Below are 115,343 nucleotides of genomic sequence, written 5' to 3'. Positions count from 1 at the left end.
GGGCGAATTAGGAGTGGTAGCACCCCCTTCAGTCCGTCGCCATACCCTCTTGGGCCGTCGGCGCCGGGTCTTCGAACAGGCGGCGGTCGGGCAGCAGGGAGTCGCCGTTGGTGCGCCGGAAGGCGGCGAGGGGCGAGAGATGCGGATCGGCCTCCGCATCGGGCTCGGCGGTGCGGCGTACCTCCGACGGCGAGATGCCGAACAGCTCGCGGAACTGGCGGGAGAAATGGGCGCAGTCGGCGAAGCCGGCCTCGTTCGCGATGGCGGTGACCGAACGCTTGGTGTTGCGCAACAGCCAGTGACCGTAGCGCAGGCGCAGTGTCCGGTAGTAGGTGGCCGGGCTGGTGCCGACGGCCAGCCGGAACAGCCGTTCGAACTGGCGGGTGCTGACGTTCAGCCGGCGGACCATCTCCTCCACCGACAGCGGGTCGCTGATGTGCTGCTCCATCAGCAGAAGGGCACGGCGGACGCGGTCGTTGGTGATCTCCACGACCGTCGGCGGCTGCGGTTGCGACTGGCTGGCGGGACGCGCCTTGTCGATCAGCAGGATGTGCATGGTTTTCTGGGCGGTGGCGCGGCCCAGATGGCGCTCGATCAGGAAGGCGGCAAGGTCCGCCACCCCGGCGCCGCCCGAACAGGTGATGCGGTCGCGGTCCACCACGTAGAGTTGGTCGGCCACCGGCACCAGATCGGGAAATTCCTCGATGAAATCGCGGTGATGATACCAGCTGACGCAGCAGCGCCGGTTCTTCATCAGGCCGATGCGGCTCAGCACGAAGCTGCCGGTGCAAACGCCGATCAGGGTGACGCCATAGGATGCCGCGGCGCGCAGATAGGCCAGCGTCTCGTCGTCCAACTGCGGGCCGCCGTGCAGCAACCCGCCCACCACGACCACATAGTCGAAGCGGCGGGGATCGGTCAGCGGTTCCCAGCGGGCGACGCCGATGCCGCAACTGGACATCACCGGCTCGGCCCGCGAACCCATGATGGTCCAGCGGCAACGGATCTGGCGCGACCGGTCGCCCTCGTCGGCCGCCAGCCGGAGCGCGTCGATGAAGGGGGCGAGCGCCGTCAACGTGAAATTGTTGGTCAGGATGAACCCGACTGACAACAGCGCACGTTCCTCCTGCCGGGGTGCGGGACCGCTACCGCCGAAACGGCGATATTCCACTGTCTTCCCCACCAGGATACCCTCCCAGTCCCACGGCCCCAGGTTGACGGCCGTGACCCGTCCTTCGGGATGGTAGCGTCAACGGCCCGCTCCCCGGAAGACAATTCGTTGGCGATGATTCTAACGCTCTATCACCAGATCACTGGTCGGGCGGCTGCAACAGAGCAGGATCAACCCCTGGTCGATTTCGCGTTTGCGGATGCCGCCGGTGTGGCTCATTTCCACCGTGCCGGAGATCAACTTCGTCTTGCAGGTCCCGCACATCCCGCGCGAGCAGGAGGTCGGAACCCGGACGTCCGCGGCCGATGCCGCATCGGCCACGGCCATGTCCGGTGGACAGGGAAACACCTTGCCGGTCTTCGCGAATTCGACGCGGAAGCCGTCGGTGGGCGCGGCCACCTGGGCCGGAGCGGATGGCGCCGCCGGCTCTCCCGCGGCAAGCTCGGCCGTCAGTTCCTCGAAATTGAAGCTTTCCTGATGGTAGCGGCTCATGTCGAAGCCACCCTCCTCAAGGAAGGCGCGCACCGCCTTCATGAAGGGGCTTGGGCCGCAGACATAGACCTCCCGCTCCTTGAAGTCCGGAGCGATCATTCCAAGCATCGGCAGAGACAGCCGGCCGGTGAAGCCGGCCCAATGGGATTCGGTGCCGATGCCCTCGCACACATGGGCGACGCGCAGGCGCCGGCCGGGACCGGTCAGCGCGTCCAGTTCGCGCCGGAAGACGATGTCGGCAGGCGTGCGGGCGGCATGGACGAAGACGATGTCGTGATCCTCGCCCAGATCGTCGAAGGTCCGGGTCATCGACATCAGGGGCGTGACGCCGCTGCCGCCGGACAGGAACAGGAACTTGCGCGGTGTCCCGGTTTCCCCCGGCGTGAATTCGCCGAGCGGGCCGACCGCGCGGATGGTGTCGCCGGGCTTCAGCGTGTCGTGCAGCCAGTTCGATACCGGACCGCCGGGCACACGCTTGACGGTGATCGAGAGCCGGTGCGGCCGCGCGGCGGAGGAGGAGACGGTGTAGCTGCGGTGAATAATTCCGCCGCCGATCGGCAGTTCCAGCGTGATGAACTGACCTGGCTTGAACCGGAACAGGCAGGGGTTCCGCGGTGCGAAGACGAAGGTCTTCACGTCATGCGTCTCGTTCCGCACCGCCCGGCACACCAGCGTGTCGTCGATTTCCGGATCCCAATTCCGGACCGGAGGCGGAGCCGCATCCTGCTGCATCGTCATCTCTCTATCTTGAGCCCTGGACCCTGAGCCTTGAACCGAAGGCGATCCCGGCGGCCTGCCGGCCGGGATCGCCTCTCTGTGTCACGTCATTCGGCCGCGACGCTCACCGGCGCCTGCTTGCCCAGCAGATGCTCGGACATGCGGCCGACATACCATTCCGTGAACTTCTCCACGAGGGGCTCGGTGTAGGGCGAATAGGGGCCCGGCTCGTAAGCGGGGCTGATGGCGCCGTTGTGCGAGATTTCGACCAGATCGGCATCCTGCTGGTTGGTCGCTTCCCACACCTCCGTCAGGCGGTTCAGGTCGTAGTCGACGCCCTCGACCGCGTCCTTGTGGACCAGCCAGCGGGTGCGCAGCAGATTGCGGTCGGGACCGATCGGGAACACCGAGAAGGTGACGATGTGGTCGCTCATGAAGTGGTTCCACGAGTTCGGCTGGGTCCAGAAGGACAGGGCGCCCAGCTTGCGCTCGGTGATCGAGCCCAGCAGCTTCTTGGAAGCGCTGCGGGTATCCTTGGTGTGCGCCTCGCCGGCGCCGTCCAGCGGCAGGCGCTCGGCTCGGAAGCCGGTGGTGTCGGTCAGGTGTTCGACCTCGCGGCTGGGGAAACCGGCCGCTTCCCAGCCGGTGTGGCAGGTCTGCACCAGCGCGTCGTACTTGGCGGCATGTTCCATCCGCTTAGGGTTGGTGCCGTCGGGTGCAAAGCCGAAGCCGTATTCGAACAACGGGATGGTCAGTTCCGGATGGTTGCCGACGCAGTGGTAGCATTCACGATTGTTCTCCATCGTGAGCTTCCAGTTGCCCTTCTCGATCAGGTCCACCGTCTTGGCGATCTTGCAGTTCTTCAGATCATGCGGAAGGATGTAGGGCTCGATGACCGCCGCCATGCGGTCGATGTCGTCCGGCGCTTCCTCCGCCAGGCAGATGAAGATCAGGCCGCCGACCGACCGGATGTGCACCTTCTTCAGGTTCCGGCATTTGCGGTCGAAGTCGTTGCCCATATGCTCGGCGAACAGAAGCTCGCCGTCCTGGCCGTAGGTCCACTGGTGATAGCTGCAGACCAGATTGCCGACCGAGGTCTTCTCCTGGAGGATGATGCGCGCGCCGCGATGGCGGCAGACATTGTGATAGGCCCGCAGTTCCATGTCGTCGTCGCGCATGACGATGACGGAGGTCTTGCCGATATCCACAACCATCACGTCGCCCGGCTCCGCCACGTCCGGCTCCACACCCACATGCAGCCAGTGGCGGCCGAAGATGATCTCCATGTCCAGCTTGAAGATCTCCTCGCTGGTATAGAACGGGGCCTCCAGGCTGTGGCCCTTCTTGCGGCGCGTCAGCAGGGCTTCTATGGAAATCTCGGACGACATGGCGGTTGACCTTCTGCGGGAGTGGGGCCGGGTGTTCGCGGAACCGCTTCAGCCTTGACCGGGCTGTTGCTATTTTCGATTCCACGACACACAGCCTGCCGCCCGCCGCGGCGTGCCGCGTTCTGGAATGCGACATCAACTTTAAAAAGGCCGACAGGCGCACCTGTCTTTTTGCGCAAGCTGGACTTCGACAATAGTCGTTTTGCGACATGTCGTGATTATTCAAGAACAATGGCCATTCCGGTCTTGCGGGAGCGCGGCCTGCCGCCGGCCGGAGGGTGCCGATCCGGATCCATGACGCCTCGTGTCCATGGAGCAGTCGTAGCGTTTCCCTATTTCAATGAAAGACTTTGAAACATCTGCCTGAAAACCGGGCAACATTCTCCGGCGGCGCGAGGTTCGAAAAAAGCTGTCGCAAATCCGATACGAATTGCCGCTCTGATGAAGGTTTTTTGCTTTCGGGGCCGGCATTCTTCCTCAATCAGCACTGATGCCATCAAAGAACCCGTTGGTCGGAAACGACTTTCCGCGTCGATGCCGGAAGGTGGCCGTCGGCCCAGGCATGCGTCCGATCCAAACTTCGGCGCGGCAAAGCCTGGACGTTCCACCAAACGGGTTCAAACAAACAAACGATAAGAGGAGGCTTCTTGATGAAAATCTTCGGTAAAGCCTTGGGCGTGCTGCTTTCGGCGGCCATGACGGTCAGCGTGGGTGTCGGCATGGTCGCCGCCCCGGCGCAGGCCGCCGAGAAGTCCATCAACATCGGCTGGACGGCCTGGGCCGACGCCGAGGCGGTGACCAAACTGGCCAAACGTGTGATCGAGGAGCGGTACGGCTACAAGGTCGAGTTGACCATGGCCGACATCGGCATCCAGTATCAGGGCATCGCCAGCGGCAAGCTGGACGCCATGCTGATGTCGTGGCAGCCGCTGACCCACAAGCCGTATCTCGACAAGGTCGGCAAGGACGTGGTCGATCTCGGCCCGCTCTACACCCGCGCCCGCCTGGGCTGGGTGGTGCCGGACTATATCCCCGTCGATCAGGTCAAATCCATCGAGGATCTCAAGAAGCCGGACGTGCAGCAGAAGCTGGGCGGCAAGATCCAGGGCATCGATCCGGGATCGGGGCTGATGCAGGCGTCGGAGAAGGCGCTGAAGACCTATGACCTGAAGGGAATGCAGCTGGTGTCGGCCAGTGACGCCGGGATGCTCGCCGCTCTGGAGCGCGCCATGAAGCGCAACGAGTGGATCGTGGTGACGAGCTGGAGCCCGCACTGGATGTTCGCCAACTGGAAGCTGCGCTACCTGGAGGACCCGAAGGGTGCGCTGGGCGGGCTGGAAAGCGTGAATGCGCTCGTCCGCAAGGGCTTCTATCAGGATCATCCGGAAATCTTCGAATTCCTGAACCGGATGGTGCTGCCGATCGGCGATCTGGAAGCGATGATGCAGGAAGCCCGTCAGACCAGCTACGAGCAGGCGGTCGACAATTACATCAAGAACAACAAGGCCCGGATCGATTACTGGGTCACCGGCAAGCTTTGATCGGCACCCGTCGCCACCGCCCTTAACAGCATTGGTAACGGCGGTGGCCGCGCCCCCTTTCCCGCACAGGTCCTGGAGACGGTCCGTTCATGGCGCAGCCGCGCGGCGGACGGCCGTCTCCGGCCATTCCGGTTTTCAGTCCTTCAACGACGGAGGTCGCCCATGAACCCGTCTGCTCGCATGCAGGGCACCGTGTCGGCAAGCGCCGCGATGGTGTCGGCTGAAGGACTCTGCAAGCTTTATGGAGGCAACGCCGCCCAGGCATTGACCATGCTGCGCGCCGGCGTCGACCCAGCCGACATTCTGCGGGAAACCGGCGCCACGGTGGCCGTCGCCGACGTGGCGTTCGGGCTGTCGGCCGGCGAAATCGTCACGGTGCTGGGCCGGTCCAACGCAGGCAAGTCCACCCTGCTCCGTCTGGTGAACCGGCTGGTCGAACCGACGGCCGGGACCGTGGTCCTGAACGGGCGCGACATGGCGACGATGAAGCCGGCCGAACTGGTGGCTGCCCGCCGCGCCGCCATGGCGATGACCTTCGGCGCCGTGGCGCTGATGCCGAACCGCAGCGTTCTGGACAATGTCGCTTTCGGGCTGGAGATCGCGGGCTTGCGCCGGCGCGACCGGCGCGACCGGGCCCTGGCCCTGCTGACGCAGATGGGGCTGGCGCAATTCGCCGCCCGGCGACCGCTGGAGGTTCCGGCCGAGACCCGGCTGCGGATCGGTCTGGCACGCTCCCTGATCGCCGATCCGCCGCTGTTGCTGATGGATGCGCCCTTCGCCGGGGTCGATCCCGTCCTGAGGCTGGAACTGGAGACCGAGTTCCTCGACTGGCAGCGGGCGCACCGGGCCGCCGTGCTGCTCACCACCCAGGAACCGGACGAGGCGATGCGGCTTGGCGATCGGATCGCCTTCATGGAGACCGGGCGCATCACCCAGATCGGCACCCCGGACGAGATTCTGGAGACACCCGCGAACGACCATGTCCGCTCCGCCTTCCAGGATATTGCGGAGCGCCGCCGCCAGCGCCTGCGCTCCGCCCATCTGGAGGAGCTGATTTCCCATTTCGAGCGGACGGCGATGGAGGGGCTGGACATGGTCGGGTCGTCGGCGGGCGCGCTGGACGGCACCGCGCGTCAGCTGACCGGCATCATCGACCGCACCAACGAGCAGGCGGGCGCCACCGTCGTAGCGGCGGAGCAAATCGCCGGCAATGTCCAGTCGGTCGCCGCATTGGCCGACGACACCTTCCGGTCGTTGGAGGAGATCCGCTCGCGCATCGACGATTCGGCCCGCATCGCCCAGTCGGCGGTGGAGCAGGCCCGCAAGGCCGACGAGTCCGTGCACAGCCTGCGGCAGTCGGCCGAGGATATCGGCAATGTCGTGCGCATCATCGACCAGATCACCGGACAGACCAACCTCCTGGCTCTGAACGCCACCATCGAGGCTGCCCGCGCCGGCGAGGCCGGCAAGGGCTTTGCGGTGGTGGCGCAGGAGGTGCGCCAGCTGGCCAGCCAGACCGGCAAGGCGACGCAGGATGTCTCGCTTCGGATCCAGGCGATGCAGGATGCGACCGGCAACGCCGCCCAGGCCCTGCAAAGCATCACCGCGGTGATCGCGGAGATCAGCACCGTATCGCTGGCCATCGCCCGGTCGATGCAGGCGCAGGCCGCTGCCTCGGCCACCATTCACGCCAGCATCGACCAGGCGGCCTCGGGGGCGGGCGTGGTCGCCCGCAACGCCCGGCATGTCACCGGCGGTGCCCGCGACACCGAAAGTGCCACCCGGCACGTCCTGACCGCCGCTGCGGACCTCTCCGGCCAGACCGAACGGCTGCGCGGCAGCATCGAGCAGCTGCTGAACGGCATCCGCACCGGATGACCGGCAACGTCACCCTTATCGAGAGAAAATCGATCCCATGACCAATCCGCTGTTCCGTGTCGGCGAAGCCACCGTCTTCGCCAAGGAAGGCCAGTTCACCGACGCCATGCCGGAGATCGTGATCGGCACGGTCGATGGCCCGGCCGGCCACGCGTTCGCCACCATGATGGGGCAGACTGCCGGTCACACCCGCATGTTCGCGGTGCGGGATTGCAACCAGATGGTCCGTCCGGCCACCATGATGGTGTCCAAGGTGACGATGAAGTCCAGCGCCTATGTCGACCTGTTCGGCGGCGTCGTCCAAGCGGCCACCGCAGACGCCGTTCTGGACTGCGTCATCGAAGGCGTACTGCCGCGCGACGGGATCAACGACCTGTGCATCCTGGTGATGGTCTGGATCGATCCCCGCTGCCCCACCGATCCGAACCTCGATCGCGCCGATCTCTACCGCACCAATTACGAGGCGACCAAGATCGCCATCGGCCGGGCGATGCGCAATGAACCGACCATCGACGAACTGATCGAAAACCGGCACAAGGTTCGGCATTTCATGCTGGATCCGGCGGAGTAACCTGCCGGTTCGCTGCAGCAAGCCAGGAAAAAGCCCGCCTCCGACCAGGAGCGCGGGCTTTTTGCCGTAGGGCCGCTTGATCCCTTCACCGTCGCCGGCGGCTATCGCCGCTCCACATTCGGCAGGAAGACGGTCAACAGCCCCAGGAGCGGAAGGAACGAGCAGGCGGTATAGACGAAGCCGATGCCGCGCCAGTCCGCGACGACGCCGAGCCCCGCCGCACCGATGCCGGCGACGCCGAAGGCCAACCCGAAGAACAGCCCCGACACCAGACCGACCCGGCCGGGCAGCAGTTCCTGCGCATAGACCACGATGGCGGGGAAGGCCGATGCCAGGGCCAGCCCGATCACGGCGCTGAGAACAATCGTCGCCGTCAGGCCGACATAGGGCAGGGCGAGGGTGAAGGGCAGGATGCCGAGGATGGAGACCCAGATCACCGTCTTGCGGCCGATGCGGTCGCCGACCGGACCGCCGATCACAGTTCCCGCCGCGACTGCCGCCAGGAAGACGAACAGGCACAGCTGGGCGTCGCCGGTGGACAGCCCGAAGCGGTCGATCAGATAGAATATGTAGTAGCTGGTGATGCTGGCCAGATAGACGTATTTCGAAATGATCAGCGCGATCAGGATGCCGACCGCCCTGGCGACCTGTCCGGCCGGCAGTTCGGACCGATGCGCGGGCTGTCTGCCGCTCGTGCGGGGTTTGGCGTTCAGCCGCTGCCAGCTACCCAGGCGCACCATGACCACCATGCCCGCAAGGGCGGCGATGGCGAACCAGCTGAGGCTGCCCTGACCATGGGGCAGGATGACGAAGGCCGCCAGCAGCGGGCCGAGCGAGGAGCCGAGATTGCCGCCGACTTGGAACAGAGATTGAGCCAGCCCATGGGCACCGCCGGAGGCCTGCCGCGCGATGCGCGACGCTTCCGGATGGAAGACGGACGAGCCGAAGCCCAGCAGCATCCCGCCGGCGAGCAGTGCCGGAAAGCCGGGCGCCCAGGCCAGGGTGAGAAGCCCGAGCAGGGTGGAACCCATGCCGAAGACCAGCGAATAGGGCATCGGCTTGCGGTCGGTGAACAGGCCGACCAACGGCTGCAGAAGCGACGCCGTGACCTGATAGACGAAGGTCAGCAGGCCGAGCTGGGCGAAGCTGAGGCCGAACTCGTCCTTCAGGATCGGATAGACCGCCGGCAGCAGCGACTGGATCATGTCGTTGAGCAGATGGCAGGCGCTGATCGCGGCCAGAATGGAAAAGGCCGTCGAGCCGGCGCCGGGCCGGCTCATGGTGGTGTCGGTCACGGGGGCATGCCCTCTTCTCTCCGCCTTGGGCGTTGGGTCCGGACCATCCCCCGAAGGTGGGGTGGGACGGGATCGCCCGGCATGTTGCGTTGAATGCACCGTAAGCCTACGGTCGGCGGAGAAGGCCCGCCACCGCGGTCAGGCCAGTTTCCTACGAGATCGGGCCATGGTCAGAAATGTCCGCGTCGACGAGATCGATGCCGTCCAGCGGCCGTTGCTTGCCACCACCCATGATTATCCGGATGGCGGCACGCTGCCGCTCCATCGGCACCGGCGCGGACAGCTGATCTCCGGCATCACCGGGGTGCTGATCATGTCGACGCCGCAAGGGCGGTGGGTGGTGCCGCCGGACTTCGGCCTGTGGATCCCGCCCGGCGTCATGCACGAGGTCCGCATGATCGGGGCGGTGACCACCCAAAGCCTCTACCTCGATCCGGACCTGACCGGCGGCATGCCCGACCGCTGTCAGGTGGTCGGACTTTCTCCCTTCATCCGCAGCCTGATTTCCCGCGCGGTGGATGTTCCGGCGGATTACGATCCGGACAGTCACGACGGCGCGGTGATGGCGCTGATCCGATACGAGATGCAGCATCTGCCGGCCCAGCCGCTGACCGTTCCTTTCCCGACGAATCCGGCCCTTGCCGAGCGCTGCCGGCGCTTTCTTCGGCAGCCGGCGGTGCATGAGACGATTGAGCAATGGTGCGACGAACTGGCGGTCAGCCGGCGTGCCTTCACCCGACTGTTCCGGCGGGAAACCGGGTTGAGTTTCCTGGAATGGCGCCAACAGGCCTGCCTTGCCGCCGCCCTGCCGCGGCTTGTGGCGGGGGAGACCGTCACCACGGTCGCACTCGACCTCGGCTATGACAACCCCGCCGCCTTCACGGCGATGTTCAAGCGGGTGCTGGGATCGTCGCCGCGCGCCTATCTCAAGGGTGCCGGCTGAGCCGTCCGCTCAGGCGTAGCGCATCGCCTCCAGGTCGGCGAGAAGGCCGGAGGCCTGTCCCGGATCATTCATCAGCGTTTTGGAACGGGTGCCCGAAGGCGTGTTGACGGGTGGAATCAACGGCACGGGTGGGGCCGGATCCTTACCGGCAGTCGATACTCTGGCATAGCCGATGTTTGCCACCGCCCGCTCCGAGGCGGACTGCCCTTCCTCACCCGATGGTGTAACCGCCATCGACGACCATTTCCTGACCGTAGATGTTCTTCGCCTCGTCCGAAGCAAGAAACAGCGCCGCGTCGGCGATGCTCTGCGGAGCGCCGAAGGCGCCCGGGAACAGGCGGGCGGTAACGTTGGCCGCAACCTGACCGAGCACGTCCTCGGGCAGGCCGACCTTGCTCCAGATCGCGGTGGCGATCGGGCCAGGGGCCACGGCGTTCACCCGGATGCCCTGCGGTGCGAGTTCGGCGGCCAGCGTCTTCGTTGCCGAACTGATGGCTGCCTTGCTGGCGCTGTAGACGGCGAGGCCCGGAAAGCCGACCTGGACCAGGAAGGTGGTGATGAAGACGATGGACCCGTTCCGGCGGAACGACGGCAGGAACAGCCGCACTGTCTGGAGCGCGCCGACGACATTGATCGAGAACTGATCCTGGATGGCATCCTCGTCGCTATCGGCGAACGGCACCACCTTGGCGACGCCGGCATTCGGAACGACAATGTCCACACCGCCGAAACGTCCAGTCGTTTCCCGCACCAGACGCTCCAAGTCGGCGCGTACAGTCACGTCGCCGACGACGGCCAGCACCCGGTCGGGAGCCTTGGCAACGATCTCCTGCAGGGCTTCCGCGTTGCGGGCAAACACGGCGACCTTGGCGCCTTCATCAAGGAAGCGCTCGGCGATGGACTGGCCGATGCCGGAACTGGCGCCGGTGACGACGGCGACGCGGTTGTCCAGACGGTGTGTCATCTCTTTTCCTCTCTTGGCTTTCAGGCGGTGAAGGTGTTTTGGCAAATTGGGATGGGCTGGACTGTCGGCCTTCCGAGGCAGGGGAGGGGCCAAGGTTCCGGTCACGCGGCTTTGCGCGGCTCCTCACCGTGTCCTGCATCGGCGGAAGGCTGGCCCGCCAGCGTATCGGCGAAGCCATGGTTCACGTCGCGGTGGTTCGCTTCGTCGTTGCGGACGGCGAGCACAACGTCACGCAGGGTCGCGGTTTCCGGAAGCTGCCAGTAATCAATGGCAAGACGCGGGGCCGGCGGGTTGGCATGCCGACCGGCGTCGATTTCGGTGAGATAGCCGGTGTAGCTGATGACGGCTTCCTCTTCGAAATAGCCGACCACGCGGTGGGCCGTCTTCGGCGAGATCAGGTACAGCAGGAAGAAGGCGTTGTAGAAGGCGCCCTGTGTTAGCAGGATCAGGACCCGTTCCAGCCAGTTCGGCTTCGCCACCTCGATGAAGGTCATCAGGTGCATGCGTTCGTTCTCGGCCTCGTCGAGCAGGGTGTGAATCCAACCCTGGTCATGCTGCATGCGGCGCAGGCAGCGCAGGTGCTGCAATGTGGCTCCGACCATGCCCGGAACCGCCGCCACTGTTTCCAGCACGATGGCACGGTGCCCGTAGCGCTTGGCGAAGAAGGTGTCGGCCAGCAGGCGCAGCGCCTTGGTGAAGCCCAGCGCGATGCGGTCGCTGATGTCGCGTGGCGTGTGATGTGTGGTGAGGATGAGAGTCTTCATGATGTGAGCTCCTTGGCTCTGGTGCGCTGGCGTGCCCGGTCGACGATGGCCGACGGCGTCTTCAGCGTGAGTGGGTGTCAAGTGGATCGGGCGTGTCGCCGGCGGCGCCAATCGCGCGATGTCATGGCTATAATATGCTGAGGAAATGCATCTTTAAGAGCGGACAGATTGTCGCACCCTGTTCGAAAAGAACTCTGGGTGCCTGTCGTCCTATTGAGTGGATATCAGGCGCAGAAACGGAGGTCAGGCGGAGCGTGCCGCTACGCGAGGGTCGATAGCAGGTAAAAAATTCATTGAAGATGCATGTTTATGAGGGTCGAGCTGTTCGCTGTTCCGGCTTCAGGCTCGATGCCCGATGCGCGGCCCTCCGTTTCCGGATCGAGGGGCGTTTCAGCTGGATCGCGATGGGCGTGTCGTGGTCCGGGCGCTGAGCCGGTCCTGGATCCAATGGGCTATTTCGTCGGAGAATTCCGCCGGGGCCTTCCGGCCGAATGTGTTTGCAACGTTGGCAAGCGTCTCTTGGGCCAGTACTGCCCGCATCGCCTTTTCCGCACGCATCATCACCGCATGGACCGCACAGACGCCGGATGTCGCCCAGGAGGGCGGTCGCTGGCCGAACACCGCGCAGCGACCGCGGATTTCCTGGCAATCGAAAAGCGGTTTGTCGCCTTCAATCGCATCGACGATGTCCAGAAAGGTGATGTCCTCCGGTGCTTTGGCGAGCCGATAGCCGCCGCGCACGCCTTCGCTGGCCATCACGAGTCCGGCCTTTTCGAGCTTCGGGAAAATCTTGGCCAGAAAGGACGGCGAGATGCCCTGCAACTCGGCCAGATCACGGCTGCTCAGTGGCTGGTTGCCCGATGAGACCAGCCAGAGAAGGCAGTGAATGCCATACTCGACGCTGACGGTGAGATGTGCCATGGCCGGTTCCGATAGAAAATGAGGAACAGGGACATTAATAATCCGCGTTTCAAAGCGCAAGCCGTCCCTGTTCCGCAACTTCCCCGTCACCTCTTGTCCGGTGTGGTCAGCTCCGTATCGGCGGTGTCCACCACGAAGACCGCAAGGAGCTTCGCCGGCTTGGTGTCGCTGGCGTTGGCACTGACCCCGTGATGGTCGCCCGGCAGTTCGGTGAAGTTCTCACCCGCCCCATAGGTTTTGGCCGGGCCGTCATTGACCTTGCTGCGGATCGCCCCCTCCAGCACGGTGGCGTAGATGAGCGCCGACTTGGCATGGGTATGGGCAGGCGAATATCCGCCCGGACCATATTCGACCAGCACCCCCTTGACGCTCTTGCCGGGCACGTCGGGCAGCGCGTGTTCGTAGACCAAGGTCACCTTGGCATTTTTCGACTGGGGGGCATCGGCAAGGGCCGTGGCGAACGGCAGCGTTGCGAACAAGAGGGGGGCGATAAAGCGCTTCATGGGTCTGCTCCTTCGGCAATCGACGGTTTTGATTGGTCGCCGGGTGGCGACGCCCTGTGGCGGAAAGTCGTTCAGGCGCCGGCCTTGGACCGTTCGAGCCAGCCGGTCAGACCGATCCGGCCGAGGCGGGCCGGGCCGGTGGGCACCAGGGAAAATTCGGTGACGCTGCCGCCGAAATAGCGGGCTGCCGGATCGCCGACGGCGCTGCGGCGGTCGCCCACTGCCTTGAGATAACGGCCGATGATGTCGGCGAAGAGACCGCGGTCCGGACCGGCGATGTCGATGCGTCCGTTGAGCGGCTGCGCCAGGGCGGTCTCGGCCAGGATGGCGGCCACATCGTCCGCGGCAATCGGCTGGAACTGCACCGGCGCCAGCCGCACCGTGTCGCCATCGGCATGGCCGTCGGCGATGCCGGCGAGGAATTCCAGAAATTGGGTGGCGCGGACGATGGTGTAGGGAATGCCGGACTGCGCGATCAGCCGTTCCTGTTCCACCTTGGCACGGAAATAGCCGAGGTCGGCGACGCTGTCGGTGCCGACAATCGACAGGGCGACATGGTGGCGGACGCCGGCCTTCGCCTCAGCCGCGGCCAGATTACGGCCGGAGGTCCGGAAGAAATCGGTTACGACGGTTTCGTCGAAGGACGGGGCATTGGACACGTCCACGACCACCTCGGCTCCGGCCAGCGCCCCGGCCAATCCCTCGCCGGAGATGGTGTTCACGCCCTTGCTGGGCGAGGCGGCCACGACCTCATGGCCGCTGGCGCTCAGGATGGCGACAAGCTTGGAACCGATCAGCCCCGTTCCACCGATGACGACGATTTTCATGAGTTCCTCTCCTGTCCGGCGGGCATCCGGTGCCCGATTGAAAAGCCGGAAATGGCGGCGGCGGGCGTTCGAACCTTGCGGATCACCACGATCCGGCTGCCCGTCCAATAACGCAGACAATATCAGTCTGCGTTTCACCGCGCAAGCGGAAAACGCAGACTGATATTGTCTGCGTTATTGCGACCGCGTGAAGAAGCCGCCGGTCGGACCGTTAAACCTGGTGCGGGGGCAATCCGTCGGGTCCGGCTCCCGACCGCGCGGAGGAGGGGTCGAAGGGATTCAGCCATTCGCGATGGCGGGCGAAATGCACGGCCAGCAGGTCGATGAAGGTTCTCACCTTGGTGGACAGGTGATCCCGGTGCGGATAGATGGCGTTGATGGCGAACTCCACCGGCCGGAGGTCCGGCAGCAGCCGACACAGGGCTCCGCTGCGCAAATCGTCCAGCACGATAAAGCTGGGCAGCAGCAGCAAACCCTCGCCGCTCAATGCGACCAGCAGCAAGGTTTCCGCGCTGTTGGTCACCAGATTGCCCGACACCCGTACCGACAGGTCAGACTGGTCCGGGCCGGTGAAGCGCCACTCATTGCCGAATGGGTAATGGCTGTAGCGCAGGCAATTATGGTTCGCCAGATCCACCAGGGTTTGGGGAATGCCGTGCCTTTCCAGATAGGCCGGCGCCGCGCACAGCACGTGCCGCCAGGGCGTCAGCCGCCGACAGATCAGGCTGGTGTTCTGCGGCTGCAACGGGTGCACCGCCAGGTCGAGTCCTTCATCCACGATGTCCACCGAAGCCTCGCCTATGGTCAACTCCACCGAAATCGCCGGGTAGCGCGCGACGAAGTCGCCGATCACCGGTGCGATGAAGCGGGCGAGGTGTGTGCCGATGTGCAGGCGCAGGGTGCCCCGCGGTGTCGCGTTCAGCGCCACCGCCAACTCGTCGGCGGCTTCCAGGTCGGTGAGGATGTTGACGCAGCGGTCGTAATAGGCACGCCCGGCATCCGTCAGGCTGACCCGCCGCGTGGTCCGGTTCAGCAGGCGGACCGCCAGCCGGTCCTCCAGCGCCTGGACATGGTTGCTCACCATGGTGACGGACATGTTCAAGCGCCGCGCCGCCGCGGAAAAGCCGCCGCATTCCACCACCCGCACAAAGGCCGTCAGGCTGGTCAACCGGTCCACGCACACCCCCGCCACCTTGGTTCGCCACGATTATCCACTCACGCTGGATAAGCTTTCCAGCCTTTCCCGAATTCTCAACCGGCGACCCCGATCCCATCCTGACAACGCGGTCCGGGACGGCCGCAGCTCCCGGTAATCCCTCGGAAAAGGATCGGCTTCATGGTTGAGCTCACTCACAGCAAAGAGGCCGAGGCGAGGCCTGCCGCACTCGGCACGGGCAAGGCGTTGAAACGCGCGGCGCTGGTGCTGGCCCTCCTCGGCGGCGTCGCCGCGGCCGGCAACGCCGGCTATCGCTACTGGACGGTCGGGCGGTATCTGGAAAGCACCGACGACGCCTATGTCAAAGCCGATCACACCGTGATCGCGCCCAAGGTGTCCGGCTATATCGCCGAGGTGCTGGTGCAGGACAACCAGCGTGTTGCCGCCGGCCAGCCGCTCGCGCGGATCGACGACCGCGATTTTCGCGTGGCGCTGAATCAGGCACGGGCGGACCTGGAGACGACGGAAGCGGCGATCCGCAACCTGGACGCCCAGATCGTGCTGCAGCGGTCGCTGATCGAGCAGGAGAGGGCCGACGTGGCGGCGAGCGAGGTCGCCCTTGCTTTCGCGCAGAAGGAAAACGCGCGCTACAGCAACCTGATGCGGACCGGATACGGCACCACCCAGCGGGCGCAGCAGGCGGAGTCGACCTTGGGTCAGGCACAGGCCAAGTTGCGTGGCGACCGCGCCGCTCTGGCCGCCGCCGAAAACAAGATCGCGGTGCTGGTCACCGAGCGCGGCAAGGCCGTGGCACAGCGCGACCGAAGCCGCAGCGCGCTGGAGCAGGCGCGGCTGAACCTGTCCTACACGGTCATCGCCGCCCCGATCTCCGGCACGGTGGGCGCCCGCTCGCTGCGGGTCGGGCAGTATGTGCAGACCGGCACGCAGCTAATGGCCGTGGTGCCGCTGCAGGCGGTCTATGTCGTCGCGAACTTCAAGGAAACCCAGCTGACCCACGTCCATGCCGGTCAGCCGGTGGAGATCGCGGTGGACGGCTTCCCCGGCGTCGAGCTGAAGGGCCATGTCGACAGCCTGTCCCCGGCCAGCGGACTGGAGTTCGCCCTGCTGCCGCCGGACAACGCAACCGGGAACTTCACCAAGATCGTGCAGCGCATCCCCGTGAGGATCGTCCTGGATCCCGGCCCCCTGTCGGGTCTGCTGCGCCCCGGCATGTCGGTCGAGCCGACCGTCGACACCCGCGAAACGGCGACACCCTCACGCTGAACCAACCTCTGGGCAAAGGACGAAGACCATGTCCATTCCTGCCGCAGCCGGCCCGGCCGGCACCGCCTCCACCCGCAACTGGCTTGCCGTGACCGGCTCGACGCTGGGCGCGTTCATGGCGGTACTCAACATCCAGATCGTCAACGCCTCGCTCGCCGACATCCAGGGCGCCATCGGCGCCGGCATCGACGATGGTGGCTGGATCTCCACCGCCTATCTGGTGGCCGAGATCATCGTGATCCCGTTGAGCGGCTGGCTGGCCCAGGTGTTCTCCATCCGCCGTTATCTGCTGACCAACGCGGTGCTGTTTCTCGTCTTCTCCGTCCTCTGCGCCTTTGCCGCCAACCTGGAGCAGATGATCCTCCTGCGCGCGATACAGGGCTTCAGCGGTGGCGTGCTGATCCCGATGGCCTTCACCATCATCATCACGCTTCTGCCCAAGGCGCAGCAGTCCACCGGGCTTGCCCTGTTCGCCCTGTCGGCGACCTTCGCCCCGGCAATCGGGCCGACCATCGGCGGCTACCTGACGGAAAACTGGGGCTGGCAGTACATCTTCTACGTCAATCTGATCCCCGGCGCCGTGATGGTCGGCCTACTGGCTTTTTCGCTGGACCCCGCGCCCATGAAACTCGGCCTGCTGAAGACCGGCGACTGGCCGGGGGTCGTCACGATGGCGGTGGGGCTCGGTACGTTGCAGACCGTGCTGGAGGAGGGCAACAAGGAGGACTGGTTCGGTTCCCCCTTCATCCTGCGGCTGAGCATCGTGGCGGCGGTCTCGCTGGGGCTCTTCCTGTGGATCGAGCTGCTCAGCGCCCGGCCGCTGCTGAACCTGCGGCTGCTGGTGCGGCGCAACTTCGGCTTCGGCATTGTCGCGAACTTCATGCTGGGCGTGGCGCTCTACGGGTCCGTCTTCGTGCTGCCCGTCTACCTGTCGCGCATTCAGGGCTACAACGCCGAACAGATCGGCGGCGTGCTGGCGTGGACCGGGCTGCCGCAGCTTCTGCTGATCCCGCTGGTTCCGCGCCTGATGAAGCGGTTCGATGCGCGCCTCCTGATCGCCGTAGGCTTCGCGCTCTTCGCCGGCAGCGCCTTCATGAACATCGCCATGACCGCCTCCTATGCCGCCGACCAGTTGCTGGTCCCCAACATCGTGCGCGCCGTCGGGCAGGCGTTGGTCTTCGCGCCGCTGTCGGCGGTGGCGACCGCCGGGATCGAGAAGGAGAATGCAGGTTCGGCTTCCGGTCTGTTCAACATGATGCGGAACCTGGGAGGTGCCTTCGGCATCGCCCTGCTGCAGACCTTCCTGACGAAACGCGAGCAGTTCCACTCCAACATCCTGTCGCACGCAGTGTCGCTGTTCGAGCCGGCGACCGCTGCCCGCCTCGAACAGCTGACGCGGTATTTCCAGTCGCACGGCATCACCGACCCGCTCGACGCCGGGCGCCGCGCCTATGTCGCCATAGGCGCGGTGGTGCGCAAACAGGCCTTCGTCATGGCGTTCAGCGATGCCTTTTTCCTGCTGGGCGCCGCCCTGCTGGTCGCCTTGTTCGCGACCCTGCTCCTGAAGAAGCCCGACCATTTGGGCGGGGGCGGTGCCCATTGAACAGGGGCTCTCGCCCGACAATCCGGAGGGGTGTCATGAGGCGCGTATCCAGCCGACCGGCGACCACCCATCCCTGGCCGGCCGGCGCCGGTATCCAAGGCGTGGGCAGCCTTACCGATCATCCGCTGCCGATGTCCCGGCGATTCGCCGAAATACTGCCGCCTGATCGCACCGCACTTGCCGGAGCCTACAGCCTGAAAGGATTCGCCAAACCGGTCGACCTCTATGAACGGCTCGGCCCGCAATCGGATTTGCCGCCATTGTAATGCCGACGTGGAAAGCAACGGCCGGATCGTTCGATTGCGCGTTTTCAACGGCACGGGTATAATGATGTAGAATTTATGCAGATTTGGTCGGCGATGCGCTTATCGAGCTATACGGATTACGCGCTGCGCCTGCTCATGTACCTCGCTGTTCGGCAGGAGGGATTGCCGACCATCAGCGAGATCGCGCAGGTGTACGGCATCTCAAAGAACCACCTGATGAAGGTGGCGCATGACCTGGGACGCGGCGGCTACATTGAGACGGTGAGGGGACGGAACGGCGGGCTGCGCCTCGGCCGCCCGGCCGAGCAGATCCGGATCGGCGAGGTCGTCCGCTACACCGAGCAGGACATGGCCATCGTAGACTGCATGGGGGCGCTGCAGGATGCGCCCCTCTGCCGGCTGAGTCCTGCCTGCAACCTCCGCAGCGCCCTGCACGAGGCGTTGCAAGCGTTCCTGGCTGTCCTTGACGACTATACGCTGGCCGACATCGTCCGCCATCGCCGCAGCATGGCGTCGATGCTCGGCCTTCCGCAGCCTCCCGTTTTCCATACCGCAGGGCGGGCGGAGGCGGAGCCGGGCTCTTGACCGGGACCGATCGCGGGCTGAGGGGAAAATTCAACCTCCTCGAACTGTTCAGAGCCTGTTTGGAAACGTTGCGAGATCGGCGAAGACGTGATTCAAACGACTTCAGGGGCGTATGACGCCCGCTTCGTCACAATGCCCCATCCCCTCGGGAAATGGAGCCTTACGGAAACTTGGCGTTGTTCAGTCGGACGGAAGGGTTGGTGGCAAATGGACCATATGCGGCGAACCGTCGCATTTTGAAGAGGTGGGGAGGTGATTCCCATCGCCTGCGCCATCGTCTCCGACCGGCTCCCCTGGAGTCCATCTTTCCTGGATTGGATGGCGGCGAAGGGCGGTCACGCCAAAGCTAGGGCGGTATCCTTGTTATAGGCCCAATATGTATGGTGAAAGGAATGGAAGGTAATCAGACAAAGACATAAAGTGAATATCGGGGTCAAGACGGAGATAAAGGCGAAAATCATGCAAATGTATGTGTGTGCAGAAAACAAGTTTTATTCGATACGCTTCTATCTTTAATCCTCTTTTAAAATTTCCAGCGCGTATCTGGTATAGGCAAACAGACCAGAGAACGAGCTAAAATGCTTGATAACGCCATGCGGCCTCGCATGACGGTGGAAGATTTCGTCCAGAAATGGGGACGGTCTTCGCTGGGCGAGAGCCAGGGTTCGCACGAGCATTTCATCGACCTTTGCCGTGTTCTGGGGGAAATGCCTCCAGCCGAGGCTGATCCGTCGGCCACCCATTACTGTTTCGAGAAAGCAGTCGCGCAGACGGACCGGCGCCCCGGACGGGCCGACGTCTGGAAGCGTGGCTGTTTCGCGTGGGAATACAAGGGGCCCGGACGCAACCTGGATGCGGCGTACGCCCAGCTGCAGCGCTACGCGCCGGCCCTGGCCAACCCGCCGCTGCTGATCGTCAGCGACATGGCGCGGATCCGGGTTTACACGAACTGGACCAACGCGGTCACGGTAACGCACGAGATCGGTCTTCGAGATTTGCTCGACCCCGGCCGGCGCGACATCCTGAAATGGGCCTTTTCCGATCCGGAGCGGCTGCGGCCCGGCCAGACGCGGGCCATGCTGACGGATGAGGTTGCGGGCCGTTTCGCGACGCTGGCCGCACGGATGGTGGCGCGTGGGCACGACCGCTGGACGGTCGCCCATTTCCTGATGCGGCTGGTCTTCTGCATGTTCGCCGAGGATGTCGGCCTGCTCGGCAAGGGCCTGTTCACCCGGCTTCTGGACGAGGCTGTGCGCGACCCGGCCGAGTTCGCGCCGCTGGCGGAGCAGCTGTTCCGCTCCATGAAGGATGGTGGGCGCCTGGGGTTCGAGAAGGTCGACTGGTTCAACGGCGGGCTGTTCGAAGACGCCGGCGCCCTGCCGCTGGACAGCGACGACCTCGCCATCGTGCGTGAGGCGGCGCGGCTGGACTGGTCGGAGATCGACCCGATGATCATGGGCACGCTGTTCGAGCGCGGTCTGAGCCCCGAGCGCCGCCGGACGCTGGCGCGCGAGGTGGTGCGGCGCGACCGTGACGGCCGTTCCAAAGGGGCGGTGGGCGTCTATTACACGCCCGAATCGACCATCATGAAGCTGGTCGAGCCGGTCGTCACCCGGCCCCTGCGCCGGGAATGGGCGGCGGCGCGGGAGCGGATCGCCGCACTGCTCGCCGAGGCCAGGACTGCGGCACCCAGGCGACGCGAAAAGGCGCGCGGCGACGCGCGGGGGATCTATGATCGCTTCCTCGAGCGGCTGCATCGATTCCGCGTGCTGGATCCGGCCTGCGGTTCCGGTAACTTCCTGTATCTGGCCCTGCGCGAGCTGAAGGACCTGGAGCACGAGGTGGTGATCGACGGGGAGACCTTCGGCTTTCCGCGCCAGCTCGAATTCGATTTGAAGGGCAACGAGCGCCCGAAGACCATCGGGCCCGAGGCTGTGCTGGGCATCGACGTGAACCCGCTGGGCGTCGAGCTCGCCCGCATCTCCGTCTGGATCGGTACGATCCAGTGGATGCGCCGCCATGGCTACGAGGTGCCGCGCAACCCGATCCTGCAATCGCTGAAGACCATCGAGCAGAAGGACGCGCTCGTCGATCTGATCGGCGGCGAGACCCGCTGGCCCGATCCGCAAACCTTCGCCGCGGCCGGGAAGGACGGTGGCGGCGATGGTCGTGATGGGGAGCCGTACCGGATGGTCATCGTCGGCAATCCGCCCTTCCTTGGTGACAAGACGATGCTGGGCGAGTTGGGGGAGGAGTATGTGACGCGCCTGCGCCGGCTGTTCGCCGGACGGGTGCCGGGTGCGGCGGATCTCGTCTGCTACTGGTTCGAGAAGGCCCGCGCCCTGCTGGAGGCGGGCAGGGTGGAGCGCGTCGGGCTGGTCACCACCAATTCCATCCGTGGCGGCGCCAACCGCACCGTGCTCGACCGCATCCGCGCCGACGGCACCATCCTGGAGGCATGGTCCGACGAGCCCTGGACGGTGGACGGCGCCGCCGTCCGCGTGTCGCTGGTGTGTTTCGGCCCCAAGGGCCTGAACGAGACGCCCCGGCTCGATGGCCGTGAGGTGTCGGAGATCTTCGCCGACCTGACCGCGGGCGGGGTGGATTTGACGACGGCCAAACCGCTGGCGGAGAACGAGGGGATAGCATTTAGCGGAACTTCCAAAAAAGGAAGTTTCGACATCGACGGAAAGGTGGCGCGATCCTGGCTGAAAATGCCGCTAAACCCGAATGGGAGGCCGAACTCGGATATCCTGCGTCCTTGGATGAACGGTTTGGACATAATGCGGCGTTCGCAGGAAAAATGGATCATTCATTTCGGAGAGCTCAGCCAAGCCGACGCCTGCCTGTACGAAGCACCATATGGTTGGGTCGATCAGCATGTTGCTCCGGAAAGACGGCGCAGCACGTCTCCGGCGGAGCAGCGCGAATGGTGGCTGTTGGCCCGCCGAGCACCGGCTATGCAAGCGGCAATAGATCGGTTGCAACGGTACTTGGCAACACCGGAAGTCTCAAAACACAGAGTTTTCGTTTGGGCGGATCTTCGTGTCTTGCCGGACAAGAATGTCGTCGTGATTGCAAGGGATGATGCCGTGTCCTTTGGGATTCTGAGCAGTCGTTTCCACGAGTTATGGGCATGTCGGATGGGCACCAGTTTGGAGGACCGTCCCAGGTATACATCATCCACAACGTTTCGAACCTTCCCCTTCCCGGATGGCCTGACGCCCGATCTTCCAGCCGATTCCCACGCCGACGATCCGCGCGCGCGGGCGATTGCGGAGGCGGCACGGCGGTTGAACGAGTTGCGGGAAAACTGGCTGAACCCGCCGGACCTCGTGAAGAGGGAGGCGGAAGTGGTGGAGGGCTTTCCCGAACGCCTGCTGCCGCGCGACGAGGCCGCCGCCGCGATCCTGAAGACCCGCACCCTGACCAACCTCTATAACCAGCGCCCGGCCTTCCTGGTGAACGCCCATGCGGCTCTCGACGCCGCCGTGGCCGCCGCCTACGGCTGGCCCGCCGACATTTCCGACGAGGAGGTGCTGCGCCGCCTCCTGGCTTTGAATCAGGCGAGGCCGGCGGCGGATGCCGTGAAGCGTCGGAAAAAGGCGACGAAGCCGGTCGACCCCAGTCAGCGAAACTTCCTTTATTCCTTTCAGGGCGACAAAGCGGCGCAGTCCACGTCTGCCGCAACCTTCGAAACAGGGAAGGAGTCCACTGCGGAGTCTGCGCGCGCAACTCCGCGCCGGAGAAAGGCCGGGTGACCGGGGTGGAGCTTTGCGCAAACAAGAAGGGGCGAGCCGTAGCTCGCCCCGCATCTTGTGTCCGCCGAGGCGGACTTGTTAACGGCTGGACCACGGTTTCCCATCGGCTAAACGAGTAACGTTTCCAGCTTTGAAGAGAGTATCTGAACTCCTCACGAGGTCAAGAGTTGTGATACGCTCGATCGCAAAGAGTTTTCGGAGAATTTGGACGCTCGAACTCACGCGTATTCAATTTGTAAGCGGACGAATCCATGCAGCCCTATCGCCTCTCCCTTGACCTCGGCACCAATTCCCTCGGCTGGTGCGTGCTGGACTTGGACCGCAGCGATCCTCCGCGGCCGAAGGGCATCCGGCGCATGGGCGTGCGCATCTTCACCGATGGGCGCAACCCGCAGGACAAGACTTCTCTTGCGGTGGCGAGGCGGATCGCGCGGCAGATGCGGCGGCGGCGCGACCGGACGCTGGTGCGCCGCGCGCGGCTGATGGCGGCGCTGATCCGCTTCGGCCTGATGCCGGGCGACCGGGCGGCGCGCAAGGCGCTGGAGCGGCTCGACCCGTTCCAGCTTCGCGCCCGCGGGCTGACCGAGCGGCTGGAGCCGCAGGAGATCGGCCGCGCGCTGTTCCACATCAACCAGCGCCGCGGCTTCAAGGCCATGCGCGGCACCGGCGATGAGGAGGAAGCCGGCAAGATCCGCTCCGGCATCGACCGGTTGGACGTACAGATGGCGGAGGCCGGAACGCCGACGCTGGGCGCCTTCTTCGCGTGGCTGCGCGCGAACGGGCGCAGTGTGCGCGCCCGGCTGGTCGGGCGGGGCGCCAAGGCCGAATATCCCTTCTACCCCGCCCGCCCGATGCTGGAGGCCGAATTCGACGCACTGTGGGCGGCGCAGGCACGCCATCACCCGGATCTGCTGACGGAGGAGGCGCGAACCACCCTGCGCCACCGCATCTTCCACCAGCGTCCGCTGAAGCCGCCGCAGGTCGGCAAATGTTCCCTGATTCCGGAGGACGAGCGGGCCCCGCGCGCGCTGCCCTCGGCGCAGCGGTTCCGCCTCTACACCGAACTCGCCAACCTCCGGATCATCATGCCGGATCGCAGCGAGCGGCCCCTGACCATGGAGGAACGCGACCTGATCCTGCGCGCGGCGCGCGCGAAGCCGGCCCGGAAGGCGATCACCTTCAAGGACATCCGCAAGGTGTTGAAGCTCGGCTCCGACGTCGGGTTCTCCCACGAATCCACCCGTCGGCCGGAACTGGCGGCCGACGAGACCTCGGCGGTGCTGGCCGACAAGAAGCGCTTCGGCCCGCGCTGGGCGCGGCTGACCCTGGCGGAGCAGGACGAGGTGGTCGAGCGGCTGCTGTCGGAAACCGACGACGGGGCGCTGATCGACTGGCTGGCCGCGCGCTGGGATCTGGAGCCGGAGGCCGCAGCCAACGTCGCCGACGCGCGGTTGCCCGACTTCCATCTGCGCATCGGCCGGAAGGCCCTGGCCGCTCTGCTGCCGGTGCTTGAATCGGAGTCCCGCGACGGACGCCCGATCCGCTATGATGAGGCTGTGCCCTTCGCCTTCCCCGGCGCCCATCATTCCGACCGCCGGCCGGGCGAGCGGCTCGACCGGTTGCCCTACTATGCGAAGGCACTGGAACGCCATGTCGCCTTCGGCACCGGCGAACCGAACGACCCGGAGGAAAAGCGGCTCGGGCGGCTGGCCAACCCGACGGTGCATATCGGGCTCAATCAGGTCCGGACGGTGGTCAACGCGCTGATCGAGCGCTATGGCCCGCCGCACGAGATCGTGGTGGAACTGGCGCGCAAGGTGAAGCAGACGCAGAAAAAGCGTAGCCAGGACGAGAAGGAACAGGCGGAGAACCAGCGCAGGAACGAGGAGCGCAAGGCCCTGCTGCGCAGCGTCAACGCGCCGGTCAACGGCCGCAACCTGATGAAGCTCCGGCTGTGGGAAGAGCAGGGGGCCGGGGTCAACCGCCGCTGCCCCTACACCGGCGAGACCATCGGGCTGGAGATGCTGCTGTCGGAAAAGGTGGACATCGACCATATCCTGCCCTTCTCCCGCACGCTGGACGACAGCGCCGCCAACAAGGTCGTCTGTCTGACCGCGGCCAACCGCGACAAGCGCAACCTGACACCCTACGAGCGCTGGCATGGCGACGAGGCACGCTGGTCGCGCATTCTCGGCTGCGTCGAGGATCTGCCGCCCAACAAGCGCTGGCGATTTGCCGAAGGGGCCATGAACCGCTGGGGTGAGGAAAGGGATTTCCTCGCCCGGCAGATCACCGACACGCAATATCTGGCCCGGCTGGCGCGGGAATATCTGCGCCACGTCTGCCATCCCGACCGCGTGCGCGTCTCGCCGGGGCGGCTGACCGCCATGCTGCGCCGGCGCTGGGGTGTCGATTCCATCCTGCGCGACCACAACCGCGAGGGCGGCGACGTGCCGGTGGACGCGACCTTCGCCAAGAATCGCGACAACCATCTGCATCACGCGCTGGACGCGGCGGTGATCGGCTGCATCGACCAGGGCATGGTGCAGAAGCTGGCCCAGGCCGCATCCCGTGCCGAGGATCTGGGGCTCGACCGGTTGATGGACGACATCGACGACCCCTGGGACGGCTTCCGCGACGAGCTGGCCGCGCGGGTGCGCGGCGTGACCGTGTCGCACAAGCCGGAGCACGGCACCGGCGGCCGCCTGCATGAGGACACCGCCTATGGCCCGACCACGGAGACGGAGCGGGCCGGCGGCTTCAACCTCGTCTACCGCAAGCCGCTCGACGGCCTGACGGAAAAGGAGGTCGCACGCATCCGCGCCCCCGACCTGCGCAAAGCCATGCAGGAGCGCGTCGCCTTCCACCGGAACGGTCCCGATCGGCTGGACGCCAAGCAGGCGGTGGCGAAGGCGGCGGAGGAACTGGCGGCGACCGAGCCCTGGGTGGGCATCCGCCGCGTCCGCCTGCTGGCCAAGGAGGCCGATCCGATCTGGCTGACCGGGCCGGACGGCGAGCCCTACAAGGGGCTGATCGCCGGCGACGTGCACCACATCGACATCATGGCCCTTCCGGACGGCCGCTGGGCCGGGCGCGCCGCCACCCTGTTCGAGGCGCGCCGCACCGCCCTGGACGATGGCCGTGCCGCACCCTGTGTGCCGGCCGACGGCGAACGCTTCGTCATGCGCCTGCACAAGGGCGACCTCGTCAAGCTGGAGCATGACGGGCGCCTGCGCATCATGCGCGTGGCCCGGCTGGAGCCGGCCAACAACCGCCTGCGCATGGTCGAGCATGTGGATGCCGGGGAACTGGACAAACGCCATGCCGATCCGGACGACCCGTTCCGCTGGCTGATCGTCGCCTTCGACAAGCTGCGCACGCGCAAGGCACGGCGGGTGACCGTCGATCCGCTGGGCACGGTGCGCGATCCCGGATTCCCGAAATGGGCGGCGCTGCCCGCATCCGGCGAAGCGGATCCCATCTCATGACCGGCCGCATCGTCGAGATCGCCGAGGACGGCCGCCACCTGTCGCTGTCGCGCGGCTTCCTGGTGGTGGAAGGGCAGGGGCGGGAGATCGGGCGCGTCCCGCTCGATGACATCGGTGCGGTGGTGGCCAACGCCCACGGGTTGACCTACACCAACAACCTGCTGCTCGCCCTGGCGGAACGCGGCGCCGTGGTGGTGCTGTGCGGGCCGAATCATGTGCCGGTGGCCTTCCTGTGGCCGGTGGACGGCCATCATGTGCAGGCCCAGCGCATGCGCGCCCAGCTGAACGTTTCGATTCCGCAGACCAAGCGCCTGTGGCAGTTGCTGGTGCGCGCAAAGGTCCGCCAGCAGGGTGCCGTGCTGGAGGCGCGCGGCGCGCCGGCCGGCGCATTCGAGGCGCTCGCCCGCAAGGTGCGCTCCGGCGACCCCGACAACATCGAGGCGCAGGCCGCGCGCCGGTACTGGCCGCTGCTGTTCGGCGGTGAGTTCCGGCGCGATTCGGAGGCCGGCGGCGTGAACGGCCTGCTGAATTACGGCTACGCCATCCTGCGCTCCACCGTGGCGCGGGCGGTGATGGGGGCGGGGCTGCATCCCACGCTGGGCCTGTTCCACCGCAACCGGGCCAACCCGCTGTGCCTGGTGGACGACCTGATGGAGCCGTTCCGCCCCTTCGTCGACATCGCCGTGGCCCGGCTGGCCGATGCTGGGCATGACGAGGTGACACCCGATACCAAGCGCTTCCTGGCGTTGGTGCCGTCGCTCGACCTGCCGACCGCGGAGGGAACGACGCCGCTGTCCACTGTGGTGATGCGGGCCGCGACATCGCTGGCCCAGGCCTATGAGAAGGGGGAGGCGGCTCTCGACCTTCCCGCCGGGGAAGGCAACAGGGCGTGGGCGCCGATGCCACTGGAATGGCCCGCTCCCCCGCTGGCGCCCCCGAAAGTGCCGCAACCGGCCTGACGGGAGGCGGCGATGTTGAGCGGATACCGGATCATGTGGATGATGGTGCTGTTCGATCTGCCGGTCCTGACCAAGCGCGAACGCAAGGTCGCGACGACCTTCCGCAAGTTCCTGCTGGACCAGGGCTTCGAGATGTCGCAGTTCTCCGTCTACCTTCGCCATTGCGTTGGCAAGGAGCAGTCGGAAACGCTGACCCGCCGAATCGAGAAGGCGATTCCATCCACCGGCAAGGTGCACATCGTCTTCATCACGGACAAGCAATATGAAACAATCATGTGCTTCGACGGCCGAGTCCGCCAGCCCTCCCGGAAAAATCCGGAGCAGTATGTCCTGTTCTGACCACCGAAATTGCGGAATCCAGCCAGAGAAACAGCGGGATAAGGCCTTGATATCAAGGCCTTATCCCGCCACGTAGTGTAGCCGATGGGAAACCGTGGTCCAGCCGCAACGAGGCGGAGATTCATTCCAAGGCGCTGGCCAGTGTAGCCGATGGGAAACCGTGGTCCAGCCGCAACGACGCCGACAGGGCCTCGTCTGGCGGTGAAAGTGTAGCCGATGGGAAACCGTGGTCCAGCCGCAACAATGCCCGAGAGCCACAGCGACGCGCCGTTAGTGTAGCCGATGGGAAACCGTGGTCCAGCCGCAACGGTCATGGGGCGTCCTCAATTCTCGCGCCTAGTGTAGCCGATGGGAAACCGTGGTCCAGCCGCAACCCCCTCCTGCGCTGCCCAGGACGCGGCCAAGTGTAGCCGATGGGAAACCGTGGTCCAGCCGCAACTTCCAGCACGACGCGAGCGCTTCGCTAGAGTGTAGCCGATGGGAAACCGTGGTCCAGCCGCAACGGCTGGGCGAGCGCATCGCCGTGGTAGCCGAGTGTAGCCGATGGGAAACCGTGGTCCAGCCGCAACCGCGGCGACCGCATCGGCGCAGGCGGGCGTAGTGTAGCCGATGGGAAACCGTGGTCCAGCCGCAACAGTTCTGCCAGGAAGCCACGAACGGCCATCCAGTGTAGCCGATGGGAAACCGTGGTCCAGCCGCAACAAGGCCGTCGTGGCGCAGGGAAACACGCCGAGTGTAGTCGATGGGCAACTGGCGAACCAGCCGCGAACCTGGAGTTGATTCGGCTGATCGACGGGTAGTCCCTGGAAACGCCCTGGTACAGCAGCCGGCAGATGGCGCGCCATCTCCGCCGGCAGGCCTACGAGGCCAACCGCCCGCGCTCGGCGCCCGGCGGCAGAACCCCGGATGAGGCCTGCCAGCGAACACCCAACCGGATCGCATTGGCGGCGTGACACGAACCTGAACCAAGCTTATTTCAACCGTCAAACCGTCCGGGAAACTGGGACCACCTCACTCCCGGCCGGAACCAAGGTCAGACCAGGCGGCCAATTGCCGGGCGATGAATTCCGCTGCCTGGCGGTGCGCCTCGGCCCCACCGATGGTGCCGACCTCGATGGGAGCCCCTACGGCGAAGCGTACCGGCTTGTCGGGGTCGATCGGTCCGGCATCGTCCAGCCACGCCCCTTTGCCCCAGGCCGTGGTTGCCAGGGCAATGGGGACCATGGGGACCTTGGCCGCCCTTGCAAGCCGCCATCCCAGGGAACCGAAGGTGGCGGGGTCGAAATCTTCCGACCGGCGGGCCTGGGGAAAAATGATCACCGATATTCCCGCATCCAGCTTCCGCTTGCCCATTTCCAGTACGTGCTGCAAATCGCTGCGCGGATCCGTCCGCGTCACGATAATCGGGTCGAAGGATTGGAGAACGCGGCGAAACACCGGATAGCGCATCAGGCTGGGCTTGGCGACAAAGGTCGTCGGGCGGATATGACTGATGACCGCCGGCAGAACCTGCGTTTCCATCACGCTCATGTGATTGCAGACAAAGACGTACGGTCCTTGCGCCGGGTCGAGCGCCTCGGTGCCGCTGATCTCGAAGCGTACGTCGCAGCGTTCCAACGCCCGCATGATGCGCCGACTGCCGACGACCAGATCATCGTATGTCAGACGCCCGAAGGTCGCCTTTGCGGCGGCAAGGGCCGTATAGAACCCCCATTGCGGATAGAACCCCATGCTGGCCAGCAACACACGCACCGACGACTCCTCGCATCAACAAAAAACCAATGACATCGAAACGTTATGCGCTGCCAACCATGAATTTTAGGTTTCACGGAGATCGGGTTCAGGACCGAACCTTGTGAGAAAAGCCGGTGCGGGCCGGTTATCCAATGCAATGCCGGCGAATAGGAACGCGACCAGCGCCGGCATCACGACGATGTGATAGGCGGCATAGACGCCGAATCCGGCAAATGCCTGCTCGCCAACAAAAGGGGCCTGCCGGTTTGCCCCGCTAATCGCCCTTTCTTCGACCTGCCCAACCTTCATGTCTATGAAGCGCCGGAACAGGCCGACGCCGCTTTGCGCCGCGCGATGACGGTGCCGCTTCAGCCTCCGGCGGAAGCCCGCGCACTTCGATTGGAAAATGGTCTGCCGTTCTGTCGGAACTCTCCCCATATCCTGAAGCCGTCCACCACATCACCTCAGTGCAATGCGCTGACGCTTGTTTCAAATCTGCGGGCATCACACCTCGATAAATCCGACTCCGCCCCAATCTTCCGTGCCATAGCATTGACTGTGGGCCGTCGGTGCGATTTCCGCCCACAAGCGCGAATGACAGACTCCTCGGTATGCGTGCCAGTCGGAGTCCGTGATCGCGTTGACGGCAATCGACCGCGCTCCAAGGGCGTGGGCGAGGCCGAAGGCAGCCCGCGCACGGCGATATCCCGGCGTGCCGTCAAGGACGGCGGTGCCGAAGCCGGGTTGCAACTCCCGCCGCAGCATCGGGTCTTCCGGGGGAAGGCGCAGCATCCGGATGGTATGGCGGAATTCCGACGCCGCCATGGCAAGCGTCCGCTCCAACTCCTCGCTCCCGTCCGGCGCCACGACAGTCATCTCCAGTGTGCGGCCCCGCTCGCGCGCTCGCCGCGCCAAGTGCCACTCCAGTCCGCCGTGAAGCGTTCCGAACGACAGGACGCGCCGCGCCCCCTGGTTCTCGATGCGCTGCAAAAGCCAGTCCAAGGCTTCGGGCCGCCAACCCAGACTCGGGCCACGATGACCGTCCGCGCTAAGCGTGCCGAACAACTCCGGCGGCGGCGCGACATCGCGATCGACCTCTTCCCATTCACGCAGCGCCCTTTCACCGCAATTCGCCCAGAACATCGGATCGTAGGGGACCTGACTCAGACGGTCCAGAAACAGGCACGCGGCCAAATGGAGCGGAAAATGCTGTCCCGGCCAGGTTTCGACGCCGGAGTAGAACTTCGTGACCCGCAGCCGCGACAGGTTGCTGACAAAGCTGTTGCGCATCCAGAAGAAGGTTCCACTGTAATGCCAGCTGCCAAGATAGCGGTGGGGGCCCACGCGGCCGACGCGACGGAAGGAACCGGCAAACACATGGCGATTGAGAGCGGTTCGGACTCCACCCCAATCGTCGAGAACTGTCCTGTAGAGCGCCTCGGTCCACCGCCGCACCGCGGGAGAGACCGCTTCCCGATATTTGACCCCCTTGGCATGCCCATAGAACGTGACCTCGTTCCGGCTGTCCGACCGCACGGCGTCAAGCATGGCTGGGAAGGTTTCGACTTCGCCCGTCGGCCGGTTGGGGCGCTGGATGAATTCGCACCCGTGCCCTTCGAGCATCGCCTGCACGGCTTCCGGTTCATCGGAATGGTCGTCGCTGACGATCCCGATGATGCGCCGTCCGTTGAACAGCTCGATTCGTTCGAGAAGCTGCTGCAGGTTCCAGCGCCAGACCGAATTCCGCACCGGCCAGATGTGATAGATCAGATTGCGCGTGGGTGTCGTTGAAAACGGCGTGACCGGTGCGGCGGAGGCATGAGCCTGCGCCATCCGCGACCGGCCGGTTCCGGCCGCGACGAGGGCTGCGGCCGCCGCTTGGTCAAGGGGCGTGAGCGTGAGGTCCGACAGTATCGCCGCCCCGTCTTCGGCGGTGATCGTGACATGGCCGCAGGCAAGCAAGCTGTCGCGCACCTGGGCGACGCATCGGCCGTCGAGCGTCAGTTGCAGCCGGTCGGCGAAGCGGCGAAAGCCAAGGCGCCGGTTCGTGCCCAGCGGCGCCGGCAGCGAAGCCAGAATGCGGTTGTGCCGCGCGAGATAGGCACGATCGGGCCGGAAGATCGCATGATAGGAATTGGTCGCAGCGTCCTGGCTGTCCTGCAGGTGCAGCTTGACCACGAGCGATGCCTGCGGTTCCAGGCTGACCGTCATCGTGACGTCGACGTCGGTGAATCGCATCAGCGACGCCAGCGCGGCCCCGTCGTCGAGGCGGACGCAGCCTTCGACCGGTGTGTCGATGCCGCGGCAGAGGCGGATTTCGGACGAGGGTGCCGACGGTGCGGGAACTGTGTGAGCCGGCGGCGGGGCGACCATCTCCAGATCGCGAACCACGGCGGTTCCGCGATTGAGGCCGATGAAGCAATAGCCTTCGGTGAGTTGCCGCGCTTGCAACTCGGGCAGCGCCTGTCCCCCCACGGTTCCTCTGAGCAGTCCGCCGTTCCATTCCAGCGTTACCGCAACCGCTCCCTGGGCCAAGCATGAGAACCGGTGGAGCACCTTGTTGTGCGTGGCGACGTACCCCTGCCCCTGTTCCAGTACCATGTGGTAGGAATTGGTCGTTTGATCGAGACGGTCTTGCTGGTGCAGCTTCAGGATGACCCTGGCGCCCGCGCCGGGCTCGATCATGCAGGAAAGGCGGATGGGGCCGAACCGATCCAGGCTCGCCAGCCCCTCCTCCGCGCCGGGGGGCAGAGCGTGCGGCAGGCGCAACGCAAGGGCCTGGTCCGGCTGGTTGTGCAGGATCAGGCCCGCCGTGCTCCCCCATCCGGCGGGGAGCGTCGGAAGAACGGCAAGCGACGGCACCACGGGCATCGGTTCGGCGCCGGCGCCGGCGAACGCGGAGATGATCGTTTTGAGACGGTCGGCATAGCTGTGGCCGGGCAGGGCGGCGCGACAGGCGGCGAGGGCCGTGGCGAAAGCCTCCTCGTCGCGCAGCAGGCGTCGCATGACGGCGACAAGCTCGTCTGGTCCGCGAAACACCGGCATTGCCGGGAACACGGTCTCGATTTCCGGGCGATGCTCCGACACCACAAGCGCGCCGCAGGCCAGCGCCTCATAGACGCGGGGGTTCATCGCGTGGCCCGGCGTCTTAGCGCGGTTGAAATGGTGCTGCGACCGGAAGATGTTGATGACGATCCGGGTCTGCCGATAGAGCTCGGCGGTCTCGGCGGCCGGAATGTTTCCCGATCGGCTGATCGCCTTCAGGCGCGGCGAGCGCCAGGGGCCGCCGACCACGTAGGACAGCATCCCCTCGTCGAGCAGGCGCAGCAGCATCGCTTCGCGGTCGGGGTTGTAGCCACCGATGAAGCCGACCATGTGGCGCCGTTCCCCGCCATTGTCCGTGTGGCGCGACGGATCGAAGGCCACCGGCAGGTAATGAGCGTTCCGGTGACGGGCGAGCGTGGTGAAGTCGTTGAGGAACACCGCGTCGAACCGGCCTGACCACGACGCCGTGTCGTCGACCTCGTACGGCTCGTCGACCAGCCAGACCGCGGTCTTCGCCCGTTCCGGCAGGCGGATGCGGCGGCGCGAAAAGCGCCGGCCGTGAACGACGAGCACAAGGTCCGGATCGCAGGCCGCGATCCGCTGTTCGAGCCGCGGGTCATCCCAGTAGGTGTGCTCCGCGTTCACGCCAAGGGTCCGCGCCGCTTCCGTCAATCCGTGGGTGAAGACGTCTCCCGCCGAAAGAAAGCGGTAGTGAACGAAGAACAGCTTCAGCCCGCCGGCGGCAGCCGGCATCGCACGGTCGGTGGAGGCGGGAGCGGGCGTCGATATCGTACGACTCGGTCCGTCGCGACGCAGGTCGTCGAGAGATGCCCGCGGCAGCGATTGCAAGCGGCTGACCGGGCTGAGATTGACGATGCTGACGCCCCGCGCCCGCCACGTCTCGGCGAGGCGCCCATACTCCATGTCGATCTGCCGCAGTTCCCTTGTCAGGGGATGGGTCCCCAGCGCGCCGAAAAAATGCCGGTCAGTGAAGTCGACGCCAATCAGCCCGACCCGCTGCGCACCCATGAAGAGCGCAAGACAGGTTGCGATGTAAGGCGAATTGCGGGTGTAGGGTAGACTCGTCGGGTCATCGACCTCCATACCGCCGCGACGTCCCAGCGCGAAGCGGATCTGCTTCGGGTGGCCCACGTCCAGTCGCAGATGGCTGAACAGGGCCCGCGCGCGCGAGTTTTCGATGTGCTCGAAGCGATCTTTGCGAAACTGGTGGCGATGATTGACCACGACCAGATAGTCGGGTTGAAACAGCCGGCCAACATCGTTGACCCCAATTGTGATGAATCGCTCCGGATCATCGAATCCAGACACGGATTCGCCACAGCCGCAGACAATGATGGTGCTTCCCTTATGAATATTGCGAAATCCTGGCATGGTATCCGGCAAATGAACATCGACGGATACCCGATACTCCCCGGCCTGCGCCTGCAGCGGGTCGCTGTGCTTGACATCAGAAGACACTGCCAAATATCTCCCATAATAAAACATACAAAAGAATGCATTCTTTCATCAATAATTTTTGTCAGAATGATCGTTAATGTCAATATCTTCTATGGAGTTCCAAATTGCTGCCGGCTTGTTCACCAGAGTGCATATGATTCTGATTTGATGTGGTGAGCGGCCGCTCCGTCACACCGGTCCGATGGTTTGGCGATCCGATACCGAATCGGGGCTCAGGGTGGGGCCGCGGCATTAAATCGTCAGGCGGCAGGATACGAGCCGCCACGGCGATACCGCCATTGCCATGGTTGCCAAGCAGGGCATGCGCCACAGAATTTTGAGGCATATTCTGTGAATGAAATGCATTATTTATGCTTGCGCTCAAATAAATACACTGTTTATGCCAATTTTCTATGCTGATTTCAAAGATTAATATTGTGATGATCCAATTTTTACTCTATCAGGATAATCGGAATGCGGGTGCAAAGTGCATCAAGTCCAGAGCGATACTTGTTGTTTTCGAAAACTGTCGATGCGCTTTTATCAACAAAATGAGTGAAAGTAATTTTTGCCGGACAATAAAATGGGCCGGCATCATACAATCGAGTGCAAATAAAAAAGTTGACATCGCGTTATTATGAATCCAACTTGTCTTTGCATGATGAGTGTTTTGTGGAACTTTATTGTATGAAGACGTTCTTCAATCGACACTCGCGCGCTTTGAAGGTATTTTTGAGAATTGTATTGTGTTTTTCATTATGTATATTTTTACAAAGCTATGCAGAAGCGCAGTTTGCGCATGATGCAAAACGGAATGAGGATTATGAAGTCGGTCAACAGAATTTTTGTGCCGCGCCGCCGTGCGCGTTTTTCTTCAATATGACTGGTGAAAGAATATCCTCCATAAGTATAGGTGGTATAGAAATACCTGGATTAACCGTTCAGCCAATGACCATGAGTAACCCATGGACGGTGTCTTTATCGGTCGGATACTCGGTCGCTGCACTGTATGGAACGAATATCAAGGTTGTATTTGCGAATGGATGTTCATGGACCCAGACGGTCGATGCAAGACCAAGTGTAGGATCGGCTGCCGTCAGCGTAGCTGTGTGGCTGCTGGCGAATGGTCTCATCCTGTCTTCCGAGAAGGGGGCATTGAAGCAGGCCGCATGGGCTGATTGCGCGCAATGACTTGATGCGAAGGTTACGTTTCGGGAGGAAGGAATGGCCGCAAACGTTTACATGTTCAACGCCTCCCTCACGTTGCTGAACGTGTCAATCAATGGGGGAAACCCGTTGACAATCAGTGGCGCCGCAGCCAGCAGCGGTTGGCAACCCGCACCGGCACCAAAGCCGATACCGTTCACCGCCGGCCTACCTTCGGCAGGTTCATTTGGCATTGGCAGCAATTCTTGCGAGATTACGCCTACCCGTGGCTCTATTACAAACACGGCGACAATAGTCATAAACGACTCAACACCTCCAAACACGCCTCTTCAACTTTATTTTTATTATGTAGATGATTCCAACGTTTCTTGGATTTTGCTGGATAATGGTCAATGCATAAACGGTTCATTACAATTCTCCAGCGATAGCCAACCATAGATATCGTAGATTTTCTTTGCGATATCGACGGGGGCTTGTTTGTGCATCGGCATTGCTCAAAGTCAACCTGTAAATGGGGAGCGCCATGACCACTGTTAACATCAATGTCTTTAATGCAACCGCCTCTGCCATCTATGTCAATGTCAACAATGCGCCGCCAGCACAGATCGTGACTGTGCCCGCCGCCAGCACCTCGACCACCACCCTCTGGGCTCCTGGCGCGGCGACGATTCCCTTCAGCGGTTCCCAGCCGGCGGCCGGGGTGCTCGGTATCGGCCCCAACAGCTGCTCGATTACTCCGGCCAACGGCTTGGGAACCGCTTCCACGACCGTCACGATTCCTGTGAACACTCAGCTCAATCAGCCCCTCCAGCTCTATCTGTTCTATCAAACGGCAAATGCGGCGAGCTGGGTTCTGTGCAACGACGGCGTGGCCGTCGCCGGGAGCCTGAGCCTTTAGCCGTGATGCGAACAGGACGATAGCGTTCCTGTAAAGCGCGCCCTTCAACCTTTCTCTCCGCCGGGAGGGAAGAAGGAGGCCCCGCAGGAAGGTGAGGAGAGGCGGCGTCCGCCGGATCTCTCATCACCTTCCCGGGCTTCTCCCTGTTCCGGACAAGCGGGTGAGGCGGGCTTGCAACAGCGGCGCAGGAACAATCCGTCCGCCCCCGTTCCGGCCGTGCAGCCCGGCGCGGCAGGTCGGTGGAAGAAGGTGCCTCCCAATCCTCGGTGCAAGGTGGTCTCGTGGTGTCCAGCAACGGTCCATCCCCGGAAAGCACGTCGTCGCCACCGTCACCGGGCATGCGGCTGGTGGCCGCCGGGCTGTACGAATATTCCGCCGCCACCCGTTCCGCGGACACCGCCGGGCAGGTGGTGTGGGTCTATTTTCTGCTGGCCGCTGATTCCTCGCCCTCCAACGCGCCGCTCACCCTCGCACAGGCTTGGCAGACGGAACTCGGCTGGTACCTGATTTCAAATCAGCCGATCCCCGATGATGACTCCGCCGCGTTCGTCACCACGGCAAGGGGAGAGCTTTTGGGGCTCTTGCAGAATGGCGGCACCGGAGATCCCGTCTACAGCGCCATCGTCTGGCTGGCCGATCCATCGGCACTGTCGTCGCCGCCCTACATCCAGATCCAGCGCTTTTCGCCATCCGTCTCGGCTGCGATCGGTTCGAACAAACTGTCTGCGGGCGGCTTGAGCATCGTGCTCTCGCAAGAGCAGTCGTCCTCGATCAGCCTGCTCGAAGCCAGTCCGGACATCGGCGCGGCAAGCGTCCGCATCTTCGCCGACGTGACCGCTTCCGACTCCATATCGCTTTGCTACGACAACGCGCCGCAACAGGTTTGGCTGCCCAACGGCGGCGTCTGGTCGGTCGCCCTGGCACTCGCCGGTCCCGGCGCAGGATCGTTGGTGGTCGATCTGGCTCTCGATCCCGGTGGACTCTACGCCGCCTTCGATTGCGCGATCACATACTTCTATTCGGCGGGCGGTGGCGGAAGCCTGACCTATCCGGTCTTCCCGTCGGTCGCCCCCGGCGAAAGCATGAACACCTCCGTCGCGTTCGAACTGCGCCTGAATCCCGTGCGCCCGCTCGATGCGGCCGCGACGGGGCTGCTCATCGACCGGGCGGGACGTTTCGACGGACAGGATGCGCCGACGCCGAGCCAGCCGGTGCTCAACGCCCGTGCTCTTCAGTCGACCGTCTTCTTCGCCAACGACGGCAGCCCGATGGTCCTCACCCCCTGGGATCCTCTGGAGGAGGGCGGATCGCCGAGCTTTCCCGCCGCGGCACCGTTGGGTGGCGGATTCGCCTTCTCGCAGGGGATGCCGCCGGATCCATGCTACCTTTCTCCCGTCGGGGCCTTCCTCCTCCCGGCGTCGTCTCCGGCGACCGGACAGCTCATGCCCGGTCTGTTCGCGCGCGAGTTTCTCCGCCTGGCACCCGACGATCTTCTGATCTTCGTAAACAACCAGCCGGCCTGCGCCATCGGCTTTCCCTCCGGCGGCAGTCCGGGAACCATCGCGTCGAGTCCGCCGGCGGGACCGCTGACGGACGACGCCACGACCTCCTGGGCCATGGTGATGGCCGGTGACGGAGCCGGCGACCGGGGCTACTTCGGCCAGTCGAGCGGCGCCTCTTTCTTCGGTCCCCCGCCAACCCTGTCAGCCGTCGCCTCGCCGTTCGGCGAGCTCGGCGTCGCCACGACGGTCGATTTGCGGCTGTCGGTTCTCGACACCCCCGTGGCATTCCCTGTTGCGCCCTACGGTGCGCTGTTCGCGACCGACGCCGCAACAGGGCAACCGTTCAATCCGCAGGTCGATCCGGTCACGGTCACCCTGCTGGAATCGCTGGTTCTGTCGCAACTCCGCCATCAGGCACTGGCTGACTCGCCCCAAGGGCCGGTCGTTCTTCCCGTCGATGCCCGCGTGCCATCGGCGGATATCGCCGCCGTGGCGACGCCGCAGGGACTGCTGATCGACGTGAACCCCGACGGCACGTGGTCCAGGATCACGCTGGCCATGGGCAGTGGACAAACGGCGTTGCAGGACAACGCCCTGCGCTTCAACGGCATCGGCTCCCCACCGCGGGTGGCGCCCAGCCTCGCCACTCTGCTGACCCGGGACCAGCTGTTCCTGGTCGTCGACACCGCTGCCGACGATTGGGGCATTCAGAATCTGATTGCGGTCGGCGGTTTCGAGTTCAGCATAGATCTGACCGGCGGCGAATCGCCGTCGATCCTGATTTTCAAATTCAATACCCGTCAGTCGCTCCATGACCTGGCTCTCGACCCGACGAACTGGGCGGAGCCAACCCAATACGCGCCGAACACCGCGGCGACGGTCGCCCGGTTGCAGCAGGCCTTCCGGTTCGCCCAGGACTTCGACGCGTCGGGAGATGGGACGTTCGAAGCGTTCAACGCTTTGCTGCAGGACCCGCAATGGACCGGGGTGATCGCCTTTTCGGTGCCGATCAACGGCAACGGCATGCCATCCGACCTCCAGATGCTGCTCGGCGGCATTCCCGGCGCGTTGCAGGCCCATCACATCGGGGTCCAAACCAACAAGCTGGCTGCCGCTGACGGGGGACGCTCCTTCGACATTGTACAGTCATCGGTGTTCAGCGTGATCGTCTACGAGCGGCAGGACACTTCGCCGCCGGCGGCCGCCGACGCGACGAACCCCGATTACGACGTCGACGTACTGATTGCGGTCATCAGCAATTCGGCCATAGCCGAACTGACGGTCAAGGTGTCGCTGGTCCTGCCTGCGCTGTTCGGACGGGCGATCACCCTGACGCCCGAACCGGCCAGTCCCGGCGTGCCCCAGAATGCCATCACAATTCAAGGCCAGTACCAGCAGCAGGGAAGCGTCGGTCGTGTCTCCTTCACGACGTCCACGCCGTTCGATTTCGAGTTCGTCCGTCCGCAAGGGCAGACGCGGATTCTGGAACGCGTCCTGTTCACCGGCGCCAGCCTCGTTCCGGTAACCGGCACGACATCGGCCGATGCCAGCCCGGGGCAGGGCAGGGTGGTCGCGGATTTCGTCTTGAACGGCTCTCTCTACTTCCGGGAGGCGCCATTCCCCGGCGTGGAACTGGATCTCTTCTCTTATGGCACGCCCGGTTCATCCGGCACCGGGCTGCAGTTCAACGGATTGACCGTACGCATCGCCTTCACGCTGGATCAGGCGGGTGTGATGGTGCCGGACAGCAAGACGGTCACGCTGCTCATGGAGACGCTGAAGCCCCAGCCGGGCGCCAACGCGATCCGCCCGCAGAGCCTGATGGCCAGCCTGCCGCTGAAATACACGAATTTCCTGATGAGCGGACCCGGCGCCGCCGCGATCGGGACGGGGGCGCAGACGGTCAACGTCCTGCAGTTGGCGCCATCATCGACCGTGACCGGTTCGCCGCCGCTCCCGCCGGGAGGTTTGCCCGCAACGACCACGTCCCCCATCTTCGGGCTTCAGTACCAGATGTCGCTGGGATCGCTGGGATCGCTGTCCGGAGCCCATGGCGACATCACCGCTTCGCTCATCCTCGGCTGGGGACCGGCGCCGTCGCTGCCCGACAACGACGCCGCCACGGTTCTGGTGCAACTGCCCTCCTTGTCGGCCGGCTATGCCGGCTTCGACCTCCAGGGAATCCTCAGAACGACCTTCGGCGACGCCAATCTGCTGAAGGTCGATCTCGACGACGGATCGCAGGTCTATGCCCTGCTGTTCGGCAACATTCAGCTCAGCGTCTTCGGTTACCGCTTCCCGCCCGGCATTCTCGTCGACTTCCTGCTCTTTGCCGGATCGACCGCCGCCGCGTCGCCGGGGGCCGGCAACACGTCCAACATCGCGTGGCTTCTGTCCGCAACCACCGACACCGGAGAGTCCTGAGCCGATGGGAACCATCGTCAACGACCTGATGACTTTCCTGAACAGCCGGCTCGGCCTGTCGATTCCGCTGCTGCCGCTGTCCGGCTTTCCCCGCTTCATGGTGGCGATCTGGCAGCTTCTGGTCGATGGCTGGGAGCCCGGAGACGGTCTTCCGACGGACAGCCCGCCTGGCGGGTCGCCAGAGGCGTCCGGCCAAGCCGTCGTCCAGACCGACGTGTCGGGGGATAACCCGTTTCCCATTCCCATCGGCGGCACCGCCGTCGAAGCCATTGCGCTGTGGATCGAAATCGGGCCGCCGCCCGGCTCTCCGCCCTGAACCATCCCGTCAGCCTCGTTCAACCCGGAAAGGATACCCCGATGACTTCGCCTTCCACCACCGGCACCAACGTTTCAGTCGCCGCGACGGTCCTGTTCAACAACACGCCGGTCACCATAAACAGTCAGGACATCGCCAATCTCAAGAATAGCGGTCTGGTGTTCTCGCTGACCAATCCCGTGCCGATGGGGTCCTTCTCCAACCTGTTCGATTGGATGAACGATAATTTGCACACCGGCCTCAGCGGTGCTGACGTCAACGCGGACATCGAGGAGCTTCCAAGTGCGTTCAGCGATATCCTGTCCGGCTTCTTCAACGCCAACGTCACGCTGACGACGCTGAACATCAACACAAACACCAGCACCTATGCCGTCGGCGCGACCATCACGCCGCAGAGCCCCATCCATATTCTCGGTGACTTGCTGGAACTGCAACAGATCGGCCTTCTGGTCTCATCGGCGTCTTCCAGCAGCCCATGAGCGCGATCGTGGCGCGCCGGCGGAACCACGTCGATTGAGAAAAGAACGAGCCAATGAGCACTCAAGTCATATTGACCCTCGCAGGCGCGCTCGGAGACTTCGAGCCTCCCGTGAATTTCGAGTTGGACCTGCAGCTGCTCGGCGGCCCGTTTTCTTTTAAGCTTTCTACAAACACTTCCTTTTCACTGTCACAGGCTTGGGGAGTGCTCAGTGACAAATTGAACCAGTGTTTCGGCGTCTCGTTGCCGGCGATAGGCGAGGGGCCTTGGCAAGCTATCCTCGACACCGAGATCATGCCCGCCGTCTGGATCACGCCGAAGGCCAAGGACGGGGTGAGCGCGTTTCTCGACCTCGCGTTCAACCCGCCGGTGACCATCGGTGGAGAGTGGCCCATCGGCCCGGTGGAGGTGACGCTCTCACCGAATCTCGTCGTCGAGGGGTTGCTGATCGGCTACGACGCCAAGGCCGGCCTCACCGTCAGTGCACGCTATTCCTACCCGACCACCTCGAGCAAGGCGGTCGGGGCGACGACCGGCGGCAGTCCGCCGGCTCGGATCTCCAAGCTCGTCAACTATCCATTCCCGTTGCCGGCGCAAAACAGCGTCGGCACCTTCCAACTGCACTATCTTGGCATCGGGCAGCATGTCGGCCCCAATCCGATCACAGACACCTCGGTCAGCGATCCGCTGGCGGCGATTTTCGACGAAATCGAATCGCAGTTCGACACCAACGATCCGAAGGATGTGCTGACCCGGCTCGCGCGCAACTTCTACCAGCCGGATCGCGGCTGGTTCATCGCCGCCGACATCGAGTTCAAGGGCTTCCGTCTGCGCATCCTGTTCAACGACCCGGCTCTCTACGGCCTCGAAGTGACCGTTGGGGAGACCCCGCCGAACGTCTTCAGCGGGCTGTTGTTCGAAATCCTCTACCAGAAGCTGGGCCCGACGCTCGGCGTCTATTACGGCGCGTTGACCCTGCCGACGGCGATGCGGCGCATCCCGCTCGACGGCTTCATTCTCATACTGCCCGGCTTTTCCGTGTGGATTTACACCAACGGCGACTTCCGTGTGAACATCGGCTGGCCGGTGGGGCCGAACTCCATCGGCATTTCGGTCGATCTCCTCACCGGATGGGCCGGACTGTATTTCCTCAAACTTAGCAGCGCCGACAATCCGGGCGCGCAGGCGGGCACCAGCTTTTCGCCGATTCTCGGCTTCGGCATCGGCCTTCAATTGACTGCCGGGGTTTCTTTTTCCTCTGGCCCGCTGTCCGCCAGCCTTTCGGTGTCGGCAGCAGCGACCATGCAGGGACTGATCGCGTGGGAACAGGGGTCGCAATCGCTGGGCGGCCCCCCCGATGCCTATTGGTTTGCGGGAACCTTCGCCCTTCAGGTCATGATCGCCGGGGCGGTGGATTTCGGGATCATCAAGGCGTCGATCAACATCAGCTTCGGATTCCAGGCCCAGGTCGCCTTTGAAAACGGCTTTCAGACCGAGATTGCCATCGCGGCGCAGGTGTCCGTCAGCGCCAGCATCAAGGTTCTGTTCGTCACCATCCACTTCTCGTTCAGCACCCAGGTCAGCTACAGCTTCCTGATTGGGTCCGGAAACGGCACCGCATCGATCAACGGGCCGAAGCAGCAAGGCCTGTCGGGATTGATTTCCACCCAATCGGCCGATGCGCTGCTGCCGATGCATCTGGATGCCGTGGCACGGCTTCGGCAGACCATGGCGCCCATCCTTCGGGCGTCCGATGCGCCGTTGCGACCGCCGCAACATCTGGAAACCGGCGGTGGTGTAGCCCCCGAAACCTACGCTGACGGAAGCCACGGCACTGACGTGCCGGCCGATGCATCAACGTTCCAGCCGGCGCCGCTGTGGGCGTCCGAACCGGCAGCGGCATCGGCGTCGACATTCGCGGCGGTCCCGACGCCCGGCTTGGCCTCGCCGTCGCGGCCGTTGATCGAAGTGGTCTTCGCGCTCCAGCCGACCGTCGTCTACGATGGCGACCAACCGACTGTCCAGGTGGTCGGGTTGCTTCTGACCGACAGCCCGGCCCCCGGCGCCTCTCCGGTCGCGTCGCCGGAAAGCGGCACCGGTTTCGAAAGCCTTGTCGCGCATCTGGTGTGCTGGCTGCTGAACGACTACGTGGAACCGACACCCGCGAACGAGCCGCTGTCGAGCCGGCTCAGCCGTCTGCAAGCGCTGCTGGGGCAGGGCGATCAACCGCCGCCGCTCTTCGGCGATGCCATCGGCTTCGGCGACGCGGTGCGCCGGTTCTTTGCCGACCAGCTGCAGTTCCGCATCACCGGCGTGACGGCAGCGCGCACTCCCAGTTACGACAGCGGAAGCGTGCTGCCGATGTTCGACGTGCTGGCGCTTCAGACGGCGGAAACGCTCGTCGACTTCGCTAGCTACAATCCCACGCCCGACAACTATGAGCAGGCCATCGACCTCTACTTCGATGGGCTCGGCCTGTTCGGCAAACAGGCGGACGACCTGTCGATGGCGCCCGTCGAGAACTCCACCGCCGCGACCGCCGGCCCCAGCATGGCGACGTTCCTCTTCGCCGACTATTACCTGATGCTGCTGCGGCAGGTCGTCGCCGGCCTTCTGACCGATGCCATCGCTTACGAACAAGCGGCGCAAGAGACCTTGCTGGCTTCGGCGTCCGGCCAGTCGGCGCCCCCGACGGAGGCGGTCGGCGTCTACATGACCGCCATCGATCCGCAGGGCGAGTTGGCCGCACTGCTCAGCCAATACGACTATTCCGGCGCATCGGGCTTTTCGTCGCGGTTCCTGCTTGGCGGTCTTCAACTGCCGGTCCCCGGCGCCGTGCCCGCCGACCTGACCGTTGAAACCGTCCGGATGGTGCCGACGGAAGGGCTTTACCGGCTGACCGGCCAGCAGTTCCCCGTGACCGGCGTAGACTCGCCGCCGGTCGCCACGGCGACTCTCGTCTACGGGGCAGAGGGTACCGTCTCGTGGATTCTGTTCGAGGACGATGGTGGTGCCGTCGCCTCGGTGGAATTGTCAGATCGGATTCCAGCCGCCCCGGCGCCGCAGTGGAACGGCTGCGCCAGCCTGGGGGTAGCCCTGTCCGGCGGCGGGAGCTTTACCTACACGGCCCTGCCTCCCATCGCTTCCGTCGATCTGGCCTTCACCATACGCAACCGTAAGACGTGGAACGGTCCGGACGGCGATTGCATCGTGATTCCCCTGCCGCCGCCGCTGCAGGCGATGACGGCGCAGCAGCCCGCCCTGTCGGTGAACCTTCACTCCGGCGGCAAGAGCGTCGCGCGGACCATGGCCGACAGCGCCCCTGACGGGTTCGGCACGGCTGCGCTGTCCTTTGCCATCCCTGTCAGCCAGGTGCAAAACGCATCGGCGATCACCCCGGCCGGCGGATCGCCGGCTGGATCGCCGGGATCGCTGGGATCGCCGGACGGTGGCGGAAGCGCGGCCGGCGCGGTGCCCTTCCTCTACCAGATCGGCGCCACGGACGCGGCATCCCGCGACCTGCTGTATCAGGCGATTCAGAGCGTCGGCCAGAACGCCGGAGCAATTGCCGACATTTCCATTCTCTACCCCGATGCGACAGGATCGACACTGCTGTCCGACACGCTTGACCCGGACGTGTTGCTGACCCGCACCAATCTGTCGACCCTGAACCAGGCAAGCGCCGTGAACGCCTTGCTCGCAACACGCTTCGGGGCCGCGTCGGCCGACACCGGATTCGCGCTGCTGACCGATGCCGGGAGTTTCCTGCAACTGATCTGGGAGGTCAGCGTCGTCAATGCCGACGGGTTCTACCTTTTCTATCGGAATCTCGGCGGCGCCGGGCTGCCGGACCACCTCTTCCAGGACAGCGGGCAGGTCGGTGGCGCAGCCCAGCCGATTTCGGGAACCGGCGGCAACAGCGGGTCGATCACCATTCTGGTACGATTCAATCCGTCCGCGGCGAGCCCGGTTCCGCTGCCGGCGGCGGCCAACTGCGTCGTCACCGACGCCGCCACCTTCGACAACATCGCCGTGACGCTCGAGGTTCTGGGGCCGCAGAGCTCGCCGGTGCAGACCTACCATTCGGCATTCGGTCCCGGCGATGTCGGGTTCCGGCTGGACTGGACCGGCGGGCCGGGCACGGAGCCATCGCCGGCCGAACCGGTGACCATCCCGGTTAACGAGCTCTACAGCCTTGTCCAGTTCCAGGTTGCCGCCCCCTCCGCGCCGTCATCGCCGACCGAGCCGGTGTGGAGCCTGCCGCTGACCCCGCTTGCGCCCGACAGCGGGGCGGCGTCGCCGACGATCTTCGCGGGATCCAGTCCGGCAGAACAGATCTATCAGCAGGTATTTCCGGCCTATCGCTTCCTTGATGAATCCGGCGGGGAGGCTTCCAGCCCGTCCGGCTCGCCGGCGGCCGGCAACGGGTACGCCCTGGTCGGCCGTACCATCGACCTAAGCTTCCGGCTGACGGACATCTTCGGCAATGCGCTGGCAGCGGCGGCTCAGGCGACGCAGACCGGCGTCTATCATGACCCCCTGATCAATCTGACCCAATGGCCGTATGTGCATGTCGACCACCACTTCGTGCCCGGCACCGACGGCGAAGCCACGCTGGTCATCGATCTGAGCTTCGACACCGAAGCCCTGCTAATGGCGGCCGGGTCGCCGCCGTCGTCACCATCCTCCACCGCGGGGAGCCTGGCCGCGCTGGGGAGTCGCTACGCCGCGATCGCCTGGCAGGTCGACGATCCCGGCACCACCTATGCGCTGAACTGCAGCCTTGTACCGGCGGGCGTACTGCCCCAGGATCCGCGTGTCGATCTGGCCGCCTTCGTCGCCGACATCGTTCAAGCCATCCAGGACCAACAGTCGGCGCCCGGAGGATCCCCCGTCGATCCGGTGATGCGGACGCTGACGGTGCCCGTCTCCTTCGACGGCGTGCTCGGGTTGCCTGACAACATCGCGACGATATCGGTCTCGCTGACGGCGTCCCGCGATCCGTTGCTCGCGGTGCCGGACGCGGGCACGCTGATCCCGGAGGTGATCGTCAGCACGGCTGCGATCGCGCCGCGCAGCGGGCAATGGGGCGCCATGTCCCCCGGAATGGCGGCAGGCGGCGGCGCGGCATCGCCGAGCGAGAAAGTCGGCATCGGTCAGTACGCCCGGCTTTTCGAGGACGCCTTCCGGAATTTTGATGGCGCAGGCGGGTTGCTGAAGGTCGCACAGCGGGCCGGCATTTCCGCGGCGACAGGGGTGTCCGCCACCGACAGCTTGTGGTTCGTGCGCTTCGCCGGCCAACCGGAAAGCCCGGCGGTGAACGGCATCCAGGCCGCCTTCACCGGCCACCTCGTCTATTTCGCGGTGCGACCGCTGAACACGATCCCGGTGACCCAAACCGTCGGCGGCAAGACCTACAGCGACGTCGATCTCGATTCGTGGTCGCTCACCTTCCTGCAAGCGGTCGACGGCCTGTTCCAGCCGCAGCTGGCGGCGGCCATCGCCCTGTTCGACCAGCGGAACGGGACCACGAATTACCAGAGCCTGGTCAGCGCCAAGGAAACCCTTGCCGGCATTGTGCCGACCGGACTGGACTATGTGCTCGATGGGGAGACCGGCGGCGACGTTGCGGGTGCGCGGGAAAGCCTGCGGCAGGCGATGCTCGACACTCTGGCAAGTGCCTACACGGTGTCCGTGATCGCCCAGGCCGCGGCGACGGTCACCGTGGCCGGCGGCACCGGCGCGACCGGCGGAAAGGCGCCGGAACTCTACGGCAAGATCGGCGTTCCGCCGGATGTCGCCAGCCCGTCCGACCCCGTCGACGGGGATGACTCCGGGGGCAGCGGCAACAAGGTCTATACCATCAGCAACGGCCGCCTGCCGCTGGTGTCCGGGACCGCTTGGCCGAGCATGCTGATCAGCGTCGCCCATGCGGCCGATCACGCGGCCCTGACCCTGCCGCTCAGCTATCAGATCAGCTATCTCCAGCATGATTTCGAAACCGGCGAGGCGATCGATGGTTATGTGCCGTCGTCCTGGCTGAAATTCGTCCTGCCGGGCGAGGCGCCGCTGGTAATGCCCATCACGGGGGCCGCCAGTCCCGGTGGCGCGGCGGTCATTCCCATTCCGCTGCCCTTCGAGCCGCCGGTTCCGGTCCTGACCGGGCAGCGCGGCTACGGCAGCGGCATTCCCGCTAGTCCCGGCGGCAGCCCGACCGACCTTACCGAGTTGATCCGCGAGGCGCTGGAATGGACCTATGAGGTCAATCTCACCGCCACCCTTGCCGCCCAGGACACTCTGAATTTCAGCGTCATTTTCAGCGGCAGCGCACCGCAGGATGACCTTTCGGCGGATTCCGGATCGCCCGACGGGCTGTTCGGCGCGCTCGCCGCATTCCAGGACGGGTATCCGGCGTTCCAGCAGGCGATCCCGGCGATCATCGCCGCGGCCTTCGACATCGGCGGAACGTCACCGGCGTCCTCCGGCAACCCTGGTTCTCCGGACGATCCGGCACAGGCCATCGACGCGATGACGCAATTGGTCACCGCGGTCGCCGACGCCTGGCCCGACCGCAGCGTGGAACCGCTGACCGCCATGTCGCTCGATGGCGTCGAACAGGACATCATCAACTATCGGTTGCGATTGCTGCCCAATACGGAAGAGACCCAGGTCACGGTCGAGCTGTACGGCTGCAGCGCCAGCGGCGAAATGCCGACGCTTTGGCCGTGCATCCAACTTCCCGACGGCGGGTGGGACTGGACGCCGGATCCCCGATCGGCAACCGAAGACGGTGGCTGGTGGCTCGTGCAGACGACAATCGCCGGCCAGCCCGATCTCAGCAATCTGTCGTTCTCGTGGCCCGGCATCGACATGCGGTTCCGGCAGTCTGCCAATTTCTCCTGCTATGTGGTGCGCAATGCGGAGTTGGTCGAGAACGCTCCGACGAACGAGGACTTCATCTATCAGACCGCGGAGGTTATGTTCCCCAACCCGGTGGTTCCGTTGATCAGCCGCTCCGACCTGCCGACGGTGCCGGCCGACCGTCCGCTGGCGACGCTGATCGACGAGATCCTGGCTCCGTTGTCGCCGCGCGGAACTGGTCTGTCGCCCGTCCTCAACGTCCGCGTCGATTTCTCCTTCGCCTTGACTGCCGGGGCGTCTGGTGGACTGTCGCTCGCGGCGGACACGCCGATCCTGATGGCGGACGATCTGGACCTCAGCAGCGGCGCGGCCTCGCCCGGCTTCGCTGCGGCGGAACTGGCGATGGCAATCGGAAACTGGCACAGCAGTTTCCGCGGTTCGGTCAACCAGGGAATGCTGAACATCAGCGTGACGATGTTCGGCGTCATCGAAGGCCAGCAGTTGCCGCTGCTTCAGCTCGCCCCTGTCCGCATCGATGTGTCAGGTGTGGCCCCATCCTGGTGGCAGGCGGCATGATCGGGGCGATTGCGCGCGCGTCGAGACGACCGGCTGCGAGAGATCGGGCTCGGTTCACCTTCGCTTCGATGCCGCCCCGTGGGGCACGACCGGCGGTGGCCTCGGCAATGGTCGTCACCGCCATACAGGCATCGTGCATGTCCTGGATGCGGCGGCGCTCACCACCCGTAATCCACTGCCATCACAAAAAACTCGCACTTCAGAATAGAACCTGCCCCGCCTACATCAGATGTTGCAACCGGATAGGAATGCCAGCCGCACCTGGGCCTCACGGATAGAGGGCAAACAGCTGCGGTCAGTCGGCCGCACAGGCGCCTTCGGCTGGTCCGCTGTTCGGCTTGCGCCGTCCCGTCTTGCGGTAGCCGTTCTTTTCGCTGTTGGTCTTCACCCGAGGCGGCGGCCGGCTCTCCTGCATCTCCTTCACCTGGGCCAGCACCGCACGCAGCCGCTTGTTTTCCACGATGTCGGCTTGGCTGACCCGCTGGTCCATGTCGAAGGCCCGATACGACAGCGCCACCCCCTTCCACCGCACCTCCAGACGACCGTCGGCGAAGGCGCAGGTGTCGACATACTGGCCAACCAGTCCCCGCGTCAGCTCGGTCTCCTCCAGTATGATCAGTTTGCGCTCGTAGGACAGCGTCAACTGCTGCCCGACATGGCGCTGTTCACGCCAGCACAGAACCTGACGCAGCCGATCCGGCGCGAGGTTCAGCGGCCGGTGCAGATCGTCCGGCCGGGCAGGGGGCAGGGCAAAGCGGGCGTTGAAGTGCTCGACGAAGCCGGGCAGGAAGGCGTTGCCCGCCTCGATGCCGGTGACGCCGGCCAGCCGCAACTCCTTCACCAGCCGGTCCTGCAGCGTCCGGTTCACCCGCTCGACCCGCCCTTTGGCCTGGCTGGAGTTGGCGCACAGGATCTCGATATTCAATTCCGCCAACGCCCGGCCGAACTGCGTCATGCCCTGGCCGCCCGTGGCCTCGCGCTGCGAGACCCGGAACACCGAGTATTTGTCCGAGTAGAGGACCAACGGCCGGCCATGGGCGTTCAGATAGCCCTCCAGCGCCTCGAAGTAGGAAAAGGCGCTCTCCGAGACGGCAAAGCGAAGCTGCATCAGCCGGCCCGTCGCATCGTCGATGAACACCAGAAGCGTGCAAGGATCGGCGCGATCCTTGAACCAGCGGTGCTCACTGCCGTCGATCTGGATCAACTCGCCGAACCGTTCGCGGCGCAGTCGGGGAGGGTGGAACTGCCGGCGCTGCCGCCGCGACAGCCAAAGACCAGCCGCCGCCATCCACTGGCGCAACATTTCGCGCGAAACCGTCAGCCCATGCTTGTCCCGCAGCATTTCCGCCGCCAAGGTCGGGCCGAAATCGCCATAGCGGCTGCGGACAAGGTCCAGCGCCCGCTCGCACACCTGATCGCCAAGCCGCCGGTTCGACGGACGGCCGCGGCCCCGATGAACCAGAACACCGCCGCCACCGGCCTTGTAGCGCGCCAGAAGCCGCCACACCTGACGTTCGCTCAAACCCAGAACCGACGCCGCCGATCCGACCCCGCGGCGACCGCTCAGCACATCGCCGAGAACCTCGACGCGTTGCAAGTCGATCGTGCCCCCGGCCGTGGTGTAGGAGCGGAAAGGCGCTCATGGTCTCCGGCGTGTCTGGCCGGATGGTCAGGCAGCCACGGCGGGCAGGCTGACGAGGGGATCATCGCCGAGAGGGGCAATAGTTTCTAGCGTCATATATCGCGCCCGCTGAACGGCCCATTCGTCATTCTGCTCCAAGAGGATGGCGCCGATGAGCCGTGTAATCGCCGCCTCGTTCGGAAATATACCGACAACCTCGGTGCGCCGCTTGATCTCGCCATTGAGGCGTTCAATGGGGTTGGTTGAGTGGAGCTTGGCCCGATGCTCCCTGGGAAAGGTCATATAGGCCAGGACGTCTTCTTCCGCCTCGTCCATCAGAGTGGCCAACTTCGGCAGCTTGGCCCGGACTTGGTCGGCCACTTGCCGCCACTGCGTGCGTGCGGATGCCGCATCATCCTGCGCGAAGGCTGTGGCGATGAAGGCGGCGACGACACGGCGCCCGCTCTTGCCGGCATGGGCAAGGGCGGTCCTGGAGAAATGCACCCTGCACCTTTGCCACGTCGCCTGGAAGGCACGGGTGACGGCGGCCTTGATGCCGCCATGGGCGTCGGAGATCACCAGCTTGACGCCACACAGACCGCGGCGCTTGAGCTTGCGCAGGAACTCGATCCAGAAGGTCTCGGCCTCCGATGGGCCGATGTCCATGCCCAGCACCTCACCGCGGCCATCGGTATTCACCGCCACGGCGATGGTGACGGCCACCGAGACGATGCGCCCGTTCTGACGCACCTTCACATAGGTGGCGTCGAGCCACAGGTAGGGTCAGTCGCCTTCGATGGGGCGGCCGAGGAAGGTCTTCACCCGGTCATCGATCTCCTCGCACAACCGGCTGACCCCCGCCTTCGCGGGGGCAGGCTCTGGCTCTTGGAGATGCCCGACATCCCCATGGCCTGGACCAGATCCTCCACCGAGCGGGTCGAGATGCCCTAGATGTACGCCTCCTGGATCACCGCCGTCAGCGCCTTCTCGGCAATCCGCCGCGGCTCTAGAATGCCAGGGAAGTAGGAGCCCTTGCGCAGCTTGGAGATGCGCAACTCGACAGTGCCGGCGCGGGTCTCCCAGTCGCGATCCCGGTAGCCGTTGCGCTGGACCAGCCGCTCGGCAGACCGCTCGCCATGACCGGCGCCGGTCAGCCCCTGAACTTCCATCTCCATCAAGCGCTCGGCGGCAAAGCCGATCATCTCCCGCAGAACATCGGCATCCGCGCCCTTCTCAAGCATCGCGCGAAGCGCCATCATCTCGTCGGTCATCTTGGTCACCCTCGGTCGAGGTTGTGTTGTGGTGACCAGACTCTACCGAAGAACCACGATGACCGCCCGCTGTGGATAACCGGCCCGCCTACGCCAGCCATCGGAGGGCGCTGCGGCGGGGCGGTTATCCACAGCTCCTACACCACCTCGTGGGACACGACCTCACCCATTGGCGCTCCCCCCCTGTAAACCACTGTCATTACAAGAAAGTTGCACTTCAAAATCGAACCTGCCCGCCTACAAATAAAAAAGCGCATAATATTTATTATGAAAAATAAAGATCTCCAACCGCCCAGAACGGAGACGGCGCGAGCTACCCGATACTGCGTTACAGACATCCTGTAACGCAAAACCGGAGGGCAGCATGGGACGGCCACGGATCGGAACCCCGGACGAGGCGGCGGCGCGCAAGCGCGCGCAGACCGCCGCCCGCGTCCGCCGCCTGCGCGAGCGCCGCCGCGCCGAAGCCCCCGCCAGCCCGCCGTCGGCGGCCGATCCCCCCGTTCCGGCGGCGATGTCCGCCGATTACGGATGTGCGGGTGAACTTGCCGCTGGACGCCATGATGGACGGCTGGGTCCCACGTCCACGGACGGTGTTCCAGGTCAAGCAGGAGAAGAACGGTCTGCCTCCTGCGGCGATCACCGCCGAGATGTGTCCGAAAGGCACGCCACGCCCGGTGTTCGCCAAGCTCGCGGCGGACCGCGGGGCTTACATCATCGTCAGCGGCATGGAAACCTTATCCGACGAGGCCTTGGCGCGCCGCCGTCACGCGATGGAGCAGGCTGTCGCCAATGTGCCCGGCGCGGCAGGGATGCTGCTGGACGTCTACGATGGTCACCGGATCGCACGTTGGGTCAACAGGCATCCCGGTGTGGTGCAGTGGGTACGGCAGCAGATCGGGGAACCGCTCCAAGGTTGGCGGCCGTTCGACGACTGGACGGCAAGCCCGCAGCTGGTGGAAAGCACCTATCTCGTAGACGATAAGAGCCGGTTGTTCGATGGCTCGGTACAGGACAACGACGGGCTTCCCATCGTAGACGGGCTGAACCGAATCCGCGTTGCCCTTGCGCGGCCTGGTACGGCAGTGCGGCTGGTCGGCCTGTCGGGTATGGGCAAAACCAGGCTGGTACAGGCGCTGTTCGATGAGCGAATCGGTTGGGTAGGTTCTATTCTGAAGTGCAACTTTCTTGTAATCACAGGGCTTTACGGTTGGTGAACGCTGGTGGGTGAACATCATTCCTAGATCGACTTTGCCGAGTGTCGCCGCATTCAGGAAATTTACCCGCCAACATTGTCAAATCATCACCTTTGATCGGGGGTCGATGGACAGTTACTTCTGCAATCTGTACAGTTCCTGGCAAAAATGTGGCGTTGAGAACTCCAACGGACGTTTGCGGCGGTATTTTCCTCTGGGCGTTCCCGTAGCGGAGTGCGATGGCCCTGCACTTGCCGCTCTCGCGAAGCGGCTCAATGATACGCCACGCCGCTGCCTTGACTACAGGATGCCAGCCGAAGTCTTTGTGGCCGATCTGGCGGCTTCGAAGACTTGGCGGTAGATACCGGCAGTAGCCGGACCACACGAAAGACCAAGAAGCCAGCAGGTCTCCCCTGCCCTGCTGCTCGCACCGGTGGGTCCACAGGCTTGATCCACAATCGCAATGGAGGCGCGCGGATCAAGCCTGTGGACCCACCGGCGCGAGCTTTCCCCTTCTGACGAAATGGCTAGAAAGCAGGCAGATGGATCAACGAAAGCATGTTGTCGCACTTTAGCTTGATTCCGCCTCCCTAAACCCGTTCCGTCGGTCTTCGTCACCAATACAAGCCACCCCGGATCCGGAAAAGAGCTTAATGTAAACAGTCCGGACCAGGGGCTGGCATAGTTGCTGGCACCCATGGCACCATCCCGTACTGCGCACTGGTTCAGTGCGCGGGGCAAAGCTACGGGCGAAGGTCTTCGGTGCTCGCGCCAACTTGCTGCGCTGTGCCGTGCAACTGCTCCAGGGTCGTCGGATCCAGTGGCACGCCTTCAGCTAGGCGATGGCGGCGCATTCCGCTTTCCGGCTCGCCTGGTATCAGCACCTGCCCGCCGGGCTCCGCCGGCCGGGTGGAATGTACATAGCCGACGAGATCCTCGACCTCACGCGCCAGCAGGCCGGGGCTGCCGAGATGATCGGGATCGATCAGGATTGCCAGCATGTTGTTGGTGATAGTCCCCGGCCGAGGGGTACCCGGCTGCATCGTTCCGGCACCCGTAAGCGCGCCAGCCAGCAATTCGCACAAAAAGGACAGCCCATATCCCTTGTGTCCGCCGAACGGCAGCAAAGTACCGGAAGGCTGCGAGAACATCACCGCCGGGTCGTTGGTCGGATAGCCGGCGGAGTCGAGAATCAATCCATCTGTCAATGCTTCGCCACGGTTCAGGGCCACCCGGCATTTGTTCCAGGCGATGGCGCTCGTCGCGAAATCGAGCAGGATGGGATCGGCACCGGTGCGTGGCATGGCGATGCAGATGGGGTTGGTGCCGAACCGTGATTCACCGCCGCCGAACGGCGCCACCAGGGGCGCCGTGCCGATGATGTTGACGAAGCTGATCCAGACCAGCCCAACCGCCGCTGCCTGTTCGCCATAGGCACCGATCCGGCCCATGTGATGCGCGTTGCGGACCGCCAGCAGGGCCAGTCCGTCCGTGACCGCGCGCCGGGCAGCCAGTTCCGTTGCGTGGAAGACGACCGTCTGGCCATACCCCTGTTCGCCATCGACCACCAGGATCGCGCCGGTGTCCCGCACCACCCTGCCGGCTCGGTTGGGGTGGAGGAAACCAGCCTTCACGTTGGAGAGATAGAGCGGGAGGAGGCCAACGCCATGGCTGTCGTGCCCACAAAGGTTCGCATCGACCAGACTACCGGCGACGTGATCGGCCTCCGCCGCCGAACTGCCCATGGCTGCGAGCACGCCAGCGGAAAAGCGGCGCAGGGCGGCGGAGGGAATGTGGACTGCACTCACGCCGTCACCAGGGTCGTTGGAGCTACGTTCTTGCGGGCGCAAACGTTGCGGGTATCGACGATGAGGTCGATACCGCGGGCCAGAATGCCGTAATCCACATCGTCGTGATCAGTCGCGATCAGTGCGAGATCATATTGTCGCAGCTCAGCCGGGCTCAAGGCGACGGAGTTGCGCGGCCGGAGCCCAGGGTGTTCGTGAGACCATCTGATCGCCGGCACATGCGGATCATGGTAATCGACTTGCGCGCCCCTCTGCTCCAGCAGCTCGATCAGGCGCAATGCCGGGCTTTCGCGCAGATCGTCGATGTTCTTCTTGTAGGCAACCCCGATGACAAGCACGCGGCTGCCGTTCAGCCCGCGCCGCTTGACGCGGTCCAGGGCGAACGCCGCGCGCTCCACAACCCGGCGTGGCATGGCGGTGTTTATCTCACCGGCCAGTTCGATGAACCGGGTGGAAATCCCATATTCCCGGGCCTTCCATGTCAGGTAGAAAGGATCGATCGGAATGCAATGGCCGCCCAATCCCGGTCCCGGATAGAAAGGCATGTAGCCAAAGGGCTTGCTCTTGGCTGCTTCGATGACTTCCCAGACGTCCACGCCCATTTCCTCGTAAACGACCTTCAACTCGTTCACGAGCGCGATGTTTACCGCACGAAAGATATTCTCCGTCAGCTTCACCGCCTCCGCTGTGCGCAGCGAGGACACGGACACGGTTCGTACTACGATCTTCCCGTAGAAGAGATTCGCCAGCCGCAAAGCGTCGGGCGAACCGCCGCCGACCACCTTCGGGATCGAGGCCGTGTGAAAGTCGGGATTTCCGGGATCCTCCCGCTCCGGGGAAAAGGCCAGGAAGAAGTCGCGATCATGGACCAGACCGCCCTTCTCCAGGATCGGGCGCACCACCTCGTCGCAGGTTCCCGGATAGGTCGTGGATTCAAGAATGACGAGCTGGCCCCGCCGCAGACTGCGAGCGATGTCACGCGTAGCCTGCTCCACGCAGGTCAGGTCGGGTTCGCGGTGGCGGTTCAGCGGGGTCGGAACACAGACCACCACAATGTCCGCTTCGTCCAGGCGGGTGAAGTCCCCCGTCGGCTCAAAAAGGCCGCGGTCGATAAGATCGGTGATCCCTTCGGCCGGGATATGTTCGATGCAGCGGCGACCGGCGACCAGCGTCTCGATCCTGTGGGGATTGGTGTCGAAACCGATCACGCGCATGCCGGCTGCGGCGATCGCCTGCGCCAGCGGCAGGCCGACGTAGCCCAGGCCGATGATGGCGGCGGTGGCCTCGCCGCGTTCTATCTGCAGGGCAAGCTCGTCCACGAGCGGGAGGCCATCGGCTCTGGAGGCCACGATGTCGAGAAGGCTCATCGGATGTCTCCGGAATGCTTGGAATTTCCCCCATCGCAGCGAGCGAGAACGGGGAACTGGCGTCGGCGGGACAATGCGTCGGCGGGTGAGGAGCGGAACAGGATGCGTCCCTGCACGAAGATCGTGACGGACCGGTCCTTGTTCACGACGCCCGCGCAATGGACGCCGTCCGCCAGCGACGCGAAGCAGGCGGTGGCGAAACGGCTGCCGGAACCGAAGAGGGAGATTAGTTCGGCCTCGGGCGAAATCGGAGGAGCAAGATAGCAGGATACATGCTCGATCTCGAAGTCGGTCGACAGCAGATGGAAGCCGTCGTGGTACGGGCTTGCCTCGTGGCCCAGCCGCAAGAGCACGTCGGGCAGGTCGCCCTTGAGATCTGGCTTGCTCAAGACCAAAGGCAGAAAGGGCAGCCCGGTCGCGGGTTCGCACACGAGCGCTCCCGTTCCGGTGAAGGTCTGGCCGGCATCACGCGCCACCTGACACAGCGCGTCGCAAAGCCGGACCTGGAAAGGGTCGGCCAAAGGCAGGGCGGCGGTGGTGGTCATCACGTCAGTCCACCGCCATGGACCAGCCGAACGGGTCGGGCCGCGTGCCACGCTGGATGCCGTCGAGCGCGTCGTAAAGCCGGCGGGCGAGGCTCTCTCCGCCGCCGATGTCGGGCAGCATGTGGGTGCGGTCGCGGAAGGTGATCGATCCGACCGGTGCAACCACGGTCGCGGTGCCCGTCACGAAAACTTCGCGAACGCTGCCGTCGTCGATCCCCCGCAGCAGTTCATGGATCGGAATTTCACGTTCCACGACCGGCCGCCCCCAGCCGCCGATAAGCTGCATCACCGATTCCCGCGTCACGCCGGGCAGGATACGACCGTTCAGCGGCGGGGTCAGCACCGTATCCCCGGTTACAACGAAGACATTGGTGATGCCGGCCTCCTCAATCAGTTCGTGCCGGGCGCCGTCCAGCCAGAGCAGATTGTCGTAACCACGGGCACGCGCCGCCTCCAGCGCGACGATGGTCTGGCCGTAATTGCCGGAGGTCTTGGCCCCGCCGGCTCCGCCGTCCGCGGAACGGGCGAACTCCTCCGTCGCCAGAAGGCGGAAGGCCGGATTGCCGGGGCTGTAGTAGGGGGCGACCGGGGTGAGAATGATGTAGAACAGATAGCGCGACGCGCGTCGCACCCCGAGCGCAGCCTCGTTGGCCACCATGACGGGGCGGAGATACAGCGAAGCTCCGGGAGCGTCCGGAACCCAATCGGCCTCGACGCGCAGCAGGGTGCGGACAGCGTCGAGGAACATCGCCTCCGGCAATTCTGGCATCGCCATGCGTGCGGCCGAGGCGTTCAGGCGCTTGGCGTTGCGGTCGGGCCGGAACACCGCGACGCCGCCGTCGGGCTGCCGGAACGCTTTGATCCCTTCGAACAGCGCCTGTCCGTAATGAAGGACGAGCGCCGCCGGATCGAGTGTGAAACTCCCATAGGGGACCACGCGGTGATCGACCCACCCTTCCCCTTCGCGATAGTCGCATACGAACATGTGGTCGGTTACGAATGTGCCGAAGCCCAGATCCTGGCCCCATGGCTTCGGCTTGCGGACGGGGGCGGTTTCGATATGGATGGTCAAGGGAACGGCTCCTGACGGCGAGATGTCGGCGGGCTGAAACGATGGGGACCGAAAGCTTCGGCGGCATGGGCAGCCGCATGGGTCGACGCCGTGCCGGTCGGCACGAATACCGGCAGTCGTCATCGATGGCCGCCGGTATCAGACGGGCGGCGGCGGTTCGCGGTTTTCGATCCAGCGCAGGCAGTCGTGCGCCCAGTGCAAGCCCTGCTCCAGCGCCAAGCCCAGCGCGTGCGGCCCGCGCTGGTAGAGATGCAGTTCGTGCCCCACCCCGTGACGCTCCAACGCATCGGCGAACAACAGGCTGTGCCGGCTGGACACTTCGGTGTCTTCCGCGGTGTGCCAGATGAAGGCGCGCGGACAGCCGTGCCGCACGGCGAGGATCGGTGAGAACGCTTCCTGCATCGCCCGGTCTTCCGCCAGGTCGCCCAGGAAATTGCGGCGCGTCTCCTTGTGGGCAATCGGGTCGGTCAGGCTGAGCACGGCATAGCAAAGCACGGAAAAGGCCGGGCGGAGGTCGAGCGGCGCCACACTCCCCACCCCTTCGGCATCCAGGACCGCGCGTCCGGCCCCCGTCATCATCACCCCGGCCAGATGACCGCCGGCCGAGGTGCCAACAAGACCGATGCGCGACCGGTCGATGCCCAGGTCCCCCGCCAGCGCGTGGACACGCTCCAGCGCGGCAAAACCGTCGGCGCAGATGGCTCTCCGGTCATAACCGTGTGCGCCCAGGCGGAATTTCACAACGAACACCGCCACCCCCCTCTCGGCGAACCACTCGCCGTACCGGCGTCCGGACCGCTCCGACAGGAAGGTGTAGGCGCCGCCGGGAAAGGACAGGATTGCGGCGCCGGTGCGCCGCTCCGGCGACGGCAGATAGGCTTCCAGAACCGGATGGTCATGCTCAGCGTCACCCAGCGCAAAGGGCGGGCGGCCGTTCCACAGGTCAAGGCGTTGGATTTCCATGGCGTCACCGCCCACCGTCTTGCATACCGACGACCTGCCCGCGGGCATGGTCGATGACGAACTCGCGCCCGGCCCAAACCACGGCGGGGTCGATGGGAGCCCGCTTTTCGATCAGGGCGTTGCGGCTGTGCTCCACGTCTTCCAGCAGCCAAGCGTAATCCGCGCGGACCACCCCCTGCGTGTCCAGGAAATCCGCCAGCGTGCGGGCGTAGAACCGCATGATTTCAGGGTAGAAGCCGCTGATCAGCTCTTCAGCCAAGCTTTCCGCCTCGTCCCGCTTGTCCTCGAAGCTGAGGCCGGCGAGCGCCGCCATTGCCGTGTCGGCCAGGGTGCCGGCGAGCGCTTCATCCGTGCCCCGGGCACCGAGCAACTGCGCGAAAACCCGCTCCCGCACCACGGTTTGGACGGACCGGTCGCCGCCGGCGTAGAGGCAGATGGCGTTCTGCAAGAGCCAGCGCAGCGGAAACAGCACGCGCTCCGGAAACACGACATCACGGAAGAAATCCTCGGAATAGCCGCGGATTTCGCTCTCCACCTGATCCTGGATGCGGGTCATGTGAAGGTAGAGGCCGCTTGCCCGCTCCAGCCCGCGGCTGCGCGTGTCGCCATAGAACACGCCCTGGCGGTTGGCGAAGTTACGGATCATCTTGGCCAGCCGGTCGATCTCGGTCTCCGTGTAGGCGGTTGCCGGACCGAGGACGGTGCGGCAGCCGACCGCCTGCTGGACCCGCCCCGACTGGTAGTCGGTACCGGTCACGATCTTCAGCGCCGGGCTGGACAGCTGGTGCTGCCCGCCGATAGCGAAGCTCCAGCAGCGGAACACCTTCAGCGCGTCGCTGGTATCGGGCGCCACGACCGCCTCGGGGATCCCCATGCGCTGGAACATCCACAACAGGAACAGGTCATGCCCGATGACGGAGTGCCAGCGCCATTTCTCATCGGCCCGCACCCCCCCGTTCTCCAGGAACAGCAAGGCGGAGTCGAAGCCCGAGACCGGCGCGCGGTCCAGAACGATTGTCCTGTCGTCCATGACGTAAGCCCGGGCACCGGCCGGATCCTCCATCACGCCATAGCGGCGGCCGCAGCCGTCCAGCCGGTCGAGCGGCACCGAAAGATCGATGCCGTCGCCGCTCAGCCGCATGGCGTCCTCCGCCGTGCGGCGCCGTCCCGCGCGCGGCAGCCGTTCGAAGGCAGAGACGTCCGACAGGCGGAACGTCACGGGGACGACAGTGCCGGCGGTCGCCCCGGCCCGTAGGACCTTCAGGTCATGCGGGCGATGATCAGCGAAGAAACGCAGGGCGGCCGTGAATTTGTAGGTGAGAAAAGGCATCACGCCGTCCACGTCCTGGTGCTTGTCCAGGATCTCGCTGAAGCCATGCACAAGTTGGTGGTGGTAGACGGTGTCGCCATCCGATACGGCGATGCGGGCCGATTGCAGCCGCCCCCATTGCCCGTCGGACAGGCACATCGCGTGGATCGTCGCTATGGAGCGGTCCACGCCGTAGCGTGCGGCGCTGCCACCGCCGGGAGTCGTCTGGTTGATGCAGACGACACGCGCGGCCGACGGGACCGACGCGGCGGTCGCGCGGACAATGTCGCCAGAACCGTCGGTGGAATTGTTATCGACGGCAACGATGACGACGCGGTTCAGGTCGACGCCGGTCTGGGTCAACAGGGACGTCAGCGTCGCTTCGATATGCGGCGCCTCGTCCATGAATTTGATGATCAGGAAGGTGTCGCGGCCTTCGCGGGCGAAGGTCTCCGCGTCGTCGAGCGGAGCGCACTGCTCCGGACCATAATAGTCGGCGCGGCCGTTGAGATGGCGTTCGACTATGCGGCGCTGGAGCTGCGCAACCCGCTGCCAGCCGTCCGCATCCGTTTCATCCCCGGGGGCGGCTAAAAGCTCCTTGCGCAGGCGGAGCACCGACTGGGCGTCCTCGATCTGCTCGAGCGGGATCTTGTTGACGTTCGACGTCCGCATCAGGTCGAGCAGCGGGCTGGCCAGGCAGTCCTGCGCCGGGCGCACCCTGTTGGCGAGCATGGGGAGGAAATCCCAGAGACGCGTGTCGTCGTGTGGGGTTGCGGTGGTCATGGCTGACGCTTCTTGAATGAGGGTGGAATTAGGGGGAGTGGGTGCGCTCAACCGTTCTTTTCGACGAAATGGACCATCGCCATGCCGACGAGGATGCCCCAGAACGCAGCGCCGAGACCGAGGAAGGGAATGCCCGCCGCGGTGGTGACGAACACCATCAGCGGCGCCAGGCTGCCTGGTTTGGCCGATCGGAAGGCGGTTTCCAGCGAGCCGCCGATGGCGCCCAGCAGGGCCGTGCCGGCGAGCACGGCCACGGCCTCCTTCGGCAGCGCCGCGAACAGCCGGACGAAGGTGGTCGCGAAGGTTCCGAACAACAGGTAGAACGCGCCCGCGCTGATTGCGGCGATATAACGCCGGGCCGGGTCGGCGTGGGTGTCGGGGCTGCCGACGATGGCTGCGATCATCGAGGACGGGTTGACATTGTGGCAACCGAACGGCGCCACCAGGATCGATGCAAGCCCGCACAGGCGCACGACACTGTCGGGCGGCGGTTCGTAGCCCGACGCCTTCAGCACGGCGAATCCCGGCAGATACTGGCCCGTCAGGGCCAGGACGGTGAGAGGTATCGCGATGCTGACCATCGAACCGAACGAGAAGGCAGGCGTCGTCCACTCCGGCACCGCCGCGATCAGCGCCAAGCCGCCGGTGTCGACACGCCCGAGCGAGATGCACAGCGCGGTGCCACACAGCAAGGTAACGGCAACGGCCCAGCGCGATGAAAAGCGGCGGGTGATCAGGAACGCAGCCATCATGGCGCCGGCCAGGAGCGGCTCGCTCCTCAGGGCGCCGAAGATGGCGAAGCCGAACGAGATCAGGATGCCGGCGTTCAGTGCCGCCGCCAGCGCCATCGGGATGCGTTGAAGAACCCGGTTGAACAGCCCGAAGGCGCCGATGAGCGTGATGAGCAGGTTCGACACCATGAAGGCGCCGACCGCCTCTGCGAACGGGACGCCAGCGAGGCCGGTCACGAGAAAGGCGACACCGGGCGTCGACCATGCAGTGATGACCGGCATGCGGAAGCGCAGGCTGGCGACGATCGAGGTGATCCCCGATGCAATGGAATAGGCCCACAGCCAAGACGCAATCTGGGATTCCGTGAGATGTGCACTCTGCGCCACCTGAAAGACCAGGACGGTCGGGCCTGCGTAGCCAATGATCACCGCAATCAGCCCTGACAGAATGGCCGACCAGGATGCGTCGCGCAAAGGCCCGAGCGGGCGGATTGGGGAAGCTGGAACGGCCAGTTCTTTACCGAGCATGTCTTTGCACCTTGTAAGCGGGAAAATACCACAGAGCCATCGCGGGGGGATGGAGCGACGTTTGCCACCCGCAGGCAGACATGAAGCACGAGCAGCCCCTCATGGCAGTGAAGGACTCTCAATCGTTTTATTTCCAAGCTTTGAGCTTAAAAGTTATTCGATGCCGTATTTTTATGCCCCGAATTGGCGATTTCCGTATGAATGAACTACGGCAAAGTCTTATTCAACCGAAAAAGCAACCTAAGGAAGTAATATATCACGGGAGTTTATGCATTAGCGTGTTCTTCCTTACTCTTGTATGCTAAAAACGGGATTGACTTTGCAATTTAGAAGCCTTTAGGCTGCTACTGGAACGTAATCTTTCCGCAGTTTGGTGGTGCAAAGCGACACATCAAACCGGTCCTTCCGCGTTTTCGGTGCAGCAGTATGGCTGGAGCGCTGCCGTTCATGCGGCGTCCAGGACGCGATGACGCAGCAGGTCGAACTTGGCACGGCCACACATTGTTCGCTTGATGGTCTTCAAGCGGCTGATTTGCCCCTCCACTGGTCCGGTGCTCCACGACAGCGACAGCGCCGTGCGGATCGCCGCGAGATCACGCACGAGTCCATCGGTGAACCCAGTGAGGGCGGTTTCTTTCACCGCGGCCAACCATCCATCCAGCCGCGCCGCCTGCTGACGACGCACCATGGTGCTGAACGCGCGCGCAAACTCGATGACCGTAGTGGGTCCCTCGGAATTGGCGAGCAAGGCATCAACGAACCGTTGCTCGGTGGCATCTATCGTCTCTGGGTCAGCCACCACCAGCCAGGCTGCACGGCGCTTCGAGGGCATCTTCCACGTCCCAATCGTGTCGGCCGCGCCGACTGAGGTCGGGTTTGCATTCCGAAGGCGGCGCACCCAGCGCTGCACGGTGCGGAGTTGCCCGCGAAACCCACGCTCCTGGATTTCCTGCCACAGCCGGGCGGCGTTGTGGCAGCCTTCGCCCCAGCGTTGCCGCAGGTGCGCGGCGTGGCCATCGACCGCGCTGCCGCGATCCCGTTGCGACCAGACTGGAAGTTCGCCGGACCGCACCCATGCACGGACGGTCTTGCGATTGATGCCGAGCGTGCGGGCGATCCGCTTCATTGGCCAGCCTTGGCCGTGCAACGCCATCACCTCGTCAAACCGGGCCTGCCGGACGCCATGGCGATCCGTCATTGGCAACTCGGCCGTTGGTGCCGGAAGCGGTGCGGCTGTTGGGGGCGACGAGGTGGCCGTGCCGATCTCCGGAGCGGCTCCCAGGACCACTTCGAAGTGACCCGGCTGAGTGTGCGCGTCATGGCCGAAGCCTACGAACAGGTGGCTCCCGTCCGCCAACGCCGCCGCCGGTCCTGCCCCGCGACGTCCCCGGAGAGCGCGCCTCAGGAAACCAGTGCCACGTCCGACATCCTTGTCAGTCCAGGGAGGTAGCCATTATGTCGACCTTGCGTGCGGCCATCTATGCGCGCGTCTCCACGGAGCAGCAAACCGGCAGCGGAACGATTGCCAGCCAGATCGCCGCCCTCGATGCACGCGCCGTTCAGGACGGACAGGGCATCGCTGCCGAACACCGCTTCGTCGATGACGGCTACAGCGGTGCCACCCTGATCCGGCCAGCCCTGGAGCGCCTACGCGACGCTGCGGCAGCGGGCAACATCGACCGCCTGTACGTCCATTCCCCGGATCGGCTGGCGCGGCGCTATGCTTTTCTGGTGTTGCTCGTTGATGAAGTGCAGCGGGCCGGCGTCGAGGTGGTCTTTCTCAACCGGCCGCTCGGCCAGTCCCCGGAGGACGATCTGCTGCTCCAGGTGCAGGGCATGATCGCCGAGTATGAGCGCGCCAAAATCCTGGAACGTAGCCGCCGCGGCAAACGTCACGCCGCTCGGTCGGGCAGTGTCAACGTGCTGGGCGAGGCCGCCAAGGGCTACACCGCCATCACCACCCAGGCGTCGGGTGCCAATATCCGGTGCTCCAGGAAATCGCGAAGACGGTCTATGGCGCCGAGCACGGCATCCAGGTTCGCGACCCCGCCGCCGAAGAGGCGAGCAACTGACCGCAACCCGGCCAAAGAGGAGTCCCGCCGCCATGACGGTTCACGAGCTGCTGCTGTCGCTGGACGGGGTCGAGGCGACCTACAACCACGCCATCCGCGCACTGTCGGGCGTCAGCCTGACCGTGCGGACAGGGGAGATCGTCGCCCTGCTCGGCGCCAACGGAGCCGGCAAGACCACGGCCCTGAAGGCGCTGTCCGGCCTGCTGCCGGCGGAGCACGGCCAAGTCGCCGCCGGCAGCATCGTCTATGACGGCAGGGACGTCACCCGCCGCAGCCCGGCCGAACTGGTGCGCGCCGGGCTGGTGCAGGAGCTGGAGGGTCGTCACTGCTTCCGCTCCCTGACCGTCGAGGACAACCTGATTGTCGGCGGCTGGGTGCGCGGGCTGGGCCGAACCGCCCTGAGGTCGGAGTTGGAGCGCATCTACACCCTGTTCCCCCGGCTGCGCGACAGGCGCAGGATACCTGCCGGCCTGACCTCGGGCGGTGAACAGCAGATGGCGGCGGTCGGCCGGGTGCTGATGGCGCGGCCCCGGCTGCTGGTGCTGGACGAGTCGTCGATGTGCCTCGCCCCGCTGGTGGTCGAGGGCATCTTCGCCGCGCTGAAGCGCCTGAACCGCGAGGAGGGATTGTCGATCCTGGTGGCGGAACAGAACTCCACCGTCGCCCTGCGCCATGCCGACCGCACCAGCGTGCCGGAGACCGGCCGCACCGTGCTGGACGGTCCCGCCGCCGACCTGCGCGAACGCGACGACATCAAGGCATTCTATCTCGGCTTCGGCGTCGGCGGCCACGCCTCCACGGCAACCGCCCCCGCCGCCGCCTGACCGGGCCAATCCAAGACCATGAAGGATATGAGACGATGACCACTGCCGTTCTCAATACCCCTGCCGACACCGCCGTCACCGCGCCGCAGGGCGTTCCCGGCCTGCCGCGCCCCCGGCAAACCCGCACACGTCATCAGGGACGATGCCGAAGCCATCGCGGTGGCGGAGGCGCTGGCCCGCGATGTCGCCGGCACCGCGTCGAAGCGTGACCGCGACCGCATCCTGCCGGTGGCCGAACTGGACGCCTTCTCGCAGAGCGGCCTTTGGTCGATCAACGTGCCGAAGGCCTTCGGCGGGCCGAAGGTCTCCTACGCGACGCTGGCCAGGGTGGTGCAGATTATCGCGGCGGCGGACCCGTCACTGTCGCAGATCTCGCAGAACCATCTGGGCGTGGTCGCCGCCATCCGCACAGTCTCGGACGAGGCGCAGCAGCGCCTGCTGTTCGGCGAGGTGTGAATCAGCATGGAATAAGGACCCTGTATAGGGGGTGATCGGCATCCAAACGGGATCCCTGAAGCTTTGAGTCCACACTGGCCGCCATGGAGGACATGGAGGCCTGTCGAGGGATGCTGATTGTGGAAACGATCGCGAAGATCCGTCGTGCCTACTTCGTGCAGCAGAGGCCGATCAAGGTGATCTGCCGGGAGTTTGGGTTGTCCCGGAAGGTCGTGCGGAAGGTGATCCGGTCGGAGGCCACGGAGTTCCGCCACACGCGCACGAACCAGCCTTTGCCGAAGATCGGCCCCTGGCGCGAGCGCCTGACGCTGGTCCGGCTGTTCGAAACGTTACGGTCCCGCGGCTATGAAGGCGGCTACGACGCTGTCCGTCGTTATGCCCGGGTTTGGCGGCAGGAACAGGGCCCCTCCGTCGCCCAAGCCTACGTGCCGTTGAGCTTTGCGCCAGGCGAGGCCTACCAGTTCGACTGGAGCCATGAGGTCGTCCTGATCAACGGAACGACGGTCACGGTGAAGGTGGCCCTTGTCCGCCTGTGCCACAGCCGGATGCTGTTCGTGCGGGCCTATCCGCGCGAAAGCCAGGAGATGGTGTTCGATGCGCACGACCGGGCTTTCGCCTTCTTCAAGGGGGCCTGCACACGGGGCATCTACGACAACATGAAGACGGCGGTCGACACGATCTTCGCCGGCAAGGAGCGCGCCTACAACCGGCGCTTTTTGCAGATGTGCAGCCACTATCTGGTCGATCCGGTCGCCTGCACCCCGGCATCGGGCTGGGAAAAGGGACAGGTCGAGAACCAGGTCGGCCTAGTCCGCGAGCGCTTCTTCACCCCCCGGCTGCGGGTGAAGGTAAGCGGTGTTCTGGTCCCACCTTTCGGCGGGATCAAGGCGGAGCGAATCTCCCGGATCGCATGATCGGGAGAACGGTTTGTGTCTACGCTCGACCTTACGCTTGACCAGGAGCCCGTGCGGGTGCGCCGCATGGAGGTGATCACGGGCGATGTAGGGCGCCGGACCTGGTCGCCAGAGGAGAAGGCGCGGATCCTGGCTGAGGCGGCGGTACCCGGGGTCGTGGTCTCCGAAGTGGCCCGGCGTCACGGATTGCGGCCCCAGCAGGTGTTCGGCTGGCGCCGGGAAGCGCGTGCCGCCAACCGCTTCCAGGAAGAGGGGTTGGTGTTTGCGCCGGTGGTGCTGGACACCACGCCGCCCCCAGCCGCAGAGAAGGAACTCCCGACCATCGAAGTGCAGATCGGCGATGCGGTGGTGCGCGTGCCGGCCGGCATGGACAGCGCCACCGTCAAGGCGGTGCTGCGCGCGGTGAGGGCGTCGCGGTGATCGGCATCGAGGGCGCGGTGCGGGTTCTTGTCGCCGCCAAGCCGGTCGATTTCCGCAAGGGTATGGATGGTTTGGCCGCCCTGGTGCAGCAGCAACTGGGGGCGGATCCCTTCAGCGGGGTCGTCTACGTCTTCCGCTCCAAGCGAGCCGACCGGGTGAAACTCCTGCACTGGGACGGCACCGGCCTGGTTCTCATCGCGAAGAGGTTGGAGGCCGGCCAGTTCCGCTGGCCAGCGATCCGCGACGGCGTGATCCGGCTGACCCCGGCTCAGCTCTCGGCGCTCGTGGAGGTTCTGGACTGGACCCGGGTGCGCGGCGTGCGGGTGCCGCGGCCGACGTCCGCCGGCTGAGCTGCGACACAGCGACTCGCTTGCCGCTTCGGAGGCGAGGACTGCTCAAGCCGCCGCTATACTGGTGGACGTGACGACCGCGCCTGAAACCCTTCCCAGCGATCCTGACGAACTGCGTGCCCTGCTGCTGGCCGAACGGGTCCGGCATGCCGCAGAGCTGATCGCGGCCCGTTCCTCGGCCGAGGAGGAGATCGCCCGGCTGCGCCAAATCATCCGGGAATTGCAGCGCCATCGCTTCGGCCGCCGGGCCGAGCGCCTTGATCCGGACCAGCTGGCCTTGGCCTTGGAGGACCTGGAGCAGACGCTGGCCGCCAAGGAGGCCGAGCCCACCGGCTCTGCGGGGACCAAGCCGGCCCCTTCGCCGCCCCGGCGTCGGGTGAACCGCGGCAACCTGCCAGCCGATCTGCCGCGTGAGGAGATCCTCATCGATGTCGCCGACAAGACCTGCCCATGTTGCGGCGGCACGCTGCATCCCATCGGCGAGGATGTTTCGCAGCGTCTGGATCTCATCCCGGCCCGCTTCCGGGTGCTGGTGACCCGCCGGCCGAAATACGCCTGCCGCCATTGCGAGGAGGGCGTCGTGCAGGCCGCGGCGCCGGCGCGCATCGTGGACGCCGGCTTCCCCACCGAGGCGCTGATTGCCCACGTGCTGGTGTCCAAATTTGCCGATCACCCGCCGCTCTACCGTCGGGCTCAGATCACGCGCGCCAGGGTGTCGATCTCGACCGCTCCACCCTGGCCGACTGGGTCGGACGGGCGGCGTGGTATCTGCGGCCGCTCCATGAGCGATTGCTGGCCAGCCTGGGGGCGCCGGGCAAGCTGTTCGCCGACGAGACGACGGCGCCGGTGCTCGACCCCGGACGGGGCAGCACGAAGACCGCCCAGCTCTGGGCCTACGCGCGCGACGATCGCCCCTGGAACGGACCGGAGCCGCCGGCGGTGGCCTACGTCTATGCTCCCGATCGCAAGGCGGAACGGCCGGTGGCGCATCTACAGGGGTTCACCGGCGTGCTCCAGGTCGACGGCTATGCCGGCTATCGCAAGCTGGCCGAGGGCGGAGCCGTGCGCCTCGCCTTCTGCTGGGCGCACGTCCGCCGGGGCTTCTATGATCTCCAGACCGGCGGCTCAGCGCCGATCGCCAGCGAAGCCTTGCGGCGCATCGCCCAGTTGTACGCAGTGGAGGCCGAGATCCGCGGCCATGACTCCGAAGCGCGCCGCCGGGAGCGCCAGGCCCGCTCGACGCCGCTGATTGCGGAACTGAAGACGTGGCTGGAAAAGCAACTGGCGACCGTGTCGCGCAAATCGACATTGGCCGAGGCGATCCGCTACGCGCTCAGCCGCTGGGAAGGGCTGACGCTGTTCCTCGACGACGGCCGGGTGGAGATCGACAGCAACAGCGTGGAGCGTAGCATCCGCCCGCTCGCCCTCACGCGCAAGAATGCTCTGTTCGCCGGCAGCGACGGTGGCGGCGAGCACTGGGCGACCATCGCGTCGCTGGTGGAAACCTGCAAGCTCAGCGGTGTCGATCCGCAGGCCTGGTTCGCCGATGTCCTGACCAAACTCGCCAGCGGGCATCCGATCACCAGGCTCAATGAGCTGCTGCCCTGGAGCTATGCCCAGCACGCCGAAACTGCCGTGGCCTGAAAACACCGCTTACGGGTGAAGAGCTACGACGAACTCAACGGCTTGCTCCTGGACCGCTGCGTCGCCCACGCCAAGGCGCATCGCCATCCTGAAATGCGGGAGCGGACGGTCTGGGAGATGTTCGAGGCAGAGCGGCCGAGCTTGGTTCCTTATGCCGGACGGTTCGACGGTTTCCATGCCGTGCCGGCCTCGGTGTCCAAGACCTGTCTGGTGCGCTTCGACAACAACAAATTATTCAACCAGCAACGAAAGAAACGCCCTAAGATTGTATGTTTTTCGCTGTCGGTGTGCTTTTGGCGAGCATTGTTTGGCGTATTGTGAAAACAACAATTGCACAAATCAGAGCGGCTGCAGGGGTTATGCAATCAATAGCAATAGTTGAGTAATTAAAAGTTATCCATTTCTTTTCATCCGCCAGACGGCTTTGGTGACGGCCGCTTTCAGACCACCACCACATGATGCGGTTCCAGCCAACCGCAAATCTCCGCCAGGGTCAGCTCCTGAAGGTCCTGTGAATACGACCGGCCGCTCTTCCACTCCACGACAGCCCCCGGCCGTTTGTGTCGGAGATCCATGAATCACATATTCCCGGCAACATTGCCGCGGCAATTTTCTTATCGATGGATATCTCCACCGCTGACGCTGCATCGGCCAGCCAAAAAGCAGAACGGTGGCCGCGGGGGCTCCGATGGGGTCCGCCCACAAGGCATGTGGTGAAACCGAGGATGACGGGCCGATCCAACAGGCCAATGGATGCCGATCCACAGCCGACCCCATCCGGTGCTGGGATGGGGTGCGGCGCAGGTTCAGAGGAGATGGATCAGTTTTTCAGCTTGTAGCCCGTGCGGAAAATCCACCAGACGACGGCGAGGCAGACCGCCATCATCAACGCGACCATGGCAAGGCTCAGCGCGACCGGCACATCGGCGGCGCCGTAGAAGCTCCAACGGAAACCGCTGACCAGATAGACGACCGGGTTGAACAGGGTGACTTTCTGCCAGAACGGCGACAGCATGCTGATCGAATAGAAACTCCCGCCCAGGAAGGCGAGCGGTGTGACGATCAGCATCGGGACGATCTGCAGCTTTTCCCAGCCGTCGGCCCAGATGCCCAGAATGAAGCCGAGCAGGCTGAAGGTCACCGACGTCAGCATGAGGAAGGCGACCATCCAGACGGGGTGGGCGATGGAGAAATCCACGAACAGCCGCGCCGTCAGCAGAATCAGCGTTCCCAGGATGACCGACTTTGTCGCCGCCGCTCCGACATAGCCGATCACCGTTTCGAAGGCGGAGACGGGGGCCGACAGCAGCTCGTAGATCGTGCCGGAATACCGTGGCATGTAGATGCCGAAGGATGCGTTCGATACGCTCTCCGTCAGCACCGACATCATGACGAGGCCGGGGACGAGGAATGCGCCGTAGCTGACGCCCTCCACCGCGGCGAAACGGCTGCCGATCGCCGCCCCGAAGACGATGAAGTACAGCGAGGTGGAGATCACCGGGCCCGCGATGCTCTGGAACAGCGTGCGCCAGGTGCGGGCCAACTCGAATTTATAAATGGCCTTGATCGCATGCAGGTTCATGCCCGTTCCCTCACCAGGCTGACGAAGATTTCCTCCAGGGAACTCTCATTCGTGCGCAGGTTCGTGTAGGTGATGCCATGGTCGCCCAGCTTGCGGAGCAGCCCGGCGATGCCCGTGCGCTCCTGCTGGGTATCGAACCGGTAGACCAGTTCCCGCCCGCCTTCCGACAGGGTCAGGGGATAGCCCGCGAGTTCGGCCGGTATGGCCTCCAGCGGGGTTTGCAGCTGCAAGGTCAGCAGCCGCTTGCCCAGCTTTTCCATCAGCGCGGCCTTTTCCTCCACCAGGACGATCCGGCCGCCGGAGATCACGCCGATGCTGTCGGCCATCTCCTCGGCCTCCTCGATGTAGTGGGTGGTCAGGATGATGGTGACGCCGCTGTCGCGCAGACGCCCGATCATCTCCCACATGCCGCGGCGAAGCTCGACATCCACGCCGGCGGTCGGCTCGTCGAGGAACAGGATGCGCGGCTCGTGCGACAGCGCCTTGGCGATCAGCACGCGCCGCTTCATGCCGCCCGACAGCGCCATCACCTTGGTGTCCTTCTTGTCCCACAGGGACAGGTCCTTCAGGATCCTCTCGATGACCACCGGGTCGGGCGGTTTGCCGAACAGACCCCGGCTGAAGCTGACGGTCGCCCAGACGCTCTCGAACGCTTCGGTCGTCAGCTCCTGCGGGACGAGGCCGATCAGCGACCGCGCGGCGCGCCAGTCCCGCAGAATGTCGTGGCCGTCCACCGTCACGCTGCCGGATGTCGGCCGGACGATGCCGCAGACGATGCTGATCAGCGTCGTCTTGCCGGCGCCGTTGGGGCCGAGCAGTGCCAGGATCTCGCCGCGGCGGATGTCGAGATCGACTCCTTTCAGTGCCTGGAAACCGGATGCGTAGGTCTTTTCCAACCCACGGATCTCAATGATAGGCTGCATGTGTTCCCTCGGCTTGGGGGCTGTCTCCCCGGTGCGGACGCCACCGGGGAGGAGCCACCATAGCGCCCGCCGGAACTCGGCGGAATCCGAACCTGGGCCATGGCCGTGGATCGGCGCTCACCCCACCTCCGGCATCCGGTCCAGCAGCTTGTCCAGCGTGACCGGATAGTCGCGCACGCGCACGCCGGTCGCGTTGTAGACGGCGTTGGCGATGGCGGCCCCCACGCCGCAAAGGCCGAGTTCGCCGACGCCCTTGGCCTTCATCGGCGAGGAGATCGGGTCGGTCTCGTCGAGGAAGATGACCTCCTGGTGCGGGATGTCGGCATGGACCGGCACCTCGTAGCCGGCAAGGTCGTGGTTGACGAAGAAGCCGGCGCGCCGGTCCACCGCCAGCTCCTCCATCAACGCCGCGCCGACGCCCATGGTCATCGCGCCGATCACCTGGCTGCGCGCCGACAGCGGATTGAGGATGCGCCCGGCGGCACAGACCGCCAGCATGCGTCGCACGCGAACTTCCGCCGTCGCGGCATCGACGCCGACCTCGACGAAATGGGCGCCGAAGGTGGATTGCTGATAGCGCTTGTCGAGGTCGCCATACTCGATGCCGTCCTCGGCGGCGAGGCCGTCGTCGCCCGCCGCCTGGGCGAGCGGGATGCTGCGGTTGCCGGCCCGGACCTCCCCATCCGCGAACACCGCGTCGGCGGAGTTGAAGCCGAGCTTGCCGGCCACCGCCTCGCGCAGCTTGACGCAGGCGGCATACACCCCGGCGGTGGAGTTGTTGGCGCCCCACTGACCGCCCGACCCGGCGGATGCCGGGAAGGATGAATCGCCGAGACGCACCGTCACCCTGTCCAGTTCCACGCCCATCATCTCCGCCGCGGTCTGGGCGATGATGGTGTAGCTGCCGGTGCCGATGTCGGTCATGTCGGTTTCGACCGTCACCCTGCCCTGCTTGTCGAGCCGCACCCGCGCCGCCGATTTGGTCAGCAGATTGTTGCGGAAGGCGGCGGCGACGCCGAGGCCGGTCAGCCAATGTCCGTCGCGGCTCTTTCCGGGCTGCGGATTGCGCTTGGCCCAGCCGAAGCGGTCGGCGCCCTGGCGCAGGCATTCCACCAGCTGGCGCTGGGAGAATGGGCGGTCGGGCTGGGCGGGATCGACCTGGGTGTCGTTGCGGATGCGGAATTCGACGGGATCGAGGCCGAGCTTCTCCGCCATCTCGTCCATGGCGATTTCAAGCGCCATCAGCCCTGGCGCCTCGCCCGGCGCACGCATGGCATTGCCTTCCGGCAGGTCGAGCCGTGCCAGCCGCAGCGCGGTCAGGCGGTTGGCCCCGGCATAGAGCAGCTTCGTCTGGTCGACCGCCGTCTCCGGGTCGCCGCCCGACAGGTTGCCGGACCAGCTTTCATGCGCGATGGCGGTAATGGTGCCGTCGCGCTCGGCGCCGATGCGGATCCGCTGGATCGTCGCCGGCCGGTGGGTGGTGTTGTTCGCGATGAGGGGCCGCTGCAGCGTCACCTTGACCGGCCGCCCGGCGGCGCGGGCGCCCAGCGCCGCCAGCACGGTGTCGGCGCGCAGGAACAGCTTGCCGCCGAAGCCGCCGCCGACGAAGGGGGAGATCAGGCGCACCTTCTCCTTCGGCATCTTCAGCGTGCGGGCGAGGTCACCGGTGGTCCAGGCGATCATCTGGTTGGACAGCCAGACGGTGAGCCGGTCGCCGTCCCAGGCGGCGACGGTGGCGTGCGGCTCCATCATCGCGTGGGTCTGGTCGGGGGTGGTGTAGGTCGCGTCGAGCGTCACCGGGGCGGCCGCGAAGGCGCCGGCGAAATCACCGACATCGCTGTCGGACTTGCCGCCTTCCGGCTTGGTGGCGCCATCCTTCGCCTTTGCCAGATCGAAGGCACCGTCGGTGCGGTCGTAGGTGACGCGGACGAGTGCGGCGGCGGCCCGCGCCTGTTCGAAGCTTTCCGCCACGACCAGGGCGATGGCCTGATGGTAATGCTCGATCTCGGGGCCGCCCAGCAGCGTCGCCGTGTTCATCCTGCCCTTGCCGAGCGTGCCCGCGGTCTCGGCGGTGACGACGGCGAGGACACCGGGTGCGGCCTTGGCGTCGGCGAGGTCCATCGCGGATATGCGCCCCTTGGCGATGGCCGAGCCCACGATATAGCCATAGGCCGCGTCCGGAACGGCATCGTGCCGTTCATAGGCATAGGGGGCGGTGCCCGTGGTCTTCAGCGGGCCGTCGATGCGCGGCGTCGGCTTGCCGACCACCGCGAGGCGGTCGATCGGGTTGGTCGTCGCGGGGGTGTCGAACTTCATGTCTCAGCCTTTCGCTTCGGCCAGAACCGCGCCGAGCGTGCGCTCGGCCAGGGGCAGCTTGAACGCATTGTCATGGGTCGGCTTGGCCTCGGCCAGCAGCCGGGCGGCCACCGCCTTGGCGCCCCGCGGCATCTCCGCCTCGGCGTCCTCGACACGCCACGGCTTGGGCGCGACGCCGCCGAGCGCCACGCGTCCGTTGCCGTCGGGCTGCACGATCGCCGCCACCGAAATCAGCGCGAAGGCGTAGGAGGCGCGGTCGCGCACCTTGCGATAGATTTGCGCGCCGCCGGCCGGCTTGGGCAGTGTGACCGCCGTGATCAGCTCGCCGTGTTCCAGCGCCGTTTCGATGTGCGGCGTGTCGCCGGGCAGCCGGTGGAAATCGGCGACCGCAATGGTCCGCGTCGCGCCGTCAGGCTTCACCGTCTCCACCGTGGCGTCGAGCACGCGCATCGCCACCGCCATGTCGCTGGGATGGGTGGCGATGCAGGCGCCGCTGCCGTCATTGTTGCCGCCGATGACGGCGAGTTGGCGGCTGAACCCGCCGATGGCGGCGCAGCCGCTGCCGGGCCGGCGTTTGTTGCAGGGTTGGTTGGTGTCGTAGAAATAGGGGCAGCGCGTGCGCTGGAGCAGGTTGCCCGCGGTCGTCGCCTTGTTGCGCAGCTGTCCCGACGCGCCGGCAAGCAGGGCGCGGGACAGCACGCCATAGTCGCGGCGCACGCGGGCATCGGCGGCGAGGTCGGTGTTGCGCACCAGCGCCCCGATGCGCAGGCCGCCCTCCGGCGTCGGTTCCACGCTGTCGAGCTTCAGGCCGTTGACGTCGACCAGATGGACCGGCGTCTCGATCTCCAGCTTCATCAGGTCGAGCAGGTTGGTGCCGCCGGCGATGAAGCGGGCGTTCGAATTGCGCTGCACGGCTTCGGCGGCGGCGGCAGGCGATGACGCGCGCTCGTAGGTGAAGGGCCTCATGCATCCCTCCCGGCGACCTCGGTGATCGCATCGACGATGTTGGAATAGGCGCCGCAGCGGCAGATGTTGCCGCTCATCCGCTCGCGCAGTTCGGCGTTGGTGAGCTGCGGCGCGGTGGTCAGGTCGGCGCTGACATGGCTGGGGATGCCGGCCTTGATCTCCTCCAGCGTCGCGACGGCGGAACAGATCTGCCCCGGCGTGCAATAGCCGCATTGATAGCCATCATGCTTGACGAAGGCCGCCTGCATCGGGTGCAGGTCGTCGGGTCGGCCCAGGCCTTCGATGGTGGTGACGCTGTCGCCCTCATGCATCACGGCCAGCGACAGGCAGGAATTCAACCGCCGGCCATCGACGATCACCGTGCAGGCGCCGCATTGGCCGTGGTCGCATCCCTTCTTGGTCCCGGTCAGATGCAGATGCTCGCGCAGCGCGTCGAGCAGCGTGGTCCGCGTGTCGAGCTGCAGCGTATGTGACGTGCCGTTCACTGTGAGGGAGACTTTTGACATGACGGGGGACAGGACGGGAGTGCCGTCTGGCATGGCTGGCCTTTCGCTGGCGGTGGTTTGGGCGATGGTGGCTTGGGCCGGCGTCGCGAACGGCACGCCGGTCATCGCCACGGTGGCGGCGCTCCCGAGCAGCAGGCCGCGCCGCGACATCTCGAGGTTTCCGAAACCCTCCATGTCCTGTTTCCTTCCTCTTGACCGGTCGCAAAGACAGGTGCAACGCGCGATGATGTCCGCAGGACGGGCCTTCCGGATGTTCACTGCGGAAACCGGTGGCTCGGCATGAACAACGGACGGAAGACTGATTCCGGTCCACCAGGCTGTTGGTCCGGCGTTTTCGATAACGCCTATCGAATTGCTTCATGAAACCGGACGGCGAGGGCAACTGTTCCCATGGCATTGTCATTTGTCTGGCCTGCCCTGGGAATCGTCGCAGCGCTGATCGCCACCCCGATGTTCGTCCCGGCGCCGGATCAACCCCGGCGGGATGGTCTTCCAGTCATGGCATGGGCATTGGAACGCACGAATGGAAAGGAATTTCACATGAAGATCACGCGCGTCGGCACTCAGCCGTCCAAACCGGGTCCTGAAGATTATTTTACCGGCCGTGTCCGCATTGACCCGCTCTTCGCGGCGGAGGATCCGGGGCGTGTCACCGGTGCGACCGTCACGTTCGAGCCGGGAGCCCGGACCGCCTGGCACACGCATCCCCTTGGTCAGACCCTGCTGATCACCCAGGGCGTTGGCCGTGTCCAGCGCGAGGGCGGCCCGGTGGAGATCGTCCGCCCCGGCGACGTCGTCTGGTTTCCGGCCGACGAGAAGCACTGGCACGGCGCCGCGCCGGATGTCGCCATGACCCACATCGCCATCCAAGAGAGCCTCAACGGCTCGGCCGTCACCTGGCTCGAAAAGGTCAGCGACGCCGATTACGGCGGCTGACCCGAAACCCGAACCCAATCACCCATGTTTTTCATGGCCGGTGGCGCAGAGTCTGCCGCACCGGACAGGAACCCTGCACCACTGGACCGCGATGGAAAACCGTGCGGTCTGTCGGTTCACCGCCGGATCTACCGGGAGGATGCGACGCCCGATCCTTTGGCGGAACGGTTGATCGGACATCGCCGCTGATGGCGTGCGGGACCTGACCTGACGAAATGCCGCAGATGCCGCGGTTGACCGTCGGCCGGAGGCGCAACTACCATACCAGTAACTGGAATGGTAGTATGCAACGCCACGAACGGTGCGTAAGCGGCACCGCTCCCGACGATGGCCGGACTGCTCCAGGAAACAGTGCTGAAACGTGCGACCGCCGCCCGGTGGTGCCGCGGGTAACCCGGACAACCGGTTCCCGCGCCCGACCATCCGTGCGCCCGAAAACATCGGGCCAAGAGTATTGATGGACCGGAACCGGCGCGCAGAGTCTGCGCGGCGACCGGCGGCGGCGTGCGTCCTGGCTGGAGATGCCAATCATGAGCGAACAGACAATTGCCGACGCCCCACCCGGCCAGTCGGCGGAACCGGCCCGCAAGGCCGGCGGCATCGGCAATGCGGCGGGCAAAGCGGCGGTCACGGTAAGCAAGGCCATCGGCCGCTACCGCTGGACCATCTGCGGCCTGCTCTTCTTCTCGACCACCATCAACTATATGGACCGTCAGGTTCTGGGCCTGTTGAAGTCCACGCTGATGGGCGACATGGGCTGGACCGAATCGGACTTCGGCGACATCGTCGCCGCCTTCTCGCTGGCCTACGCCTTCGGCTACATCGGCTGCGGCCGGCTGATGGACAAGATCGGCATCCGCATCGGCCTGCCGGCTGCGGTCGCCGGCTGGAGCTTCTTCGCCTGCGTCCATGCCCTGATGGGCAGCGTCCTCGGCTTCAAGGTGGCGCGCGCCGGCCTCGGCCTGACCGAAGGCGGCAATTTCCCGGCCTCGATCAAGGCCGTGTCGGAGTGGTTCCCGGCCAAGGAACGGGCGCTCGCCACCGGTATCTTCAACGCCGGTTCCAACGTCGGCGCGGTCGTCGCACCGATCCTGGTGCCGATTCTGCTGGTCGCCTACGGCTGGCAGGCCGCCTTCCTGGTCACCGGCGGCATCGGCTTCTTCTGGGTCATCGCCTGGCTGCTGATCTACCGCAAGCCGGAAGAGCATCCGAAGCTGACGCCCGAGGAGCTGGCCTATATCCGCAGCGACCCGGTGCTGCCGCAGGAGAACATTCCCTGGATCAAGCTGCTGAGCTACCGCGGCACCTGGGCGAACATCGTCGGCACCTGCTTCTCGGCTCCGGTGTGGTGGTTCTACCTGAACTGGGTTCCCGGCTTCCTGAACAAGCAGTATGGCGTCAACCTGTTCGGGGCGATGCTGCCGCTGATCATCATCTACACCATGGCCGATTTCGGCAGCGTCGGCGGCGGCTGGTTCTCTTCCCACCTGATCAAGCGCGGCGTGAAGCCCCTGCGCGCCCGCAAGCTGACCTTCCTGGTCTGCGGCCTGTGCGTGCTGCCGGTGTTCTTCGCCTCCACCGTTTCCAGCATGTGGGTCGCCGTGCTGCTGATCGGCATCGCCGCCTCCGCCCACCAGGGCTATTCGGCCAACGTCTACACCATCGTGTCCGACACCATGCCGCGTAACGCGGTGGGGTCGGTGGTCGGCATCGGCGGCTTCTGCGCCTACTTCGTCGGCATGTTCGTGTCGATGGGCGTCGGCCGCCTGCTGGATGCCACCAACGGCAATTATCAGGTGCTGTTCGGCATCGCGTCGGTCCTCTACCTCGTCGGTCTGGCGATCATGCATCTGATCCTGCCGAAGACCGGATCGGGCAAGACCCCGGCCGGGATCGAGGTCTGATCTCTCCGTCCACTCTGTCCCAATACTCCGGGGCGCCCTGCCCCGGAGTCCTCACCAGCGACCAACAGTCTTACCGAATGACGGTGCACCGGCCACCCGCACTGCCCAACGGGGCAGCGGACAGGGAGACCGCAGCGACCGCCGCGAACCGGAGCCCATCATGCCCGACGCGAACACCGCCCTGCTGGCGGCCCGTCCTTCACGAACCCGCCTGTCCACCGACAGCCTCGACCGCTTGGCCCCGGCCATCGAACGTCCCGCCTACGACCGCGCCGCGGTGACGCCGGGCATCGTCCATATCGGCCTCGGCGCCTTCTGCCGCGCCCATCTCGCCACCTACACCGACGACGTGCTGGCGACCGGCGACCAAAGCTGGGGCATCGTCGGCGTCGATCCGCTGTCCCCGGCGATCCGCGACGCGCTGAAGCCGCAGGATTGCCTCTACACCCTGCTGGTGCGCGAGGAGAACCGCGACCGGCTGCGCGTGGTCGGTTCCTTCCTCGACGCGCTGGCGACCGCCGACCAGTTGGGCGAGGTGCTGGCCCTGATGGCGAAGCCGGAAATCCGGATCGTCACCCTGACGGTCACGGAAAAGGGCTATTGCCAGGATGCCGCCACCGGTTCGCTGGACGAGGCGCATCCGCTGATCCGCGCCGACCTTGCCGATCCCACCCACCCGCGCAGCGTCCCCGGCCTGCTGGCCGAAGCGATCCGCCGCCGTCGCGCCGCCGGGGTGCCGCCCTTCACGGTGCTGGTCTGCGACAACCTCGCCCAGAACGGCATCAAGGTGCGCGGCATCGTCGTGCGCTATGCCGAGCTGTGCGATCCGGAGCTTGCCGCCTACATTGCCGGGCAGGTCAGTTTCCCCTGCACGATGGTCGACCGCATCACCCCCGCAACCCAGGACGCCGACCGCGCCACGGTGGAGGACGCGACCGGCTGCGCCGATGCCTGGCCGGTGGTGAGCGAGCCGTTCAAGCAGTGGGTGATCGAGGACCGCTTTCCGCTCGGCCGCCCGGCTTGGGAAAAGGCCGGTGCCATCCTGGTCGAGGATGTCCACCCGTTCGAGCTGATGAAGCTGCGCTGCCTGAACGGCGCCCATTCGCTGCTGGCCTATCTGTCGGTGATCGCCGGGATCGAGACCATTGCCGATGCCATGGCAGACCCGCAGCTGCCGGCCGTCATGCGCCGTCTGTGGGCATCCGACCTCATCCCCACGCTGCCGCCGGTGCCGGGAACGGACATTCCCGCCTACACCGCGGCGCTGGAGGCACGCTTCCGCAATCCCGGCATCCGCCACCGCACCATCCAGATCTCCTCCGACGGTTCGCAGAAGCTGCCGCCGCGCCTGCTGGAGCCGGCGCGCGAGCTGTTCGCCGCCGGCAAGGCACCGCAGGTGATCCCGTTGGCCGTCGCCACCTGGATGCGCTTCCTGCTGGAAAGGGACGAGGCCGGAAACGCCTACACGGTCGCCGACCCGATGGCGGCGGCGCTGACCGGCATCGCGCGCGCCAACAGCGGCGATGCCGGCGCCCTGGCGGCGGCCCTGTTCGCCCTTGAGGACATCTTCGCACCGGAACTGGTGGCGGAGGACGCCTTCCGGACCGCGGTCGTCCGCCATCTCGACAGCCTGATGAGCGCCGGCGTCGCCAAGACGCTGACCGCCTTCCTCGCCACCCCGTGACTTGCGGCGGCCATCACCCCCGCCACCTCACCCGAATTTGAAAGGACCCCATCATGCAGGAAACCTGGCGCTGGTTCGGCCCGGACGACCCCGTCACCCTGGAGAAGGCCCGTCAGGCCGGTGCGACCGGCATCGTCACGGCGCTTCACCACATGAATCAGGGCAGCGTCTGGACGCCCGAGGAAATCCAGAAGCGCCGCGCCATGATCGAGGCCGCCGGCCTGACCTGGTCGGTGGTGGAAAGCATCGGCGTCGGCGAGGAGATCAAGACCCGTACCGGCGACTACCGCAGCAAGATCGACAATTACAAGCAGTCGATCCGCAATGTCGCCCGTGCCGGTATCCCGGTGATCTGCTACAACTTCATGGTCATCACCGACTGGAGCCGGACCAACCTGATGCACCGGCTGCCGAACGGCGGCTATGCCCTGCGCTACGACAGCGTCGATTTCGCCGCCTACGACCTGTTCGTGCTGAAGCGCCGCAATGCGGAGGCCAGCTACGACCCCGCCCATGTCGCCGCCGCCAAGGCGCGGTTCGAGGCGATGGCGGTGGAGCAGGTCGCCGAGTTGGAGCGCAACCTGATCGACTGGCTGCCGGCCCGCGACTTCGCCTATGACCGCGACAGCTTCCGCGGCATGCTGGAGCTGTACCAGGAGATCGGCGTCGAGGACCTGCGCGCCAATCTGGTCAAGTTCCTGCGCGAGATCACGCCGATCGCCGAGGAAGAGGGGGTGCGGCTGTGCATCCACCCCGACGATCCGTCCTTCCCCATCTTCGGGTTGCCCCGTGTCATGTCCACCGCGGAGGATGTCCGGGCGCTGTTCGCCGCCGTGCCGCAGGAGGCCTGTGGCCTGACCCTGTGCACCGGCTCCTTCGGGTCCAACCCGAAGAACGATCTGGTGATGATGGCGAAGGAGTTCGCCCCGCGCATCCATTTCGTCCATCTGCGCAACACCACGCACGAGCCCGACGGCTCCTTCTACGAGGCCGACCATCTCGGCGGCGACACCGACCTGATCGGCGTGGCTGCGGCAATGATCGACGAGGAGACCCGCCGCAAGCGGACCGGACGCGCCGACGCCCAGATCCCGATGCGCCCCGACCACGGCCATCTGCTGGGCGACGACATCGGCCAGACGATGAACCCCGGCTATTCCTTCGTCGGACGCTTGAAGGGGCTGGCCGAACTGCGCGGCGTCATGCGCACCATCGAAGCCTTCCGCGAAAAGCGGGTGGCCTGACCGGTGGCGGGGTCCCTCTCCAGTGCGGGGAGAGGGGCCCCGGCCATCCGGGCACCTGGGTGCTTACACACTCTCTCCCTCTCCGGCCTTCCGCCGGGCGGCCAGCGCCAGCATCAGCCCGCGGTCGCGTTCCGCCTCCAACATGGCGACGGAGCGGCCGGCGGCTTCCTCTGCGATCCCGTCGACCAGCAGACGGCAGACCTCGGGCGTCAGGCTCGGGTTGCCGAGAGTCGCCCAGCGTCGTTCCTGGCTCGGCCCGAGATGGTCGAGGTAATGTGCGATGCCGCCGGGTCCGCCACCCAGATGATAGGCCATGTGGGCGCCGATCACCGACCAGCGCAGGCCGGGACCATGCACGAGCGCGGCATCGACGTCGGCCACATCGGCGATGCCCTCCGCGACGATGTTCACCGCCTCGCGCCACAGGGCGGAGGCCAGACGGTTGGCGATGTGGCCCACCGCATCCTTCTTCAACGCCACCGTCACGCGGCCGACGCCGCGATAGAAGCTCTCGGCCCGGGCCAACGTCTCCGGGTTGTCGGCGAACAGTTCGACCAGCGGCATCAGATGCGGCGGATTGAACGGATGAGCGGTGATGAAACGGTCACGCCGCCCCACGCCGGCCGCCAGATCGGTCCAGGTCAGCGAGGAGGTGCTGCTGGCAATCACCGCGTCGGGCGCGGCCGCTGCCTCCACCTCGGCATAGAGCGCATGCTTGACGGCGGTTTTCTCGGGCGCATTCTCCTGAATCCACGCGGCGCCCCGCACAGCCTCGGCGACCGATGACGCGACCGAAAGGCGGCCGGGCCGCTCGGCCCTGGTCCCAAGCGCCCGCAATTGCCCGAGCAGCGGCTCCACGCGTTCCGGCAAGGCGGCCAGAACGTCACCATCGGGATCCCAGGCGACCACGTCCAGCCCATGGGCAAGAAACAGCGCCGACCAACTCTGCCCGATCAACCCGCAGCCAAGGACCGCAACGGACGGGTTCGGCAGCGGGGATGACGGCATTGGCAACTCTCCTGCGCGGTGATTTCGGCCAAGATGCGGGACATGGAGACACAGAGCGGCCGGAACAGGCTTTCGCCTCTTCCGGCCGCACTATGATGCATCATACAGAAATCGACCGCATCCGGTGAAGGGAAGACGGCGAACGGGTTCGATCCCGCCCGCATGTCCGAGCTGCCTCCAGGAAGGACGTATGGCCCCGATGCCTCAGTGGCTGATCATCCACGGCCTTGCGGTGGGGAAGCCCTTGGCACCGTCCGCGGTTCGCAGCACCGACCGCCCCTTCTTGCCGCCACCACCACAACCGCAGCCCGGGCCGTGCTTGTGCGCCGGCCCGACTTCCGACAGCAGTTTCGGCCGGTCGGCGCTGCGTTCGTTGGTGGAATGCGCCGTCCGGGTTGCGGCCGACAGGGTGGAGAAGGCCGGCGCCATGCGGATCACCCGTGGCGCCGGCGTCTCGCACCAGGGGCAGGGCTGCGGCAGGCTGCTTTCCGCCATCGGCCGCATCTCGGTGAAGTCACCGCAGGTCGGGCATTCATAGTCGTACATCGGCATGGCGTGGCCTCCCTCCTCCGGCGGTTACACGCGATCCGGCGCGATGGGCATGTCGACGTCGCCGCTGATGAACTTCGTCGGTCCGTCGGCGTTCGGGCTGATGTCGAAATCGAAGATCTGCGTCGGCAGGAACAGGGTGGCGCAGGCGTTGGGCACGTCGACGACACCGCTGATATGGCCCTGCACCGGTGCGGTGCCGAGGATCGAATAGGCCTGGGCGCCGGAATAGCCGAACTTCTTCAGATATTCGATGGCGTTCAGGCAGGCTTGGCGATAGGCGACATGGACGTCGAGGTAATGCTGCTCGCCCGCCTCGTCGACGGAAATACCCTCGAAGATCAGATAGTCGTTGTAGGTCGGGACGATCGGGCTCGGCTTGAAGATCGGGTTCTTGATTCCGTATTTGGCCATGCCGTCCTTGATCAGGTTCACCTTCAGATGCGCCCAGCCAGCCATCTCGATGGCGCCGCAGAAGGTGATCTCGCCGTCGCCCTGGCTGAAATGCAGGTCGCCCATCGACAGGCCGGCGCCCTTCACATAGACCGGGAAATAGATGCGCGAGCCGCGCGACAGATCCTTGATGTCGCAATTGCCGCCATGCTCGCGCGGCGGCACGGTGCGGGCTCCCTCCGCCGCCGCCTTGTCGCGGGCGTCGCCCTTCAGCCGGCCCATGTGGGCGGTCGGCGCGTAGGGCGGGTTGGCGAGGCCGGGCACGCGGGTCGGGTTGGTGTCGATCAGCGCCTGCTCGCGCTTGTTCCACTTGGCAAGCAGGTCGTGCGACGGCAGGCAGCCAATCAGGCCGGGGTGGATCAGCCCGGCAAAGCGCACGCCGGGGATATGGCGCGACTTGGTGAACATGCCCTCGAAATCCCAAATGGATTTCTGGGCCAGCGGGAAATGCTCGGTCAGGAAGCCGCCGCCATTCTGCTTGGAGAAGAAGCCGTTGAACCCCCATTGCTGCTGCGGAAAGGCACCGATGTCGAGCAGGTCGACGACCAGCAGGTCGCCCGGCTCCGCCCCCTCGACCCCGACCGGGCCGGACAGGAAATGCACCTGGCTGAGGTCGACGTCGCGCACATCGGCGGCATCGTCGTCGTTTTTGATCTGGCCGCCGGTCCAGTCGTAGCATTCCAGGATGAAGTCGTCGCCCGGCTTCACCGTCACCGCCATCGGGATATCCGGGTGCCAGCGGTTGTGGATCATGTCGTTCTCGTAGGGAGACTGCGACAGGTCGGCCTTGATCAGGGTGTCAGCCATGGGTTGATCTTCCTTTTTGTGGACTGATTTCAAGGGATTGGGAGTGGCGGCGCGTCACACCGACAGCAGGCGCGCTACCTTGGCCTCGTCGATGGCGCCGCGGCTGTCCTCGTGGACGATCTCGCCGTTCTCGATCACCAGCACCCGGTCGGCGATGTCGAGCGCGAAGCTCAGCACCTGTTCCGACACGATGATGCTGAGGCCCTTCTCGTCGCGGATGCGGCGGAGCGTGCGGGCCATCTCGCGGATGATCGACGGCTGGATACCTTCGGTCGGCTCGTCCAGCAGCAGAACCTTGGGCTTGGTCGCCAGCGCGCGGGCGATGGCGAGCTGCTGCTGCTGGCCGCCCGACAGGTTGCCGCCGCGCCGGCCCTTCATCTCCAGCAACACGGGAAACAGTTCGTAGAGATCACCGGGCACGCTGCGCCCGCCATGGACGGTCAGGCCTGTCTCGATGTTCTCCTGCACCGTCATGGTCGGGAAGATCATGCGGCCCTGCGGCACATAGGCGACGCCCTTCGCCACCCGCTCATAGCTTTTCAGCCCGGTGATCTCGCTGTCGCCGATGCGGATGGCGCCGGAGCGCGCCGGCACGATCCCCATCAGCGACTTCATCAGCGTGGTCTTGCCCATGCCGTTGCGGCCCATGATGGCGACGATCTCATTGGGCGCCACCGTGAAGTCCAGCCCGTGCAGGACCTCGCTCTCGCCGTAGGACACGCGGAGTTGATTGACGGACAGCATCTGTTGATCCCCCGCTCAGTAGCCCGAATAAATCAATGGCCCAGATAGACTTCGACGACCTTGGGATCGGCTTTCACCCGGTCCATGCTGCCTTCCGACAGGATCTTGCCCTGGTGCAGAACGGTGACGCGGTGGGCGATGTCCTCGACGAACTTCATGTCGTGCTCGATCACCAGCACCGAGCGGTTCCGGATGATGCGGTTCAGCAGTTCGGCGGTCTTCTTGCGCTCGTTGACGCTCATGCCGGCCACCGGCTCGTCCAGCATCAGCAGCTCGGGGTCCTGGATCAGCAGCATGCCGATCTCCAGCCACTGCTTCTGGCCGTGGCTGAGATACTCGGCGCGCTGGTCGAGATGGTCGGCCAGGAAGATCATCTCGGCGATTTCCGCCACCCGCTCGCGCACCGCGGCGTCGCGCTTGAAGGCCAGGGCGCCGAACACGCTGCGGCCGCGGGGATAGGAGATCTCCAGATTCTCGAACACCGTCAGGTCGTCGTAGATCGACGGGTTCTGGAATTTGCGGCCGACGCCGGCCTTGACGATCTGGTGCTCCTTCATCGCCGTCAGTTCCCGGTTGCGGAACTTGATGGAGCCGCCGGACGCTCTTGTCCGCCCGCAGATGAGGTCGAGCACCGTGGTCTTGCCGGCACCGTTGGGGCCGATGATGACGTGGATCTCGTTGCTGTCGACGTAGAAGGACAGGTCGTTGACCGCCTTGAACCCATCGAAGGATACGGTCAGCCCTTCGACCGCCAGCAGGTAATCGGTGGGGTTTGCCATGGGTCGGTCCCTCCTCAGTCGGCGGCGGTGTGGGGCGGGATGATCGGCGCGCCGGCGGCGGCTCCATCCGACCGGCGGGCGGCCGGGCGACGCAGGCGCGGGGCGATGAATTGCTGGTAGAGACCGGCCAGCCCGTTGGGGAACACCATCACCACGCCGATGAACAGCGCGCCCATGGCGAACAGCCACAACTCCGGGAAGCTCTCCGACAGCAGCGTCTTGGCCCAGTTGACCAGCAGCGTGCCGTAGACCGCCCCCAGCAGCGACAGCCGGCCGCCGACCGCGCAGTAGATGACCATCTCGATCGACGGCACGATGCCGACGAAGGACGGCGACATGAAGCCGACCTGCAGCGTGAACATCGCCCCACCGACCGCCGACAGCGCCGCGGCGAAGCAGAAGACGAAGATCTTGAAGTTGGCGACGTCGTAGCCGGAGAAGCGGACCCGGTCCTCCTTGTCGCGCAGCGCCACCAGGATGCGGCCCAGCTTGGAACGGCGGACGTAGAGGCACAGCAGCAGGCAGCCGATCAGCAGCGCGGCGTTGACGAAATACAGCACCAGCTTCGCCTCGTCGGTGCGGATGTCCCAGCCCTTCAGCGTGCGCAGGTCGGTGATGCCGTTGATGCCGCCGGTGTAGCCCTGCTGGCCGACGATCAGGATGGTCAGGATGGCGGCGAAGGCCTGGGTGATGATGGCGAAATAGACGCCGCCGACCCGCCGTTTGAACATCGCCAGCCCGACGATGAAGGCCAGCAGCGCCGGGACCGCCACCACCGCGACGATGGAGAAGGAAAGGCTGTGAAACGGCTCCCAAAACCACGGCAGCGCCTTCAGCTGGTTCCAGTCCATGAAGTCGGGGATGCCGGGGGTGGACTGGATCTTGGTCGCTTCCGGGCTGGACGCCTCCAGCTTCAGGAACATCGCCATGCAATAGCCGCCGATGCCGAAGAAGATGCCCTGCCCCAGCGACAGGATGCCGGCGCTGCCCCAGCACAGCACCAGGCCGAGCGCGACGAAGGCGTAGGTCAGGTATTTGCCGACCATGTTCAGCCGGAAGATGTCGAGGCCCAGCGGCAGGACGATCACCAGCAGGGCGGCCAGCAGCAGGATCCCCGCGATGTCGCCGTCCATGCGCCCGAGAATGCGGTTTTGAGGGGTGCGCGTCATGGTGATTGCCTCCTCAGCGGCGGACTTTGAGGACGAACAGGCCCTGCGGGCGCAGCATCAGGATCACGACGACGGTCAGCAGGGTCAGGACCTTGGCGGTCGAGCCGCTGAGGAAGAACTCCATCGTCGACTGCGCCTGGCTGATGGTGAAGGCGGAGGCGATGGTGCCGATCAGGCTCTGGGCGCCGCCGAACACCACCACCAGGAAGGTGTCGACGATGTAGAGCTGGCCGGAGGTCGGGCCGGTGGAGCCCACCATGGTGAAGGCGCTGCCGGCCACCCCGGCGATGCCGCAGCCGAGCCCGAAGGTGTAGCGGTCGACCTTCTCGGTGTTGATGCCGACGGCGCCGGCCATCACCCGGTTCTGCATCACCGCGCGCACGCCCTGGCCCCAGCGCGAGCGGAACATCACGGCGTAGATCACGATGGTGATGGCCATGGTCAGCGCCATCACGAACAGACCGTTGATCGGCACCTCGATGGTGTCGGTGACGGCGACCGATCCCATCAGCCAGTCGGGCAGCACCACGCCGACCTCCCGCGCGCCGAAGACGGAGCGGAAGACCTGCTGCAGGATCAGGCTCAGTCCCCAGGTCGCCAGCAGCGTGTCGAGCGGGCGGCGGTAGAGGAAGCGGATCATCCCCCATTCCACCAGCATGCCCAGCGCCCCGCTGGCGACGAACGCCAGCGCCATGGCGATGAAGAAATAGACCGGGAAAAGCGCCGGCGCGTAACTGGAAATGAAATTCGAGCAGAGATAGGTCACATAGGCGCCGAGGATCATGAATTCCCCGTGCGCCATGTTGATGACGCCCATCTGCCCGAAGATGATGGCGAGGCCAAGCGCCATCAGCACGAAAACGGAAAACAGGATGAGTCCGGCAAATCCCTGCATCGCAAAGATCGACCCAAGCTCGGCCAGGCTGTAGCCCTCGAACATGATGGGTACTCCCGTCACACTTGCCCCCACCCCGACCCTCCCCCGCTCTCGCAGGGGAGGGGGACGGGAGCTTTGTCGGCGTTCGGCAGCCGTCCCTCCCCCGCCCAGCGGGGGAGGTTAGGTGGGGGTCTAACTCCCCCTTACTGGTAGCCCTTGGGGAAGGGGTTCGGTTCGATCAGGTCGGCGGTCTCATAGACAAGATCGAACTGCCCGTCGGTGCGGGCGCGGCCGACGCGGGTCTTGCTCCACAGATGATGGTTCTCGTGGATGCGGACATAACCTTCCGGCGCGCCGGTGAACTCGATGCCGGGGGAGGCGGCGGCGATCTTGTCGATGTCGAAGCTCTTGGCCTTCTCCGCCGTCAGCTTCCACAGCCAGGGGCCGAGATAGGCGGCCTGGGTCACGTCGCCGATGACGCTTTCCCCGCCCCACATCTTCTTGAAGGCGGCGACGAACTTCTCGTTGTTGGGGTTCTTCAGAGACTGGAAATACTTCATGCAGGCATAGGCGCCGGCGATGTTCTCGCCGCCGATGCCCAGCATCTCGTCCTCGGTGACGGAGATGGTCATCAGCGTCTGCTTGTTCAGGTCGATGCCGGCCGCCTTCAGCTGCTTGTAGAAGGCAACGTTCGACCCGCCGACGACCGAGGCGTAGATCACGTCCGGCTTGGTCAGCTTGATCTTGTTGATGACCGAGTTGAATTGAGTGTGACCGAGCGGGAAATACTCCTCGCCGACCACCTTCTGCCCGTGCATCTCGATGTGCTTGCGGGCGATCTTGTTGGAGGTGCGCGGCCAGATGTAATCGGAGCCGATCAGGAAGAAGGTCTTGGCCTTCTTCTCATTGGTCACCCAATCAAGCCCGGCCAGGATCTGCTGGGTGGCTTCCTGCCCGGTGTAGATGACGTTCTTCGACTGCTCCAGCCCTTCATAGAAGGTCGGGTAATATAGCATGCCGTTATACTGCTCGAACACCGGCAGCACCGCCTTGCGCGAGGCCGAGGTCCAGCAGCCGAACACCGCCGCCACCTTGTCCTCGACCAGCAACTTGCGCGCCTTTTCGGCGAAGGTCGGCCAGTCGCTGGCGCCGTCCTCCTGGATCACCTCGATCTTGCGGCCCAGCACGCCGCCCATCTCGTTGATCTGGGCGATGGCCAGCTTTTCGGCCTGCACCGAGCCGGTTTCGGAGATCGCCATGGTGCCGGTGGTGGAATGCAGGATGCCGACCTTCACCGTGCCGTCGGTGACCGCCAGTTTGGTGGTGTTCACGGCGTCGGTCGGCAGCGCCTGGGCCAGCGCGCCGCGGGGCAGCAGCGCTACGGCCGGCAGCGCCGCCATGCCAAGGAGGAGCTTGCGGCGGAGCGGCGACGGAACGCCACCGATGATCTTGTCCGCATCCATCTTGTCAGAGGACATGAAACCTCCTGATGTTGGCCATTGTCGCCTTGCAAAGGCCGTCCGCGATCCGGATGCGGCCTTTTTGAAAGGCGGTATTTTTTGGGGGGAGTTGGCGGAACGATCCGCGACTGGACGTGCCGATGGTTGGCCGAACTGTGCGGCGCAGCAATACGTGGATTTGCGTATAGGGGTGCCGGAGCGCAAATCGTTATAAACTTGCGGCAGTCTGAAATCGGCCTGCCACTCGCAACCACCCAAAAGCGAGTTGAACACGCGCGTTTTCTCGCAGAATACGCCGGCGCTTTGGCTTTGTTGTTCGACGGCTTTATTCCTGACAGACTGACGGAGGAACCGGCTTTACTATGGAAGCGCCACGGAAACGGAATTGCAAAACAGTTCGTAACACCAACTGATTTTCAGGAGGGCGAATGGGGCCGATGGCGGGGCGCCAGAGGGTGGTCGCGGTCCGGCGGACCTACAACAGGTGGGTCGCCAACCAGACGCTGGAGGATTACGCGTTGCGCTTCACCGCGCGCAAGGCACGGCGCTGGTCGCCGACGCGCGTTGCCAACACGGCGCTCGGTTCGATCTCCTTCCTGGCGCTGGAGGCCATCGGCGGGGCGATCACGCTGAATTACGGCTTCACCAACGCGCTGTTCGCCATCCTGGCCGGCGCCGTCCTGATCTTCGCCAGCGCGCTTCCCATCAGCTATTACGCCAGCCGCTATGGCGTCGACATGGATCTGCTGACGCGCGGCGCCGGCTTCGGCTATATCGGCTCCACCATCACGTCGCTGATCTACGCCTCCTTCACCTTCATCTTCTTCGCCATCGAGGCGGCGATCATGGCGACAGCGCTGGAGATGGTGTTCGGCCTGCCGCTGGCCGCCGGCTATGTCGTCAGTTCGCTTCTGGTGATCCCGCTGGTCGCCTACGGCTTCACCGTCATCAGCCGCATCCAACTGTGGACGCAACCCCTGTGGCTGGCCCTGCATGCCCTGCCCTTCCTGTTCATTGCCATCCAGGACAGTGATGCCTTCACCGCCTGGACCCACTTCACCGGACAGGCGCCGGAGGCGGAGGGAGGCGGCTTCGACCTGATGCTGTTCGGCGCTGCGGCATCGGTGGTGTTCTCGCTGCTGGCCCAGATCGGCGAGCAGGTCGATTTCATCCGTTTCCTGCCCTACGACCCCGACGCGAAGGGCCGCAAAAAGCTGGGCTGGTGGGCGGCGCTGGTGGCGGCCGGGCCGGGCTGGATCGTCATCGGCACGATCAAGCTGCTGCTGGGTTCCTTCCTGGTCGTGCTGGCGCTGCAGAACGCCGTTCCGCTGGAGCTGGCGGCGGAGCCGACGCGGATGTATCTGGTCGCCTTCCAGTATGTGACGCCGTCGCCGCAGCTGGCGCTGGGCCTGACCGGCCTGTTCGTCGTGCTGTCACAGTTGAAGATCAACGTCACCAACACCTATGCCGGCTCCATCGCCTGGTCGAACTTCTTCTCGCGCCTGACCCACAGCCATCCCGGCCGGGTGGTGTGGGTGGTGTTCAATGTCGTCATCGGCCTGCTGCTGATGGAACTCGGCATCTACAAGACGCTGGAGCCGGTGCTGGGCCTCTATTCCAGCATCGCCGCCTCGTGGATCGGCGCGCTGGTCGCCGATCTGGTGGTGAACAAGCCCCTTGGACTAAGCCCGCGCCATGTCGAGTTCAAGCGCGCCCACCTCTACGACATCAACCCGGTCGGCGTCGGCGCCATGCTGCTGGCGACGGCGCTGTCGATGCTGGCCTTCCTGGGGGCGCTGGGGCCGACGCTGAAGGTCTGCGCGCCCTTCCTCGCCTTCGCCACCGCCTTCGCCGCGGCGCCCGCCATCGCCTGGGCAACCCGCGGCCGCTATTACATCGCCCGCCGCCCCTTCGAAGACTGGAACGGGGAGGAGGCGATCCGCTGCCGAATCTGCCAGCATGCCTTCGAACCCGATGACATGGCCTTCTGCCCGGTCTATGCCGGGGCGATTTGCTCGCTCTGCTGTTCGCTGGACGCCCGCTGCGGCGACGGCTGCAAGCGCGACGCCCGGCTCGGCGTGCAGTTGCGCCACGCGCTCGACGCCGTGCTGCCGGCGAAGGCGGCGACGGCGCTGAAGGCGCGGTTCGGACATTATCTGGCGGTGCTGCTTATGCTGGGGCTGGCGGTCGGAGCCGTGCTGTCGCTGGTCTATGTCGAGGTCGCCTCGGTCAATGCCGAAGCGCAGGCGCTGATCCGCAGCACGCTGTGGAAGGTCTTTTTCATCCTGATGATCGTCGCGGGCGTCGCCACCTGGCTGTTCGTGCTGGCCCGCGAAAGCCGCAAGGTGGCGCAGGAGGAAACGCGCAGGCAGACCGATCTGCTGATGCAGGAGATCGAGGCGCACGAACGCACCGACGCCCAGCTTCAGAAGGCCAAGGAGGCGTCGGAGGCGGCGAACCTCGCCAAGAGCCGCTACTTGGTCGGCATCGGCCACGAGTTCCGCACGCCCTTGAGCGCCATCTTCGGCTATTCGCAGATGCTGGAGCGCGATCCCGCCATGCCGCCGCACCGCATCGACGCCGTCCGCGTCATCCGGCGCAGTGCGGAACATTTGTCCGGGCTGCTCGACGGGCTGCTCGACGTGTCGAAGATCGAAAGCGGCCGGCTGCAGCTCAACCGGGGCGAAGTGCGGTTCGGCGAACTGCTCGACCAGCTGGTCGGCATGTTCCGCCTTCAGGCGGCGGGCAAGGGCATCGCCTTCCGCTTCGAAGCGCCGGAGGATCTGCCGCCCGTCGTCTTCACCGACGAAGGCCGCATCCGCCAGATCCTGATCAATCTGCTGTCCAACGCCATCAAATTCACCGACAGCGGCACCGTCTGCCTGCGCGTGCGCCACCGCAGCCAGATCGCCGAGTTTGAGGTGGAGGACACCGGCCCCGGCATCGCCGCCGGCGATCTGGAGCGCATCTTCCAGCCCTTCGAACGCGGGTCGGCCGCCAACCCGATGGTGCCCGGCATGGGGCTCGGCTTGACCATCACCAAGCTGCTGACCGAGGTGATGGGCGGCGAGATCACCGTGACCAGCACACCCGGCAAGGGCAGCCTGTTCCGGGTGCGGCTGATGATGTCGGCGGCGATGCTGTCCACCGCCGCCGCCCAGCCCGACCATCCGATCCGCGGCTACCACGGGCCGCGCCTGACCGTGCTGGTCACCGACGACGACCTCGCCCACCGCAACCTGCTGGCCGATCTGCTGACCGAGTTGGGCTTCACCGTGTTCAAGGCGACCGACGGCCAGAGCTGCCTCGCGCTGGCGGAACTGCACCGGCCCGACATCCTGCTGCTCGACATCTCCATGCCCGGCATGAACGGGCTGGAGGTGGCGCGGCACCTGCGCGCCACCGGCCACGGCGACACCACCATCATCCTGGTGTCGGCCGACACGCGGGAGGACCGCTCGGCCCCCGCGCCCGGCCAGCCCTATGACGGCTTCGTCGCCAAGCCGGTGTCGATCCCGAAGCTGCTGGCCTGCATCGGCCGGCTGCGCGGCATCGAGTGGGAGTACGAGGCACCAGCCGGCACCGACGAATGCCCGCCGGTCTTCAGTGCGTCGGAACTGCCGCCGCAGCACCACATCGCCGAACTGATCCATCTGGGCCGCATCGGCTATGTCCGCGGCATGCAGGCCAAGCTGGCGGAGATCGCCGCCGCCCATCCGGAGCTGGATCGCTTCGTCGGCCGCATGCGCGCGCTCGTCAGCAATTACGACCTGAACCAGTATATGGCCGCGCTGGAGGCGGTTTACCGCGATGACAGCCATGATGAAGCCAGCTATGACGATGAAATCAGCAGCCCGACCGCGTGACGTCGTCCTCGTCGTCGACGATTCGCCCGAAGCTCTCAGCTTCCTGACCGACGCGCTGGAGGAGGCCGGGGTGACCGTGCTGGTGGCGCTTGACGGCCGCAAGGCACTGGCGCTGCTGGAGCAGGTCACGCCCGACGTCATCCTGATGGACGCCATCATGCCGGGGCTTGACGGCTTCGAGACCTGCCGCCAGCTGAAGCGCAACAGCCAGGTCGCCCACGTCCCGGTCATCTTCATGACCGGCCTGACCGAAACCGAGCACATCCTGAAGGGCTTCGCCGCCGGCGGGGTCGATTACGTTACCAAGCCCATCGTCGCCGAGACGCTGATCGCCCGCATGTATGCCCATCTCGCCAATGCCCGCGTCGCCCAGAGCACACGGGCGGCGCTGGACGTCACCGGCCGTACCCTGCTGGCTGCCAACCACAAGGGCGAGGTTCTGTGGTGCACGCCGCAGACCACCCGCATGCTGGAAGCGGCCTTTGGTGACGACACCGGAAGCGGCGTGTCCCTGCCGGAGGAGGCGCGGCGCTGGCTGGTGGAGCGTCAGGCCGGCGGCGCCACGCGCAAGGCCGACAGCGTGGTGCTCGCCACCTTTGCCGACGGCCGCCGCCTGCGCCTCAGCCCGGTCGGGCAGACCGGCCCCGACGAGATCCTGCTGCAGCTGGCGGAGGAGACGGATGCCGGCGAGGACAGGCAGCTGAAGGACAAGCTGTCCCTGACACCGCGGGAAGCGGAGGTGCTGATGTGGGTCGCCAACGGCAAGCCCAACCGCGACATCGCCGAAATTCTCGGCCTGAGCCCGCGCACGGTCGACAAGCATCTGGAGCAGATTTATTCGAAGCTCGGCGTCGAGAACCGGGCGGCGGCAGCCGCGATGGCGGTGCGCGCGCTGAACGGCCGGTAGAGATCCGGATGCGAGAGAGGAAAGCCCCCTCCCCCGCGCCCGGCGGTCAGTTCCGGGGAAGCTCGGTCGTCGGGATGCCGTCGATCGGACATTCCGGCGTGCCGACCGTCGGCCGGGTGATGGCCTCCACCATGGCCCGCGTCCCCTCCGGATCGTTGACCCATTTGCGATAGAAGTCGTAGGGACAGGCCGCTTCGCCCTTCACCCCGTCGAGGCTGGCGATCATGCCGGTGTAGCCGCGGTGGACGAGCTTGAAGAGGTGGTTCTCCGACTGGCCGTTCTTGCGGAAATCCCGGATCAGCGTCTTGGACAGCTGGGCGTACTGGATGCCGTATTCCTCCTCGCCGCATTCGCCCAGCGTGCGGCCGTCGAAGCCGACGATGGCGGAATGGCCGAAATAGGAATAGACGCCGTCGAACCCGGCGGCGTTCGCCACGGCGACATAGACATTATTGGCCCAGGCCATCGCCTTCGCCATCAGCACCTGCTGGTCCTTGGCCGGATACATGTAGCCCTGGCACCGCACGATCAGTTCGGCGCCCTTCATGGCGCAGTCGCGCCAGATCTCGGGATAATTGCCGTCGTCGCAGATGATCAGGCTGATCTTCAGCCCCTTCGGCCCTTCCGACACATAGGTGCAGTCGCCGGGATACCAGCCCTCGATCGGCACCCACGGCATGATCTTGCGGTATTTCTGCACGATCTCGCCCTGGTCGTTCATCAGGATCAAGGTGTTGTACGGCGCCTTGTGCGGATGCTCCTCGTGCCGTTCGCCGGTCAGCGAGAACACCCCCCAGACCTTCGCCTTGCGGCAGGCGGCGGCGAAGATTTCCGTTTCGTCGCCGGGGACGGTGGCGGCAGTCTCGTACATCTCCTTGGAATCATACATGATTCCATGAGTCGAATATTCGGGGAAGATCACGAGGTCGAGGCCGGGCAGACCCGTCTTCATGCCGATCAGCATGTCGGCGATCTTCTGCGCGTTCTCCAGCACCTCCGCTTTGGTATGCAGGCGCGGCATCTTGTAATTGACGACGGCGACGCCGACGGTGTCGTTGCTGCTGGTGATATCGCCGTGAATCATATCGGTCTCCCTGCGTGACGGGGCATGGGGCGGCGCGTGCGGGAAGCGGGAGGAACGGCCGGCTTCCGCATTGTTTTCACACGCGTCTTTGTCGTCACCGATCATCGGGGAGCGTCCGGTCCACAGGAATACGCGATTCCCCGTATGGCCGGTCGGCAGTGCGGAACATTTCATCCGACGCAATAATGAAATGCCAAGACCGATCATTCCCGGCGCACTGCGGATGCAGCAGTCTGGCGATGGGGAACGGAAGCGCCGCCTCCCCTGCCCGGTCGTCAACCACCATCAAGGACCTCGCCATGTCCCGTCCGCCGCTTCCCCCCTTTACCGAAGCTTCAGCCATCGAAAAGGTCCGGCTCGCCGAGGATGGCTGGAACAGCCGCGATCCGGCGAAAGTCGCTCTGGCCTATACCGAGGACAGCCGGTGGCGGAACCGCGCCGAGTTCGTGACCGGCCGCGCCGAAATCCAGGCCTTCCTGACCCGGAAGTGGAACAAGGAGCTTGGCTACCGACTGATCAAGGAGCTTTGGGCCTTTGCCGGGAACTGCATCGCCGTGCGCTACTCCTACGAATATCACGACGACAGCGCCCAGTGGTTCCGCGCCTATGGCAACGAGAACTGGGAATTTGCCGAGGACGGGCTGATGCGCGCCCGCCACGCCAGCATCAACGAACACCCGATCGCGGAGGCCGAGCGCAAGTTCCATTGGCCGCTCGGCCGCCGGCCCGACGACCATCCCGGTCTCAGCCATTTCGGCTTCTGACGGCACCCGCTGCCGATAGGGGGGGCCGGGCCGTTCCAATGTCCGACGGCACGCGGAGCAGGCTTACGACGCCGCCGGCCAGAGTGAGGACGGCCGCCACGGCAAGCCCGATCCGCGGCGCCTCCATCGGGCCGGAAACCAGGGAGAATAGCAGCGTCATGGTCACCGCACCGGCGGTCTGTCCGACCAGCCTTGCGGTGCCCTGCATCCCTCCGGCGGCACCGCTGCGCGCCTTCGGCACCGTGAGCAGCATGTTGCGGTTGTTGGGCGTCTGGAACAGGCCGAAGCCGAAGCCGCTGATCACCATGAAGGCCAGCAGGGGCAGCGGATCGCGCTGGAGCGGCCAGAGTGCCGACAGGGCGAGACCGGCGGCGAGCAGCGTGCCGCCGACGGCGCACAGCCAGCCGGTCGGCAGGCGATCGGAAAGCCGGCCGGCGACCGGCGCCGCAACGGCGGTCGCAAGCGGCCACGGCACCATGAACAGCCCGGCGGTGAAGGCATCTTGCCCAAGCCCGTTCTGCAGGTAGAAGGGCAACGCCACGGTGCTGGCCATCTGGCCCGTGAAGCAGAGGATAGAGGCGACCACCGACAGGCGGAAGGAACGCACCCGCAGCAGGTCGAGGGGGATCAGCGGCGCTTCCTGCCCGTGTTCCCGCCGGATCAGGCCGGCAAGGCAGAGCGCCGCGACCAGCAGCAGGGCGCCGCCTGCCCCGGCCCGGGACGCCACGGTCTCGGCTCCCATCACCAGCGCCACGAAGAAGCCGGCGTTGAGGACGACGCTGACCGGATCGATGCGGCGCTTCACCCCCTCGACCGCCGGCAACGCGCGTGCGGTCAGCAGCACGATGATGCCGATCGGGATGTTGACGGCGAACAGCACCGGCCAGGGGGCGACGGCGAGAATGGCCGCCCCGATGGTCGGCCCCGCCGCCGCCGACAGGGCGATGACCAGGGCGTTCCAGCCGATGGCGGCGCCCAGCAGCCGCGGCGGATAGACGAAACGCAAGAGGGCGACGGCGAGCGACATCACCGCGGCGCCGCCCAGGCCCTGCAGCAGCCTTGCGGCGACCAGCCAGGGAAGCGTCGGTGCCAGCGCGCAGCCGGCCGAGGCGGCGGTGAACAGAAGAACGCCGGCGGCGAACACCTTCCGGTACCCCAGACTCTCGCCGAGCGCGCCGGCCGGCAGAAGCGCGACCACGAGCGCCAGCTGATAGCCGGTGACGACCCACACGGAGTCGGCCGGCGCGACGCCCAGCGTGTCGGCGATGGTCGGTAGGGCGATGTTGACGACGGCGCCATCGAGCACGACGAGCACGATTGCCGTCAGGATGGATGCGACGGCGGCGACGCGGCGGAAGCCCGACAGCCCCTCCGATGGTGGGGAAGCGGAGGGCCGGGCGGTGGTGGATTGGGGCATCGCATGTCTCCAGAAAGTCTCGGAGACCAGTATGGCGACGCAGCGACATGGCGGTAGACGCAGCCCCTGCACAGTATTCCTGCATGGAACGCCATGTGTTAGCCTTTCCGCCCATGGCCGATCCCGATTTCAACCTCCTCGTCGCGCTCGACGCGCTGCTTGCGGAAGGCAGCGTGGTCAAAGCCGCCCGGCGGCTCGGTCTCAGCGATTCCGCCATGAGCCGCACATTGGCACGCCTGCGCGACGCCACCGGGGATCCGTTGCTCGTCCGCGCCGGACGCGGGCTGGTCCCGACGCCGCGGGCCATCCAACTGCGGGATCGGGTGCACGATCTCGCCGACGAAGTCCGCGCCGTGCTGCGTCCGGCGGCGGCGATCGACATCGCCGGGCTGGAACGCACCTTCACCCTGCGCGCCAGCGAAAGCTTCATCGAGGTCTTCGCCGCCCGGCTGGTCGGCCGGGTTACCACGGAAGCGCCGGGTGTACTCCTGCGCTTCGCGCCGAGGACGGATCGGGATGCGCAGGCGCTGCGCGATGGACGCATCGATCTGGAGATCGGCGCCCATGCGGAAACCGCGCCCGAGCTGAAGGTGCAGAAATTGCTCGGCGACCGGCTGGTCGGCGCCGTGCGGGACGGCCATCCGCTGCTGCTGCGGGAGGCGGTGACGGCCGACCGGTATGCCGCCTGCGGCCATGTGGTCACCTCGCGCAGCGGCCGGCCGAGGGATCAGGTGGATGATGCCCTTGCCGCCCTCGGTCTCTCCCGCAAGGTGGTCGCTGTGGTGCCGAGCTTCCCGGCCGCCCTGGCGATCGTCCGCGCGTCGGACCTCGTCGCCCTGGTGTCGGAGCGGCAGGTCGCCTCCGGCATTGCGGGGATTCGCACCTTCCCGCTGCCGGTGCCGATGACGGACGTGACGGTGACCCAGATGTGGCACCCGCGCCAGGATGCCGACCCGGCCCACCGCTGGCTGCGCGGTCAGGTGCTGGCAGCCTGCCGGGGGACGGACGACGGAGCCGCATCGCCGACCGCCCCGCCCTGCCCCTAGCGCCGGGCGACGGGACGGACGGTGATCTCGTTGACCCCGACGTCCCGCGGCTGTTCGATGGCGAAAAGGACGGCCCGTCCGATCGCTTCCGGTTCGATCGCGTTGCGGCGGTACTCCACCATCGCCCGGGCGGCCGTTTCGTCGGTGATGGTGTCGGCGAGTTCGGAGCGGGTCACACCGGGGTAGATGCAGGTCGTGCGGATCGTTTCGCTTTCCTGCCGCAAGCCGTCGGTGATCGCCCGCACCGCGAATTTGGTCGCGCTGTAGACGGCGGAGGTCGGCACCACCTCGAAACTGCCGACCGAGCCGATGTTGATGACGTGCCCGCTCCCCTGCGCCTCCATGACCGGAAGGACGGCCGCGATGCCATGGAGGACGCCACGGATGTTGACGTCGATCATGCGGTCCCATTCCTCGACCTTCAGCGAGGCGAGCGGGGACAGCGGCATCACGCCGGCATTGTTGACAAGGACGTCGATCCGGCCGAAGCGTTCGCGCGCCTCGGCGACGAAGCCGTCCATGCTTGCGCGGTCGGTGACGTCGAGGGCGCGGGCGGCGGCCCTGCCGCCCTTCGCGGTGATGTCGCGGACAAGCGCGTCGAGCCGGTCGGTCCGCCGCGCCCCCAGCATCAGGGTGGCGCCGGCCTCGGCAAGGACGCGCGCCGTGGCTTCGCCGATGCCGCTGGATGCGCCGGTGATGAGAACGACTTGGTCGATGGTCATGGCTTTCTCCTGTGGTTCGTTGATTGCGGCACTCACTGCGCCGTGTAGCCGCCGTCGACGAAGAGCTGTGCGCCGGTGATGAAGCTGGAGGCCGGCGAGGCCAGGAAGGCGATGGCCTCGGCCACCTCCTCCGGACGGCCGATGCGTCCGACCGGGTGGGCGTCGCCGAAGCTCCGCAGCATCTCCCGGCCGTTCTCGACCACGCCCTCCATGATGTCGGTGTCGATGACGCCGGGCAGGACCACGTTGCAGCGGATGCCGCGGCGGCCATATTCGACGGCGACGATGCGGGCGAGCTGCGCCGATGCCGCCTTGGACGAGGCGTAGGCGGCCTGCGTCGGGAAGGCCGTCGTCGCCGACAGCGAGGAGTTGATGACGACGGCACCCCCGCCGCCCTCCTCCATCAGCGGCACAGCGGCGCGGATGGTGACGAAGGCGCCGCGGGCGTTGATCTGGAAGATGCGGTCGTATTCCTCGACCGAGGTCTCGCTCAGCGGCTTGTTCAGGGTCCGTCCGGCATTGCAGACGACGATGTCGAGCCGGCCGAAGCGATCACGGGCGAGTTCGACCGAGCGCCGGGCAAGTTCCTCGTCCGACACGTCGCCGACCAGCGTGGCGACGTCGGCGGAGCCGAGCGACCGGACCTCGTCGGACAGGTCGGTGGCGACGACCCGCGCACCACGCGCCCGCAGCAGGTCGAGCACGGCGCGCCCGATGCCGCGGCGGGCGCCGGTCACCAGCGCCACCTTGCCGGTCAGATCATAAGCGCTTGCGGCGTTTGGCAGGTTGGTCATTGCAGTCTCCTTGAATCCGGCGGAGCGGAATGTGCGCCCGCCGTCGATGCCCGGAAGGTGGCACTGGACCGCTGTCGAGATAACTTGCTATGAATTGGACGTTGTGGTTAGAGCAGCTAACCAATGCAGATCGACCTGAACCTGTTGACCCTGTTCACCGCGGTGGCGGAGACCGGCAATTTCCGTGCGGCGGCTGACCGCCTTGGCGTGACGCGATCGGCGGTCAGCCAGGGCGTACAGCGGCTGGAGGCCGCTCTCGGACAGGCGCTTTTCCTGCGCACCACCCGCAGCGTGCGGCTGACCGAAGCCGGCGAGCGGTTCCTGGCACGGGTCTCCGGCCCCCTGGCCGAGATCGTGGGCGCCATCGACGCGGCGTCCGGTTCGGCGGAGGAGCCCCGCGGCCTGCTGCGGATCGCCGTCACCTCGATCGCCGAGCGGTTCCTGTCCGGGCCGCTGATCGCCTCCTTCAGCGAAGCCCATCCCGGCGTCACGCTCGACGTGACGGTGACGGATCTGGAGTTCGACATCGTCGCCGCCGGTTTCGACGCCGGTGTGCGCCTGGGCGAGGTCATCGAGCGCGACATGATCGCGGTGCCGCTGACCGGCGACCAGCGCCAGATCGCGGTGGCGACTCCCCACTATCTCGCCCGCCACGGCACGCCGGAGCACCCACGCGATCTCGTGCGCCACCGCTGCATCGGCTGGCGTCCGCAGCCGGACACCGCCCCATACCGCTGGGAGTTCGAGAAGGACGGACATGCTTTCGACGTCTCGGTCGAGCCGCAGATCACCACAAACGACATGCTGTTGATGCTCCGCACGGCGCTGGCCGGCGCCGGCATCACGTTCGGCATGGAAGAAACGTTCCAGCCCTATCTCGAGCGCGGGGAACTCGTTTCGATCCTCGACGACTGGCTGCCGCCCTTCGCCGGCTTCTTCCTGTATTTCCCGAGCCGGCGCACGGTGACGCCCAAGCTCCGTGCCCTGATCGACCATGTCCGGCGCCACCGCGACGGGACGATGCCGGGACAGCGTCACCCCTCGACATAGGCCGCGAGTTCGTCGGCGGTCCCTTGCGGGAAGGCCACTTTCAAATAATCGAGAAAGGCGGAAACACGGGCATTGAGCAGCCGCCGCGTCGGGTAGAGCACCCACAGCGCCGTCTCAAACCCGATCACATCGCCCCAACTGACCAGCCTGCCGGCGGCCAGGTCGGGGCCGGCGAGCGACAGCGGCAGGCGGGCGGCCCCCACGCCCATGCGGACCGCATCGCGGATCATCACGAACGAAGAGAGGCTGAGGACGGGTTCGACCGCGATGCGCGACGGTCCCGACGGCGTCGCGACCTCCCATATCTCCGGCTGGCCAAGCGATCCGCGGGTGACGGCCGGAACGGCATCAGGGCCGGCGGGGGGCGGCAGGTCCGGGCTTGCCGCCACGATCAACCGGTCGCGAAGGAAGACGCGGCCGACAAGGCCGGCATCGGGGTTGGGATTGACGCGGATGACCAGATCATAGGCTTCTTCGACCATGTCGACGGCCCGGTCTTCCGTGGTGACCTCAAGCCGGACCTCCGGGTATTTGCGCATGAATCCGGCCGCCAGCTTCCCCATGGCGGTCTGGGAGAACAGCAGCGGCGCGCTGATCCGCAACCGGCCGCGGGGACTCCTGCCGCCGGACGCAATCGCCTTCGCCGTCTCGTCAAGCTCGGTCAGCAATACGCCCGTCCGCTCGAACAGGGCCCGTCCCTCCGCCGTGAGTTTCAGTGAACGGCTGCCCCGCTCGAACAGACGCAGGTCGAGGCTCGCCTCCAACTCCGCCACGCGCCGCGACAGGGTCGCCTTCGGACGCCCGGCCGCACGCGCGGCCTTGCCGAACCCGCCATGGCGGGCGACCAGATTGAAATCGGCCAGGGCAAGCAGGTCCATCCGTTCCACCAGTGAGACAGTCCGTCCAAATCCGGCGTCTATCGGGCCTGCCGTGGATCGCTATTGTCAAGGACATCTTCTGACACCGAAACCGGAGTGATCCCCATGACCATCCTCGTTACCGGAGCCACCGGCCGCGTCGGCCGCCATGTCGTCGACCAGTTGGCGACGCGCGGCGCCGATGTGCGCGTGCTGACCCGCGACCCGTCGAAAGCCGCCTTCCCCGCCGGGGTGGAGGTCGCCCAGGGCGACATGCTGGACATCGATGCGCTGCGTGCCGCCTTCCGCGGTGTCCGTACCCTGTTCCTGCTGAACGCCGTCACCGGCGATGAATTCACCCAGGCGATCATCACCCTGAACATCGCCCGCGAGGCCGGCCTCGAGCGTGTCGTCTATCTGTCGGTGTTCGAGGCCGACCGCGCGGTGAACGTACCGCATTTCGCGGTGAAGTTCGGCGCCGAACGCATGCTCGACCGGATGGGCTTCAGCGCCACCATCCTGCGCCCGACCTACTTCATCGACAACGAGGTGATGATCAAGGACGTCGTCCTCGATCAAGGCGTCTACCCGATGCCGATCGGCAGCAAGGGCGTCGCCATGGTCGATGCGCGGGACATCGCGGAAGTCGCGGCCATCGAGCTGATCCGCCGCGACCGGGCGCCGGGCAAACTGCCGGTCGAGACCATCAATCTGGTCGGTCCCGACACGCTGACCGGTCCGCAGGTGGCCGCGATCTGGTCCGATCTGCTGGGCCGCACCGTCATCTATGGCGGCGACGATCCCAGCGGGTTCGAGCAGACCATGGCGTCCTTCATGCCGAAATGGACCGCCTATGAGATGCGCCTGATGGCCGAACGCTATGTCAGCGACGGCATGATCCCTGAAGCCGGCGACGTCGAACGCCTGACTGGGCTGCTGGGCCGCCCGCTGCACAGCTATCGCAGCTTCGCCGCTGCGGCTTGCGACCGGTGAGCCTGCTGCGGATAATGCGCCACATTCGGACTCCCAACAGGAGACATGCCGCGTGTTCGCCCTGTCCGACCTACGCCGCTTCGTCGATTCAGGCTCTCTCGAACGAGGACGCAAATATTGGCGGGACGGCCGCGTCCGAACCGTTGAGGCCCAGCAGCGGCAGGGGGATGAGTGGAGCGTGACGTCGACAGTCCGGGGCTCGGGCCGCGCGCTCTATGGTCAGGATATCATCGTCCAAATCGCCGATGGCGTGCTGAAACTGGTGGATGGCGAATGCGACTGTCCGGTGGGCTACAATTGCAAGCATGTCGCCGCGGCCTTGCTGGCCTGGGCCGAACGCACCGCAACCGCCGGCCGGCCGCCTGAGCGGCCAACCTCTCCCCGGCTCGGCGCCACATTGCCGCCACCCGCCGCTGCCGCCGCTCAGGATCAGCCCGCGCCGGCGGAACATGGCCTCTCGGCACCGGTGAAGGAGTTGCTGTCGCGGTTGAGCGCGGCGGCACAGCGCGAAACCGCAAACCGGTATGCCGAATCCGTTCGCAAGCGCCTGCTCTATGTTTTGCGGCTTGACGACACGCCGTCCGGGGAACGGAGGCTGCTGCTCCGCATCCTTTCGGTCACCCTGCGCAAGGATGGGCAGTTCGCGAACGACGACAGGGCCTATGATGCCTATCAGTTCCGCACCCTGAGTTCGGCGAAGTTCGTCACCCCGGCCGATCACGCGCTGCTGAATGCCGTGTCGCGCAATGCACATAGCAGCTCAAACGGGTTCCTGTTGCCGGCCGAAATCGCCCCGTGGCTGATCGAAAGCATGCTGCGCACGGAACGGCTTTATTGGCAGGACTTCCGCAGCGGCACACCGCTGCATGCGGGCCCCGCCCTGCCGGGAACGCCACGCTGGGAGACGGATGGCGCGGGACGCCAGCGCTTCACCATCTTAGTCGGGCCAAACACCGTCGAGAAGCCGCCGGCCATCGTGTTGCCGACAGCGCCGCTGCTCTATGTCGACCCGGCAAATGCCACCTGCGGCCCGGTCGACGGGCCAGCGGTGTCGCCGCACATCGCGGTTGCGCTGCTGACGGCCCCGCCGCTGCCGCCGGGAGAAGTGGCCGCCTTTCGCGCCGAGGCGGCACGTCTTGGCGACCGGTTGCCCGTACTGCCGGAGCCCCCGGCGCGGGCGGAACGGCGCCGTGTACGGCCGCGGCCGGTGCTGCGGCTGGGTGTGGCCCGGCTGGCAGGGCTGCCCTTCCTGCACCAGCCTGTCTACGGGATGACGGGCATGATGGAACTCCCGGTCGCCGACCTGTACTTCGACTATTCAGGCATCCGCCTGCATTGGAAGGACGGAGGGCCGCCGCTGCAGTGGATGGAGAACGGCGTTCTCATCACCGCCGAGCCTCAGCCGGAGGTGGAAAAGAAGGCGGTCAAACAGCTGGAGGATGCCGGCTTCGCCACCAGGGCGCTGCCGATCAGCATCGATGGCGCCTCCGCTTCCCGCCACGAACTGTTCGCCGTCCCCGGCGACGGATTCGATGAGCAGTCGGTGTGGTTGAACTTCTGCCATTCGGTGCTTCCCGACCTGCGGGCCGCCGGCTGGACCATCGAGATCGCTCCCGGTTTCCCGTTCGAGGTTCTGGAGGCGCCGAAGGATTGGGCGTTCGAGGTCGAGGACCGCTCCGGGATCGATTGGTTCGGCCTGTCGCTCGGCGTCGACATCGGTGGCGAGCGCATCGACCTGCTGCCGGTGCTGCGCGAGGTGATCGACGCGCTGGCGCGGATCGATCCGGCCCTGCTCGACGACGGCGCGTTCGACGATGACGTCTACGATGACGTCGTCGATGAGAAGGATGGTGCCGACGGGACCGATGGCCGTGCACCGGGGCAGCCGCCGGGACTGGAGGCGGTTCTGGAGCAGCTGGCGCCATCCGGAACGATGTTCGTGCGGATCGGGGACACCCGCTATCTGCCGCTGGCGGTGGAGCGGGTGGCGCCAATGATCGGCGTGCTGATGGAGTTGTTCGGCCTGCAGCCCGGCGGCGGGGATCTGCGCATCGGCAGGTCCCATCTGGGCGACCTGTCGGCGCTGGAGGACGCCGCGTCGGCCGCCGGCATTCCACTGCTCGGCGCCGACGCCGTGCGCGGCATGGCCAAGGCCCTGCGCGAGGCAGGCGGCGTGCCGGCGGTGGCCCCGCCGCAACAACTGCACGCCACCTTGCGCCCCTATCAGCAGGCCGGGCTCGACTGGCTGCAGTTCCTCGCCGCTCACGGCTTCGGCGGCATCCTCGCTGACGACATGGGCCTGGGCAAGACGCTGCAGGCGCTGGCCCATCTGCTGGTGGAAAAGGAGGCCGGCCGGCTCGACCGCCCCAGCCTGCTGGTGGCACCGACCAGCGTGCTCGGAAACTGGCGGGCGGAAGTGCAGCGCTTCGCGCCGACCTTGCGCACGCTGGTCCTGCAAGGTCCGCAGCGCAAGGCGGCTCATAGGTCGTTGGCCGACTATGATCTGGTGGTGACCTCCTACGCCCTGCTGCCGCGCGACCGCGCGGTGCTGACGGCACAGCCCTGGCATCTGGCGATCTTCGACGAAGCGCAATATCTCAAGAACCCCAACGGCCAGGCGAGCAAGGCGGCGCAGGCGCTGCAGGCCCGACAGCGCCTGTGCCTGACCGGCACCCCGGTCGAGAACACCCTGGACGAGCTGTGGGCGCTGTTCGCGGTCAGCGTGCCTTCACTGTTCGGCGACCGCACCGGCTATCGAAGGACGTTTCGCACGCCCATCGAGAAGCATGGCGATGCAGACCGCCAGCGCGTGCTCGCCCGCCGCGTCCGCCCCTTCCTGCTGCGCCGGACCAAGGAGGAGGTGGCGGCGGAGTTGCCGCCCAAGACCGAAATCCTGGAGACGGTGGAGCCCGGAGGCGGCCAGCGCGATCTCTACGAGACCATCCGCCTGACCATGGACCAGCGCGTGCGCGACGAGGTGGCGCGCAAGGGACTGGCGCGCAGCCGCATCACGATTCTCGATGCACTGCTGAAGCTGCGGCAGGTCTGCTGCGATCCGCGGCTGGTCAAGCTGGAAAGCGCCCGCAAGCGGGTGGCGAAGGGGGCGGAGTCGGCGAAACTGAACCGGCTTCTGGACATGCTGCCGGAGCTGCTGGCCGACGGCCGGCGCATTCTGCTGTTCTCCCAGTTCACCTCGATGCTCGACCTGATCAAGCCGGAGCTCGACCGGCTATTCATTCCATTCGTCGAGCTGACCGGCGAAACCAGGGACCGCGAGACGCCGGTCGGGAGCTTCCAGGCGGGCAAGGTACCGCTGTTCCTCATCAGCCTGAAGGCCGGCGGCACCGGACTGAATCTGACCGCCGCCGACACGGTGATCCACTATGATCCGTGGTGGAATCCGGCGGTGGAGGATCAGGCGACCGATCGCGCCCACCGCATCGGCCAGGACAAGCCGGTCTTCGTCTACAAGCTGGTCACCACCGGCACGGTGGAGGAACGCATGGTGCAGCTTCAGGAGCGCAAGCGCCGCCTTGGCGAAGCGGTTTACGACCAGGGCCAGACCGCCGAGGACCTGCTGACCGCCGACGACCTCGTTTTCCTGCTGGCTCCGATCGACGCGTGACGCCGGCCGATTACAGCGTCATGCGTTTAATAAAAAACGCACGACGCTGCAGCTTTATGTTTGGCGATCGGATTCACGCTTCAAATCGATCCCGATTTTACGCGATCCGATCTACTGTCGCCACAAGACCCCGCGCCATGGTCCCGCGTACTCTTGCGATGAACCCGCCTGCCGGCGGTCATGGAATTACCGATTCGCAGGCCGGTTGCGTACTCTTGCGATGAAGAGCCGGCCAGCCACGCGCCGACGCCAGCTTGTCCCGCGTATTGTTGCGATGCCGTTGCGCACTCTTGCGATCGGCGACTCGGGCCGACTCGGCTTTTCCCCCGTACTCTTGCGATGAATCAACTAATAGAGTCTCAAATAGGATTTCTACTAGCTATGCTCTCAAGAGTACGCGTTGCAGTTCATGGCCCGACCGTTCACACTCCTGACGGCTCTGGCAGGAGGGATGATCCGTGGGTACGCTTCACGAACTGATCAGGACGCATGGCGCCGTTGATGCCCGCCGTCTCGTCCCGGAACAGGAGCGCCCCTTCGTCGATCTGGCGGCGGAAGCACTGGCAACCGAAAGCAAGGCTCTCGGCATCACCTATGCCGGATTCTGCCTGACCAGTCTGCCACACAAGGCCTTGCCGGACGAGCAGCATTGGGAACGCCCCGGACACAAGGTCAAACTGATCATCGAGCCGGGCCGCCTGCCCGACAATGACGGCACGACACGGCTGTTCGGTGTCCCCTACGGCTCCAGAGCCCGTCTCATCCTGCTTTACCTGCAGACCCGCGCCATCCAGACCGGCAGCCCGGAGGTCGAGTTGGGGGCTTCCATGCGTGACTGGATGAGCCGGATGAACGTTTCGACCGGCGGCAAATCGTACCGTGACGTCAAGGAACAGGCCAATAGAATCAGCGCCTGCAATCTGACCTTCATCTGGGAACGCCAAGGCAAGAAGGCCGAGTTCGCCAAGGATACAATCGTCAAGGGCGGCATCCAGCTCTACGACACCGACGACGATCAGCAACTGCGCCTGTGGGTAGACACGGTACGCCTTTCCGACAGCTTCTTCAAAGCCTTGCGCGAACATCCGGTTCCGGTTTGGGAGCCGGCGATCAAGCTGATCTCCAACAAATCGATGGCAATCGACATCTATATCTGGCTCGCCTACCGCCTGCATGTCCTGGGGTCCGCCACGCCGGTGACCTGGACCGCCCTGCATGGCCAGTTCGGCGCCGGCTACAAGAATGTTTTCCAGTTCAAGCCGCGATTCCAAGACGCCCTGAAAGCCGCCCTGGCGGTCTACCCCGATGCGAAGGTCAGCATCGACGAGGCCGGCCTCGTCCTCCACCCCTCGCGTCCGCCGGTGCCGGAACGGCAGTTCGCACTCTTGCGATGACCAGCCTCCTGCGTACTCTTGCGAGGCTTCATCGCAAGAGTACGCGATAAGGGTTCCTTGGGCGCAGCGCAGTCGGGCATGGCATGTGCTACACAGCAAGATGCACATCGGTTGACAGTACCGTCAACATCGCTCATCGTTCCGCGGATTCACCTTCCGGAGTGAGCGATACCCGATGGCGCATGAGATGAGCGGCGAGGAACTGCGCCGCTACCGCGAAGACCGCGGTATGAATCAACAGGAGTTGGTGGTCTGGCTGAACGAGCGGCTCGGCCGCCGCTATGACCGCGCTAAGATCTCCCGTTGGGAAACCGGAGCGGAGCGCATTCCGCAAACAGTCGGCGCCGCGCTGAAGGCGTCGACCAGCCCGGTCGGTATTCCGGCCGCGTCCAGCGCGCGCAATGCTCCGCTTGTTCTCTGCGCCGCGAACCAGAAGGGCGGGGTCGGCAAGACGACGACCTGCGTGAATGTCGCGTGGTTGCTGAGCCGGCAGGGCCAGCGGGTGCTGCTGGTCGACTGCGACCCTCAGGCCAACGCGACCGTCCATCTTGGTGTCGACCCGCATGAACGCGAGGTGGTGAAAGAGACGCTGACCCATGCGCTGCGCTCGACCCGCCCATTGCGGGAATTCGTCACCCCGGTGTGCGACGGCGCCTTCGACCTGCTGCCCTCCTCCATCTCGCTGGCGGCGGCCGACCGCGAACTGCTGCGCCAGCCCAACGGTACGCTGATCCTGCGCGCCAAGATCGCCCAGTTGTCCGGCCACTATGACTTCATCATTCTCGATTGCCCGCCGCATCTGGGCGAACTGACCGTGTCTGTGCTGAACGCCGCCGATCAGCTTCTCATCCCGACCCAGACGGAGATGCTGTCGCTGATGGGCATTCCCCAGCTGTTCGAAACCATCGCCGGCGTGCGGGAACTGGTCAACCCGCGGCTGCGGATCCTTGGCATCCTGCCGACGATGTTCAGCCCGCGCCGGCTGCAGGACGAACAGATCCTGACCGAGCTGCAAGCGATGGCGGAGTCGGAGAACCTGCGCCTGTTCGCGCCGGTGCGCCGGGCTGTGGATTACACCAAGAGCGTATTGGCCGGGCGGCCGGGATTGGCGATGAACCCGAATTCCGCCGGAGCGGACAGCTACCAGGAAATTGCCGAGGCGCTGCTGGCGCTGGCTCGGGCGGAGGTTGGTCATGGCGGCTAAGAAGGGGCTTGATGTCGCAAACACCGGACTGCTGAAGCGGACGATCAGCCGCGCCGCCGCTGGCGGTGGCGGGACCAGCAACCGGGCGCTGTTCGGACTGAGCGGCAAGATGCGCTTCCGGGAAATCCCGCTTGGCCAGATCGAGCCGGATCCCGATCAGCCGCGGCGCAACGCTCGGGAGGCCGACATCGCGACGCTGGCCGCGTCGATCGAGCAGAAGGGATTGCTGCAGCCGATCAACGTGCGCGAGATCGCCGTCGACCGCTTCATGATCATTGCCGGCGAACGGCGATACTGGGCCTTCCGTCAGCTTGACCGCGAAACCATTCCGGCGCTGGTGCTCGACACCGACGATGCCCAGGCCTTGGCTCTGATCGAGAACGTCCAGCGTGTCGACCTGCACGCAATCGACGTTGCGCGTTCGCTGGAGCGTCTGGTCGAGGACAAGGGGTTGACGCAGGATCAAGCCGCGGTGCTGATCGGCAAATCGCAAGAGTACGTGGCGCGGCTGCTCGGTATCCTGCGGCTGCCGGCGGCGATCCAGGAGGATGCGCCGCTTCAGAGCCATGTGTCGGTTTCGGTGCTGATGGAGCTTTCCGAACTCGGTGATGCCGCACTGCAGGCGCAGTTGTGGGAACGTGCGAAAGCCGGCCTCACCGTCAAGGCGGTGCGCGAGGCCAAGAAACAGCGCAAAGCTCCCTCCCCTGCCCTTGCTACGCACCGAACGACGTTGCGGGCGCTGCACAAGGGAGTCGCAAGCCTGCGTGATCTCAGCGACGGCGGCAGCCAGCTCGACGATGCCGACCGCGAGGCTCTGCGCGCGCTACGCACCGCCATCGATACGCTGCTCGGTGAGTGACATGCTATTAGACGTCTAATAAGCCGCGGCCCTACCGATCCCCGCGCTACTGGCGCTGCTACGCCAGTTCTACGCTCGCTTGTGCGGGATGAGCCAGAACCGACAGCACGGACATCGAACGGGTGCGGTGACCGGATTTGCGCGAGAATGGCCTGACGGATGGCGGAGAGCGTCGGCTGCGGAGGCGGCCCGCGGTCTGCGCCGTTCGTTTTTTCCCCTTCCGGCACGGCGGCAAGGAGCTGGTGCTGGAGAAGGGCCAAAGCGATCCAGCACGGCATGGTGGTGAAGGCCTTGCCAGCCCCGCCCTTCGAAGTGATCGAGGCCGAGCTCTTCCTTCATCTGCTGGTGCCGCTGTTCGCCGACCCAGGACCACCCCTATCAGCAGCTTCAGTCCAATCAGCGTTTTGCCGTGCAGGTCGTGCGCCCCGTCCATGAAGCGGGCCACCGGCTTACAGCCGCAACGTACGAGTTGCTGCAGTTCGCGCTCTCGCTTCTCGTCGAGGATCGCGTGCTTCAGGTCCGACGAGCTTATGTCGAACTGCCACAGTTCGTTCGACCGCCGCGCCTGGAACCGCACCGCTGCCGACGCACGGATCACCTGAGCGTAGTCCAACCCACCGGCGCGCGGATACCGGTTCACTGTGGTTTTGCGTAGCGTGCCCGACACAGGCTCACCAGCCCCTCCGGGGCTTCGACATCATGTTCCTCCATCAACCGGATCGCCTGCACCGTAAGCGTTGTATGACGACGCATCCGACGTGATCGTGGTTCATGAAATACTCCGCTGGCCGCAGCTCAGCGGGGTAAGAAGATGATGGATCAGGCTCTGGAAAGCTATTGGCGCGGTCATGTTGAGGCTTGGAAGGGCAGCGGACTGACGCTGAAAGCCTATGCTGAAGTCCATGGAACTGGACGCTGGGCTCTGGGACGGTGGTTGCCCATTTTGCACCGGTGGAAGTGGCGGACACCGCTCCTTGGGGTACAAACGCTGGCACCGGTGCGGGAGCCGGGATCGCCCCGCGTCATACTCGACACGGGCCTGATCCTGGAGCAGGGTCGCGTTTATCCGCAACCGGTACCGCTGCCGTAACGCGATCGGCCTATCTCAGTGGCACATAGGAAGACTGTAGCAATTTACCTTCCGCCTCGGCTCCCCTGGTCACGGCATCTGGCAAAACCGAAGCCGGCTTCGCTTTCTGGAGCGATGACGGCGCGTTTTTAGTATGCTTTCGCATTGACGATCCCAAATCAGCGGGGCATTTTGCGTCAACGGATCCGAGCAAACGGAGGGAAGCGTGGCCATCCTGGCAGTGGCAAGCGGTAAGGGAGGTGCGGGTAAGACCTCGCTCGTCGTGTCGCTCGCCGACTATTGGAGCAGTCGGTGCGGTCTAAAAGTTGCCGCCCTCGATCTCGACCCGAACTCCAATCTCTTGGATTGGATCGGAGATGCCGGCATGCCGAACGTGACCTGCATACGCGTTACCGAAGACACCGTCTTTGATGCTGCCATCGCCGCGAACACGGAACATGACATCGTGCTCATCGACGTCGCGGGTGTGCTGTCGCAAGGGATGCTCTTTGCCGTCGGCGCTGCGGATGCGGTACTGATTCCCGCAAACCCGAGCCGCCCCGACATCATCGAGGCGAGCCGGACCAATGGGGTCATCGACCACGTGGAGAAAACCGCACGGAAGCATAATCCGACAGCGGTCATTCCTCGTGCCGTCGTCCTGAACCGTTCCAAGCGCCGCGAGGTTATGACGGCAAAGGCTCGTGAGTTCATCACAGCGGCGGAGCTCCCGCTCCTCGACTCCGACCTTGCCGACCGGGTCTGTTTCCGCGAAGCCTGGTTGCTGCATCGCGCGCCGCTCAGCATGGGCGACAAGGATGCCGTCCGAGATGTCGAAACGCTTGCCGCCGAGATTTCCGACCGGCTCGGTATCGGCCCGAAGGCAGCAAAGAAACGATCCAAACGGGCCAAGGCGACCACGGAGGCGTGACATGAGCAAGATCAGAGGCGTCAGCGCTGCCGACTTCAAGCGTTCGCTGCAGTCAGGAGCGGGAGCCTTGCCCAGCCTGAAGAGCCAAACACCTGCGATCGAGCCGGAGGTCATTGCGCCATCGCGCGAGCCGGTGTCGCTCGACGACTATGTTGATACGATCACGACTCTCTTCCATGAAGCCGGTCAGCGTTTCATCGCCATCGGCGAATACCTTCTTCGGGCGAAGGCGGCGTTGGGCCATGGCGATTTCGAAGCCATGATCAATGGTCGGTTGCCGTTTGCTCCGCGGGCGGCTCAGATGATGATGGCTGCCTACCGTGCCGTCCGCGACAATTTGCTGCCGGCAGACGTTACACCGACCTCGTACACCGTGCTCTACGAGATCACGACCCTGACGGACGACGAGCGCCGACAGGCTCTTGATGAGGGCATCATCCGCAAAGAAGCCCGCCGCGCCGAGATCCGGGCATTCAAGGCACTGTCCCGCAGGCCGGCCCTTCCCCTCCAGGGCGACACCGACCAAGCGGCGAAGCGAGAGACCTTAAAGCGCCTGCTCGCCGAACGAGCCCGATTGGAAGAGCAGATCGCCGCACTGAAGGCGGAGGTGGGTGAAGACATCGACGAAGACGCTCTCTCCTGATGTTACGACACGACGGCAAGGCAGAAGCGAAGCCGGCTTCGCTTCTGATGAACCTTGTTGGCTCTTTGAAAACGGGCGTCGGATCTCCGACGCACTCTCCTTTTCAGTGACTTCAAAGCGATCCCTTTGCGATGTGCAGGCAATCTTCCTGCAATGGTGTAGCAAGGTTTCTTTGCGTGAAGGTCACAAAGATCGTCAGTCTCGCAAAGACGCTTGTCATCCCTCGCCTCCTCGCTCGTCACCTTCCCGCAGTCTTTTCGCACCACGGTGGTCACCGAAACATCCGGGATCCGTGATGCCCTGGCGACGAAATGATGGCAGAACGTTGCGCTAACATCCAAACGACGTCGCGACCACGCCACCGATCCAACCCATATCAAGGAGTGTGTGAATGGCTGCGATGACGGGAGGCGAGGGCGGAACGATCGTGGGCGCGGGCTCCGACAATGAACGCGCAGCGACGGGCGGAGTTGGGGTGCACCGGGGAGGGCGCAAGGTGGCAGCCGGTGAGGTGAAGGGCAGTCCTGGCGCTTTGACAGTCGCCGTGCACCTTGCCACGGAGTTCGCGAGACGCAGCCAGCGCATCCTCCTCGTCGATGGCGACGAGCACAGCAGTTCTGCAGGACGCAATCGCCCGCTACATCCGCGCCCATAACGAGGCGGCAAAGCCCTTCGTCTGAACCAAGCCCGCCAACCCCACATTCGTCAGACCAGACAGGCTCATTGCACCTTCTGAATGAGTCAGTGCACTAGATGGTGGAGGCGCAAGCTCGGGCGGCATGGTACTCGGTGGCCGAGATCAGATGGCGGCGCAGCTGGAAATGTTTGCGGATCGGGCAGTGGGTGCGGAGAAATCATTGGGCATACCTGGCGGACTTGAACCGTCGCATGTGCCGTTTGAACTGCCCGGTCAGCCGATCCGAGATTTCGCGAGCGTTGTTCAGATATCGGCCTTGTCGGTGTTCGCCGCCGGAAAGCGGAAGCCGCGGTATGGATAAGGCGTCGTGCTCATCACCGGAAACCCCCACGAACAGCGCGAACTCGCCAACCCAGCAGCACCATCAGGGGGGGAGCCGTAGGTGCAGCGAGTTCTGCACTGACGTTGCGGAGCTATTGAGCGCATTGAGGACAGCACCCTTGGTATGGCAGCAATGGTCTGCCAGTAGCCTGCCTGCCGTCGCCGCATCGCGTCGCCGGAGGGCCGCCATGAAGCCGTCATGCTCCATCAGTGAGTTGCGCCAGCGTTCGGCATCGTAGTTGGCCAATGATCGGGCGCGAAGAATCTTCGATGCGAAGCCAGAATAGGTGGCTTCCAAGGACGGATTGCGCGCCATTCCGACGATCCAGGCATGAATCTGGCGATTGGTCATGAAATATGCCAGCCGGTCGCCGGCATCGAATTGAGCGTGAAGCTGAGCGTGCAGCCGTTCGAGTTCGGCAAATTCCTCCTCTGTTCCACGCAAGCATATGAGTTCGCCCGCCAACGCTTCCAGCGCCTCCATCACTTCAAAGATTGCGGCGATTTCATTTGAATCGACGGGCGTAACCACCGCGCCGCGGTGCGGCCGGAGTTCCACCAGCCCCTCCGCCGCCAAGACCCGCAGTGCTTCCCGCAGCGGCGTGCGGGACACACCTAGCTGCTCGCACAGCTGAATTTCCGGTACCCGGCTTCCCGGCCGAAGCTCTCCGGAGAGGATCATCGTGCGCAACTCCGCGACGGCCCCGTGATGCAGCGTTTCGCGGCGGATGGGCCCGGCGGCGGGCTTGGCTGTCTTCACGCTGTCCATGGTCGATCCGGCGCTGCCCATTCTGCTGAATGATTGTGCATTGGTGCGCGAACGATGCCATGCGCACAAAATTAAGGCAAGCGTAACTCGCAAAGGCACTTCCGAGCAAAAATCACCCAAGGCATTGAGAAAAATAGCGAAATCTGGAATCACCATTTTGTATACAATCTGGCATGCGATTTGCGACCGTCGGATCATCGCAATCGCATCAGGGAATTCTGCCCATGTCGCTTCGATCCTTCACCTATGGCGCCGTCACCGGCCTCGCGATTGCCCTGTCCGCGGCCGCCACGACGGCGCAGGCCGCCGATATGGACGCGGTGAAGCTGGGTTTCGCCAAATGCGCCCATTGCCTGCCGATGGCGCTGACTCCCGATCTGGCGAAGGGCGTCAAGATCGAGGCGATCAACTTCAATTCCGGCAACGATGTGCTGACCGCGCTGGTGTCCAAGAGCATCGACGTGGCCCAGGTCACCTATCTCCATTACATCACCGCCCTCGACAAGGGCTTCGACGTGGTGGCCATCTCCGGTCAGGTGAATGGCGGCTCGGAGATCCTGACGGCCAAGGGGATCGAGCTGAAGCCCGACGACTGGGCCGGTTTCAAGGCGCTGGTCGCCGAACGCAAGGCAAAGGGCGAGCCGTTGCGCGTCGCCGCCTCGCGCGGGAACGCGCAGGACATCCACATGCGCGGCGCCTTCCTGAAGAACGGCATCGACGCCAACAAGGACGTGCAGTTCATCAACATCCCGAACCCGTCCGACCATGCCGCCGCCCTGCAGCGCGGCGAGGTCGACGTGATCTGCACGGTCGAGCCCTTCGCCTCGCAGATTCGCAGCAGCGGCGTCGGCCGGCACTTCACGCTTCCCTACGACCAGGCCGCCGGCAACCTGACCAACCTGATCGTCACCCGCTCCGACGTCATCAAGGAGCATCCCAAGGCGGTCGAGGCCACAGTCGCGTCGGTCGTGGCTCTGGTCGACACTCTGAAGGCCGACAAGGGCGCCTGGATCGAGACGATCAACAAATACACCGGCATGGACAAGGCGGTCGCCGCCGAGGCGCTGAAGAATGCCACCCCCGACTATGAGATGCACAAGGACAGCACGCTGGCCATTGCCGCGATGATGCGCGACCTGAAATACATCAGCCACGACGTGTCCGCGGTGGCCGAAAAGAACCTCGATTACAAGTTCCTCGAATCCGTCACCGGCAAGCCGAAAAGCGAACTCGGTTTCTGATCAGCGGCCGCATGCGGCCCCGCCGGCCCGATTGACGGCTTCCGGCGGGGCGCATCCGACAAGGTGTTTTCGACGGGCAGCTATTGTCCGCAGGACGGGAGTCCGCCTTATGACGGCGATCTGGAAATCCTGGGAGCGGGCAGTCGTTCCCCTCTTCATCCTCGTGGCCTGGGAGATCGTGTCGCGATCCGGCCTGCTGCCGGCGGCGCTGCTGCCGCCGCCGACGGTGGTTCTGCATGCCTGGGGCGACTGGGTGTTCGGCTTCGACGAGACATCGCAGGGCAACAGCGGGCGCTGGCTGGCCGACGCGCTGTCCAGCGCCATGCGGGTCGCCGCCGGCTACGGCATCGCCGCGGTCAGCGGCATCCTGCTCGGCATCGCCATCGGCTGGTGGCGCTGGGTCGAGCGGACGGTGGAACCGACCATCCAGATGCTGCGCCCGGTTCCGCCGGTGTCGTGGATTCCGCTGGCGATCATCTGGTTCGGCATCGCCAACAAGCCGGCGATCTTCCTGGTCTTCCTCGGCGCCTTCTTCCCCGTGCTGATGAACACCATCCATGGGGTGAAGACCGCCGACCGTAACCTGATCCGTGCCGCCTCGATGATGGGCGCCACCGAACAGCAGCTTCTGCGCCATGTGGTGTTCCCGGCGGCGCTGCCCAGCATCTTCGCCGGCCTGCGCATCGGCATCGGCGCCGCCTGGATGCTGACAGTCACGGCCGAGATGGTCGCGGTCAAGAGCGGTCTGGGATACGTGCTGTGGGACAGCTATTACTTCCTGCGCTACGACCTTGTGCTCGCCTCGATGGCCAGCATCGGCCTGCTCGGCTACGCGACCGACGGCCTCATCAAGCTCCTGATGTCGATGGCTCTGCACTGGCAGCACGGATCCACCCTGCAGAGCCGGGAGGGCTGAGACCATGGCCTCGATCGAACTCCAGAACATCACCAAGGTCTTCCGCGACGCCAAGCGCAAGCGCGACCTGCTGGCCATCGACGATGTCAGCCTGTCGGTGGAACCGAACCAGTTCCTCTGCCTGCTCGGTTCCTCGGGCTGCGGCAAGTCCACCCTGCTGAACATGATCGCCGGCTTCGAGAAACCGACCGGCGGCAGCGTGACGGTAGGCGGCAAGCCGGTGGACGGGCCGGGCGCCGACCGCGGCATGGTCTTCCAGCAGGCCAACCTGATGCCCTGGCTGCCGGTGTGGGAGAATGTCGCCTTCCATCTGCGGCTGAAGGGCTGGCGCAAGGCCGACCGCCGCGCCGCCGCGCAAGAGTATATCGACATGGTCGGCCTGCGCGGCTTCGAAAACCATTTCCCGGCGGAACTGTCGGGCGGCATGAGCCAGCGCGTCGGCATCGCCCGCGCCCTGCTGCTGAATCCGGAGGTCATCCTGATGGACGAGCCGTTCGCCGCCCTCGACGCCCAGACCA

At 65.3% G+C, this 115,343-nt stretch carries 85 protein-coding genes, 10 pseudogenes and 1 CRISPR repeat array (1 of these 96 only partly in view); of the genes and pseudogenes, 49 read left to right on the top strand and 46 right to left on the bottom strand.

The genetic code is table 11. The features are described 5' to 3' along the window. Window positions 1-28 precede the first annotated feature (28 nt). The 3 genes from PWS46_RS30405 to PWS46_RS30395 all read right to left on the bottom strand — a co-directional run bounded on the left by PWS46_RS30405 (window position 29) and on the right by PWS46_RS30395 (window position 3,768). Window positions 29-1,171, bottom strand: a complete 1,143-nt coding sequence (locus PWS46_RS30405; protein ID WP_434626040.1) for a GlxA family transcriptional regulator — start codon at window positions 1,169-1,171, stop codon at window positions 29-31. 120 nt (window positions 1,172-1,291) lie between these two features. Beyond that, the gene (locus PWS46_RS30400) at window positions 1,292-2,395 is read right to left on the bottom strand and encodes an FAD-binding oxidoreductase (RefSeq protein WP_434626038.1); all 1,104 of its coding nucleotides are present in this window, start codon (window positions 2,393-2,395) and stop codon (window positions 1,292-1,294) included. A 92-nt stretch (window positions 2,396-2,487) separates the two neighbouring features. Continuing rightward, window positions 2,488-3,768 carry an aromatic ring-hydroxylating oxygenase subunit alpha gene (locus PWS46_RS30395; RefSeq protein WP_434625732.1) on the bottom strand — a complete coding sequence of 427 codons (1,281 nt, stop codon included), beginning with the start codon at window positions 3,766-3,768 and terminating at the stop codon, window positions 2,488-2,490. 650 nt (window positions 3,769-4,418) lie between these two features. Between PWS46_RS30395 and PWS46_RS30390 the strand changes: the two genes are divergently transcribed. The 3 genes from PWS46_RS30390 to fae all read left to right on the top strand — a co-directional run bounded on the left by PWS46_RS30390 (window position 4,419) and on the right by fae (window position 7,758). Beyond that, window positions 4,419-5,309 (top strand): glycine betaine ABC transporter substrate-binding protein, encoded by an 891-nt coding sequence (locus tag PWS46_RS30390; RefSeq protein ID WP_434625730.1) that lies wholly within the window; start codon window positions 4,419-4,421, stop codon window positions 5,307-5,309. 162 nt (window positions 5,310-5,471) lie between these two features. Next, window positions 5,472-7,187, top strand: coding sequence for a methyl-accepting chemotaxis protein (locus PWS46_RS30385; RefSeq protein WP_434625728.1), 1,716 nt, complete (start codon window positions 5,472-5,474; stop codon window positions 7,185-7,187). A gap of 37 nt (window positions 7,188-7,224) precedes the next feature. Then, complete coding sequence (gene fae / locus PWS46_RS30380; RefSeq protein ID WP_434625726.1) at window positions 7,225-7,758, top strand: formaldehyde-activating enzyme; 534 nt, start codon at window positions 7,225-7,227, stop codon at window positions 7,756-7,758. A 101-nt stretch (window positions 7,759-7,859) separates the two neighbouring features. Here the strand turns inward: fae and PWS46_RS30375 are convergent, their stop codons facing one another. Further along, on the bottom strand, window positions 7,860-9,038 hold the full coding sequence (locus PWS46_RS30375; RefSeq protein ID WP_434626036.1) for an MFS transporter: 1,179 nt from the start codon (window positions 9,036-9,038) through the stop codon (window positions 7,860-7,862). A 181-nt stretch (window positions 9,039-9,219) separates the two neighbouring features. Here PWS46_RS30375 and PWS46_RS30370 point away from each other — a divergent pair, with 181 nt between their 5' ends. Beyond that, window positions 9,220-9,996, top strand: a complete 777-nt coding sequence (locus PWS46_RS30370; protein WP_434625724.1) for an AraC family transcriptional regulator — start codon at window positions 9,220-9,222, stop codon at window positions 9,994-9,996. Window positions 9,997-10,005: 9 nt separating this feature from the next. On the opposite strand, the gene PWS46_RS30365 is transcribed toward PWS46_RS30370, so the two are convergent. The 7 genes from PWS46_RS30365 to PWS46_RS30335 all read right to left on the bottom strand — a co-directional run bounded on the left by PWS46_RS30365 (window position 10,006) and on the right by PWS46_RS30335 (window position 15,152). Further along, on the bottom strand, window positions 10,006-10,179 hold the full coding sequence (locus PWS46_RS30365) for a hypothetical protein (RefSeq protein WP_434625722.1): 174 nt from the start codon (window positions 10,177-10,179) through the stop codon (window positions 10,006-10,008). Between the two features lie 28 nt (window positions 10,180-10,207). Next, window positions 10,208-10,960: an SDR family NAD(P)-dependent oxidoreductase gene (locus tag PWS46_RS30360; RefSeq protein ID WP_434625720.1), complete on the bottom strand. Its 753-nt coding sequence runs from the start codon at window positions 10,958-10,960 to the stop codon at window positions 10,208-10,210. Between the two features lie 101 nt (window positions 10,961-11,061). Further along, entirely contained in the window at window positions 11,062-11,724 is a 663-nt protein-coding gene (locus tag PWS46_RS30355; protein WP_434625718.1) for an alternative oxidase, read from the bottom strand. Between the two features lie 390 nt (window positions 11,725-12,114). Then, a complete protein-coding gene (locus PWS46_RS30350; RefSeq protein WP_434625716.1) occupies window positions 12,115-12,645 on the bottom strand; it encodes an RrF2 family transcriptional regulator in 531 nt (176 codons plus the stop codon). Window positions 12,646-12,731: 86 nt separating this feature from the next. Continuing rightward, complete coding sequence (locus PWS46_RS30345; protein WP_434625714.1) at window positions 12,732-13,148, bottom strand: cupin domain-containing protein; 417 nt, start codon at window positions 13,146-13,148, stop codon at window positions 12,732-12,734. 71 nt (window positions 13,149-13,219) lie between these two features. Then, complete coding sequence (locus PWS46_RS30340; protein WP_434625712.1) at window positions 13,220-13,975, bottom strand: SDR family oxidoreductase; 756 nt, start codon at window positions 13,973-13,975, stop codon at window positions 13,220-13,222. Window positions 13,976-14,186: 211 nt separating this feature from the next. After that, window positions 14,187-15,152 carry a LysR family transcriptional regulator gene (locus tag PWS46_RS30335; protein ID WP_434625710.1) on the bottom strand — a complete coding sequence of 322 codons (966 nt, stop codon included), beginning with the start codon at window positions 15,150-15,152 and terminating at the stop codon, window positions 14,187-14,189. A 159-nt stretch (window positions 15,153-15,311) separates the two neighbouring features. Between PWS46_RS30335 and PWS46_RS30330 the strand changes: the two genes are divergently transcribed. The 8 genes from PWS46_RS30330 (at window position 15,312) to cas2 (ending at window position 27,416) form a co-directional block, all read left to right on the top strand. Next, the gene (locus PWS46_RS30330) at window positions 15,312-16,415 is read left to right on the top strand and encodes an HlyD family secretion protein (RefSeq protein WP_434625709.1); all 1,104 of its coding nucleotides are present in this window, start codon (window positions 15,312-15,314) and stop codon (window positions 16,413-16,415) included. A gap of 28 nt (window positions 16,416-16,443) precedes the next feature. Then, complete coding sequence (locus PWS46_RS30325; RefSeq protein ID WP_434625707.1) at window positions 16,444-18,018, top strand: MDR family MFS transporter; 1,575 nt, start codon at window positions 16,444-16,446, stop codon at window positions 18,016-18,018. A gap of 35 nt (window positions 18,019-18,053) precedes the next feature. Continuing rightward, window positions 18,054-18,284: a hypothetical protein gene (locus PWS46_RS30320; RefSeq protein ID WP_434625706.1), complete on the top strand. Its 231-nt coding sequence runs from the start codon at window positions 18,054-18,056 to the stop codon at window positions 18,282-18,284. Window positions 18,285-18,377: 93 nt separating this feature from the next. Further along, entirely contained in the window at window positions 18,378-18,869 is a 492-nt protein-coding gene (locus PWS46_RS30315) for an Rrf2 family transcriptional regulator (protein ID WP_434626034.1), read from the top strand. A gap of 578 nt (window positions 18,870-19,447) precedes the next feature. Next, window positions 19,448-22,630, top strand: coding sequence for a class I SAM-dependent DNA methyltransferase (locus tag PWS46_RS30310; RefSeq protein WP_434625703.1), 3,183 nt, complete (start codon window positions 19,448-19,450; stop codon window positions 22,628-22,630). A 251-nt stretch (window positions 22,631-22,881) separates the two neighbouring features. Then, window positions 22,882-26,118, top strand: a complete 3,237-nt coding sequence (gene cas9, locus PWS46_RS30305; RefSeq protein ID WP_434625701.1) for a type II CRISPR RNA-guided endonuclease Cas9 — start codon at window positions 22,882-22,884, stop codon at window positions 26,116-26,118. Further along, the gene (gene cas1 / locus PWS46_RS30300; RefSeq protein WP_434625699.1) at window positions 26,115-27,077 is read left to right on the top strand and encodes a type II CRISPR-associated endonuclease Cas1; all 963 of its coding nucleotides are present in this window, start codon (window positions 26,115-26,117) and stop codon (window positions 27,075-27,077) included. The genes cas9 and cas1 overlap by 4 nt, the downstream gene beginning before the upstream one ends. 12 nt (window positions 27,078-27,089) lie before the next feature. Continuing rightward, on the top strand, window positions 27,090-27,416 hold the full coding sequence (cas2, locus tag PWS46_RS30295) for a CRISPR-associated endonuclease Cas2 (protein WP_434625697.1): 327 nt from the start codon (window positions 27,090-27,092) through the stop codon (window positions 27,414-27,416). A gap of 74 nt (window positions 27,417-27,490) precedes the next feature. Beyond that, window positions 27,491-28,118: a CRISPR direct-repeat array (repeat unit 36 nt; unit sequence AGTGTAGCCGATGGGAAACCGTGGTCCAGCCGCAAC). A 309-nt stretch (window positions 28,119-28,427) separates the two neighbouring features. Here the strand turns inward: cas2 and PWS46_RS30290 are convergent. The 3 genes from PWS46_RS30290 to PWS46_RS30280 form a co-directional block, all read right to left on the bottom strand. Next, entirely contained in the window at window positions 28,428-29,168 is a 741-nt protein-coding gene (locus tag PWS46_RS30290) for a lysophospholipid acyltransferase family protein (RefSeq protein ID WP_434625696.1), read from the bottom strand. 66 nt (window positions 29,169-29,234) lie between these two features. Beyond that, window positions 29,235-29,588, bottom strand: coding sequence for a hypothetical protein (locus PWS46_RS30285; protein ID WP_434625694.1), 354 nt, complete (start codon window positions 29,586-29,588; stop codon window positions 29,235-29,237). A gap of 66 nt (window positions 29,589-29,654) precedes the next feature. Next, entirely contained in the window at window positions 29,655-33,674 is a 4,020-nt protein-coding gene (locus PWS46_RS30280) for a CgeB family protein (RefSeq protein WP_434625692.1), read from the bottom strand. 666 nt (window positions 33,675-34,340) lie between these two features. On the opposite strand from PWS46_RS30280, the gene PWS46_RS30275 reads away from it, so the two are divergent. The 7 genes from PWS46_RS30275 (at window position 34,341) to PWS46_RS30245 (ending at window position 47,875) form a co-directional block, all read left to right on the top strand. Next, window positions 34,341-34,844, top strand: coding sequence for a hypothetical protein (locus tag PWS46_RS30275; RefSeq protein ID WP_434625691.1), 504 nt, complete (start codon window positions 34,341-34,343; stop codon window positions 34,842-34,844). Between the two features lie 33 nt (window positions 34,845-34,877). After that, window positions 34,878-35,258 (top strand): hypothetical protein, encoded by a 381-nt coding sequence (locus PWS46_RS30270; RefSeq protein ID WP_434625689.1) that lies wholly within the window; start codon window positions 34,878-34,880, stop codon window positions 35,256-35,258. 85 nt (window positions 35,259-35,343) lie between these two features. Further along, window positions 35,344-35,718: a hypothetical protein gene (locus PWS46_RS30265; RefSeq protein WP_434625687.1), complete on the top strand. Its 375-nt coding sequence runs from the start codon at window positions 35,344-35,346 to the stop codon at window positions 35,716-35,718. Between the two features lie 284 nt (window positions 35,719-36,002). Beyond that, window positions 36,003-39,644, top strand: coding sequence for a hypothetical protein (locus PWS46_RS30260; protein ID WP_434625685.1), 3,642 nt, complete (start codon window positions 36,003-36,005; stop codon window positions 39,642-39,644). Window positions 39,645-39,648: 4 nt separating this feature from the next. Next, complete coding sequence (locus tag PWS46_RS30255) at window positions 39,649-39,960, top strand: hypothetical protein (protein WP_434625683.1); 312 nt, start codon at window positions 39,649-39,651, stop codon at window positions 39,958-39,960. Between the two features lie 41 nt (window positions 39,961-40,001). Beyond that, window positions 40,002-40,439 (top strand): hypothetical protein, encoded by a 438-nt coding sequence (locus PWS46_RS30250; protein ID WP_434625681.1) that lies wholly within the window; start codon window positions 40,002-40,004, stop codon window positions 40,437-40,439. Window positions 40,440-40,492: 53 nt separating this feature from the next. Further along, window positions 40,493-47,875, top strand: coding sequence for a hypothetical protein (locus PWS46_RS30245; RefSeq protein ID WP_434626033.1), 7,383 nt, complete (start codon window positions 40,493-40,495; stop codon window positions 47,873-47,875). Between the two features lie 295 nt (window positions 47,876-48,170). Here PWS46_RS30245 and PWS46_RS30240 read toward each other — a convergent pair whose 3' ends face one another. Together PWS46_RS30240 and PWS46_RS30235 are read right to left on the bottom strand one after the other, a co-directional pair. Beyond that, window positions 48,171-49,478: an ISNCY family transposase gene (locus PWS46_RS30240; protein WP_434626055.1), complete on the bottom strand. Its 1,308-nt coding sequence runs from the start codon at window positions 49,476-49,478 to the stop codon at window positions 48,171-48,173. A gap of 66 nt (window positions 49,479-49,544) precedes the next feature. Next, a pseudogene (locus PWS46_RS30235) lies at window positions 49,545-50,767 on the bottom strand (IS256 family transposase). Window positions 50,768-51,306: 539 nt separating this feature from the next. Between PWS46_RS30235 and PWS46_RS30230 the strand changes: the two are divergent. After that, on the top strand, window positions 51,307-51,984 hold the full coding sequence (locus PWS46_RS30230; protein WP_434626031.1) for a hypothetical protein: 678 nt from the start codon (window positions 51,307-51,309) through the stop codon (window positions 51,982-51,984). Between the two features lie 58 nt (window positions 51,985-52,042). Further along, a pseudogene (locus PWS46_RS30225) lies at window positions 52,043-52,538 on the top strand (transposase); the annotation flags it as partial. Window positions 52,539-52,706: 168 nt separating this feature from the next. Here PWS46_RS30225 and PWS46_RS30220 read toward each other — a convergent pair. The 8 genes from PWS46_RS30220 to PWS46_RS30185 form a co-directional block, all read right to left on the bottom strand. Further along, window positions 52,707-53,771 (bottom strand): malate/lactate/ureidoglycolate dehydrogenase, encoded by a 1,065-nt coding sequence (locus PWS46_RS30220; protein WP_434626029.1) that lies wholly within the window; start codon window positions 53,769-53,771, stop codon window positions 52,707-52,709. Then, window positions 53,768-55,138 (bottom strand): nucleotide sugar dehydrogenase, encoded by a 1,371-nt coding sequence (locus tag PWS46_RS30215; protein WP_434626026.1) that lies wholly within the window; start codon window positions 55,136-55,138, stop codon window positions 53,768-53,770. Before PWS46_RS30215 ends, PWS46_RS30220 begins: the two co-directional genes overlap by 4 nt. Then, entirely contained in the window at window positions 55,135-55,683 is a 549-nt protein-coding gene (locus tag PWS46_RS30210; protein WP_434626024.1) for a hypothetical protein, read from the bottom strand. Before PWS46_RS30210 ends, PWS46_RS30215 begins: the two co-directional genes overlap by 4 nt. 4 nt (window positions 55,684-55,687) lie before the next feature. Continuing rightward, window positions 55,688-56,755 (bottom strand): branched-chain amino acid aminotransferase, encoded by a 1,068-nt coding sequence (locus PWS46_RS30205; RefSeq protein ID WP_434626022.1) that lies wholly within the window; start codon window positions 56,753-56,755, stop codon window positions 55,688-55,690. Between the two features lie 138 nt (window positions 56,756-56,893). After that, window positions 56,894-57,718 carry an alpha/beta hydrolase gene (locus PWS46_RS30200; RefSeq protein WP_434626020.1) on the bottom strand — a complete coding sequence of 275 codons (825 nt, stop codon included), beginning with the start codon at window positions 57,716-57,718 and terminating at the stop codon, window positions 56,894-56,896. Between the two features lie 4 nt (window positions 57,719-57,722). Further along, complete coding sequence (locus tag PWS46_RS30195; RefSeq protein ID WP_434626018.1) at window positions 57,723-59,810, bottom strand: glycosyltransferase family A protein; 2,088 nt, start codon at window positions 59,808-59,810, stop codon at window positions 57,723-57,725. 47 nt (window positions 59,811-59,857) lie between these two features. Further along, complete coding sequence (locus PWS46_RS30190; RefSeq protein WP_434626015.1) at window positions 59,858-61,069, bottom strand: benzoate/H(+) symporter BenE family transporter; 1,212 nt, start codon at window positions 61,067-61,069, stop codon at window positions 59,858-59,860. 445 nt (window positions 61,070-61,514) lie between these two features. Next, entirely contained in the window at window positions 61,515-62,267 is a 753-nt protein-coding gene (locus PWS46_RS30185; protein WP_434626012.1) for a terminase gpP N-terminus-related DNA-binding protein, read from the bottom strand. Between the two features lie 257 nt (window positions 62,268-62,524). Between PWS46_RS30185 and PWS46_RS30180 the strand changes: the two are divergent. From PWS46_RS30180 to PWS46_RS30145, 8 genes and pseudogenes are all read left to right on the top strand, one after another. Continuing rightward, a pseudogene (locus PWS46_RS30180) lies at window positions 62,525-62,923 on the top strand (recombinase family protein); the annotation flags it as partial. A 250-nt stretch (window positions 62,924-63,173) separates the two neighbouring features. Then, window positions 63,174-63,965 carry an ABC transporter ATP-binding protein gene (locus PWS46_RS30175; RefSeq protein WP_434626010.1) on the top strand — a complete coding sequence of 264 codons (792 nt, stop codon included), beginning with the start codon at window positions 63,174-63,176 and terminating at the stop codon, window positions 63,963-63,965. A gap of 54 nt (window positions 63,966-64,019) precedes the next feature. Continuing rightward, a pseudogene (locus tag PWS46_RS30170) lies at window positions 64,020-64,418 on the top strand (acyl-CoA dehydrogenase family protein); the annotation flags it as partial. A 113-nt stretch (window positions 64,419-64,531) separates the two neighbouring features. After that, window positions 64,532-65,269: pseudogene (gene istA, locus PWS46_RS30165) on the top strand (IS21 family transposase); the annotation flags it as partial. Between the two features lie 81 nt (window positions 65,270-65,350). Then, window positions 65,351-65,755, top strand: a complete 405-nt coding sequence (tnpA, locus tag PWS46_RS30160; RefSeq protein WP_434626008.1) for an IS66-like element accessory protein TnpA — start codon at window positions 65,351-65,353, stop codon at window positions 65,753-65,755. After that, a complete protein-coding gene (gene tnpB, locus PWS46_RS30155) occupies window positions 65,752-66,105 on the top strand; it encodes an IS66 family insertion sequence element accessory protein TnpB (RefSeq protein ID WP_434626007.1) in 354 nt (117 codons plus the stop codon). Before tnpA (PWS46_RS30160) ends, tnpB begins: the two co-directional genes overlap by 4 nt. A 70-nt stretch (window positions 66,106-66,175) precedes the next feature. After that, window positions 66,176-67,749, top strand: a pseudogene (tnpC, locus tag PWS46_RS30150) (IS66 family transposase). 6 nt (window positions 67,750-67,755) lie between these two features. After that, window positions 67,756-67,980 (top strand): annotated as a pseudogene (locus PWS46_RS30145) (IS21 family transposase); the annotation flags it as partial. Window positions 67,981-68,569: 589 nt separating this feature from the next. Here PWS46_RS30145 and PWS46_RS30140 read toward each other — a convergent pair. The 5 genes from PWS46_RS30140 to paoA all read right to left on the bottom strand — a co-directional run bounded on the left by PWS46_RS30140 (window position 68,570) and on the right by paoA (window position 74,216). Next, window positions 68,570-69,331 carry an ABC transporter permease gene (locus tag PWS46_RS30140; protein ID WP_434626005.1) on the bottom strand — a complete coding sequence of 254 codons (762 nt, stop codon included), beginning with the start codon at window positions 69,329-69,331 and terminating at the stop codon, window positions 68,570-68,572. Further along, on the bottom strand, window positions 69,328-70,254 hold the full coding sequence (locus tag PWS46_RS30135) for an ABC transporter ATP-binding protein (RefSeq protein ID WP_434626003.1): 927 nt from the start codon (window positions 70,252-70,254) through the stop codon (window positions 69,328-69,330). The genes PWS46_RS30140 and PWS46_RS30135 overlap by 4 nt, the downstream gene beginning before the upstream one ends. Window positions 70,255-70,371: 117 nt before the next feature. After that, the gene (gene paoC, locus PWS46_RS30130) at window positions 70,372-72,570 is read right to left on the bottom strand and encodes an aldehyde oxidoreductase molybdenum-binding subunit PaoC (protein WP_434626001.1); all 2,199 of its coding nucleotides are present in this window, start codon (window positions 72,568-72,570) and stop codon (window positions 70,372-70,374) included. A gap of 3 nt (window positions 72,571-72,573) precedes the next feature. After that, window positions 72,574-73,536 (bottom strand): FAD binding domain-containing protein, encoded by a 963-nt coding sequence (locus PWS46_RS30125; protein ID WP_434625999.1) that lies wholly within the window; start codon window positions 73,534-73,536, stop codon window positions 72,574-72,576. Beyond that, window positions 73,533-74,216 carry an aldehyde dehydrogenase iron-sulfur subunit PaoA gene (paoA, locus tag PWS46_RS30120; protein ID WP_434625996.1) on the bottom strand — a complete coding sequence of 228 codons (684 nt, stop codon included), beginning with the start codon at window positions 74,214-74,216 and terminating at the stop codon, window positions 73,533-73,535. Before paoA ends, PWS46_RS30125 begins: the two co-directional genes overlap by 4 nt. 366 nt (window positions 74,217-74,582) lie before the next feature. On the opposite strand from paoA, the gene PWS46_RS30115 reads away from it, so the two are divergent. The 4 genes from PWS46_RS30115 (at window position 74,583) to uxuA (ending at window position 79,810) form a co-directional block, all read left to right on the top strand. Continuing rightward, on the top strand, window positions 74,583-74,978 hold the full coding sequence (locus tag PWS46_RS30115) for a (R)-mandelonitrile lyase (RefSeq protein WP_434625994.1): 396 nt from the start codon (window positions 74,583-74,585) through the stop codon (window positions 74,976-74,978). A gap of 530 nt (window positions 74,979-75,508) precedes the next feature. Further along, window positions 75,509-76,882: an MFS transporter gene (locus tag PWS46_RS30110; RefSeq protein ID WP_434625992.1), complete on the top strand. Its 1,374-nt coding sequence runs from the start codon at window positions 75,509-75,511 to the stop codon at window positions 76,880-76,882. A gap of 160 nt (window positions 76,883-77,042) precedes the next feature. Then, complete coding sequence (locus PWS46_RS30105; RefSeq protein ID WP_434625990.1) at window positions 77,043-78,566, top strand: mannitol dehydrogenase family protein; 1,524 nt, start codon at window positions 77,043-77,045, stop codon at window positions 78,564-78,566. A 53-nt stretch (window positions 78,567-78,619) separates the two neighbouring features. Further along, window positions 78,620-79,810: a mannonate dehydratase gene (gene uxuA / locus PWS46_RS30100; protein WP_434625987.1), complete on the top strand. Its 1,191-nt coding sequence runs from the start codon at window positions 78,620-78,622 to the stop codon at window positions 79,808-79,810. A 63-nt stretch (window positions 79,811-79,873) separates the two neighbouring features. On the opposite strand, the gene PWS46_RS30095 is transcribed toward uxuA, so the two are convergent. From PWS46_RS30095 to urtA, 8 genes are all read right to left on the bottom strand, one after another. Beyond that, window positions 79,874-80,818, bottom strand: coding sequence for a 3-hydroxyacyl-CoA dehydrogenase NAD-binding domain-containing protein (locus PWS46_RS30095; protein ID WP_434625985.1), 945 nt, complete (start codon window positions 80,816-80,818; stop codon window positions 79,874-79,876). Between the two features lie 204 nt (window positions 80,819-81,022). Next, entirely contained in the window at window positions 81,023-81,370 is a 348-nt protein-coding gene (locus PWS46_RS30090; protein ID WP_434625983.1) for an FmdB family zinc ribbon protein, read from the bottom strand. 24 nt (window positions 81,371-81,394) lie between these two features. Next, complete coding sequence (fmdA, locus tag PWS46_RS30085) at window positions 81,395-82,627, bottom strand: formamidase (protein WP_174473207.1); 1,233 nt, start codon at window positions 82,625-82,627, stop codon at window positions 81,395-81,397. A gap of 54 nt (window positions 82,628-82,681) precedes the next feature. Then, complete coding sequence (gene urtE, locus PWS46_RS30080) at window positions 82,682-83,371, bottom strand: urea ABC transporter ATP-binding subunit UrtE (protein ID WP_434625981.1); 690 nt, start codon at window positions 83,369-83,371, stop codon at window positions 82,682-82,684. 32 nt (window positions 83,372-83,403) lie between these two features. Beyond that, a complete protein-coding gene (gene urtD, locus PWS46_RS30075) occupies window positions 83,404-84,150 on the bottom strand; it encodes an urea ABC transporter ATP-binding protein UrtD (RefSeq protein ID WP_434625979.1) in 747 nt (248 codons plus the stop codon). Between the two features lie 14 nt (window positions 84,151-84,164). Next, on the bottom strand, window positions 84,165-85,283 hold the full coding sequence (gene urtC / locus PWS46_RS30070; RefSeq protein WP_434626053.1) for an urea ABC transporter permease subunit UrtC: 1,119 nt from the start codon (window positions 85,281-85,283) through the stop codon (window positions 84,165-84,167). A gap of 49 nt (window positions 85,284-85,332) precedes the next feature. Then, a complete protein-coding gene (urtB, locus tag PWS46_RS30065) occupies window positions 85,333-86,259 on the bottom strand; it encodes an urea ABC transporter permease subunit UrtB (protein WP_434625977.1) in 927 nt (308 codons plus the stop codon). 140 nt (window positions 86,260-86,399) lie between these two features. Then, on the bottom strand, window positions 86,400-87,674 hold the full coding sequence (gene urtA / locus PWS46_RS30060; RefSeq protein ID WP_434625975.1) for an urea ABC transporter substrate-binding protein: 1,275 nt from the start codon (window positions 87,672-87,674) through the stop codon (window positions 86,400-86,402). 419 nt (window positions 87,675-88,093) lie between these two features. On the opposite strand from urtA, the gene PWS46_RS30055 reads away from it, so the two are divergent. Further along, window positions 88,094-91,522 (top strand): hybrid sensor histidine kinase/response regulator, encoded by a 3,429-nt coding sequence (locus PWS46_RS30055; RefSeq protein WP_434626051.1) that lies wholly within the window; start codon window positions 88,094-88,096, stop codon window positions 91,520-91,522. Next, window positions 91,497-92,429 (top strand): response regulator, encoded by a 933-nt coding sequence (locus PWS46_RS30050; RefSeq protein ID WP_434625974.1) that lies wholly within the window; start codon window positions 91,497-91,499, stop codon window positions 92,427-92,429. The genes PWS46_RS30055 and PWS46_RS30050 overlap by 26 nt, the downstream gene beginning before the upstream one ends. Before the next feature lie 46 nt (window positions 92,430-92,475). Here PWS46_RS30050 and PWS46_RS30045 read toward each other — a convergent pair whose 3' ends face one another. Beyond that, window positions 92,476-93,513: an aliphatic amidase gene (locus tag PWS46_RS30045; protein ID WP_434625972.1), complete on the bottom strand. Its 1,038-nt coding sequence runs from the start codon at window positions 93,511-93,513 to the stop codon at window positions 92,476-92,478. 299 nt (window positions 93,514-93,812) lie between these two features. Between PWS46_RS30045 and PWS46_RS30040 the strand changes: the two genes are divergently transcribed. Further along, window positions 93,813-94,277 carry a DUF1348 family protein gene (locus PWS46_RS30040; RefSeq protein ID WP_434625970.1) on the top strand — a complete coding sequence of 155 codons (465 nt, stop codon included), beginning with the start codon at window positions 93,813-93,815 and terminating at the stop codon, window positions 94,275-94,277. Here the strand turns inward: PWS46_RS30040 and PWS46_RS30035 are convergent. Continuing rightward, window positions 94,258-95,694 carry an MFS transporter gene (locus PWS46_RS30035; protein WP_434625968.1) on the bottom strand — a complete coding sequence of 479 codons (1,437 nt, stop codon included), beginning with the start codon at window positions 95,692-95,694 and terminating at the stop codon, window positions 94,258-94,260. The two genes, PWS46_RS30040 and PWS46_RS30035, sit on opposite strands and share 20 nt — an antisense overlap. Window positions 95,695-95,807: 113 nt before the next feature. Here PWS46_RS30035 and PWS46_RS30030 point away from each other — a divergent pair, with 113 nt between their 5' ends. After that, window positions 95,808-96,740 (top strand): LysR family transcriptional regulator, encoded by a 933-nt coding sequence (locus tag PWS46_RS30030; protein ID WP_434625965.1) that lies wholly within the window; start codon window positions 95,808-95,810, stop codon window positions 96,738-96,740. Here the strand turns inward: PWS46_RS30030 and PWS46_RS30025 are convergent. Both PWS46_RS30025 and PWS46_RS30020 read right to left on the bottom strand, forming a co-directional pair. Further along, window positions 96,737-97,462, bottom strand: coding sequence for an SDR family oxidoreductase (locus PWS46_RS30025; protein WP_434625963.1), 726 nt, complete (start codon window positions 97,460-97,462; stop codon window positions 96,737-96,739). The genes PWS46_RS30030 and PWS46_RS30025 overlap by 4 nt on opposite strands. 32 nt (window positions 97,463-97,494) lie before the next feature. Next, window positions 97,495-98,256: an SDR family NAD(P)-dependent oxidoreductase gene (locus tag PWS46_RS30020; RefSeq protein ID WP_434625961.1), complete on the bottom strand. Its 762-nt coding sequence runs from the start codon at window positions 98,254-98,256 to the stop codon at window positions 97,495-97,497. Window positions 98,257-98,379: 123 nt separating this feature from the next. On the opposite strand from PWS46_RS30020, the gene PWS46_RS30015 reads away from it, so the two are divergent. After that, window positions 98,380-99,306 carry a LysR family transcriptional regulator gene (locus PWS46_RS30015; protein WP_434625959.1) on the top strand — a complete coding sequence of 309 codons (927 nt, stop codon included), beginning with the start codon at window positions 98,380-98,382 and terminating at the stop codon, window positions 99,304-99,306. Here PWS46_RS30015 and PWS46_RS30010 read toward each other — a convergent pair. Further along, window positions 99,291-100,184, bottom strand: coding sequence for a LysR family transcriptional regulator (locus PWS46_RS30010; protein ID WP_434625958.1), 894 nt, complete (start codon window positions 100,182-100,184; stop codon window positions 99,291-99,293). The two genes, PWS46_RS30015 and PWS46_RS30010, sit on opposite strands and share 16 nt — an antisense overlap. 105 nt (window positions 100,185-100,289) lie before the next feature. Between PWS46_RS30010 and PWS46_RS30005 the strand changes: the two genes are divergently transcribed. From PWS46_RS30005 to PWS46_RS29985, 5 genes are all read left to right on the top strand, one after another. Then, complete coding sequence (locus tag PWS46_RS30005; protein WP_434625956.1) at window positions 100,290-101,156, top strand: SDR family oxidoreductase; 867 nt, start codon at window positions 100,290-100,292, stop codon at window positions 101,154-101,156. 178 nt (window positions 101,157-101,334) lie between these two features. Beyond that, window positions 101,335-104,781 (top strand): SNF2-related protein, encoded by a 3,447-nt coding sequence (locus PWS46_RS30000; RefSeq protein ID WP_434625954.1) that lies wholly within the window; start codon window positions 101,335-101,337, stop codon window positions 104,779-104,781. A gap of 458 nt (window positions 104,782-105,239) precedes the next feature. After that, window positions 105,240-106,175, top strand: a complete 936-nt coding sequence (locus PWS46_RS29995) for a replication protein RepA (protein ID WP_434625952.1) — start codon at window positions 105,240-105,242, stop codon at window positions 106,173-106,175. Window positions 106,176-106,350: 175 nt separating this feature from the next. Beyond that, window positions 106,351-107,379: an AAA family ATPase gene (locus PWS46_RS29990; RefSeq protein WP_434625951.1), complete on the top strand. Its 1,029-nt coding sequence runs from the start codon at window positions 106,351-106,353 to the stop codon at window positions 107,377-107,379. Further along, window positions 107,369-108,238, top strand: coding sequence for a ParB/RepB/Spo0J family partition protein (locus PWS46_RS29985; RefSeq protein ID WP_434625948.1), 870 nt, complete (start codon window positions 107,369-107,371; stop codon window positions 108,236-108,238). The genes PWS46_RS29990 and PWS46_RS29985 overlap by 11 nt, the downstream gene beginning before the upstream one ends. 69 nt (window positions 108,239-108,307) lie before the next feature. On the opposite strand, the pseudogene PWS46_RS29980 reads toward PWS46_RS29985, so the two are convergent. The 3 pseudogenes from PWS46_RS29980 to PWS46_RS29970 all read right to left on the bottom strand — a co-directional run. After that, window positions 108,308-108,604, bottom strand: a pseudogene (locus tag PWS46_RS29980) (hypothetical protein); the annotation flags it as partial. Between the two features lies 1 nt (window position 108,605). Next, window positions 108,606-108,734: pseudogene (locus PWS46_RS29975) on the bottom strand (ExeA family protein); the annotation flags it as partial. Window positions 108,735-108,746: 12 nt separating this feature from the next. After that, window positions 108,747-108,985, bottom strand: a pseudogene (locus tag PWS46_RS29970) (IS481 family transposase); the annotation flags it as partial. Window positions 108,986-109,049: 64 nt separating this feature from the next. Between PWS46_RS29970 and tnpA (PWS46_RS29965) the strand changes: the two are divergent. From tnpA (PWS46_RS29965) to PWS46_RS29955, 3 genes are all read left to right on the top strand, one after another. Next, window positions 109,050-109,328: an IS66 family insertion sequence element accessory protein TnpA gene (gene tnpA / locus PWS46_RS29965; protein ID WP_434625946.1), complete on the top strand. Its 279-nt coding sequence runs from the start codon at window positions 109,050-109,052 to the stop codon at window positions 109,326-109,328. A gap of 205 nt (window positions 109,329-109,533) precedes the next feature. After that, window positions 109,534-110,238, top strand: a complete 705-nt coding sequence (locus tag PWS46_RS29960) for a ParA family protein (RefSeq protein WP_434625945.1) — start codon at window positions 109,534-109,536, stop codon at window positions 110,236-110,238. Window position 110,239: 1 nt separating this feature from the next. Then, complete coding sequence (locus PWS46_RS29955) at window positions 110,240-110,881, top strand: hypothetical protein (RefSeq protein ID WP_434625944.1); 642 nt, start codon at window positions 110,240-110,242, stop codon at window positions 110,879-110,881. A gap of 1,061 nt (window positions 110,882-111,942) precedes the next feature. On the opposite strand, the gene PWS46_RS29950 is transcribed toward PWS46_RS29955, so the two are convergent. Further along, the gene (locus PWS46_RS29950; RefSeq protein WP_434625941.1) at window positions 111,943-112,824 is read right to left on the bottom strand and encodes a GntR family transcriptional regulator; all 882 of its coding nucleotides are present in this window, start codon (window positions 112,822-112,824) and stop codon (window positions 111,943-111,945) included. Window positions 112,825-112,892: 68 nt separating this feature from the next. On the opposite strand from PWS46_RS29950, the gene PWS46_RS29945 reads away from it, so the two are divergent. The 3 genes from PWS46_RS29945 to PWS46_RS29935 all read left to right on the top strand — a co-directional run. Beyond that, window positions 112,893-113,909: an ABC transporter substrate-binding protein gene (locus PWS46_RS29945; RefSeq protein ID WP_434625939.1), complete on the top strand. Its 1,017-nt coding sequence runs from the start codon at window positions 112,893-112,895 to the stop codon at window positions 113,907-113,909. A 109-nt stretch (window positions 113,910-114,018) separates the two neighbouring features. After that, complete coding sequence (locus tag PWS46_RS29940) at window positions 114,019-114,825, top strand: ABC transporter permease (RefSeq protein ID WP_434625937.1); 807 nt, start codon at window positions 114,019-114,021, stop codon at window positions 114,823-114,825. 4 nt (window positions 114,826-114,829) lie between these two features. Further along, window positions 114,830-115,343, top strand: the 5' portion of a protein-coding gene (locus tag PWS46_RS29935) for an ABC transporter ATP-binding protein (protein WP_434625935.1). Its footprint extends 308 nt past the window's final position; 514 of the gene's 822 nt are visible here — the first part of the coding sequence; its start codon is at window positions 114,830-114,832; the stop codon falls past the right edge of the window.

This window comes from Azospirillum sp. B2RO_4 (genome assembly GCF_051124815.1).
Classification (GTDB): Bacteria; Pseudomonadota; Alphaproteobacteria; order Azospirillales; family Azospirillaceae; genus Azospirillum.
This window is presented reverse-complemented; position numbering and strand designations above follow the sequence as displayed.

Bases quoted from the DNA above. Each gene is read 5' to 3' on its own strand.
- PWS46_RS30390 (WP_434625730.1), top strand. From the start codon at position 4,419: ATGAAAATCTTCGGTAAAGCCTTGGGCGTGCTGCTTTCGGCGGCCATG.
- PWS46_RS30005 (WP_434625956.1), top strand. From the start codon at position 100,290: ATGACCATCCTCGTTACCGGAGCCACCGGCCGCGTCGGCCGCCATGTC.
- PWS46_RS30200 (WP_434626020.1), bottom strand. From the start codon at position 57,718: ATGGAAATCCAACGCCTTGACCTGTGGAACGGCCGCCCGCCCTTTGCG.
- urtA (WP_434625975.1), bottom strand. From the start codon at position 87,674: ATGTCCTCTGACAAGATGGATGCGGACAAGATCATCGGTGGCGTTCCG.
- cas2 (WP_434625697.1), top strand. From the start codon at position 27,090: ATGTTGAGCGGATACCGGATCATGTGGATGATGGTGCTGTTCGATCTG.
- PWS46_RS30015 (WP_434625959.1), top strand. From the start codon at position 98,380: ATGCAGATCGACCTGAACCTGTTGACCCTGTTCACCGCGGTGGCGGAG.
- PWS46_RS30045 (WP_434625972.1), bottom strand. From the start codon at position 93,513: ATGATTCACGGCGATATCACCAGCAGCAACGACACCGTCGGCGTCGCC.
- PWS46_RS29945 (WP_434625939.1), top strand. From the start codon at position 112,893: ATGTCGCTTCGATCCTTCACCTATGGCGCCGTCACCGGCCTCGCGATT.
- PWS46_RS30185 (WP_434626012.1), bottom strand. From the start codon at position 62,267: ATGACGGATCGCCATGGCGTCCGGCAGGCCCGGTTTGACGAGGTGATG.
- PWS46_RS30395 (WP_434625732.1), bottom strand. From the start codon at position 3,768: ATGTCGTCCGAGATTTCCATAGAAGCCCTGCTGACGCGCCGCAAGAAG.
- urtD (WP_434625979.1), bottom strand. From the start codon at position 84,150: ATGGCAAACCCCACCGATTACCTGCTGGCGGTCGAAGGGCTGACCGTA.
- fmdA (WP_174473207.1), bottom strand. From the start codon at position 82,627: ATGGCTGACACCCTGATCAAGGCCGACCTGTCGCAGTCTCCCTACGAG.
- PWS46_RS30370 (WP_434625724.1), top strand. From the start codon at position 9,220: ATGGTCAGAAATGTCCGCGTCGACGAGATCGATGCCGTCCAGCGGCCG.
- PWS46_RS30135 (WP_434626003.1), bottom strand. From the start codon at position 70,254: ATGCAGCCTATCATTGAGATCCGTGGGTTGGAAAAGACCTACGCATCC.
- PWS46_RS30030 (WP_434625965.1), top strand. From the start codon at position 95,808: ATGGCCGATCCCGATTTCAACCTCCTCGTCGCGCTCGACGCGCTGCTT.
- uxuA (WP_434625987.1), top strand. From the start codon at position 78,620: ATGCAGGAAACCTGGCGCTGGTTCGGCCCGGACGACCCCGTCACCCTG.
- PWS46_RS30035 (WP_434625968.1), bottom strand. From the start codon at position 95,694: ATGCCCCAATCCACCACCGCCCGGCCCTCCGCTTCCCCACCATCGGAG.
- PWS46_RS30040 (WP_434625970.1), top strand. From the start codon at position 93,813: ATGTCCCGTCCGCCGCTTCCCCCCTTTACCGAAGCTTCAGCCATCGAA.
- PWS46_RS30190 (WP_434626015.1), bottom strand. From the start codon at position 61,069: ATGCTCGGTAAAGAACTGGCCGTTCCAGCTTCCCCAATCCGCCCGCTC.
- PWS46_RS30265 (WP_434625687.1), top strand. From the start codon at position 35,344: ATGACCACTGTTAACATCAATGTCTTTAATGCAACCGCCTCTGCCATC.
- PWS46_RS30250 (WP_434625681.1), top strand. From the start codon at position 40,002: ATGACTTCGCCTTCCACCACCGGCACCAACGTTTCAGTCGCCGCGACG.
- PWS46_RS30010 (WP_434625958.1), bottom strand. From the start codon at position 100,184: ATGGACCTGCTTGCCCTGGCCGATTTCAATCTGGTCGCCCGCCATGGC.
- PWS46_RS30350 (WP_434625716.1), bottom strand. From the start codon at position 12,645: ATGGCACATCTCACCGTCAGCGTCGAGTATGGCATTCACTGCCTTCTC.
- PWS46_RS30360 (WP_434625720.1), bottom strand. From the start codon at position 10,960: ATGACACACCGTCTGGACAACCGCGTCGCCGTCGTCACCGGCGCCAGT.
- PWS46_RS30330 (WP_434625709.1), top strand. From the start codon at position 15,312: ATGGTTGAGCTCACTCACAGCAAAGAGGCCGAGGCGAGGCCTGCCGCA.
- PWS46_RS30340 (WP_434625712.1), bottom strand. From the start codon at position 13,975: ATGAAAATCGTCGTCATCGGTGGAACGGGGCTGATCGGTTCCAAGCTT.
- tnpA (WP_434625946.1), top strand. From the start codon at position 109,050: ATGATGGATCAGGCTCTGGAAAGCTATTGGCGCGGTCATGTTGAGGCT.
- PWS46_RS29940 (WP_434625937.1), top strand. From the start codon at position 114,019: ATGACGGCGATCTGGAAATCCTGGGAGCGGGCAGTCGTTCCCCTCTTC.
- PWS46_RS30125 (WP_434625999.1), bottom strand. From the start codon at position 73,536: ATGAGGCCCTTCACCTACGAGCGCGCGTCATCGCCTGCCGCCGCCGCC.
- PWS46_RS30255 (WP_434625683.1), top strand. From the start codon at position 39,649: ATGGGAACCATCGTCAACGACCTGATGACTTTCCTGAACAGCCGGCTC.
- PWS46_RS30245 (WP_434626033.1), top strand. From the start codon at position 40,493: ATGAGCACTCAAGTCATATTGACCCTCGCAGGCGCGCTCGGAGACTTC.
- PWS46_RS29955 (WP_434625944.1), top strand. From the start codon at position 110,240: ATGAGCAAGATCAGAGGCGTCAGCGCTGCCGACTTCAAGCGTTCGCTG.
- cas9 (WP_434625701.1), top strand. From the start codon at position 22,882: ATGCAGCCCTATCGCCTCTCCCTTGACCTCGGCACCAATTCCCTCGGC.
- PWS46_RS30050 (WP_434625974.1), top strand. From the start codon at position 91,497: ATGAAATCAGCAGCCCGACCGCGTGACGTCGTCCTCGTCGTCGACGAT.
- urtE (WP_434625981.1), bottom strand. From the start codon at position 83,371: ATGCTGTCCGTCAATCAACTCCGCGTGTCCTACGGCGAGAGCGAGGTC.
- PWS46_RS30270 (WP_434625689.1), top strand. From the start codon at position 34,878: ATGGCCGCAAACGTTTACATGTTCAACGCCTCCCTCACGTTGCTGAAC.
- PWS46_RS30325 (WP_434625707.1), top strand. From the start codon at position 16,444: ATGTCCATTCCTGCCGCAGCCGGCCCGGCCGGCACCGCCTCCACCCGC.
- cas1 (WP_434625699.1), top strand. From the start codon at position 26,115: ATGACCGGCCGCATCGTCGAGATCGCCGAGGACGGCCGCCACCTGTCG.
- PWS46_RS30140 (WP_434626005.1), bottom strand. From the start codon at position 69,331: ATGAACCTGCATGCGATCAAGGCCATTTATAAATTCGAGTTGGCCCGC.
- PWS46_RS30315 (WP_434626034.1), top strand. From the start codon at position 18,378: ATGCGCTTATCGAGCTATACGGATTACGCGCTGCGCCTGCTCATGTAC.
- PWS46_RS30175 (WP_434626010.1), top strand. From the start codon at position 63,174: ATGACGGTTCACGAGCTGCTGCTGTCGCTGGACGGGGTCGAGGCGACC.
- PWS46_RS30215 (WP_434626026.1), bottom strand. From the start codon at position 55,138: ATGAGCCTTCTCGACATCGTGGCCTCCAGAGCCGATGGCCTCCCGCTC.
- fae (WP_434625726.1), top strand. From the start codon at position 7,225: ATGACCAATCCGCTGTTCCGTGTCGGCGAAGCCACCGTCTTCGCCAAG.
- PWS46_RS29985 (WP_434625948.1), top strand. From the start codon at position 107,369: ATGGCGGCTAAGAAGGGGCTTGATGTCGCAAACACCGGACTGCTGAAG.
- PWS46_RS30105 (WP_434625990.1), top strand. From the start codon at position 77,043: ATGCCCGACGCGAACACCGCCCTGCTGGCGGCCCGTCCTTCACGAACC.
- PWS46_RS30115 (WP_434625994.1), top strand. From the start codon at position 74,583: ATGAAGATCACGCGCGTCGGCACTCAGCCGTCCAAACCGGGTCCTGAA.
- PWS46_RS30355 (WP_434625718.1), bottom strand. From the start codon at position 11,724: ATGAAGACTCTCATCCTCACCACACATCACACGCCACGCGACATCAGC.
- PWS46_RS30020 (WP_434625961.1), bottom strand. From the start codon at position 98,256: ATGACCAACCTGCCAAACGCCGCAAGCGCTTATGATCTGACCGGCAAG.
- PWS46_RS30055 (WP_434626051.1), top strand. From the start codon at position 88,094: ATGGCGGGGCGCCAGAGGGTGGTCGCGGTCCGGCGGACCTACAACAGG.
- PWS46_RS30285 (WP_434625694.1), bottom strand. From the start codon at position 29,588: ATGGGGAGAGTTCCGACAGAACGGCAGACCATTTTCCAATCGAAGTGC.
- PWS46_RS30275 (WP_434625691.1), top strand. From the start codon at position 34,341: ATGAAGACGTTCTTCAATCGACACTCGCGCGCTTTGAAGGTATTTTTG.
- PWS46_RS30400 (WP_434626038.1), bottom strand. From the start codon at position 2,395: ATGCAGCAGGATGCGGCTCCGCCTCCGGTCCGGAATTGGGATCCGGAA.
- PWS46_RS30345 (WP_434625714.1), bottom strand. From the start codon at position 13,148: ATGAAGCGCTTTATCGCCCCCCTCTTGTTCGCAACGCTGCCGTTCGCC.
- PWS46_RS29950 (WP_434625941.1), bottom strand. From the start codon at position 112,824: ATGGTGATTCCAGATTTCGCTATTTTTCTCAATGCCTTGGGTGATTTT.
- urtB (WP_434625977.1), bottom strand. From the start codon at position 86,259: ATGTTCGAGGGCTACAGCCTGGCCGAGCTTGGGTCGATCTTTGCGATG.
- PWS46_RS30110 (WP_434625992.1), top strand. From the start codon at position 75,509: ATGAGCGAACAGACAATTGCCGACGCCCCACCCGGCCAGTCGGCGGAA.
- urtC (WP_434626053.1), bottom strand. From the start codon at position 85,283: ATGGACGGCGACATCGCGGGGATCCTGCTGCTGGCCGCCCTGCTGGTG.
- PWS46_RS30375 (WP_434626036.1), bottom strand. From the start codon at position 9,038: ATGAGCCGGCCCGGCGCCGGCTCGACGGCCTTTTCCATTCTGGCCGCG.
- PWS46_RS30025 (WP_434625963.1), bottom strand. From the start codon at position 97,462: ATGACCATCGACCAAGTCGTTCTCATCACCGGCGCATCCAGCGGCATC.
- PWS46_RS30090 (WP_434625983.1), bottom strand. From the start codon at position 81,370: ATGCCGATGTACGACTATGAATGCCCGACCTGCGGTGACTTCACCGAG.
- PWS46_RS30095 (WP_434625985.1), bottom strand. From the start codon at position 80,818: ATGCCGTCATCCCCGCTGCCGAACCCGTCCGTTGCGGTCCTTGGCTGC.
- PWS46_RS30195 (WP_434626018.1), bottom strand. From the start codon at position 59,810: ATGACCACCGCAACCCCACACGACGACACGCGTCTCTGGGATTTCCTC.
- paoC (WP_434626001.1), bottom strand. From the start codon at position 72,570: ATGAAGTTCGACACCCCCGCGACGACCAACCCGATCGACCGCCTCGCG.
- PWS46_RS30320 (WP_434625706.1), top strand. From the start codon at position 18,054: ATGAGGCGCGTATCCAGCCGACCGGCGACCACCCATCCCTGGCCGGCC.
- PWS46_RS30385 (WP_434625728.1), top strand. From the start codon at position 5,472: ATGAACCCGTCTGCTCGCATGCAGGGCACCGTGTCGGCAAGCGCCGCG.
- paoA (WP_434625996.1), bottom strand. From the start codon at position 74,216: ATGGAGGGTTTCGGAAACCTCGAGATGTCGCGGCGCGGCCTGCTGCTC.
- PWS46_RS30210 (WP_434626024.1), bottom strand. From the start codon at position 55,683: ATGACCACCACCGCCGCCCTGCCTTTGGCCGACCCTTTCCAGGTCCGG.
- PWS46_RS29990 (WP_434625951.1), top strand. From the start codon at position 106,351: ATGGCGCATGAGATGAGCGGCGAGGAACTGCGCCGCTACCGCGAAGAC.
- PWS46_RS30310 (WP_434625703.1), top strand. From the start codon at position 19,448: ATGCTTGATAACGCCATGCGGCCTCGCATGACGGTGGAAGATTTCGTC.